Origin of the sequence: Marinobacter sp. (genome assembly GCF_040882185.1) — a bacterium.
Lineage (GTDB): Bacteria > Pseudomonadota > Gammaproteobacteria > Pseudomonadales > Oleiphilaceae > Marinobacter.
Genome location: NZ_JBBEBW010000001.1, coordinates 1 through 114,817 on the forward strand (window position 1 = coordinate 1; position 114,817 = coordinate 114,817).

Consider the following 114,817-nt stretch of genomic DNA (forward strand, 5'->3'; position numbering starts at 1 on the left):
GAGGACAATGCTTTGGGGTTAAAAGCTGACTCCGCATGAATCACCGCTCGAACGAGGGCTGGATCAACCTGAAACTGCTGCGCGGCGGTTTCAATTTCATCCTGATAAACGCTCACATATAAGCGGGTATTGTGCCAGTCAACCTTGGAATCCGGCTGGCACGCGTAACATTCGAAACGAATAACATCAAAGTCGACACCTGCTGGACGCACTTTGCTGAACGCCAGCACACCATCACTGTTCTGGTAGCGATAAATGGTTTCTTTCTTGGTGCTGGCAAGCGGCGCCTGCTCGGCAGCCGGTATATTAGTGAACTCCACACTGCCGTCCGGATGAACGACCCGCCGCACTGTGTCGGCGAAAGCCGACTGTGAGGCGAGTAGCACCAATAACATACCGATGAGCAATGGTATGTGGATTTTGACGGCGAGATTCATTCAGGCCTCACAGCGGCTGATCCTTGTGGGCGCTGGCCAGCGCTTTCAGATAATGACAAATCCAAAAGGATTATAGTACCCAAAGAGGATTATGGTACCGAAAGCCGCCACCAGAACGGAACCCGGCAGCAAATTACTCAGCGACTTTCAGCGCATCTCCGGGCACCCTCACCCATCCTTCCATTAATATTCTTGCACTTCGGCTCATAATCGCTTTTCTCACCGTCCATTCGCCATTTACCTGAGTGGCCTCTGCCCCAACTCTCAGGGTGCCGGAAGGATGCCCGAAGCACACGGAGGTACGGTCGCCACCGCCCGCCGCCTGGTTAACCAGGGTTTCCGGCACGGCAGCGGCGGTAGCAATTGCGACGGCGGCGGTGCCCATCATGGCGTGATGCAATTTACCCATCGACAAAGCACGCACCAGCAAATCGATTTCACTGGCAGATACCTGCTTACCACTGGAAGAAACATACTCCGCTGGCCTAGCAACAAAGGCGACCTTGGGCGTATGTTGACTGCCGGAGGCTTCTTCAATGGTTTTCGCCAGACCCATGCGCACCGCTCCATGAAGACGGATGGTTTCGAACATTGCCAGAGCCTTGGGATCGCTGTTAATCGCCTCCTGCAATTCCGTGCCTTTGTAGCCAATATCTTCGGCGTTCAGGAAAATAGTCGGGATGCCTGCGTTGATCATCGTCGCTTTGAACGTGCCAACACCCGGCACATCCAGATCGTCTACCCGGTTGCCTGTGGGAAACATGGCACCGTCGCCGTCAGCGGGATCCATGAATTCAATCTGGACCTCAGCGGCGGGAAAGGTCACTCCATCAAGTTCAAAATCGCCAGTTTCCTGCACTTCACCGTTGGTAATGGGTATATGGGCGATGATGGTTTTCTGGATATTCGCCTGCCAGATGCGCACCGTGACTGTGCCGTTCTGTGGCACACGATCCGGGTCAATCAACCCGCTATTAATGGCAAAGGCGCCGACTGCTGCAGACAGATTGCCGCAATTACCACTCCAGTCTACAAACGGCTTGTCGATAGCAACCTGGCCAAACAGATAATCCACATCGTGGTCCGGTACCGTTGGTTTGGCGAGGATGACGGTTTTGCTGGTGCTGGAGGTGGCGCTACCCATACCGTCAATCTGCTTCTCATAAGGATCAGGGCTACCAATGACTCTCAACAGAAGCTGGTCTCTGGCTTTACCAGGCACCTGAGCGGCCTCAGGCAAATCTTCCAGGCGGAGGAACACCCCTTTGCTGGTCCCTCCCCGCATGTAGGTCGCGGGGATTTTGATCTGTGGTGCGTGAATGACTGTCTGGTTCATAAAAGGTTCCTCAGGCGACGGCTTCCGATTCCAGGAAATCCTGTGCGAAGCGTTGCAGTACGCCGCCCGCTTCGTAGATGGAAAACTCTTCCTGGGTATCGAGGCGGCAGGTAACCGGTATTTCCTCACGCTCACCAGTCTTGCGATGGATAACCAGCGTCAGAGTCGTTCCGGGTTTAAAGTCACCCACCACATCGAAGGTTTCGGTGCCGTCAATACCAAGCGTTGTACGGGTTGTACCGGGCTTGAACTCAAGTGGCATGACGCCCATACCCACCAGGTTGGTGCGATGAATGCGCTCAAAACCTTCTGCTACGATGGCCTCGACGCCTGCCAGGCGAACACCTTTGGCAGCCCAGTCACGGGAGGAACCCTGACCGTAGTCGGCACCTGCGATGATGATCAGCGGCTGCTTGCGTTCCATGTAGGTTTCGATGGCTTCCCACATGCGGGTGACCTGACCTTCCGGCTCAATGCGGGCCAGTGAGCCCTGTTTGACCTTACCATTCTCCTGCACCATCTCATTGAGCAGTTTGGGGTTGGCAAAGGTCGCACGTTGAGCGGTCAGGTGGTCTCCCCGGTGAGTGGCATAGGAGTTGAAATCCACTTCCGGCACACCCATTTTTTCCAGATAGGCGCCAGCGGCGCTGTCCAACATGATGGCGTTGGAAGGCGACAGATGATCGGTGGTGATGTTGTCACCCAGAACCGCCAATGGCCGCATGCCCTTCATGGCACGCTCTCCCGCCAATGCGCCCTCCCAATATGGCGGCCGGCGGATGTAGGTGCTTTGCGGGCGCCATTCATAAAGCGGGCTGACCTGGGCCTGGGCTTCGCGGGTTACATCAAACATTGGAATGTAAACGTCGCGGTATTGTTGCGGTTTTACACTGGTCTTAACGATGGCATCGATTTCTTCGTCGCTGGGCCAGATATCCTTGAGGGTTATCGGGTTGCCCTGCTGGTCAGTGCCGAGGGTGTCTTTCTCGATATCAAACCGGATGGTGCCTGCGATCGCATAGGCCACGACCAGCGGAGGAGATGCCAGGAAAGCCTGTTTGGCGTAGGGATGGATACGGCCATCAAAGTTACGGTTGCCGGACAACACGGCGGTGGAATACAGATCCCGATCCACCACTTCTTTCTGGATCACCGGGTCCAGGGCGCCACTCATGCCGTTGCAGGTGGTGCAGGCAAAGGCAACAACGCCAAAGCCCAGGTGTTCCAACTCAGGCAGAAGTTTGGCTTCTTCCAGGTACATTTTTACGGTCTTGGAACCCGGAGCCAGGGAGGATTTTACCCAGGGCTTGCGGGTCAGACCCAGTTTATTGGCGTTGCGGGCGATCAGTCCGGCAGCAATCATGTTGCGCGGGTTGCTGGTGTTGGTGCAACTGGTGATCGCCGCGATGATAACAGCGCCGTCCGGCATCCTGCCTTCTTCGTTCTCTACAATCCCACTGACGCCCCGGGAGGCCAGTTCTGAAGTAGGCAACAATGAATGAGGGTTGGACGGACCGGCCAACGTGCGGGGCACGCTGGACAGATCAAACGTCAGCACCCGTTCATACTCTGCGTCTTTCAGGGCGTCTGCCCACAGGCCGGTATGTTTGGCGAAGATTTCTACCAACTTGACCTGGTCATCTTCCCTACCGGTGAGGCGGAGGTAATCCGTGGTTTGCTCGTCGATAAAGAACATGGCTGCAGTAGCGCCGTATTCCGGAGTCATGTTGGAGATGGTAGCGCGGTCACCAACGGTTAATCGGGAAGCACCCTCGCCATAAAACTCAAGGTAGGCGCCCACTACACGCTGCTTTCGCAGAAAGGCGGTCAGCGCCAGCACGAGATCTGTACTGGTAATGCCAGGCTGCAGCTTCCCGGTGAGTTCAACGCCAACGATATCCGGCAGGCGCATATAAGAGGCGCGGCCCAGCATTACGCTTTCCGCTTCCAGCCCACCTACGCCAATGGAGATGACACCCAGGGCATCAACCATCGGAGTGTGGCTGTCAGTGCCCACACAGGTATCTACAAAGGCTACCCGATCGCTGACCTGCACCACCGGCGACATCTTCTCCAGATTGATCTGGTGCATGATGCCGTTGCCGGGAGGAATTACATCTACGTTCTTGAATGCGGTTTTCGTCCAGTTGATGAAGTGAAACCGGTCATCGTTACGGCGGTCTTCAATGGCACGGTTCTTCTCGAAAGCGTCGGCTTCGAAACCGGCGTGTTCCACCGCCAGGGAGTGATCCACAATCAGCTGGGTCGGTACCACCGGGTTTACTTTTGCCGGGTCGCCGCCTTTATCTGCGATGGCATCCCGCAAACCTGCCAGATCTACCAGCGCGGTCTGGCCCAGAATGTCATGGCATACAACCCGTGCCGGGTACCAGGGGAAATCCAGGTCGCGCTTACGCTCGATCATCTGTTTGAGGGCATCGGTCAGCATGCCAGGATCACAGCGACGCACCAGATTCTCCGCCAGCACGCGGGAAGTGTAAGGGAGTTTGTCGTAGGCACCGGGCTGGATAGCATCGACTGCCTCGCGGGTGTCAAAGTAATCAAACTCGGTGCCGGGAAGAGGCTTGCGGTATTCAGTGTTCATGGTTAGCAACTCAATTGATTGAAATGGAGACTGAGGAGACTGAGGGGTCTGACCCCGCATGGGGTCAGACCCCTTTACCGAGACTGAAGAGCCAGACTGAGGGGTCTGACCCCGTACGGGGTCAGACCCCTTTACCGACCCCTGTACCTCAAGGCCGCTCGTCGATCGGCACCCATTTGGAATCCGATGGCCCGGTATAATCGGCGCTGGGGCGGATAATGCGATTGTTTTCCCGCTGCTCTTTAACGTGAGCAGTCCACCCGGATACCCGGGACATCACGAAGATGGGGGTGAACAGCTCGGTGGGGATGCCCATAAAGTGATAGGCCGAGGCATGGAAAAAATCGGCGTTGCAGAACAGTTTTTTCTCCCGCCACATAACTTCTTCACAGCGCACGGAGACGGGGTAAAGCACCTTGTCTCCCACTTCCTCCGCAAGTTTTTCAGACCATTTCTTGATAATGCCATTGCGAGGATCGGTTTCACGGTAGATGGCATGGCCGAAGCCCATGATTTTTTCTTTGCGCTCCAGCATGCCCATCAGGCCTTTTTCGGCCTCGTCCGGAGTTTTGAAGCGTTCGATCAGCGCCATAGCGGCCTCATTGGCACCACCGTGCAGCGGCCCGCGCAAGGTCCCTATGGCACCGGTTACACAGCTATGAATATCTGACAGTGTGGAAGCGCAAACCCGGGCGGTGAAGGTAGAGGCGTTGAATTCGTGCTCGGCATACAGGATCAATGACACGTTCATAACGCGTTCATGGAGCTCACTTGGCTTCTTGCCGTGCAACAGCTCCAGGAAATGCCCGCCGATGGAATCGCAGTCACCGTCGGTCTTGATGCGCACGCCATCAGTAACGAAGCGATACCAGTAACAGATGATGCTGGGGAACGCCGCCAGCATGCGATCAATCTTGTCGTCCTGCTCGCTGAAATCCTGTTCGGTTTCCAGGTTGCCCAGCATGGAACAACCGGTGCGCATTACGTCCATGGGGTGAGCATCTTTGGGGATCTGCTCCAATACTGTTTTGAGTGCGTCCGGCAATGTGCGCAGGCTGCTCAGTTTCTTTTTATAAGCATCCAGTTCCTGACGATTGGGCAGCTTGCCCCGCAGCAACAGGTAAGCGACTTCCTCAAACTGCGCGTTGTCTGCCAGATCGTTGATCTCGTAACCGCGATAGGTTAACCCGGCGCCGCTCTGTCCGACGGTACATAGTGCGGTTTCACCCGCCACCTGGCCGCGAAGGCCTGCGCTGTTCTGTTTTTGCTCCGCCATGGTGTTCCCCTTTCATCTTTTACGTTGTCGTATTTTTTATAGGCCTGAGGGGGACTGTGGACTGGGGGGTCTGACCCCGTACGGGGTCAGACCCCCCAGTCCACAGTCCTTCCTCGTGGTTTTCTGTAGTTATTTCTTCTGTTGAAACAATTGGTCGAGCTTCTGTTCGAACTCGTGGTAATTCAGGAAATCGTACAGTTCCATGCGGGTCTGCATTTTGTCCACCACCTCTTTCTGATCGCCTTTGGTGAGGATGTTTTGATAGACCTCAAGGGCCGCTTTATTCATGGCGCGGAAGGCGCTGAGTGGATAAAGAACCATGGCAGCTCCGGCCTCCGCCAATTCCTCGCGATTGTATAAAGGTGTTGCGCCAAACTCGGTGATGTTGGCGAGTATGGGTGCATCAACGGCAGCGGAGAACGCTTTGTAATGCTCGAGTTCGGTGACGGCTTCAGCAAAGATGCCGTCTGCACCCGCCTCTATGCAGGCCTGGGCACGATCAATAGCAGCGTCCAGCCCTTCCTGCTGGAAAGCATCGGTGCGGGCCATGATAAAGAAGTCTTCGTCTTCCCGGGCGTCTACGCAGGCTTTGATTCGGTCTACCATTTCCTCTTTCGAGACGATGGCCTTGTTCGGGCGATGGCCGCAACGCTTCTGGGCAACCTGGTCTTCAATGTGCACAGCAGCAGCACCGGCTCGCTCCATCTGCTGGATGGTACGGGTGATGTTGAAGGCGCCGCCCCAGCCAGTATCGATATCGACTAACAGTGGTACAGCGCTGGCGCCGGTAATACGGCGAACATCCTCGATGACGTCATTAAGCGAGGTCATGCCCAGATCCGGCAGACCGTAGGAGGCGTTAGCTACCCCGCCGCCAGACAGATAAATAGCCTGATGCCCCACTTTTTCAGCCATCATAGCCGTGTACGCATTAACAGTGCCGACAATCTGGAGTGGGTGGTTATCTTTGAGTGCCTTGCGAAAACGGGCACCGGGCGATTGTGTATGGGACATGGTGGGGCTCCTGTGGTTTATAGGATCGGGTATGCTGGCGGTACTTCAAATATCCAGCACACCTTCCCTGATTTTCTGCTCAATGTTTTTTCTTGCGGCGTTGATGTGTCTGCGCATAAGAAATTCAGCCAGTTCGCCATCCCGCTGGGCGATTGCTTCCACAATGCGTCGGTGTTCACCCAGCGCTTTGTGGGGGCGACCGGCTGAGGTACTTAAACGATACCTGTACATTCTGACCATGTAGTACAGGTCGCCCAGTAGCATTTGTGCAAGTTTGGCGTTGCGGCTGCCGGTAGCGATCCGGTGATGGAAGTCGTAGTCCCCTTCACCCTGATAATACGCTTGACCATGAGCCTGTTCGATCATGGTTTCGTGGCTGTCCAGGGTGGCATACAAGTCAGCGATTTCGGCGTCTGTCATTCGCTCGGCAGCCTGACGTGCCGCCAGACCCTCCATGGTTTCACGAATGTGGTAGAGCTCTATAAGCTCATCAGCGCTGACCGAGACGACTTTAACCCCGGCATGGGGCCGCCTTACCAGAAGTCCCCGGGACTCGAGACGGCCGAGAGCTTCCCGAAGCGGGCCCCGCGTCAGATTAAAACGAGCACACAATTCGATCTCGCCAATTTTTTCACCGGGGGCCAAATCACCTTTCACAATGGCTGTTTGCAAACAGTCAAAGGCGTCATCTGCTCTGGTTTGGGATTGAATCGTCGCGTGCATAGTCACTTTTGTTAACAATCCAGGATTTATAGCGTTGAAAAGTACGCTTCATAGCCCATTTTGTCAACAATCCATAAGCGGGCGCGTCTATGGCTATTTCCCAAGGGGTTTACCCTGACGTACATTTCCATTTTACAAGCCGTTGTTTTCAGGCTTCCTGTTTGTTCAACAAGTCCGGTACACTCAATTTCTACCGTTCTACACCGTTATGTTCATTGATAAGGATGCCAAAATGATTAAAAAGTGTCTGTTCCCGGTTGCCGGTTATGGAACCCGCTTCCTACCCGCCACCAAGGCGATGCCGAAGGAAATTCTTCCGATTGTTAACAAGCCTCTGGTGCAGTACGGGGTTGAAGAAGCGGCTGCTGCCGGCATTCACGAGTTTGGTTTCGTAACAGGCCGCGGTAAGCGCGCCATTGAGGACCACTTCGATATCAGCTATGAGCTGGAACATCAGATTGCCGGTTCTGGCAAAGAAGATTTGCTCCAATCCATTCGTGAACTCATTGATAACAACAGCTTTGCCTTTACCCGTCAGAATGAAATGAAAGGTCTGGGTCACGCCATTTTAACCGGCCGAAATCTGGTGGGTGACAATCCGTTCGCTGTGGTGCTAGCGGATGACTTCTGTGTTGCAGACGGCGCTGATGAGGGCGTACTGGCCCAGATGGTCAAGCTTTATCACCAGTTCCGGTGCTCCATTGTGGCCATCGAAGAAGTTCCCGCCGATGAAACCCATAAATATGGCGTTATCGCAGGCGAGTCCATGAAGGACGGGCTTTATCGCATTACAGACATGGTTGAAAAACCAGCACCTGAAGACGCTCCCAGCAACCTGGCCATCATCGGCCGGTATATTCTGACGCCCGATATTTTCGATATTATCGAGCGGACACCACCGGGCAAAAACGGCGAGGTGCAGATTACAGACGCGCTGCTGGAACAGGCCAAAAACGGCTGTGTGCTGGCGTATAAGTTCAAGGGGCGTCGTTTTGACTGCGGCAGTATTGATGGCTTCGTCGAAGCGACCAATTATGTCTACGAGAATATTTATAAGGCTGGCAAAAACACCACGGCGACCGGGGGTAAGAAAGAAAAGAAATAATTTGCTGTGATTCTGGCTATTGGCGAGGTCTTCTTCGCGACTTCAGTCGCTCTGCGGTTTACCCGAGTAATTGTATGACCATGCGTCGGTTTTCACTGGTGTTTTTGCGGAATCGGCGTAGCAATTCAGTTTCGTCTTCGGTCAATTGAAGACGACCAATTTCTTTTTCAAGTTGGGCAAGGGATTCGTTCAGATCATGTCCGTTGCCAAATGTCAGGCCAGGCAATTCGAGCTGGCCAGCATCCGCAAGGTCTTCAAAGTCGAGCAGGGTTTCGAGGGTTGTTTCGGTCCTGAGGCACAGATCCATTAGCTCGACAACACTCGGATAGCTCCTGTATCTGGTATCTGACGATTCCCAGCGGTCCACCTCCGCTTCGTCCACACTGCATATGCGGGCAATATCTGCCTGGGACAACTTGAGAGTGTCCCGCAGGTGTACTAAACGCCGATGGAATGATTGCATGTATCGCATAAGTGTTCGCCTCGACAACTCTACTGAACGCGTTACCGCGCTGGCTCAAACGATTCCCGATCTTCAATCCTGATTTGACCAGTTCGGAATTCGGTTTTCTTCCAACGCTTTCTGAGCTTCGGCCGGATCACCGCTGTCTATGATTTGCGCCAGCCAGTCGCGCTCGGCAGCAAAACCGGTTTCCAGTGGTCTCATCCTGGCATGTTCTATGAGCTGTTTGGCCGCCCGACTCGCCCTGGGGCTCTGCCGTAAAACCCGTTCCGCCCAATTAAGAGTATGATTTACCACACTGCCAGCCTCGGCAACGTCATCCACCAAACCAAGCTTTAATGCTTCTTGGGCGTTCACGGTCTCTTCCAGCAGCATCATTCGCTTGGCACGGGACTCTCCGATCAGGCGGGGGAGCAACTGACTGGCCCCACCGTAGGCCAGCCGTCCCTCGGAACCGGCTGTAAATTGAAAGCGGGCGGTATCGGCGCACACCCTGAAGTCGCAATTGAGCGCAACAGCTACACCCTCATTGTGCGCATCCCCGGTTATGGCTGCAAACGTAACACCGGGAAACCTTCGTAGGGCACTGAAGGCCTGGGAGAACAACCGACCCAGATTTGCCCCCTTCAACGGGTCCTGGACTGCCAGTACTTCGGGTGAAAGGCCTGCAGAGAACCAGCCACGGCCTTCCCCGGGTTCCGTCGATGTTATGATCAGACAGCGACAACGTGCATCACGCCCCAGTGCCACTATATGGCTATGAAACTGCTCCAGCATGGCCTCCGACCACTCATGACGAGGCGGATTTCTGAGCGTGAGCGTCGCAACCACACCATCCTGCGTAAGCGTGACCTGTTGTTCATACTCCAAACCGGGACACTCCTTTAAAAACATTCTAAAGTTAATCGGGGACTATCCATTACAACTCAGCACCGGTTGTTTGGCAATGAAGCCGGGATTGAGGCATTTAATACCCTGAAAGTGATTCGATGACGTTTTTGTTCGTATCTCTAAAAACCGTTATCCATGGGCACGAAACGAATGACAAAACATACCATTGACGCTGCAACTGCGTGGCAGCTTATTCGGGATTCTGTAGACAGGCAGGGCGTGACGTTGATGCTGCCCGGCTCACATACCCCTGCCCTGAAGCTTGGCAATAAAGCTGACCGGCAGGTGTGTTTGCCTGCTACCGATGTGGCCAGAGATCTTTTCACTCTATTTCTGCCCCTTTGCAGGCCCGTCGGCGGAGCCCGCAAGCAGCACGTTGTTGCCCAATTAGGTCAAAGTCTGGATGGCCGGACGGCCACAGAGCGGGGAGCCTGTCAGTTGATCAACGGCAAGGACGGCATTGCCCATCTTCATCGCATACGGGCGCTCTCCGACGCTGTCGTAATAGGCGCCGGTACAGCCACTGCAGATAACCCGCAGCTTACCGTGCGCAAGGTAGAGGGTGTGAATCCTGTGCGGGTGGTGATCGACCCGAGAAAACGCGTACCCGACAACCACCACCTGTTTACCGATGAGCAGGCACCCACATTGCGGCTTGTGGCTGGCACGCTAGCGCCGGGATCAAAGCTTGTTCCGGCAAAAGGCGTTACTGAGGTGCCTTGTCTTCCGCCTGCGGGTCAACCGGCAGATCCCGCACTGATACTGTCCGTGCTGGCATCGTTCGGCCTGAAACGGATATTCATAGAAGGTGGAGGCCTGACGGTGTCCAGCTTTCTGAAAGCCCGGTTGCTTAACCGGTTGCATGTGATGGTCGCCCCAATGATTATTGGCAGCGGGCAGGCAGCGTTTTCGCTCCCGGAAATCGATTCCATTGATCAGGCTCTGCGGCCTTCCGCCACCATGATCAACCTTGGTTCGGATATGTTGTTTGATCTGAACTTTGACGAGCCCGCCCCGCCCCGCTGAGCAACACGCCCACGCCCGGCAAACTGGAGACCAGAACCAACAGGCCGTAGGCAACACTCAACGCCACGCCCTGTTCAGCGGGAAAACCGGCCAACGGCCACAGCAGCGCAGCCGCGCCCTCGCGCACTCCCCAGCCTGCAATCGTAATCGGTAACATCATAGCCAGTAACAAGCCGGCACTCAGGGGCAACAGCTGGTGCAGCGCCAAAGTAGTTGCCTGCATATCCGGAACAGTCTGGCCTTTGGCCAGGATAACGAAAACCGCCAGATAGGTCGCCACTACCAGTACAGAACTGGTGAGCTGTATCACCAAAGATCTTCGATTGAACAGCGAGCGTCTGACGGCTTCCGCACCCTGCCTGAAAAAGCCTGCAAGAGAACGGCGGTAGAACACACCTATTACCATTAAAATGACCGCAGCCATTACGAACACAGGCCACGATAAACCGGTGCTCAAGGAGCTGGAGACCGATCCCGCCCCGGTATCGGAAAATGGCCAGAACGCCACCAGCAAGACGACGGTCACCAAGGCCAGGGCAAGCTGTCCTGACAGCCGTTCAATCATCACTGCATGGATGGCAGGAGCTCGCGAGTTGGCGTCCGTGCCATGACGCCAGGCACGGTTAACATCCCCCAACACGCCTCCGGGTAAAACCTGATTAACGAACGTTGCAAGATAATATTCGCGGATAGCTTTGCTAAACGGTAATTCGAGGTTCAGGCGTCGGGCAGTATAGCGCCAGCGCCAGGCCGACAACCCGACCTGCACCACCGTGACCGCCAATGCTGCCACCCAAAAGGCCGGAGCAATCATCTTCAATTGGTCGAGGATGGTTTTACCGTCCAGCGAGCTTATAACCGCGGCAAGCAACAGGCCAGTCACAAGCCAACGCACAATGGGGTGTGATAACCAGGGAGGCATAGCGTCAGTTACCAGGCAGCGCTAACAGATCACGGTGATGCACTGACACTACGAGATCACCGGCCCGAATGGACTGGCCACGATCTTCAAACCAACGCTGAATACGATCCTCAGATTCCGGCATTTGTTCCACCGCTGCATCCCGGTAGCCCTCCAGCAACGCAAGCTGAAGACGACGATCCTCGGCCCCGAGCCGCCAGGCACTGGGTGCCTCACAGATCACCGCGCCGCGGGCTTTCATTAAGCGGACCAGAGCGCCGGTTGCCCCCGGACCTGACGCCTGACCGAGGCCTTTGTCCCGAGACTGGTGAGCATTGAGTGCGTGCTGGATGAGATCATCATCCTGATGGCCTGGTTCGAACCCGAATTCGCCTGCGTATGAGAGCACGATCAGTAAAGCCGAGTTACGGGCGGTGACAGCATCCGCCAAAGCCTCCAGCCATGGCTCTGAAACCAGGTCGATCAAGGCCGACGCGGTTACCAGATCAACGCTCGAAGGTAACGCCTCATCCAGATTCGAGGCCGTCAGACGCACCAAGTGATAATCAGCACGTACACCCAACGCACTCTCGGGAAGATGCTTGAGTGCATGGGTCAGCAATTGTTTATCCTGATCGAGCAACATCCAATGCTGTGGCATGGGGAGCCGGGGGACCAGATATCGACAATTCGACCCGGAACCCGACCCCAGATCAGCAATCTCGACTGGCCGCCCGGCCTCGGTGAACCGATGACTCAACCAATCCGCCAGATGACTGGTGATGGTAACGTCACGAGCCCGGTGATCGGCGTTTTCCCGTAATGCCAGCCAGTTTCCATCGAAAACGCTGTGATCGGGGAAGGTTTGCAGGATCTCATCAATGGCCGTTTTGAACGTTGTGCCTGCCAGTGGCCAGGAAGTTAGTTGTGACCGGGCGATGCGTGCCTGTTCTCGGTTCTCTAGGAGCAGGTCACGATCGGATATCCAGGCTCTCAGACAACTCACCAACTCCGCCACCTGCCCTGCTCCATACTTTTGTATCCCGGGCCGGTCGGCCGTCCGGGCGAGAGCCCCGCCGTCTGAACTGATCACCGGCAGCCCCCGGGCCAGTGCTTCGTCGATCACCATGCCGTAGCCTTCGTACAGAGAGGGCAGGATAAAGATATCCGCGTTATCGAAAGCCTTCGCCAGTTCTTCATCACCCTTCTCCCCCGCCAGCAAAATGCGCTCTGCAAGGTTCAGGTGCTCAATCTGTAGCTGTAATTCGCTCGCATAGTCCGCCGCCCGATCAGGAGAACCCACCAGGGTGCACTGCCATGGCAGCTCCCGCAATTGGGCCAGTGCCGAGACCAATTGATCCTGGGCTTTTCTGGGCGAAAGTGTGCCCACCGACAGTAATTGAACCGGTTTTGATAACTCGGTGGCGGCCAGTACGGACGCTTCAGGGAAGACATCAACGCCGGGCTCTACTGTTCTCATCCGGTCGGCAGGCACGTCATACCGGGCCAGCTCCTGCACGGTAAAACCGCTGGTTGTTATAACACCAGCAACCTGAGCCAGAGCCGCCTTTTCACTGAAGAACAGGCTTTCCCGCGACTCGTCATTAAGGCCGGTTTCATCGGCCAACGGATGATGCACAAGCGCTATCAGATGCAGACGCCCGGCATGCTGCGCAAGTACATCCGGTAATCCCCCCATAGCCAAACCGTCCAGGATGACAACCGAGTGGTCAGGCAACCCCCGAAGCTCGTTGTCCATCGCCTGCCTCGCCACGGCATCGACTTCCGGAAAGCGGCCTTCCAGACCTTTCAGCTCAACAGCTTGTCCATCTCCCCGAAGCGCCGATACTATGCGGCGTACATAGGTGTAACCGCCGGTGCGTTGTTCCGGGCTGCCAGGTACGATAAAGGTCAACGGTTGGGTCATGCCAGTGCCCCTTTAAAGCTCGCTGCGATAGCTTGCCCAGGCAACATGGGATTCGCCCAGGGTGACGTTCAGCGCCGTCAGGCCCTTGCCAGTTTCCCCCAGGGCGTTCGCTTTTATAGCGGCGGCCATACGGTCAAACACTACCTTCGCCATGACTTCGGTAGTGGTGTTGCGGCCCGCCAAGGCGGGCAGTTCGTCCAGGTTCTTCATGTTGAATTCGGCCAGAATCTGCTTGAGTTGCTCGCTGGCGAGGCCGATATCAACGATCAGATCGTCCTGATCCAGAACCTCCCGCTCAAAACTGACATCCACCACATAGGTGGCACCGTGAAGCGCCTGGGCCGGGCCGAAGATTTCGCCGTTGAAGCTATGGGCGATCATCATGTGGTCTCTAACAGTCAAACTGTACATAGGGGCTCCTGTTACCTGCCAAACCCGATCAAATCTCAGGGTTCGCGGGTGGGTAAATGATTCGATGACAAAGTTCTGAGCTGCCCGCCTGGCTGAGAACAGCCATGGTTTCCGGCAACTGGTCAAACCGGCTCTCACCACTGATCAGAGCATCAAGGACCGGATCCGCCAGCAGGGACAGCGCCAGGGAGAGCCGGTCCCGATATTCCCAGCGGGGGGTCTGCGAAGGGCTGATACTGCCAACCTGGCTGGAACGCAGTGTCAGGCGGCGGGCATGAAATGACTGACCCAAAGGTAGCGATACGTTCTGATCGCCAAACCAGCTCATCTCGATGATGCGCCCTTCCTGGCCCGCAAGATCCAATGCCGTTACCAGTCCTGCGGGGTGGCCGCTGGCATGGATCACCAGATCATGATCGGTCAGGTCGCTCTGAGTCGCAAACCGGACGCCGAGTGAATCGAGCAATGGCAAGCGGTCAGCGTTGGTATCAATAGCGGTCACCCGGGTACCGGGAATTTTATTCGCAAGGTAGGCCATTAAAATTCCTACTACGCCACAACCCACCACGGCAATGCGATCGCCCACCCGAGGTGACGCATCCCAGAGACCGTTGACGGCGGTTTCCATGTTCGCCGCCAGCACCGCGCGATGAGCGGGTACATCATCAGGTAGCGGAATGACGGCATCCGCTGGCACCCGGTACCGGGTTTGGTGGGAGTAGAGGCAGAACACCATCTTGCCCAATAACGAATCAGGGCCGGAAATCACTTTGCCAGCGTTGGCGTAACCGTGTCGCACCGGATAGGGAAAATCGCCCGCCTGAAATGGCGCGCGCATGCGCTCATATTCGCTTTCGGGCACCTTGTTGAGAAAAACCAGACTCTCAGTACCCCGGCTGACACCGGAATAATGGGTTTCCACCTCGACCATTGGGGTGCCGATGTTCACTTCCGTCGTTAGCGGGGTTGCACGAATTTCTCCGGTGGCGGCCCCGGTAACCCAGAAGGCGTCTGCAGTTGCTGCGACGGTCTGATCAACTGGTGTGCTCGACATCAAGCCTCCTTTGCTTATGGATTTGCAGTGACGGGTCCATCTGTTCGGAGGTGCGGCCCGTAAAACCTTTATAGTCAGTGCATCTATACTACCTTAAGAGCTTACGTGCCGAGGGCTGAATGGATTCTATTACGATCGATACCGATAAACACTATCATCGCGCCAACCTGATGCCGGAACTACTTTCCGGGCTCGTGCTGATGGTTGTCTTACTGGTGCTGGCTGACGTTATTCTGCCCGTTCACGTTTCAGTTGGATTACCGGTTTATGGCCTGGCGGTGGCTCTCTATACCCTTTTGGCGGGACTCATCCTGTGGGGTTGGCATACAAGCGCAAACTATCGGGACTTTGGCTGGGCCAATCGGGTCACCCTGCTACGCGGTATGATCACGGTTACTCTTGCGGCTCTCGCCTGCTTTCCCGATCTTCTCACCATACTGGCATGGCCGTTCGCCGTCAGCAGTCTGGCTATACTCCTGCTGGACGGAGTGGATGGTGCCATCGCGCGCAGCTCTGGCTTTAAGAGCGCGTTCGGCGCCCGGTTTGACATGGAACTGGACGCTCTGCTGATTGTCGTACTGTGCATCGCACTGGTTAACCTTGATAAAGTCGGGCTCTGGGTGCTCGCTCTGGGGGTTATGCGCTACGCTTTTATTATCGCTGGCTTATTCTGGCCAGCGCTGCAAGCGCCGCTACCGGAAAGTTTTTGGCGTAAAACAGTGTGTGTTTGGCAAATCGTCACGCTGATGATCGCAATATTGCCCGTCGTCAGCGCTGGGTTTGCCTTCTGGACACTCGCACTGGCACTGGTTCTGCTGGTCTATTCGTTTGCGTTGGATACGGTCTGGCTTGTGCGTCATCGACGTTTGAACCCTGAACAAGTTACCGAGCCACAATCAAGGAGCCCACTATGAAGTTATCACCTAGCCTGCTAGCCCCGGCGACGCTCGCCGCAGCCCTGGTCTTGTCACCTACTACGGCTACTGCCGAACCGGCTAGCTACACCATTGACGACGAACATTTCTCCATCAGCTTTCAGGTCATGCATCTTGGTTATGCCAACGTGATCGGGATGTTTACCGAAGCCGAAGGCTCTTTCGAGTACGATTCCGAGTCCAACGACATCAGCGCTGGCACCGTGACGATTCAGGCTGACAGCATATTCACCAACCATGACCGTCGGGACAGCCATCTGCGCGGCGAAGATTTTCTTAACACTGACGAATACCCGGAAATCGTGTTTACAGTGGGCGATTTTGAAACCACTGGCGATAACACCGGTAAACTCTCCGGCGACCTCGAGATGCACGGTGAAACCAAGCCAGTCACCCTTGACGTCACCTTTAACAAGGCGGCTGAGTACCCCTTTGGCCATGAAAAATATACCGTGGGCATTTCAGCAGAGACCACCATCAAACGCAGTGAATGGGGTATCAGCTACGGCTTGAATATGGTCGAAGACGACATAAAACTGCAGTTTGAATTAGAGGCGATCAAAGACTGACCCTGCATGTGACCCGCGTCACAGTTGTTGCTCGTAATGGCTCAAAATTCGCCTACAATTTGTTCAATCGATTGGGTTTTTGTAGTTTCGAGACAACAACAATAAATATTCTGGCGGTCTTCCTATCGTCAGTCTGGAGTGACGAATGCGTGTTCGCGGCCCCTTGATCGTGCTGGCGTTGGTGGCTTCGGCAGCGGGCCTGGGATGGGCTGTGGCGAAAGAAAACCAGTGGTCTTTGCCCGTGCCATTTCAACTGGCACTGCGGAGTGAAACCATCACACCTGCAAAAATACCACCTCCTGAACCTGTATTGGCGAAGGAGGCCGCTGCACCTGCTCCCCCTTCTGATGACGCACTCGGTTATATGTTCATTCAGGTCGCAGATCAATACGAACAAAGCTCCCGTTACCCAAGTTACTCCGTTGCGCTAAGTTCGGAACAAGCAACCGCCTATGCGGGTAATCATTTTGACCCCATCGCCCTGCCACTTTCTAACGGCGGTGAATTCACCGTGTCTCTCGAAAAATTCCGCTTTACCCGAGAGGAGGATATTCTGGTGGTTGCCAGCCTGTCCGGTCCAATGGTGGTTGGTCATAGTATGTCGGCCAGCCTTGAGTCAGCGACCGATGCAAAGTGTCAGGCCAGAATGGTCCTTCGGCGCTGTACTTCAATCACTTCACGGTATTGATGGACGAAGGCGCCAGCCACAGCGGTGTGTTGGGTAGCGAAACCGGCAATATCTCGGTGCCGGTGGTGAACAACACAACCCTCAACGGGTTACAGGTAGACTTTGCCAGCCGTACTTACAACAAGCGCGCGTGGTATCAATGGTGGGGTGCGGGAGACCGATACATTGAAGTGCCGGGCTCTGCCAGCACGGATACGTCCTCATTGATGTATAACACTCTGAACAACTGATTCAGTGATTGCCAGTTGGCCCAGGGACGGGCCATTTGCAGGCCTGCCCTACCCGATTAATCTTTCTGCCAACGCCCTTGCCTGCCACTCAGCGGTAAGTACTTCGCTTGCTATTCATGTTAGCATTTCAGCCTGTCCCGCTGCTTTTACCTGTGTCTGGAGCTCTGCTGAATGCCCATGACTGACGCGCGCAAATCCGATCTGTTATTGCTGGTTTCTACGCTGCTGGCAGCGATGAGCTGGATGTTCTCCAAAGAGGCCGTATCGTTGATGCCGCCGCTGATGTTTATGGCGGTTCGATTTTTGATGGCCGGTAGCATTCTGGCTCTTTTGGCACATCGCCACTTGAGACGGATGTCAGCAGAGCAGTTGATTCAGAGCGCCAGGGTCGGGCTGGTGTTTGGTATCGCTATGAGTTGCTGGGTGACGGGCCTGTTTCTCGGCACCCACCTGGGTGAAGGCGCCTTTCTCACCAGTCTGGGGGTGGTGATTGTCCCGATAATCGCACGGGTGTTGTTCAAGGAGGCGCAACCTACCAGTACCTGGCTTGCCATTCCCGTCGCTGTGAGTGGTCTGGCGCTGCTTTCGCTTGAAAACGGTTTCCGGCCGGAATTGGGACAACTCTTTTTCATAGCCGCAGCCTTTATTTTTGCGCTCTATTTTACTCTCAATACTCGCGCAGCCAACAACCGCATGGTGACAAACCGGGCTGGTGAATCTCGCCAGAAAGACCGGGTGCCCGCGTTACCTCTAACCGCTATTGCACTATTGACTGTCGCAGTAGTGACAACGTCGCTCTCTGCACTGCTGGAGCCTTGGGTGCCGACCCTGAATTCGCTCTCCTGGGCCATGGTCTGGTGGGTCAGTGCAAGTGCGATTATCGGCACAGCGGGGCGTTTTCTCGTACAAACCTATGCCCAGAGCCTGTCCGTCCACAGTCATGGCGTCGTGATCCTCATTGTTGAGCCAGTATGGGTGGCACTGTTTGCCGCAGGGTGGTTTGACGAAAGCATGACCATTACGCAAGTTGGCGGCTGCGCCGTGATTTTCACCGCGCTGCTGATTAACCGCTGGACGGTGTTTAGCCGGGTAACCCGGGGATGGTTGAAACAAAGAGGTTGACCGCTTTGTCCAGTATCAGTATATTTCCACCCCGTTGACGGAGGACCATAGCTCAGTTGGTTAGAGCGCTGCCTTGACATGGCAGAGGTCGGCAGTTCAAATCTGCCTGGTCCTACCATTTTAAAAGTCTCACCCCCTCTGTCCGCTTTTTCGATTTTACGTCCGACACAATAGCCGTAATTCGTAGATCTTCCTGAAGACTCAAGCCTTTTTTGTCCTGCAATTTGCCAGACGTGCGCAATAAAGCTAACTTTATTTTCCGATCACTGACGATAATGTTATATATTCCCATTATGTGAGCGCATTCAAACGGCTGCGTGTCATCTCGCGAGTGTCAAACCGGGGACAGAATGCAAAACACAACCGATTTGAAGCGTTTGCTTGTTCTCGATGATGAGCCGGACGTTGCTACCACCCTATGCCTCATGGCGGAAGGGGCCTTTTTTGAGACCCAACATACCAGCGATGCTGAAGTATTCCTGGAAAAAATCGATACCTGGTCACCGACCCATGTCGTTGTAGACTTGCAAATGCCTGACAGGGACGGGGTTGAGGTGTTGCAGACTCTAGCGAAAATGGGGTGCGGAGCCGCTGTGATCATCGCTTCAGGACTGGGTGGCCGAATATTGGACTCCGCTGCCAGGGCTGCCAAGGAAAACGGACTCCAGTTTATAGGTACGTTGTCGAAACCATTTTCCCGTGCTGCGTTTCGGGCTTTGCTTACTACAGACGTCCCAACGTCCTTGCCGCGTAAGGTAACTTCTTCCGCTGCCAACCTAAGCTCAGTCACCGAAGAGCAGCTTGCCGACGCTCTGCATAACCAAGTATTTGTGGCGCATTTCCAACCCAAGATTTCATGTACCAACGGTGCGCTAGCTGGTTTTGAGTGCCTGGCCCGCTGGCCGCTAAAAGACGGTAGCATGATACCCCCTGATCTTTTTATCAGCTTGGCTGAGCAGACGGGGCTGATTCACGAACTTAGCCGGCAGGTTTATCATTTCGCAATGGCTAATCTTCCACAGCAAGTGCATAGCCAAGGCGTGAAAATTGCACTGAACCTCTCTCCAATTAACCTGAAAGATGAGGGTTTCCCTCGTTGGCTACTTGAGAAGTGTGAAGAGAACGACGTAGCACCATCTCAGGTCATACTGGAAGTTACGGAAACAGCCAGTATGGATAGCCCCCTGGCGTTACTTGAGAACCTGACCCAGTTCCGCATTAAGGGCTTTCAGCTATCCATTGATGATTTCGGTGTTGGATATTCTTCCCTCGTTCAGCTTGCTCGGCTCCCATTTTCAGAACTCAAGATTGATCAGATGTTTGTCAAGACTGTTGCCACCTCGAAGGAATCTCAGAAAATTGTCACTGCGATCGTTAATCTTGGTAAATCCTTGGGGCTTGATGTGACGGCAGAGGGTGTGGAAGATCCATGGGCATTGAACTTTTTGCATGAGATTGGTTGTGACGAGGCTCAGGGATACTTCATTGCCCGACCGATGGCCACTCCTGCTGCATCAGCATGGACACAACCCCCTTTCGAGGTTTAGCAATGAGCCAGCTCACCGACCAGCAATATCGGCGTCTGTTCGAGAGTGCCGCGGGCAAAACTCTGGTACTGCGGCCAGACAGCTATGAAATACTGGCGGCAAGTAAAGACTACCTGAACGTCACCATGACTCGGGAAGAAGATATCGTTGGCAAAAACCTCTTCGAGGTCTTTCCGGATGCACCCGACGACCCGAAGGCAGATGGCACTCATAATCTGCGTGCCTCACTCCAACGGGTTCGATCATTCAAGGCGCCCGATATCATGGGGGTGCAACGCTACCCCATTCCAACTCCAAGCGGGGGCTTTGAGGAGCGCTTCTGGAGTCCGGTTAACACCCCGGTCCTGGATGGAGCGGGTGACATCGAATTCATTATCCACCGAGTGGAAGACGTTACAGGGATCGTTCATCCGCAGCCGGAGGGCAGCCTGACCCAGGCAGAACAGCTTTTACAGCTGGCAGGGCAAAAGGTTCGGCTGGGTGGCTGGTGCGTCGAACTCGACTCTGAAGTCGTTATCTGGACCCGGGAAACCGCTGCAATTCACGGCAAACCTGCGGGCTTTTCTCCGGCATCCGTAGAAGAGGGGATGGGATTCTATGCTCCGGAGCATAGAGGACTCATCTTGAACGCCTTCCAGAATTGTATTCAATATGGCAAAGAATTTGATGTTATTTGCCAACTGGACACAGCCACCACACAACGCATATGGGTTCGGGTAATCGGTGCCCCCGAACGGGACGAGCACGGCAGGATCATCGCAGTACAAGGGGCATTTCAGGATATTTCAAAGCTGCGCGAAGCTGAAGATCGCGCCGACCAGGCTGATCGCCAAAGAATCCACATCCTCGAGAGCATCAGCGATGCCTTTTTTGCTCTCGATGAAAATTGGAATTTCAGCTATCTCAATCGACAAGCAGAGGTGCTGCTTGAACGCTCACGTGTCGATCTGCTGGGACGCAACGTATGGACCGAGTTTCCGACGGCGGTCGGAAGCACCTTTCAGCGGCAATACCAACATGCTCTGGAAAACCAGCAAACAGTCGAGTTCAGGGAGTTTTACCCCCCTCTTAATAAATGGTTGGACGTGAGTGCCTATCCGATACCCGATGGGTTGGCGGTTTACTTTCGCGACATCACCCAGCGTAAACAGCAGGAGGCCGAGTTACTGCTGAATCAGGAACGCTTCCGCCTGATATCAAAGGCAACCAACGATGTGATTTGGGACTGGAACTTCGACGCCGGTACAGTTTGGTGGAACGATTCCATGTACGAGGTTTTTGGCCACCAGGCCTCTGATTTAGAACCCGGGCCGGAATCCTGGACCCGCAGGATACACCCGGATGACCTCGACCGCGTTTACCACAGCATCCACGAAGTTATCGACGGGCCGGTGGATCACTGGACTGAAGAATATCGGTTTATCAAAGGTGATGGTCAATACGCGACGGTAATTGATCGCGGTTTTGTTATTCGTGAGCCCTCTGGTAAAGCGATTCGGATGCTGGGAAGTATGCTCGACATTACTGAGCGCATGGAGCTTGAGACGCGGCTGCGGGAGTCCCAGAAGCTTGAAGCTGTTGGCCATCTTACCGGAGGCGTCGCCCATGACTTTAACAATTTACTGACCGTCATCATGGGTAACTCAGAAGAACTGGCGGAACGACTCACCGACCGACATCTTCGCCTTATGGCCGAGATGACTGTTTCTGCCGCCGCGCGAGGTGCTGAATTAACCAATCGCCTGCTGGCCTTTGCCCGTCGCCAGCCGCTGGAGCCAAAGCCCATGAACGTCAACCGGCTGGTTGGTGAAATGGAAGCTCTCATTCGCCGCACCCTGCCTGAGAATATCCAATTCGAGTTTCTGGGCGAATCAGACCTCAAAATCACGGAGGTAGACGCGAACCAGTTGGATACAGCATTACTCAACCTTGTGATAAACGCCCGGGATGCCATGCCTAACGGTGGCAAATTGACCATCGAAACCGGTAACGCCTGGCTCGATGATGAGTATGCCGCCCGCCATCAGGAAGTATCGCCTGGTGAATATGTGATGATCTGTGTTTCAGACACTGGCATAGGAATGGATGAAGACACCCAGAACAGTGCGTTCGAACCATTTTTTACCACCAAAGCTATTGGCAAAGGCAGTGGGCTTGGATTAAGTATGGTATTCGGCTTCACCAAACAAACTGGTGGCCATATTAAAATCTATTCCGAACAGGGTGAAGGCACTTCAGTAAAACTGTACTTCCCGAGCGCAGAAGCCCTGCAGGAGAGCAGCGACATTGACGAGACAGAGCAACCCATGCGTGGCGGCGATGAACATATCCTGATCGCTGAAGATGACGATCTGGTACGGGAGCATCTGACCGGACAATTACAAACGCTTGGCTACCGGGTAACAAGTGTCGGCTCAGGCCCCGCTGCATTGGCTGCCCTTCACCTAAATAGTGATATCAGCTTGCTGTTAACAGACATCATCATGCCCGGTGGTATGAATGGCCGAGAGCTTTCGAATATAGCGCAGGGCAAGCACCCCGCGCTCAGAGTGTTGTACACCTCTGGTTATACGGAAAACGCGATCGTGCACCATGGTCGCCTGGACCCAGGTGTCGACCTGCTGAGCAAACCCTACCGGCGCCGGGATCTGGCGCTGAAAGTAAGGAAAGTGCTCGATGGCGACAGAAACACAGTTCGCAAATAAAACTCATAAGTAGCGACGAAGAAAAAATCCATTCAAGCCGGACGAATGGATCACTTCAGGAGGGAAGGTATCCGCTTACGCGGTTAAACCTTATAAAATCCCCGATACCAATCAACGAAGTTGGCGATTCCCTCATCAACAGTGGTTGCTGGCTTGTAGCCCACATCGTCTATCAGCGCGTCTACATTGGCATAGGTAGCAGGCACGTCACCCGGCTGCAGAGGCAGCAGGTTTTTCTCGGCTTTCTTACCGAGTCGTTCCTCGATAATCTCAATAAAGCGGGAGAGCTCCACCGGATTGTTGCTGCCGATATTGTAAAGCCTGTAAGGCGCCATGCTGGTGCCGGGATCGGGGTTCTTACCTGACCATTGCTCATTCGGTGAAGCGACGTTGTCGAGGGTCCGTACGACGCCTTCGACGATATCGTCTATGTAGGTGAAATCACGTTTGTGGTGCCCATGGTTGAACACATCAATGGGCTCGCCTGCCAGTATCTTTTTAGTGAAGATAAACAGCGCCATATCCGGTCTGCCCCAGGGGCCGTAAACGGTAAAGAAGCGCAGTCCTGTGGTAGGCAACTGGTAAAGGTTACTGTAGGTGTGGGCCATCAGTTCGTTGGCTTTCTTGGACGCTGCGTAGAGACTCAACGGATGATCGACGTTATCGTGTACCGAGAATGGCATCGCCTCGTTGGCGCCATAGACCGAGCTACTGGACGCATAAACGAGATGCTTAACGCCGTTGTGGCGACAACCTTCTAGAATATTCATGAAGCCAACGAGGTTGGCGTCTACATAAGCATTCGGATTCTCGATGGAGTAGCGCACTCCGGCCTGGGCAGCCAGATTCACTACCCGCTCCGGTTTGTGTTCCCGGAACAGGGCCTCCATGGCGGCACGATCGGATATATCCTTTCGCACTTCGGTAAACCCGGCCTTGCAGGTTAACCGAGCCAGACGGGCTTCTTTAAGGCTGACATCGTAGTAGTCATTGACGATATCAACGCCAATGACTTCATCTCCGCGGTCCAGCAGGCGATGAGCCAGATGTGAGCCGATAAACCCGGCGGTCCCTGTTACGAGAATTTTCAATGCTTTCTCCCTGTACTGGATTTACCAATGTTGCCAAATGGCTGTGGCAGCTATCGGGTTTACTCGGTTCGCGACTGAAGTCGCTCCTACAACAGAATCGAAATGTTCAATCGGGTCAGAATACCAGACCGGCACTTACGAAAGGTCCGCCAATTTCGATATCGAGCGCTTCGTTACTGTCTTCGTAATCGATGTTCATCTGACGGTAGCCTGCGCGCAACTGCACCACTGCGAACTCGTATTGACCGTAGGCGTTATAGTCATAGATGGAATCACCATCGAAGCTGATGAAGTTACCCTCAGCACCTACGGAAGCCCCGGTAAAAGGTAGATCGAACCGTGCTGCCAGGTAACCCATGGGAAGCGTGCCATCTATTTTAGTACGACTGACTTCATTGCCCGGGAACCGCTCTTCTATTAACAGTTCGCCGTCAAAAGTACGGGCGGTGATACCTGCGTCCAGATTGACCCAGTTATCGAGTACCTCATAATAAAGTGTGACATCAAACTGATCGAGGTCGAGCCTTGAGTCCACCTCTGCGCCCGGCGCGATGCCATCGAACGCAGCGACACCAACTTCACCCCTTCCATTCTGCTCAATAGAGGTATAGTTCAGTCTGACGTTTGGCAGCAACGGAACCGGGTGCTCGATATAAGCACTCAGGTTGGCGTTTGAGTCACTGTCAAGATTGAGGTCATCCTCAACGTCAATGGCAGAATCACTGTTGGTTGCTGTGCCACTCAGATCAGAATCCCAATAACTGACGTTGGCGCCGATGCCAACAATGTCGGCACTGGCGAATGGGGCGGCAAGCACCAGAGTGGTCCCGGCTAGCAATAGAATTTTTCGCATAAATTACCTTCTTGTGGTTGTTTCCCCGCTGGTAGGGCTGGTCGATATCAGTCGAACTGAATGCCCAGACGGCGGCCGACTTCTTCATAGGTTTCGATAACGTCTCCAAGCCCTTGCCTGAATCGGTCCTTGTCCATTTTCTTGCGGCTGTCCTTATCCCATATACGACAACCGTCGGGGCTGAACTCGTCGCCGAGCACAATCTTGTCGCCGGAACGCCCGAATTCCAGTTTATAATCCACCAACAACATACCAGCAGCATCAAACAGCGATTTAAGCACGTCATTGACCCGATAGGTCAATGTCTTCATCTGCGACAGTTCGTCTGCAGAGGCCCAACCGAAAGTGACCGCCAGAGACTCGTTCACCATAGGGTCGTGGAGCGCATCATTTTTGAGAAACAACTCGAATGTCGGGGGGGAGAGATTCTGACCTTCCTCAACTCCGAGGCGGCGGCAAAGACTGCCCGCCGAGATATTGCGGACGACACATTCGACCGGAATCATGTCAAGCCTCATGACCAGCGACTCGACAGGAGACAATAAACTTACGAAGTGGGTGGGGATCCCGGCTGCTTCAAGCTTCTCCATTATAAAAGCGTTAAAACGATTGTTTACCATACCCTTGCGGTTAAGTTGCTCTTTCCGTTCGCCATCGAAGGCAGAGGTGTCATCGCGAAATAACAACACAAACCGGTCAGGATCTACTGTTCGATAAACAGATTTGGCTTTACCCGCATAAAGCTCATCGCGCTTTTCCATTCCTGTTCTCCTGTTAGGTCAGGCCATATCCGCTGACGCACAACATCTAGTAAAGATATTCGAACAACTCTGACAACAATCTTTGTGAGCGATCATTGCCGGCATATTCATCAGATTTTGCGGTACTCACCAACACCCTGTCCTGTTGCGTTTCGAGCCGAACCTGGAAGGTGTACTCCGGGGTAGGCTCATCGGCAAACCAGTTAAACCAGCCAGGATCCCGTTCTTCGTCGGTGCGGAAATCGACGTAAAATATGCCATTACTACGATCAAGATCCACAACAGGCACTTCAGCTTCGTCCAAAGCGCGCCTCACTTCCGCCCAGGCACGGTCAAACCCGACAACCATCTCGATGGCGTTCGCTATCCCGTCCTCATTTACCATGGCGACCTTGGGGGCCGTTGTCATCGTCAGGGCAGCACGGGAATAAGACTTGGTATCATCACGAGCCTCAAGGTAAGACGCCAGGTCCGTCAAAAGCGACTTCTCAATAATCAGATTGTCTGAATCAGACTGCCATTGCAGCAATTGGTCCGGGCTTTCACTAATTTCCAGCTTACGCAGCTGAATTTCAGTGGTTTTCCGACGAACACCTGGCGTCACCCTGGCTTGAACTACCACCAATTCCTCGCCCTCCGAATTCTGGGGCAACTGCAAAAGGGTGCGGGCACGCTGGCTGAAATTAACGACATCGCTCTGTATGACGCCTAACTGCGTGCTGTCTTCCACCACCCCCAGCCCGCGATCATTAAAGTAAGCTGTAACAGAGGGCCAAACCCGACCGGGCACATCATTCACCAATACCCAGGCCTGATCGTCCACTTCTTCGATAATATAATTTTCCTCCAGAATTTCGGATGTCATATCAGGAGGTTGCGGAATATCTGAGGGGTTCATTTCGCCGCGGTTGTTGCTGCCGATCTCCCGGATCGGGAACGCTTCGCCTCTTCGCTCCATGACATGCCCCTCAGCCAGCTTCAATGGCTCACCCTCGGACGCATTGACGTAATTTTCAGAGCGATCGTCTATAAGACTGCAACCTGCCAGCCCGGCACTCAGAAGGAATCCGAATACTGAGCCAGTCAGGACTTTCCTTGACTGCACTGCCATTGAGTAACTCCAGGGAGTCGTTTGCAAGAGTTTAAAACGGCTCAGAGGACACCTGCCGCTCTGAGTGCTTCTTCGACTTCACCATGGAACTTTGCATCCAGCGGCGTCAGAGGCAAACGAATACCTTCGTTGAGCATCCCCATACGTTCCAGAGCCCACTTGACCGGTATGGGATTGGCTTCGAGAAAAAGTTTTCGATGCAACGGCATCAAGGATTCATTGATACGCTCAACTTCTTCGCGGTTGCCAGCAATGGCTGCTTCACACAGTGCTGCCATGCCTTTCGGCGCAACGTTGGCAGTGACCGAGACATTGCCTTTGCCACCGGCCAGCATAAGATCTGCAGCGGTCGCGTCGTCACCTGAGTAGACCACAAGGCGCCCTTCCACCGCACGGATAAGCTCGGCTCCGCGCGGAATATTGCCGGTCGCATCCTTGATGCCGATAATATTCGGGATATCGGCCAGGCGTTCAACAGTTTCGTTGAGCATATCGCAGGCCGTGCGTCCAGGAACATTATAAAGTATCTGATTAACCGGGACGGCTTCGGCAATGGCGCGGAAATGGCGGTAAAGCCCTTCCTGACTTGGCTTGTTATAATACGGCACCACGAGCAGACAGGCGTCGGCTCCGAGTTTATGGGCCTCTCCGGTGAGCTCGATAGCTTCGCGAGTGGAGTTGGCTCCGGTACCAGCAATGACCGGTATCCGCCCCTGAACACGTTTTATGATCTGGCCGATAACGCGACAATGCTCGTCTGGGTCCAGCGTCGCAGACTCGCCCGTTGTACCTACAGCGACGATACCGTGGGTTCCGTTATCAAGATGAAAGTCCACCAGGTTATCCAGATGCTCCCAATGGATGCTGCCATCCGGGTGCATTGGCGTTACCAGTGCGACAAGGCTACCAGTAATCATAAAAACTCCGTCGGAATAAAAGGCTAATGGTAATGTTGGCCGTGAACTGACACAAGAGAACGACCGAATAAATAGCTTACCAGCTCCAATAATACATTGAACTGATGGCCTGCTAACTTGCGGGCACGGGTTAGCTTACTCACCGTCAGGTTTTATCAACGGCTGTGTGATTCGCTGGACCGGCCAGGCGGAGAAAATTGCCTTCAGCATCGTCGCGAGCGGGATTGCAAAAAACACTCCCCAAAGCCCCCATATTCCACCAAAAAACAGCACCGCCACAATAATGGCCACCGGATGCAGATTGTTCACTTCCGAGAACAGGATAGGCACCAGGACATTGCCATCGAGTGCCTGGATAATCCCATATACCACCATGACCCAAATGAACTGACTGCCCCAGCCAAAAGCAAACAGGCCAATCATCGCCACTGGAATGGTCACAACGGCAGCACCAATATAGGGGATGACAACGCTTATCCCTACGAGCAATGACAGTAAGGCGGCGTAAGGCATACCGAGCAGTTTGAAACTGACATAAGTGGCGCCGCCAACAATTAATATTTCAACCGCTTTACCGCGAACGTAGTTTGCACACTGGAGATTCACCTCATTCCAGATTCTCACCATCATTGGCCGCTGATGAGGCAGGAGGCGGGATATGGAACCGAGCAGTAAATCCCGATCCTTTAAAAAGAAAAATACCAGTATGGGCAGTAGCACCATGTAAATAAGCAGTGCCATAAGGTCCGGGATACTGGCGATGGAGAACGATACCAGCCACTGGGTCATACGGGCTGCTTCGCCCGTTACCTGTTGGTAAAGGTTGTTGATCTGTTCTATCGAGATCAGATTCGGGTACTGTTGAGGCAGCAGCTCGAAATAGGTCTGCATTTCTCTGAAAATTCGGGGAGTCTCCCCTGCCAGCGAGGTGACCTGAGTCCATAGCAGGGGCAAGAGACCAAACAGGAAACCTATCAGAGTTCCGAGAAACACCAGAAATACGCCAAAAATAGATACAAACTCGGGGATCCCCAGAGAAGTCAGTTTGGTGACCAGGCCCTGGAGAATGAACGCGATGATGACGGCCGCAATGACTGGTGCCAGCATGTGACCGAAGAAAATAACGATCAGAGTGCCGAAAATCAGCAACAGGAAAAGTATGACTGCTTCGTCATCTGAAAAGTATTTATGCGCCAAACCACGTAAAATTCTTACCATCAATGTCTCCGTTACTACACGAAACAGAATGCCCGGAACAAAACGCTAACTTCCGCGTCGTATAACGAAGCGATAACAGCCGTCGGTTTCCCACGTGCTAATCAGTATATGAGATGATAGCTTTAGGAACGCAGGTATATCCCGAGCTGAACCGGCATCGGTCGCAATGACCTCAAGCTCCTCGCCGGGCTGCATGGCGTTCAGCTGAAGTTTGGTTTTTAACAGCGGCATCGGGCAAATAAGCCCGGACGCATCAAGAATAATATCGGCCATGAGTCTTTGGTAAACCGTTGCGTTTTCGATGGCTTGTAGGTTCAACAGTCGAACGGTGCATTATGCCGGTGAGTATCCGGCATTGCACTGATTGTCAGGAAGTATATCAGGCAACGTATGAAAATCGTCCGTGCAGCTTTTTACCAGACGTTAACAAGGAAGGCAGGGCTGAGCCTGGCACTTTTCGCTTCCCTCTCCCTGCCCTGCAACAGCGTTGTTGCGAACGAGGCCCTGTTGCCAACGCTTGGCGGCGTTGGCGGCGGCCTTATTTCCGAGCAGCAGGAAGCTGAAATCGGCCGTCAGGTGATGAGATCATTGAGGCTGTCAGCCGACCAGATACGGGACCCCCTGGTTACGGACTACATGAGCAGCATTGTTTATCAGTTGGTACCGTTTGTGCCACTTAAAGACAAACGCCTGTCCCTGGTTGTGATCGACAGCCCGGCACTCAATGCCTTTGCAGTGCCAGGCAATATTATCGGGGTAAATGCCGGACTGTTTCTCAATGCCGCCACTGAGCAGCAATTTGCCTCGGTTATCGCCCACGAGCTTGCCCACCTGAGCCAACGTCATTTTGCACGCCGAATGGAGCAGCAGGAAACCAGCGCGCCGTTAACAATAGCTGGAATGATTGCAGGTATCATTCTGTCGGCGGTGACCCGGTCGGATGTGGGCATTGCAGCTATCGCAGGCACCCAGGCCCTGGCGGTTCAGAACATGCTGCAATACAGCCGCTCCAATGAGCAGGAAGCGGACCGCGTCGGCATCGATATCATGGCCAACGCGGGTATGGACCCGAGAGGCATGCCAGAAATGTTTGAAGTGATGATGAGGCAGAACCGTCTGCAGGGAAATCGTCTGCCGGAGTATCTCTCGACGCACCCTTTGACCCAAAGCCGGGTCTCAGATAGCCGAAGTCGCGCGGAACAATATCCTGAAGGTGGCTTCACAGACGCCCTTGAATACCATCTGGTGCGGGCCCGCCTGCAAGTGAGATACGCAAAATCGCCCGGGGATGCAGTAGCTCTGTTCGAAGACTATCTGGCCAACGAGAGTGCAGATCAGGAGGATGCTGCCCACTATGGATTGGCCGTTGCGTATCTCGCAGCTGACCGTCCGCAGGACGCCCGTAAGAAACTGGAAGCCCTGTTGGAGAAACAGCCAGGACGCATTACCTATCTTGTCACCCTGGCAGAGGCCTTATATAAATTGAACCAGACCGAGGAAGCCAGGACATTAATGAAAAATGCGTTGCAGAGAAACCCGGGTAACGTACCCATTATAACCATGCTGGCAGCTGTCGAGCGTGATGCTGGCAACGCACAGCAATCATCCGAGTATCTTAAAACTCTGACGCGGGAATACCCGCAACGGGAAGATCTGTGGCTTGAGCTTGCTGAGGCTGAAGGGCAGGCCAGAAACATTGTGGGCGTTCACCGCGCACGGGCAGAATATGACCTCTTGATGGGGGATCTTGAGTCTGCCCAACGGCAATTAAGGGAGGCACAGGAAAAAACGCCTCCTGAAGCCCCCCTGAGACAGATCATCACGGAGCGCCTGTCTCAGGTATCTGATGCCCTCGCCCGCCAGCGCTGACCCGGAGAAAGCGCCGCACAAATCAGGCGTTTCCCGCAGCCTTCAGGTTCCGGTTGGCGGTAAAATCAAGCATTCGACGCAGCGGTCTTAATGCCCGTTCCCGCAGATCAGGGTCAATGGTGATTTCCTGGCCGCCGTGCTCAAGCACATAAAGCAGATTTTCCAACCCGTTCATCGCCATCCAGGGGCAGTGAGCACAACTGCGACAGGTCGCCCCATTACCCGCAGTCGGAGCTTCAATCAGGGTTTTAGTCGGCGCCGATTGCTGCATCTTGTAAAAAATGCCGTTGTCTGTCGCAACGATAAAACGTTCGTTGGGAAGCACCTGAACAGCATTAATCAGTTGAGATGTAGAACCCACCACGTCCGCCATCTCAACCACCGCCTCCCGGGATTCCGGATGAACCAGGATCGCCGCATCCGGATACAGGGCCTTGAGATCTTCCAGCCCACGGGATTTGAACTCTTCGTGAACGATGCAGGAGCCTTCCCATAACAGCATATCGGCACCGGTGGTCTTCTGGACATAATTCCCAAGGTGTTTATCCGGCGCCCACAGGACCTTTTCACCGCTGGCATCGAGAGATTCTACAATCGCTTGAGCACAACTGGAGGTAACGACCCAGTCTGCCCGCGCCTTGACGGCCGCAGAGGTGTTGGCATAGACCACCACAGTGCGATCAGGATGCTGATCGCAGAAAGCAGCAAATTCGTCCGCGGGGCAGCCAATATCAAGAGAACAGGTAGCCTCCAGCGTTGGCATCAGAACCTGCTTTTCCGGGTTCAGGATTTTTGCTGTCTCACCCATAAATTTGACGCCAGCGACCACCACTGTCGACGCTGAATGCTGGTTACTGAAACGGGCCATTTCCAGTGAATCGGCCACGCAACCACCGGTTTCCTCGGCAAGGCGCTGGATGTCCGGATCAGTGTAGTAATGGGCCACCAACACGGCGTCTCGATCCTTCAGCGCCTGCTTGATACGCATTTCCAACTCGGCCTGCCTGTCGGCAGTGAGTGGTCTCGGCTCCGCCTCGTGTGCCAAGTGTTCCTGAACCAGAATGCGGTTATCGGATCGTGTCATTGCTTCTCTCATCGTTTGCGCGCCTAAGCTCCTTGATTGTCATTCTTTACCAAGGCTCGCCGCTATTATCATAAGCCAGTTTTACGGCTTCACTATAGTCATAGATTGGGGTTTGGAGGCAAAAAAAAAGAGCCTGAAGGCTCTTTTCTCCGACCCCCGGCTTTGACTCAAATGAGCTGCAGATGGGGATCAATTTGGTGGGTCGTGATGGATTCGAACCATCGACCAATTGGTTAAAAGCCAACTGCTCTACCAACTGAGCTAACGACCCAAAACGGGCTGGCGTATCAAGCCATAACTGCACGCTCACTCACCACCTGCGTGCAATCAATTTCAATAATGGTGGGTCGTGATGGATTCGAACCATCGACCAATTGGTTAAAAGCCAACTGCTCTACCAACTGAGCTAACGACCCAAAACGGGCTGGCGTATCAAGCCATAACTGCACGCTCACTCACCACCTGCGTGCAATCAATTTCAATAATGGTGGGTCGTGATGGATTCGAACCATCGACCAATTGGTTAAAAGCCAACTGCTCTACCAACTGAGCTAACGACCCAAACGAGGCGCATATAGTACGGATTTTTCGCCCCGCTTCAACCTTTTTCCGCAATATTTCAATACAGCCAAGTTCAACGTTTATCCAGATACTCTTTTGCCAGAGACGCGGCATTGGACGCAGGATAAGTCGATACCACTCGCTCCATCTGCCGGACTGCGTCCGCTTTTTCATTCAGACGATCGAAGGTCACGCCGAGTTTGTAAACTGCATCCGCCGCTTTCCGATGATCTGAAAACCTTGTGGCAACAATGGTAAATGCCTGTTTCGCCTGCTCCAGCTGCGGTTTAACCAGATAAACCTCCCCCAGCCAGTAATAAGCGTTAACGGTCAAATCCCCTTCCGGGTAATCTGAGATGAAGCTGTATATACCGTCTATCGCGGCGTCATAATTCCCGTCGCGAATCAAGGTCTGAATCTTCTGGTAGGACTCTCGCTCAAAAGCGGTTGGCTGACGGTATTCGCGGGTAATCGGCTGTATATTCGATTCCGGGGCATCAGCAGACGAGCTGTCGGTGGGTGCCGGGGCGGCCTGAAGCCGCTCCGAGACATTCAACAACCGTTGGTCGAGATCGATATAGCGCTCTTTCGATTGATTTGATAGTCGATTGAGCTGGTTACGCTGCTCTTCAAGCTCCCCCTGCAAGCGGCGCACTTCGCCTTGCAATTGCTCAATCATGAAGAACAACTCAGCGTTGGCCTGGCTGGCACCCGCCTGTTGGCGGGGCTCCGGCTGGGCGCTCTGAGATCCTGGTGCCGATGACTGCGCCACTGCGCAACCACTGAGCGACAGCGCAACTGTCGCCATGAGGAATTTTCTCATGGTGGGTCCTGTTGGTTGCAATTTTCGCGTTTACTGGAAAATCATTTCAACGCGACGGTTCTGGGCCCAGGCGCTCTCGCTGGAACCTGAGACCGCTGGCTTCTCTTCTCCATAGCTTACGGTTTCAAGCTGACCACGGGAAGCCCCGTTGACAATCAGGAAACGCTGAATCGCGTTGGCACGACGCTCGCCCAACGCCAGGTTGTATTCGGTGGTACCACGCTCATCGGAATGACCTTCCAGACGAACCTGAGTGCGCGGGTTGTCGGACAGATAACGGGCGTGAGCGGCCAGAACGTCGCGGGATTCAGCTTTGATCTCAGAGGTGTCGAAATCAAAGTAGAAGGTGGTGATGTTACGCAACGCTTCCGCCTCTGCCTGCTCCGCCCGTTCCTCTGCTTCCATGCGCTCGGAGTCACTCAGGCCATCGGAGGAAACGCCGCTGCCATCACTGCCACCGTACACGGTACTGCCATCCTGCTGACCCGAAGCGGAACCATCGGTGCCGTAACCGCCTTCTTCCATGGGATCACCTGTGGAGCTACAGCCCGCGATAAAGCCCAGGGCCAACACCAATGCAAATGCCTTTGTCTTCATCGTAACCATCATAATCGTTCCTTTATTTTCAAATGTGCTATCGCACGTCAAAGTTAGTTCCGACGTCCAGGAGCGTCAGAACTGTTAATAAAGCTAGTCCAAAAATGGTGACCAGGCTGGCTCCCGAACATCGCCCCTGGCAGCTGGCAGTACGTAATTCGAACCACCACCAGCAGACATGACCGTTAATACGCTCTCACCATTCTGCTGCGTGGAATAGATCAACATGCGTCCGTTCGGCGCAACGCTCGGAGATTCATCCAGCCCCGTCCGCGTCAGGATCGTTTCATTTCCGGTTTCCAGGTTCATCCGGGCGATGTGGAAGCCTCCCTCGCGTTGATGAACGTAATATATATGCTTGCTGTCCGGGCTGAACCGGGGACGCGCATTATATCGGCTACCAAAGGTTAGTCGCCTGGGTTCCGCCCCTTCAGTCTCTTTCTGATATATCTGTGGCCCACCCGAACGGTCAGAAGTGAACAGGAAGCCCCGGCCATCGGCACTCCAGCTGCCTTCAGTGTCAATCGACCAGTGATCCGTCAGACGTTTGAGTGAACTCGACGCGAGATCCAGCTTGTAAATTTCAGCGTTGCCATCCTTTGACAGAGTGACCAACAGGGATTTGCCGTCTGGGGACCAGTCCGGTGACGAATTCAACCCTGGAAAAGAAGCAACACGAGTGCGCTTGCCGGTGGACAGTTCATGGGTGTATATCGCCGGACGACCGGTCTCAAAGGAGACATACGCCAGACTCTGGCCATCTGGCGACCACGTTGGAGAGAGAATCGGCTCATCACTCTCCATCCGGACCCTGGCGCGCTTCCCGTCAACATCACTGACTTGCAGCTTGTATATTCGTTCGCCATTGCCGGTTTCGAGCGTCACATAGGCCAGTTTGGTCGAGAATGCACCGCGCACTCCAGTGATGGCTTCAAACACCTTGTCGCTGATGTGGTGGGCAAGACCACGTATACCATCCGCGGAAGCTGTCGCTGTCTCACCCAGCAAGCGCCGCTCGCCGTTCACATCGAACAGCTCATAACGGGCTTTGATACGGTCACCTTCCTGGCTGAGCTCACCAACTAACAGAAATCGCTGCCCCAGCATCCGCCAGTCCCGGTAATAAACGTCGTCACTTCTGGACGGCAGGCTAAGCATCCGTTCAGGGCTGAGAGGTTTGAACTCCCCGCTCATGGTCAGGTCATCCCGGACGATGTCACTGACATCATCACCATTGGGTATATTGCCTGTCTTTGAGAATGGCACCACCGCGAGAGGGATAGCGGAATCAACCCCTTCGGTTATGCGAATCATCAATTCCGCACTAACGGGAGTGGTTGTAGCGAGCATAAATACCAGAGGTGCCAGCACACGCAACCAACGGTTCTGCAAACGGGAATACCGACCATTCCGGTTTTGGTCAGTCAGGGTTTGATCTGTCATGTTCTCGATATCCATGGTCATCTCAGCCGCTCAGGGTTGAATTCAATCGTAAACTGACGAAAGTATTTTTCAAATGTGTCCCGCTCACTCGGAACCGGGTATCGGTTAACACCCCGCACTGCACTCAGCGCGGAATTGTCAAAGGCGGTGTTGCCACTGCCCCTGACCAGCTCAACAGAAGAAAGTTCACCCGTCGGTAACAAGGTAATTCTCAGCGTCGCCGTCATCTCACTCGTAGCTGAAGACGGCATATACCAGCCGTTTTTCAACCGTTCACGAATCAGCCCCTGATATCGCTGGCTGTCTGTCAACATTTGCGACTCCCGCGCACGGGCTGCAGCCTCAGCTTCCGACTGACGACGGGCGGCCTCCTCGGACTCACGGGCGGAATCCGCAAGCGCTTCCAGCTGCTGCTCTCTGAGCTTACGTTCGGCTTCCCGACGTTTGGCTTCTGCCTCACGCTTGGCCTCAGCCTGCCGCCTGGCTTCAGCTTCGGCCTCCTGTTGACGCTGACGTTCAGCCTCCTCCTGCTTGCGACGTTCCTCTTCCGCAGCTTTGGCAGCAGCTTCCCGTTTACGTGCTTCTTCTGCCTGTTGGCGCTTTTGCTCTTGTTCTGCTTTTTGGCGAGCCCGCTCCTTAGCTTCGGCTTCAGCTTTCTGACGGGCCTGTTCCTGCTCTTTTTGCTTGGCCGCCTGCTCTTCACGTTGCCGGGCTTCACGCTCTTCCGCTTGCTGGCGCTCCTGTTCTGCCTGGCGTTCACGCTCCTGCTGTTGTCGTTCGCGCTCTGCAGCGGCCTGGCGTTCGGCTTCGAGTTCTTCCAGATCCTCTTCGGGCTCGGGCTCGGGTTCAGGCTCTGGAGCGGGCGCTGGTGCAGGCTCAGGAGCAGGCTGTTGTGCGGGCTGCTCATTGATAACCAGACGTGCCGATATGCTTCTGGGCATCGGCTCATCTACCGGGTTTGTCCAGCTCCAACCGGCCAGCGCAACCACTACAATCAGGCCGTGCAACAGCAGGGACAGCGCAACAGGGGATTTCCACGCTGGCTGCCCTGTGCTGATCGGTTCTCGCTGCTGGTCAATCACGAAACATCAACCCCTAATTATCTTGCGAGCTTTCGGTAATAAGACCGACGCTTGAGGCTCCGGCCCCCTGCAATGCTGACATCAGCCGAACAACCACTCCATAAGTCACAAACTCGTCACCCCGAACGAGCACTTCGCTTCGAGCCCGCCCGGAGAGTATTTTAGCAACCTGGCCCTGAACCTCCTCGAGAGACATGGGATCACTGCTTTCATCTCCCACCTCCAGGTAATATGCCCCGTTTCCATCCACAGAAACGATGATCGATTCCACGTCTTTTTCCGCCTGCAGCGGGTCCGAGACGGTATTGGGCAGATCAACCTTTACACCCTGAGTAAGCATCGGTGCCGTCACCATAAAAATGATCAGCAGCACCAACATCACGTCGATGTAGGGCACCACGTTGATTTCCGACATTGGCTTGCGGCGTTCGTGGGGCATCATCCCCATACCTTTCATGCTCACATTCGTACTCCTGCCAGGGGATCAGGCTTAGGCCGCAGGGGCTTTCTCGCTGTTATGTACCCGACGATGAAGGATGCTGGAGAATTCCTCGGCAAAGGTTTCATAATTCTTGAGCAGCGAGTCCGATGTCGTGGAAAAGCGGTTATAGGCGATAACCGCAGGAATCGCAGCGAACAGGCCCATAGCGGTTGCAATAAGCGCTTCGGAAATGCCCGGTGCGACCGTCGCAAGCGTGGCCTGCTGAGCCTGAGCCAGGCCCCGGAATGAATTCATAATGCCCCAAACCGTGCCGAACAACCCGACATACGGACTGGTCGAACCTACGGTCGCGAGAAATGGCAGATGAGTTTCAAGCCGTTCCTGTTCCCGGGAAAAAGCTACACGCATCGCACGCTGCGCGCCTTCCATTACCGCATCGGCATCACGGCTTTGCTGCCGAAGCCGGGAAAACTCTTTGAACCCCGCCCGAAAGATGGCTTCAAGTCCGGAAAAAGGCGTTGGGTCTGTATTGACTTCACGGTAGAGCTGCCCCAAGTCCATGCCAGACCAAAAACGCTCCTCAAACGCCAATTGTGCCTGCTTCGCTTTGCGAAAAACCTGGAAACGCTGAAAGATCAATGCCCAGGATATGACCGACGCGAGCACCAGCAACAGCATAACCAGCTGCACCAGCAAGCCTGCATTGGCGATTAGAGACCAAACTGAGAGTTCTGAATCCACCTTCTACTCCTGGTTTTCCGTTTTTAAGTTCAGAGAGCGCGCGCGCCTCTCCTGTAAGAAATTTATCCTTCGGCAAAATTTGCCGGTGCCTTACTATGCTATCGGAATTAAAGCCTTCATGGCCTCCGGCAACACCCGGGGGCGTCCGGTATCCAAGGCCACACACGCCACCTTGACGACGGCGTCCGCCAACAGCGCGCCATCGGCTTCGCGCTCCACGCGCTGGTTAAATTCCATCCAGACCCTGCCACCTCTCACAAGATCTGCGGTTACTCGCAGTTGATCGTCGAGCTTTGCAGGCACCGCATAGTGTATCGACAACCGTTGCACGACATAGCTGATGTTCTCGCTCAGCCCTGCCCGCAACCCGACACCACGGCTGCGTACCCACTCTGTCCTGGCGCGCTCCATGTAGTGCAGATACTTCGCATGGAACACGATACCCCCGGCATCGGTATCTTCTATATAGACCCGAACCGGCAAGGTGAACGGCGACGGCGCGGTGTCAATCAAGTAGATCCTCCTGTTCCGACTTCCCCGATGCAATACCAAAATGCAGGTAAGCATGGGATGTCACCATGCGGCCTCTCGGGGTTCGCACCATATAACCCTGCTGGATAAGAAAAGGCTCGAGCACATCTTCAATGGTGCCGCGCTCTTCGCTGATGGCAGCCGCAAGACTCTCGACCCCGACAGGGCCGCCATCGAATTTTTCAATCATCGCCAGTAGCAGGCGGCGGTCCATGTGGTCAAAGCCCTGACTGTCCACTTTGAGCATATTGAGCGCCTGATCGGCGATTTCTTCGGTGATAATGCCATCCGCTTTGACCTCGGCGTAGTCCCGTACCCGCCGCAACAGCCGGTTCGCAATACGGGGCGTGCCCCGGGAACGTCTGGCAATTTCGAGGGCTCCCGCTTTTTCGATACTGACCCCGGAGAGATCTGCCGAGCGCAATACGATGTGCGTCAGATCCGCTGTATTATAAAACTCAAGACGCTGAACAATGCCAAACCGGTCCCGTAGCGGAGAGGTGAGCAACCCGGCTCTGGTGGTGGCGCCCACCAGCGTAAATGGCGGCAAATCAAGTTTGATAGAGCGGGCCGCCGGGCCTTCTCCGATCATGATATCGAGTTGATAATCTTCCATGGCCGGATAGAGCACTTCTTCCACTGCAGCACTCAGACGATGGATCTCATCAATAAAAAGAACGTCACCTTCTTCCAGATTGGTCAGCATGGCTGCCAGGTCGCCAGCCCGTTCCAGCACAGGGCCCGAAGTGGTCTTGATCGCGACGCCCATTTCATTAGCGATAATATTCGCCAGCGTTGTTTTGCCCAGACCGGGTGGGCCAAAAATCAGCACATGATCCAGAGCTTCCTGCCGCCCTCTGGCCGCAGAAATAAAAATATCCATTTGCTCGCGAACCGTCGGCTGTCCGACATAGTCGGCCAAGCGCGTTGGACGAATGGCGCGATCCTGAACTTCCTCATACTGGCCTGGTCGGGCCGTAATCAATCGGTCGGACTCAATCATCAATGTGCTCAAAGCTGGAGATCGACATTGCGTTTTTATGTTTCCCAACGCGACGGTTATTGTACAAGGGGTGCTTTGACTGTCACGTTACCCTCTCGACAGAAAGACCACCAGTGTTTTGGCCTTCAGCTCGCAGGTATCATGTTCTTCAGGGCCAGACGAATAAGTTCTTCCCGGCTCATATCTCTCTCTGCGATTTTGTTGACTGCCTTGCTGGCCTCTTGCGGCTTATAGCCCAACGCGATCAACGCGGCTTCCGCCTCGTCCCGGGGACTGTGGGCCTCCCTCACCGGGACAGTTGAGGGACTACCTTGCACACCGCCCGGAGTAAACTGGCCTTCCAGTTGACCGATTCGATCAGCTATCTCTATAAGCAGGCGTTCAGCGGTTTTCTTGCCCACCCCAGGCAGTTTGACCAACGAGTTAGCATCTCTCGCTTCCACACACTGGATGAACTGATGTGCATCCAGGCCCGAGAGAATCGCCAGTGCAAGCTTGGGCCCCACACCATTAACTCTGATCAACAGACGAAAGACATTACGATCAAGTCTTGCTGCAAAGCCGAAAAGGCTATGAGCGTCCTCCCGAACGGAGAAGTGGGTATGAAGGGTGATTTCCTGTCCAGGCTCCGGCAGGTGAAAGAAGGTGGTGTAGGGAATGTCCACTTCATAGCCAAGCCCGGCGCACTCGATCAATGCCTGACCGGGAGCCTTTTCAATGAGAATACCGTGAATGCGACCGATCAAATGAAGCTCCCCAGGCCTTTCGCCCGTTACTATTCCCAGTTAGTACTGAAACCCGTTATGGCCGAATGCGACCGCCTCTGACACGGCCCCCTGCTGATATGCGATTCATACTCTGGTTCATATGAGCGTGACAGAGGGCAATGGCGAGCGCATCGGCAGCATCCGCCTGAGGTTTTCTCGATAAACCCAGCAGCGTCTGCACCATATGCTGTACCTGAGCTTTGTCCGCGCTGCCCTTTCCTACCACAGCCTGTTTCACCTGCCGGGCTGAATACTCATGTACCGCAAGTCCGCTGTTGGCTGCGCTGACAATCGCGGCGCCCCGCGCCTGTCCCAACTTGAGTGCTGAGTCCGGATTGCGGGCCATGAATACCTGTTCGATGGCGAATTCGTCCGGCCGGAATTCACCGATCAGCGTTGCCAGGCTGTGAAAGATGGTTTGCAATCGCTCTGCCAGCGGTTTCTCCCCCAACCTTATGCAACCACTGTCGAGATATTCAGTGTGGCGACCCTCACACCGGATGAGTCCATAACCGGTAATACGCGAGCCCGGATCAACACCGAGTATGATGGCCACACTTTCTCCTTGCTACCAATACCCTGGTCAGCGTTGCTCGACCGCTTTACTCGCCAAGGTCCACATTGCCAACCGACTCCGGCACCTGTTTGTTTGCAGGCTTGCGCAGCTTGATGTGCAGCTCCCGCAGTTGCTGTTCATCCACCAGACCCGGCGCCTGAGTCATCAGGCAGGTAGCGCTCTGGGTTTTCGGAAACGCAATAACGTCGCGAATGGAGGATGCCCCGGTCATCAGCATCACCAGCCGGTCAAGGCCAAATGCCAGGCCACCGTGCGGAGGGCAACCGAACTTCAGGGCGTCCAGCAGGAAGCCAAATTTGGCGCGAGCTTCTTCTTCCTCGATACCCAGAATCCGGAACACGGTCTGTTGCATGGTCTCGTCATGGATACGAATTGATCCACCGCCAAGCTCCGTACCGTTCAACACCATATCGTAGGCTCGGGACAACGCGGTGTCCGGGGAGGCAACCAGTTGTTCCGGCGTGCAGGACGGAGCAGTGAATGGATGGTGAATAGCGTGCAGGCCGCCATCAGAGGTTTCCTCAAACATCGGGAAGTCCACCACCCAAAGGGGCGCCCACGCTTTCGTCAGCATTTTCAGATCATGGCCGATCTTGATACGCAGCGCACCGAGGGCTTCATTGACGACGGTGGTCTTGTCCGCCCCGAAAAACACGATATCGCCGTCTTCAGCAGCTACGCGCTCGATAATGGCGAGCGCGACTTCGTTGCCCAGAAACTTGATAATCGGCGATTGCAGGCCTTCAGCCCCTTTGCTCAGATCATTGACCTTGATATAGGCCAGGCCCTTGGCGCCATAGATGCCAACGTACTTGGTGTAATCATCAATTTGCTTACGGCTGATTTCGCCGCCTTTAGGCACTCGCAGAGCAGCAACCCGACCTTTAGCGTCGTTGGCTGGCCCAGCGAAGACCTTGAAATCAACGCCAGCAACCAGATCAGCCACATCGATCAGTTCCAGCGGAATACGCAGGTCCGGTTTGTCACTGCCGTAGCGTTGCATGGCTTCGGCGTACGGCATACGCGGGAACTCGGGCAGTTCGACCTGCAGCACATCCTTGAACAGGTCCCGGATCATCGACTCGGTCAAACCCATCAGGCTATCTTCGTTGATGAAAGATGCCTCAATGTCGATCTGGGTGAATTCAGGCTGACGATCCGCCCGCAGGTCTTCATCCCGGAAGCACTTGGCGATCTGATAATAACGGTCAACGCCGGACACCATCAGAAGCTGTTTGAAAAGCTGGGGCGACTGCGGCAAGGCGAAGAACGAGCCTTCATGGGTACGACTGGGCACCAGATAGTCGCGGGCGCCTTCGGGCGTGGCGCGAGTGAGGATCGGGGTCTCAACATCCATGAATTCATTGCGGTCGAGAAAGTTGCGGATATAACTGGTGACCCGTGACCGGAACCGAAGGCGGTTCAGCATTTCCGGGCGCCGCAAGTCAATAAAGCGATAACGCAGGCGAACATCCTCACCAACATCGACATGTTCATCCAGCGGGAACGGGGGCGTGGCAGCGGCGTTCAGAATGGTCAATGCAGTGCCGAGCACTTCAACCTGCCCGGTAGGCATATTGGCGTTTTCAGTGCCAGCTGGGCGGCGGCGAACGCGACCGGTCACCTGGATAACGAATTCGCTGCGGACTTTTTCAGCCAGCGAAAAACTTTCCGGGGTATCTGGATCAAACACCACCTGGGAAATGCCGTCCCGATCGCGCAAATCAAGGAAAATAACCCCGCCGTGATCACGGCGGCGGTGGACCCAACCACATAGTGTAACGTCCTGATCAATGTGAGATTCGTCGATTCCACCGCAATAGTGACTGCGCATACCCTGTCCCGTTGTTTCTGTGTTCGATTGAATGTGTTTTCAGCCCGCAGAGGATTCTGTCGGTGTTGATGAACTGCCCTTCTCCACCAGATTCTTCTTCTTTCCGGTTTTAAAATCGGTTTCGTACCAGCCGGTCCCGGCCAGGCGAAAACCCGCCGCAGAGATCCGTTTCCGGAACGAGGCTGCCTCGCAGGAAGGGCAATCCTTCAGAGGCGTTTCGCTCATTTTCTGGATAATGTCTTTCTCAAACCCACAGTCGTCACATACATATTCATAAATCGGCATTTCAGATACCCCACAATATAACCAACACCAGTGTCCCGTCCGGCTAATTCGCAGTAGGTCAACGAATTAGCCGGACGGGACACTGCCCTTTTCGGATACCAGCCCTGCTCACATCATCGGATACGCCGTATGTCACTGTCGGGGTTGCCAATTTCATGACAACTTTGCAAGTTTTGGCGGACCCTGTAAAAAGCGCACCATTATAAACACAATCAATCATAAAATCAGGGGGCGATGGGTATTCTTTGTTGGCGTATCGGGGACTTCGGTTAGTCAGCTGGCTGACTGGAGCCTGTGGAGGGAGCGGGCCTGCCCTTACCAGACACGCCGTCGATACATCCATGTAGGCTCGGTGTTGCCATCCATGGCAACACACGGTCTGGTAAGGGCAGGCCCACTCCCTCCATTCCGACTCCGACGGGGCCTTCTCGATACTTCAATGGTACTTCTTTATCCATAGATGACGGCGCAAGGTCTGAAGGCTAGAATACTTCGCCTAGTCATCCCGCCTATGGAGCACCAATTTGGCAGCCCGAGCCGAACAGAAGTTGAAAACACGTCGAGCGCTGATGGATGCCGCGCTGGGCCAGTTAAGTGCCGACCGGGGTTTTAGCAGCCTGAGTCTCCGAGAGGTGACGCGAGCGGCTGGCATTGCGCCGACGTCTTTCTACCGTCACTTTGCAGAGCTTGACGAGCTCGGATTGGCCCTGGTGGACGAGAGTGGGCTCGCCTTGCGCCAACTGATGCGCCAGGCTCGCAAACGCATTGCCCGCAACGGTAGTGCCATCAGTACATCAGTCGAAACATTTATGGAGTACCTGGGCAATAACGCGAACCTTTTCAGGTTGCTGCTTCGTGAACGCACGGGCGTTTCGAAGCCATTCCGCACTGCGGTCCAGGCAGAAATTGACCATTTTGTTACTGAGCTGGCCGACGACCTTCGGCGAATTGCCGATGAGCAGAAGAAGCCTCTTTATGATGCCCACCTAGTCGCTGAAGCCATGGTTACCCTGGTGTTTAACCATGGCGCCGAAGCACTGGATGCGAGCAGTAAGGAAAAAGAGATTCTAAAAACCAAACTGAAGACTGAGCTCCGAATGATTCTGGTGGGCTCCCAAACCCTGGCCAAGGTCTCACGAAAACAGCCAGAACAAGCTTAGCTGACAACTTAGTCGCTGCCTTTCTGTACCATGTCTTCGATCAGTTCACCGAGCACTTCGATTCGTCGATCAAGCCCTGCCGGGGAGTAAGGAACAGGCGCTCGAACACCCCACACAGGACCCGGCCAGCCGACATCACCTTCATACCGGACGATATGGTGCACGTGCAACTGAGGCACCATATTACCGAGAGCTGCCACGTTGAGCTTGTGGCCACCGAACAGCTCCATCAAGCCCTTACCGAGCGCAGAGGAGTCTCTCAGTAAACGCACTTGGTCCCGTTCGGACAGTTGGTAGATTTCCCGCACACCTTCTCGCATAGGTACCAGTAACAGCCAGGGCCAGGTGGAGTCGTCCATCAACCGTATATCACACAACCCGGTGTAGCCCAGGCTGATGGTGTCCTCTGCAAGACGAGGGTGCAGTTCAAAGGCCATAACCTGAATCTCAGACCGCAGTGAACTGGTTACGCCCGCGGCCAATGGCGTAGTAGATCATGCCATAGCGCTCAAGCATTTCCGGCTCATACAGGTTGCGCCCATCAAATATCACGGGCTCTTTCAGCGCGGCGGCAATACTGGCGAAATCCGGAGAGCGGAATTCTTTCCACTCGGTACAAATTACCAGCACATCCGCACCTTTCAATGCCTGCTCTTTGGTTCCGCAAAGCTGTAAGCCTTCCTGATCACCATAGATACGCTGGGTCTCCTCCATCGCTTCCGGGTCAAATGCCTGTACTTTGGCGCCTGCCTTCCATAAATCTTCCATTAGCATCCGGGCAGAGGCTTCGCGCATGTCATCAGTATTGGGCTTGAAAGCGAGCCCCCAGAGTGCAACTACTTTACCTTCCACATTGCCCTGAAAGTAGTGGCTGACCTTGTCGAAAAGTACGTGTTTCTGGGCGGCGTTCACTTCATCCACAGCATTCAGAAGTCGGGCCTCATAATCGCAATCACGGGCAGTTCTGGTGAGCGCCGTTACATCCTTTGGAAAGCAGGAACCGCCATAGCCACAACCCGGATATATAAAGTGGTAGCCAATACGGGGGTCGGAACCAATCCCGCGGCGGACAGCCTCAATGTCGGCGCCCAGTCGTTCGGATATATTGGCAATTTCATTCATGAAACTGATCTTCGTCGCCAGCATGGCATTGGCCGCGTACTTCGTCAGCTCAGCGGAACGAATGTCCATGTAGATCATGCGGTCATGGCTGCGGTTAAACGGGTAGTAGACTTCCCGCAGCAAATCCTGCGCCCGCTCACTGTCGGTGCCAATTACGATTCGATCAGGCTTCATAAAGTCATTGATCGCGGCGCCTTCCTTGAGGAACTCAGGATTCGATACAACATCAAATTCCAGCTCCAGGCCACGGCGATCCAGCTCCGCCCGGGCGGCAGCATAAACTTTGTCACCCGTACCAACCGGCACTGTCGACTTGTCGACAATTACCTTGTAGTCGGTCATGTACTGGCCGATGGAGCGCGCGACCGCCGTTACGTACTGTAAATCGGCAGAACCGTCCTCATCCGGAGGCGTGCCCACCGCAATGAACTGCAAAGCACCATGCCCCACAGCCTGTTCGGTGTCGGTGGTAAAATTCAGTCTGCCAGCTTCCACGTTGTGCTTAACAATACTGTCCAGACCCGGCTCGTAGATGGGAATATGTCCGTTCTTCAATTTACCGATCTTGTTCTCGTCAACGTCCATACAGAGTACATCATGGCCAACGTCGGCAAGACATGCGCCTGTAACGAGACCGACGTAGCCAGTACCGAAAATGGTGATTTTCATCCTTTAAACTCCATCCTGAAAAGTGGTCATAAGTCGCTTGAAACGGTTATCAGGCCTGGCGCCGCTTCTGCCAGATGGCCTCCCACGCCAACGCTGTACCGACAATGGTATCCAGGTTGTCGTGATCAGGCGTCCAGCCCAGAGTTCGGGTAATTTTGCTGTTGTCAGCCATCAAAGCATCCGGATCGCCAGCGCGCCGCCCCACCCGCTCTACCGGGAAGTCATTCCCGGACAGCCTCTTAACCACATCAATGACTTCACTGACGGTAAAGCCGCGCCCGTATCCGCAATTCAGAACCTGAGACTCGCCCCCGTTGCGCATGAATTCAAGCGCCATTACATGAGCCTTGGCCAGATCTTCAACGTGGATGTAATCACGAACACAGGTGCCATCCCGGGTGTCATAGTCGGTGCCGAATACACTCATGCCATCACGTTGACCGGTAACGCACTCACAGGCGACCTTGATCAAATGCGTCGCTTCCGGCGTGGCCTGACCAAGCAGACCATCAGGATTTGCGCCTGCAACATTGAAATACCGCAGAATGACATAGTTCAATGAAGAAGCGGCAGCAAGATCCATAATCATGCGCTCACTCATCATCTTCGATGCGCCGTAAGGGTTGATGGGCGCCAGTGGCTGCGATTCAGCGAGCACTTTCTCATCAGGCATGCCGTATACCGCAGCAGTTGAGGAAAACACCATGTAAGGCGTTTTATGCCGCTCGATGACTTTTAAAAGATTCAGGGTATTACGAGTGTTGTTGCTGTAGTACTTGAGCGGGTTGGCAACGGATTCCGGAACCACGATATTGGCAGCAAAATGCAGAACTGCTTCAAATCTGTGTTGGCTGAAGACGGCCTCAATTGCCTCTTCATCCGCCAGATCGCCTATGACCAGCTCACCAAAAGTGACTGCCCAGCGATACCCGGTGGACAGGTTATCAAATACGACAATATCGTGGCCCGCTTCTCCGAGCTGACGTACCACGTGACTTCCAATATAACCGGCACCGCCGGTAACGAGCACTTTCATGGATTACTCCTGTTCGTTCCCTGAATGACCATGACGCCGACGGCGAATCTGCTCACGACGAGCAGCAAAAAAGTCGGAAATCACCTCACTGCATGGGTGTTCAAGTACGCCCCCGACGGCCTCAACCTGCCAGTTGAAAATGTCTTCGTTCAACGTTTGGCGCGTTGATTCAATCGCACCGGCTTTGGGCTCTCGGGCACCGTACACAAGCCGCGAAACACGGCTATGGATAAGAGCTCCGACACACATGGTGCAGGGCTCAAGCGTGACGTATAGGGTGGCTCCGGACAAGCGGTAATTACCCTCTCGTCGAGCAGCATCCCGTAATGCTCTGATTTCAGCGTGGGCGGTGGGGTCGCAACTACTGATCGGAGCGTTATAACCCGCACCAATTTCGCGACCGGCTCTGACCACCACGGCGCCAACGGGTACTTCACCCCGATCAGCGGCAGACTTCGCCAACCCCAGGGCGCGATTCATCCAGAATTCATCATCCACTGATATCGCCCCCGGTAAGTCGGATTATTCCCACTCAATGGTAGCGGGAGGCTTGGATGAAATATCGTAAGTTACTCTGGAGACGCCGGAAATCTCGTTAATAACCCGGTTCGATACCGTTTCCAGTAACTCATACGGTAAGCGCGCCCACCGTGCAGTCATGAAATCTACCGTCTCCACAGCTCGAATCGCAATTACGTATTCGTAACGCCGGGCATCACCGACCACGCCGACGGATTTGACCGGCAGGAAAACAGCAAAAGCCTGGCTGGTCTTGTGGTAAAGGTCTGCCCGGTGCAATTCTTCCAAAAATATCGCATCCGCCCGCCGCAGGATGTCCGCGTATTCCTTCTTGACTTCGCCCAGAATCCGCACGCCCAGACCCGGGCCCGGGAACGGGTGCCGGTAGACCATATCGTAAGGCAGACCCAATTCCAGACCGATACGGCGAACTTCGTCCTTGAAAAGCTCACGCAGGGGCTCCACCAGCTTCAGCTTCATCTTCTCTGGCAAACCACCCACATTATGGTGAGACTTGATGACGTGGGCCTTACCGGTTTTGGAAGCTGCCGACTCGATGACATCCGGATAGATCGTGCCTTGTGCCAGCCAGTTCACTTCCCGAATTTCAGTCGCGTATTGGTCGAAGACTTCAATAAAGCTATTGCCGATGATCTTGCGTTTCTGCTCAGGATCACTGACCCCCTTGAGACGCGAGAGAAAAAGATCTTCAGTGTCGGCCCGAATCACCTTGATGCCCATATTGCGGCCGAACATGTCCATGACCTGATCACCTTCGTGCAGGCGCAGCAGGCCGTTATCCACAAATACACAGGTGAGCTGGTCCCCGATCGCTTTATGCAGCAGGGCAGCCGTAACTGAGGAATCGACACCTCCTGACAACCCCAACAGCACCTTTTCCGATCCTACTTGAGCCTGAATCTGGCGTACGGCATCGTCGACGATTTTCGCTGGCGTCCAGAGCGCATCACAGGCACAGATATCCAATACGAAGTGCTCGAGGATACGTTGGCCCTGCAGGGTATGAGTAACCTCCGGGTGGAACTGAACACCAAAAAGCTTGCGTTTGAGATCTTGCATGGCAGCAATGGGAGCGCTCTCGGTCGACGCCAGCAGCTCAAAACCTTCAGGCAAGGTAACGACCTTATCGCCATGACTCATCCAAACATCCAGCAAAGACTCGCCCTGGCCGGTAAGGTGATCGGTGATGCCATTTAACAGCGCGCCTTCAGCCCGGACTTTAACCTGGGCATAGCCAAACTCCCGCTTCTCGGAACTGGCCACCCTGCCACCGAGTTGCTCAGCCATGGTTTGCATGCCATAGCAAATCCCCAAGACCGGAATGCCCCGATCAAACAGACCATCCGGCGCCCGCGGACCGCCCAGTTGAGTGACCGACTCCGGACCACCTGCAAGCAAGATACCCCTGGGATTGAATTCATCAAGCTCAGCGTCCGTGATATCAAACGCCCTGACCTCACAGTAGACGCCTAGTTCCCGTACTCGACGGGCAATGAGCTGAGTATACTGGGAGCCAAAATCAAGAATCAGGATGCGGTGGTCATGGATGTTCTGGGCCATGGGGTCCTCAAGTCAGAGTTGAACAGCGCGGCTCCATAACCTGAACCGCGCAGGGGGTAAGGTCGGAATCAGCCGACGCGATAGTTCGGCGCTTCTTTGGTGATGGTGACATCGTGCACATGACTCTCGCGCATGCCAGCATTGGTGATTCGTGCAAACTGCGGCTTGGTACGCATCTCTTCCATTGAGGCGCTGCCCGTGTAGCCCATGGAGGCCCGGAGGCCGCCCATCAATTGATGAACAATGTTGCGCATGGGTCCTTTACAGGCCACCCGACCCTCGATACCTTCCGGAACCAGTTTATCAACACCTTTACTGGCATCCTGAAAATACCGGTCGCTGGACCCCTGCCCCATAGCGCCGATAGATCCCATGCCCCGGTAAGCTTTGTAGCTCCGACCCTGGAACAGCTCAACTTCACCAGGTGCCTCATCAGTACCGGCCAGCAGGCCACCAATCATCACGCAGTAAGCGCCCGCGGCAATCGCCTTGGCAATATCACCGGAGAACCGAACGCCACCATCAGCGATCAGCGGCACGCCACGATCTTTCAAAGCCGCAGCGACATTGGATACCGCAGTAATCTGAGGCACCCCGATACCGGCCACAATACGAGTGGTGCAGATGGAACCCGGACCAATCCCGACCTTGACCGCGTCAGCACCGGCGTCGGCCAGCGCAATGGCCGCTTCAGCGGTTGCTATATTGCCACCGATAACCTGCACTTCGGGATAGCGGGTCTTGACCCAGCTGACACGGTCAATCACGCCTTTGGAGTGGCCATGAGCAGTATCAATAACAATGACATCGACGCCCGCCTCGACCAGGGCAGCAATACGGGCTTCGGTGTCCCCCCCGGTACCTACCGCAGCACCAACGCGCAGTCGCCCTTGCTCATCCTTACAAGCCAGCGGGTAATCTTTGGCTTTTTGGATGTCTTTGACGGTGATAAGACCTTTGAGCTGGAACTCGTCGTTGACGACCAGAACCTTCTCGATACGGTGTTTGTGAAGCAGGTTTTTAACTTCTTCAAGATCGGCCCCTTCCGGCGCTGTAACGAGTTTATCCTTGGGCGTCATGATGTCGGAGACGCGGGTATCCAGACGACTTTCAAAACGAATATCCCGACCGGTTACAATGCCGACCAGGTCACGCCCATCGACCACGGGCAGGCCCGAGATATTGTTCGCGGTCGTGATATCAAGCAGTTCGCGGACAGTGGTATCAGGGGAGACGGTGATGGGGTCCTTTACTACGCCACTTTCGTACTTTTTTACTTTTCGAACCGCCGCGGCCTGTTGCTCCGGGCTCATATTCTTGTGCATTATGCCGATGCCGCCTTCCTGCGCCATCGCGATCGCCAATTCCGCCTCGGTGACGGTGTCCATAGCAGCGGAAACCAGCGGAATATTCAGTGCGATACCTTTGGTCAACTGGGTTTTAAGGTTAACCTGATTTGGCAGAACTTCTGAATATCCAGGGATGAGCAGGACATCATCAAATGTGAGGGCTTCTTCGGCAATACGCAACATTGGGACCCGCCTTTTGAACGTGCTAAGTTTAATCGATCCATTATAAATCCGTGGCGGTTCACAGTAAACCGGCAGTGTTTTATAAGAATGTTGCATCTTTTTGAATTTTCGCTATTTTTGACCCACACCCCTTTTCGGAAATCCCCTATATTTTATGGATATACCTGCCATTCCAACCCGACCAGGTGCGTTAACAGTCAGCGAACTTAATCATCAGGTTCGTCATCTGCTGGAGGTCAGTTTTATGCAGGCCTGGGTTGTGGGGGAGCTTTCCAGCTTTTCCAGGCCAGGTTCGGGGCATTGGTACTTCACTCTGAAAGACGCCAAGTGCCAGGTGCGCTGCGCCATGTTTAAAGGCTTCAACCAGCGAATTCGGGGGATACCGAAAGAAGGTGATCAGGTACGCATACGGGGCAAAGTCAGCCTGTATGAAAACCGTGGCGATTATCAGATCATTGCAGAGCACATTGAGCCCGCGGGCCTTGGAGTATTGCAACAGGCTTTTGAGGAACTGAAATACAAGCTCCAGACGGAGGGGCTGTTTGATCCGGCCCGCAAGAAACCGGTCCCGACCCTGCCCCGGCATATTGGTGTGGTCACGTCTTCCACCGGTGCGGCTATCCACGATATTCTCACAGTGCTAGAGCGACGCTTCCCCTCGATACCGGTGACGGTTTACCCGACGGTGGTTCAGGGCGCCGCTGCGGCAGGAGAGATTGTCGTGGCGATTCGCCGGGCCGAACAGCATGGCCGAGCAGACGTCCTCATCATCGGCCGGGGCGGTGGCTCACTGGAGGATCTGTGGTGTTTTAACGACGAGGCTGTAGCCCGCGCTATAGCCAACTGTCCCCTGCCCACCGTGAGCGCTGTCGGACACGAAGTAGACTTCACTATCGCTGACTTTGTAGCGGACTTCAGAGCCCCCACCCCCTCAGCCGCCGCAGAAAAGCTCTCACCAGACCAGCATGACTGGCTCCGTCATCTGGAGGGCCAGCAAGCTCGCCTGGCACAATCCCTGCAGACAACTCTCCGGCGCCTGGAAAACCAATTGGGACACCTCGGGGCGCGGTTACGAGACCCCCGCCGGGAACTGATGGAGAAAGCTCAGCGTCTTGATGAGTTGGATAGTCGCCTTGTAACCGTCACCCAAAACCGCCTGAGCCGTGAACGAGTCCGGCTCGATCACCTTCGTAACCGCCTTGCAATGCAGTCTCCTGGCCGCCAGCTCGGCCTTAATCAAACCCGACTTGGCCAGGTATCGGATCAGCTTTTTAGTAGTATGGAACGCTTATTACTGCGGAAATCCGAGAGGCTGGGCCATCTCGGACAATCGCTGAATGTTGTGAGCCCGCTCGCGACCCTCGACCGTGGCTACGCTATCGTCCAGACGAGCAGCCAACCGGTGATCAGAAATGCAGCCGAACTGAAACCGGGTGACACACTTACCGCCCGCCTCTCCCGGGGCTCCGTGGAGGCCACCGTCGTGCGTATTCACGTGGGCTCCACCGATCTCTCTCCAACGCAGAATCGAGATTAATCTGCCATAGCCAGCTTATCGTTAGCCTTTGGTCTAGTACCCCTCACTGCCAAAGCGCCTAAAGTCTGGAGATGGCAGATAACAACGATAAAAAAGCATCCTTCAAGGAGGTGGAGTAATGGGATATCACTCCGAATTCGACAGATCTATAAAGCAATCCGAAGATTTCTGGCGCGAACAGGCTGAACAGCTGGACTGGATAGAATCGCCCTCTGTTATCTGGGAGGCAAAAGGGAATGGCCATGGGGACTGGTTCCCCGATGGCATTCTGAACACCTCTGATGTTGCTTTGGACGCCAATATCAGGGCTGGGCGGGGCGACCAGAAAGCACTGGTGTACGACTCCCCGGTGACCGGCGAAACCCGGTCACTGACTTATAAAGAACTTACTCATCAGGTAGCGCTTTTTGCTGGCGCTCTTCGGGATCGGGAAATCAAGAAAGGTGATCGGGTTATCATCTATATGCCCATGGTGCCTGAAGCCGTCATCGCCATGCTCGGCTGTGCCAGAATCGGTGCGGTGCATTCTGTGGTTTTTGGCGGGTTTGCTTCCCACGAGCTGGCAGTACGAATTGACGACGCCAAACCGAAAGTCATTGTGACGTCGTCCTGCGGTATCGAAGTACAGAAGGTTATTCCTTACAAGCCGTTGGTTGATAAGGCAATTGAGGAAGCCGACCACAAAATTGACTGCTGCATAGTGTTGCAGAGGCCTCAAGTGAAGGCTGAAATGACCTCCGGCCGGGATTTTGACTGGGAGGATCTGATAGCCAGCGCCACCCCTGCTGACCCAATACCGCTTAAATCGACCGATCCGCTTTATATTCTTTATACCTCCGGCACCACTGGCAAGCCCAAAGGCGTGGTCCGAGATAACGGTGGTCACGCCGTTGCGCTTAAGTACAGTATGTCTCTGGTATACGGTGCCAGCCCTGGCGACGTTTACTGGGCAGCTTCTGATGTAGGTTGGGTGGTCGGCCACAGTTATATTGTCTATGCACCGCTTTTTGCCGGTTGTACCACAATTCTCTACGAGGGGAAGCCTGTCAAAACGCCTGATGCGGGCGCCTTCTGGCGCGTGTGTCAGGAACACAAGGTCAACCTGTTGTTTACCGCACCCACGGCCTTTCGTGCCGTGCGCAAAGAAGACCCGGAAGCGGATCAGCTCAAGCGTTATGACATCAGCGCGCTGCGCCGTATATTTCTGGCCGGAGAACGATTGGACCCACCCACTTATGACTGGCTTCATGAGCATACTGGCCTGCCAATCATGGATCATTGGTGGCAGACGGAAACCGGCTGGGCAATCTGTTGCAATCCGGTGGGCATCGAAGCTCTGCCAGCGAAACCAGGCTCCGCCACAGTGCCCACGCCGGGCTTCAATGTAAAAATTGTCGACCAACAAGGTCGGTCGGTTCGTACCGGTGATCAGGGCCACGTGGTGGTGAAACTCCCCCTTCCTCCCGGATGCCTGACTACCGTCTGGGGCGACGATGCCCGATTCTGCAAGACTTACCTGGAGCCTGTTCCCGGCTATTACAGCTCCGGCGATGGCGGCTATGTCGACGAAGAAGGTTACGTCTTCATTATGGGTCGCACCGATGACGTCATTAATGTGGCCGGGCATCGGCTGTCGACGGGAGAAATGGAAGAGGTGGTTGCGGCTCATCCGGCGGTAGCTGAATGCTGTGTCGTTGGAGCTCACGACGAACTCAGGGGTCAGGTGCCGATTGGACTGGTACTCGTCAAAGATGGCGCAACCATATCCCAGGACGAGTTGGAAGAAGAGCTCATCGAGATGGTTCGGGACCGTATCGGAGCGGTTGCCTGCTTCCGCAGAGCGATCGTGGTGGAGCGTCTACCCAAAACCCGCTCCGGCAAAATACTGCGGCGGGTTATCCGGCAAATTGCCGATGGCGAAGAATACTCAGTGCCTTCTACCATTGATGACCCTGCGATTCTCGAGGAGATCAATCAGCACTTGAAACACTAACGGGGATGGGCTGCCGTAAAAAAACCGGCGGCCCGATCGATAACCAATCTACCCGAAGCCACCCCAACATACCGGCACGCTGGCCCCAGACATGATTTCACGAAAAAGGCATCCAACCTAAAATTTCTTTTAAACCAGCACGTTACAATCTTAAAAAAACCGTTGACGAGTTGCTGACACGGTCTATACTGAAATTGCTGTGAAAAGACAGCGGTATTCAGTGAAAGTGTCACAACGTCCTGCTTTTGTGCTCTTCGTTGCCCCTTCCTTGGTACTCCTTTCCATTTCTCAGCAAGCGTTGCTTCGGTCTTGTTTGTCCAAAGCAATCGAAGGTCCCGTGAGGGCAAAAATTTCGGAAATACAGGAAAGATCAATGTCTGATACTAAAACCGGCCACGTCAAGTGGTTCAATGAGTCCAAAGGCTTTGGTTTCATCGCTCAGGACGGTGGCAGTGACGTTTTCGTTCACTACAGTGCAATCAATGCAAGCGGGTTCCGTACTCTGGCAGAAGGCCAGCAGGTACAGTTCACCGTCACGCAGGGCCCCAAAGGCCCCCAGGCGGAAAACGTAACCCCGGTCTGAGGTTATGAATTCCGGCCATTGCCCCTCACGGGCATTGGACAGTAAAAAGCCAGCCCTTGCGGCTGGCTTTTTTATGACCTTTCATTTATTTGACCGCTGCCTCATCCCTTCTGGCTCCAGCATTGCTGTCCGTCACGGCATTACCCACCTTCTGCGCTACTGCAGACAGTAAAGCCTGCAAGGTTCCGGACGTGGTGTCTTCTGCCAATGCCGCTGCACTACAGACCTCACCGTCTACCAGTACGCGAATACAGGCCAAAGCGTTAGCATTGGTACCCTCTCCGAGGGCGAACTCATCGTAGGCCTCTACCGCAAGCTTGATGCCGAAGCGATTTTCCAGAGCGGCCGCCAAAGCCTCCACGGCTCCCAGACCCCGGCCAGACAGCATTTGCTCCCGACCTTCTGAGCCAAAGCTAACCTTGGCCTGGACACCGTCGGTGTCCCGGTGCAAATCATAGGTATTGAGCTGCCAAGGCGCATGAACCTTCAGATAGCGGTCTTCAAACAGACGATGAATGGTGAGTGAATCAATTTCGCCACCTTCTGCCTCTGCTTCCCGCTGAACTACCTTGCTGAATTCGATCTGCAACCAGCGCGGCAGGCTGATGTTGTAATCACGCTCCAGCACGTAAGCCACGCCACCTTTGCCTGATTGGCTGTTGATCCTGACCACTTCTTCATAGCGACGCCCCAGGTCTTTCGGGTCAATCGGCAAGTAAGCTACATGCCAGGGGTCGGAATCTTCGCGCAATGCCAGGCACTTGCGAATAGCATCCTGATGACTACCGGAGAAGGCCGTAAAAACCAGCTCGCCAGCATAGGGATGCCTCGGATGGGTCGCAATTTCCGTGCAAGCTTCGACCACATCGGTGATCTCCGCCATTCCGGAAAGGTCCAGCTGCGGGTCGATGCCCTGGGAATACAGATTCATCGCCATGGTGACCAGATCCATATTGCCAGTGCGCTCACCATTACCCATCAGCGTGCCTTCAACCCGGTCAGCGCCAGCCATAACAGCCAACTCCGCCGCCGCCACAGCACAACCACGGTCATTATGGGTATGCACGCTGATGCTGATATGTTCGCGGTATTTTACGTGGTCGCAAATCCATTCAATCTGATCAGCAAAGATATTGGGCGTGGCCATCTCCACGGTAGCGGGAAGATTGATAACCACCGGCTGACCCTGATCGGGTCGCCATACGTCATTGACCGCATCGATGACTTCCGCAGCAAAATCCAGCTCAGTACCGGTAAAGCTCTCAGGCGAATACTGGAACGTCCACTCGGTTTCAGGTCGTTTTGCGGCGTGGGCTTTGACAATTCTGGCACCATCCACCGCAATATCCCGGATGCCCGCACGGTCAAGATTGAACACCTGCTCTCGCTGCACCGTCGAGGTGGAATTGTAAACATGGACGATAGCTCGCTTCGCGCCCTCCAGCGCCAGGTAAGTACGTTCGATCAATTCGGGACGGGCCTGAGTGAGCACCTGGATGTGTACATCGTCAGGAATCCGGTTCTCTTCGATCAACTTGCGGCAAAAATCGAAGTCCGGCTGGCTGGCCGCCGGAAAACCAATCTCGATTTCCTTGAACCCGAGTTTGACCAGCAACTCGAACATGCGTTGTTTCTGAGCCACGCTCATGGGTTTGACCAACGCCTGATTGCCATCCCTCAGGTCGACGGCACACCATCTGGGCGCGCGCTTGATAACACGATCCGGCCAGCGGCGATTGGTTTTCGCGACAGGTGTGAACGGGACGTACTTATTATGATCAAACGCCATGGTTGCTATCCTCAACTGATTCATTGACTTGGTACAGATTACGCCACCCTGGCGAGATAATGATTGCTTTTTTGCGGACAATTTCTATATTTTTAGAATATTACATCACCCAATAGCAAAATCAGAGCATATAATGGCTAAAAAACAGGATTCCCTACTCAAACTGGATCGAATTGACCGAAGTATTCTGGAGTTACTGCAACAGAATGCAGAACTGACGAATCAAGAAGTTGCGGACAAGGTTGGACTTTCACCTTCACCCTGCTTGCGGCGTGTACGGGCTCTGGAGCAGGCCGGAATCATCATCCGGCGGGTAACCATTCTGGATCATAAAAAACTCGGGCTGGCACTCACCGCAATTCTTCTGATAGGCATGGATCGTCACACGCCGGAACGCTTTGCCGCCTTCGAGTCCGAGGTGGCGAAGCTTCCCGAAGTCCAGGAGTGTTACATTATTACCGGACAAGACGCCGATTATATGCTCAAAGTCGTAGTGCCGGATATGGACCACTACCATCATTTATTGCTTAACCGAATCACCCGAATTCAGGGCGTGAGCGGGGTGCATTCCAGCTTTGTGCTCAGACGTGTTATCGATAGCACGGCGTTGCCGCTGAACTACCTCTCCTGAGCCTGTTGATTCGGAGCTCCCGGCAGGGCGTAACTTCCCGTCACATGGGCAACCAACACTTCTTCCCCCGGCGCTCCCGAAAGCAGGCGCACTTCACAGAAGGCCAATCGGCGCCCCATTTTCAGCACGGTGGCCTCGGCAATGAGATCCATGGGTTGGGGCTTCTGCAGGAAGTTGATCGACAGGTTACTGGTCACCGCCATCTCAACTTTCCCCAGGGTCGCCAGTATGGCCGCATACATTGCAGCGTCTGCCAGCGCCATCTGGGTCGGGCCGGAAAGTGTGCCGCCCGGACGGACCATCCGCTCTTGAAAAGGAACCTTGGCCCGTGCGTAGCCCGAACCGGCTTTTTCTATGGTAAAACCGATGTCTTTAGCCATCGGTACACCAGCGCATATCAGGGCCTGAACCTCTTCCGCAGTCAAACTCACAGGGGTTGCTCCATCGATCTGTACCTTGTGTGGCAGGCTCCGTACAATAACCGTCAGACACTTACAAATAAACCCTCGGGAGTTGTTCAAAGGCTCCTTCAATAACTTTTCACGGAAAACATAATGCGAGCAAGCCGCTACCTGATTGCCACCCAAAAAGAGACGCCTGCCGACGCCGAGATTATCAGCCACCAGTTAATGTTGAGAGCTGGCATGATCCGAAAACTTGCCTCAGGCCTCTACTCCTGGCTGCCTCTGGGCCTGCGAGTGTTGCGCAAGGTTGAACGCATCGTGCGCGAGGAAATGGACCGCAGTGGCGCCCAGGAAGTATTAATGCCAGCAGTCCAGCCAGCAGAACTGTGGCAGGAATCCGGGCGCTGGGAACAGTATGGTGGTGAACTTTTGCGAATGCAGGACCGCCACGGACGTGACTTCTGCTTCGGCCCCACCCATGAGGAAGTCATCACCGACCTGGTTCGCAATGAGCTAAAAAGTTATAAAGAGCTGCCCGCAAATTTCTACCAGATTCAAACCAAGTTCCGGGATGAACGCAGACCTCGCTTCGGCATCATGCGCGCCCGGGAATTCCTGATGAAGGACGCCTACTCCTTTCACCTGAACGCGGAATCTCTTGAGGAAACCTATCAGGTCATGCACCGCACCTACTGTGCTATTTTTGATCGGCTCGGCCTGGATTACCGGCCGGTTCAGGCTGACTCCGGCGCCATTGGCGGTAATGCCTCCCATGAGTTCCATGTATTGGCCTCCTCTGGTGAGGACGCCATTGTGTTCAGCACAGACAGCGAATACGCCGCAAATATTGAAAAAGCGGAAGCCGTAGCACCGGCTGGCGAGCGCCCCGCCCCCTCCCAATCTATGGCGGAAGTTTCGACACCCGGGCAACGGACCATCGAGGCGGTGTCTCAGTTTCTGAACCTGCCAGCGCACCAGAGCGTGAAAACACTGCTGGTGCATGGTGAGCCCGCGGAAGACGACAGCCAAGGGCTGGTGGCGCTGATTCTTCGGGGTGACCATAGCCTTAACGAGATCAAAGCAGAGAATCTGGACGGTGTCTCGGAACCACTGACCATGGCAACGGACGAAGAAATCAAGGCGGCCATCGGGTGTGCTCCCGGCTCGATCGGGCCGGTCGACCTGCCGGTACCTGTGATTGTCGATCGCAGCGCTGCCCACCTTGCCGATTTTGTCTGCGGCGCCAACAAGGATGACTTCCACCTCACCGGTGTGAACTGGGAGCGGGATGTTGAGCTGACCCGGGTTGAAGATTTGAGAAACGTCGTTGAGGGTGATCCCAGCCCTGACGGCAAAGGGTTCCTCGAGATTCGCCGTGGCATCGAAGTCGGCCATATTTTCAAGCTGGGGAACAAATACAGTCGGGCGATGGGCGCCACCGTGCTCGATGAGAATGGCAAAACCGCCATTGTGGAAATGGGCTGTTACGGCGTAGGCGTATCCCGCATTGTCGCTGCCGCCATTGAGCAGAACTTTGATGACCGCGGCATCCTTTGGCCCGATGCCATTGCGCCTTTCGAAGTGGTGGTGGTCACCCTGAACGCTCACAAGTCGCCGGACGTGAAGGCAGCGGGAGAGAAACTTTATTCGGAGCTTACCCAGGCGGGCTTTGATGTGTTGTTGGATGATCGCAACGAGCGGCCGGGGGTCAAATTTGCGGATATGGAGCTGGTGGGCATTCCCCACCGAGTCGTGGTATCAGATCGAGGCGTGGCGGCAGGCACTCTGGAATACAAGGGGCGCAAGGACGCCGACAAACAGGATCTGCCGATCAAAGAGATCGTTCCTTTTCTGGTTAATGCTTCACCACGGCGCGACCATTAAACCGGCCCTTTGAACAAGCCTCAGCCGGGAGGCACTCTGGAAGAGCGATTTCAGAGTGCCTGATTGATCAGCCCGAAATGATTCGAGGTTCAATTTCGAGTTCAACACCAAACACGTCCGCAACATCAGCCCTGATGCGCCCTGCCAACGCCAGAATATCCTTGCCTGTGCCATTGGAATGATTGATCAGCACCAGCGCCTGGTGGTTATGCACCCCAACTTTATTGTTGCGGTAGCCTTTCCAGCCACACTGATCAATCAACCAGGCCGCAGCCAATTTTACACTGGAGTCACCGGGGTACGCGGCAATGTCGGGGAATTTCGCCTTCAATTGTTCCCATTCCGCCATAGAGACGACGGGGTTTTTAAAGAAACTGCCAACATTGGGAATCTGCTCCGGGTCCGGAAGCTTTCGTCGACGTACCGCCATAACGCCTTCCGCTACATCTAAAGGTGTCAAAGCAGCCTTATCGGGGAGATCGGAAAAATACTGCATCAGGTCTCCGTAGCCCAGCGACAAAGGCAGGGTACGAGACAGACGTAATTTTATCTGGACGATAAGATAGCGCCTGGGCAGTCGTTTGAACAGACTATCCCGGTAGGCAAACTGACAGGCAGCGTTATCGAGAATGATCATTTTTTGCTGCTCGCAATCCCAGGCCTTAACGCTCACCAGGGTATCTTTCAACTCTACCCCGTAAGCGCCAATATTCTGTACTGGTGCGGCTCCGCAGGTTCCCGGAATGAGTGCCAGGTTTTCGATACCTCGATATCCTGAACCAGCAACGTAGAGCACCACATCGTGCCAGTGCTCACCTGCCCCCAGGACCAGGGTTGCGCCGTCCTCCGAAACATTTTCCCATTGCCGCCCCTTGATTGCCAGGTGAATTACCAGACCGTCAAAATCCGCCACCAGTACGAGATTACTTCCACCACCGACAATCAGAGTTTCCAGGCCCTGTGCGTCCGCCCAGTTCAACGCTTTTACCAATGCCTGCTCATCAGTTACTTCGGCAAAAAACCGGGCCGTCGAGGGTAACCGTAGGGTATTCATTGATTTCAGAGCTATCTCTTTGCCGAGATTGCTTGGCGGATCAATCAAAATGTTTACCCCGAATCGCGGCAAGCAAACCTTCACTTGCGGCTTCGATCAGGTTCAACACATGCTCGAACCCATCGTCGCCGCCGTAATAGGGATCCGGGACTTCTTCCTCGATCACGTTCCGGGCGTAAGCCAAAAATAGCTCAGGCTCAACTCCACCGGTTTGATTTTGAATCGCTCTCAGATGAGCAAGATTGTTGTAGTCCATTGCCAGCACGTAGTCGAACGTTGACAGATCCTCGGCTATCACCTGCCGGGCTTTCAAACCTTTGATATCAATACTTCGTGACCAGGAGGCGGCAATTGCTCTGGAGTCCGGGGCCTTTCCGACATGCCAGTCACCGGTCCCGCATGAGTCGATCTGAATGCGCTCGCCCAGGCCCGAATCCACCACAAGTTTTCGGAAAACGCCCTCCGCCGTCGGCGAACGGCAAATATTTCCCATGCAAACAAACAGAACCTTTACAGGGTCCATAAAATCCAGTGCTCCAACCATTAAAATTTCACGTACTCTCGTAACATGTACTCTCTTAAACGGACAAGGTCCGCTTCGGTATCCACCCCTGAAGGTGGTGTCTCGCAGGCAACATCCACGTGAATCCGGGCACCGTTGTGAAGAGCCCTTAATTGCTCAAGCGACTCAATCTGCTCTGTCGGAGCCGGAGGCCAGGTCACAAAGTCCTGCAACAGACCCACCCGGTAGCCATAGATACCTATATGGCGAAAATACTCAGCGTTTACCGGCAGTAATTGCGGCGCAGCGGTTGGCGACCACGCATCGCGGGCCCAGGGGATCGGGGCCCGGCTGAAATAGTGGGCCATGCCACGGTAATCGAATACCACCTTGACCACATTGGGGTTCAGCACAGAGTCGATATCAAAGATCTTCTCACACAGGGTGGCAATGGCGGCATCAGGATAGATCTCCAGATTATCTGCCACCTGATTGATCAGTGACGCGGGTATTAAAGGCTCGTCGCCTTGCACATTGATGATACGGGCGTCCGCCTCAAACCCCAACTGACGGGCCACTTCCTCCAGACGATCCGTGCCGCTGGTGTGGGATGCCAAGGTCATCACCACCTCTGCTCCGAACGCTTCACAAGCGCTGCGGATTCGATCGTCATCGGTTGCCACAACAACCCTCTCCGCCCGACTTTCTGCAGCTCGCTCACAGACATGCTGGATCATCGGTTTGCCCCCAATGTCAGCCAGGGGCTTTCCCGGTAGTCGGGTTGACGCGTAGCGGGCGGGTATCACTACCGTGAAAGACATGAAAGGTTCCTGCTGTGCTATTGGGAAAACAACGATCAGCGGGGGCCGAGTCGCTCATCGGTTGTGAGAGTACGGGCTTCGACGGCAAGCATGACGGGAATACCCTCTTTAATCGGGAACGCCATTGCGTCACCGTGACAGATGAGCTCTTGCCGTTCTCGGTCCAGCTTCAGCTCACCCTTGCAAACAGGGCATGCCAGCATAGCCACCAGTTTTTTATCCATGATACGGTCTCGCTGTAATTAATCCACGAAGCATGGGTATCCCCATGCAACCTAGTGTAAGCTCTTCACGGCGAGGAGCAATGCTTCGCGGAACGAAGGGGGCATGGTTGCGGCTACCTCCAGCACCCAGCACCTCTCATGAGCAAAGCCCTGGCATTTCACTGCATCTTTTGCGGTCATGACCAGAATCTGACCCGGCTCTACGTCGAGGTCATTCTGCCTGAATCGATGATGATCAGAAAAAGAAATCCCCTGAACTTTAGCGCCCAAGGCTTTCAATGTATTGAAAAAACGAGAAGGGTTTCCGATACCTGCTACCGCTCTGACCCGCTTACCTTCAAGCCAGTCAAGCTCCCGGGTTTCGCCCGAATCCAAATGGCGCAACACCCGGGGTTCCAGCCTCATGACGTAGGTATTCAACTGAGCAACGGGCAGTGGGGTCGCTGGAGCGCCATTAAATACGACGAAGTCCACTTCGGCCAGTCGGGAAACTGGCTCCCTTAGCGGTCCTACTGGAATGGGGGCGCCATTACCGATACCGCGCTCGCCGTCAAATACCGCGATCTCCAACTGGCGCGGCAGTTGGTAATGCTGAAGACCATCATCGCATACGAGGATATCACCGAGTTGCTGCTCCACCGCCCACTGTGCACCCCGAAATCGCCTCGGATCGACTACGACGGGACACCCAGTCATTGTGGCGAGCATAACGGGTTCGTCACCGGCCACATTCGCCGGCGTGCTGTCGGTAACCTTCAGCGGGTATTGTTCCGCCCTGCCACCATAGCCGCGGGTGAGAATTACCGGGTGCCAGCCCTCACGCTGTAATGCGTCGACTAGCCAGGCTGTCAGTGGGGATTTTCCGGTACCACCAGCCGTTATATTACCCACCACAATAACCGGTACCCTCAGTGACTGATTGAGCGCCAAAGAGGCAAGGGAGCGTTGCTTGCGGCGTTCCGCAACGACGCGATACAGCCATGCCAGGGGCCATAATAACCAAAGTGGCCGGCGGGTGCCGTACCACCATCGGTCCACCCGGCTTTTCATCCGGTCTCGCTGAATTGCATCTGATGCAACTGCGCATAGGTACCACCGGCCGCAAGCAATTCGTCGTGACGACCGGACTCTATAATCCGACCGGCATCCATGACCAGGATGCGATCTGCCTTCTCAATGGTGGAGAGCCGATGAGCGATCACCAATGTCGTCCGGCCTTCCATAACCGTATCCAGGGCCGCCTGAATATGGCGTTCGGACTCGGTATCGAGAGCCGAAGTGGCTTCATCAAGAATCAGTATGGGGGCATCTTTTAACAGCGCCCGGGCAATGGCCAGTCGCTGCCGTTGCCCACCGGAGAGCATCACCCCGTTATCACCGATCATGGTGTCCAGGCCATCCGGCATGCGGTCGATAAATTCCAGCGCATGGGCCTTGGCCGCGGCGTCACGGATATCTTCCCGGCTGCTTTCCCGCAGCGAGCCATAACCGATGTTGGCGGCAATCGTGTCATTGAACAGCACCACATTCTGGGTTACCAGAGCTATCTGGGCGCGCAGTGCAGACAGGCGGAAATCCTTGAGTTCATGGTCATCAATCAGGATTTCGCCATCGGAATAATCGTAAAAGCGAGGCAACAGGCTGACCAGCGTCGATTTTCCGCTACCGGACCGCCCCACCAGCGCTACGCTCTGCCCTGCGGGGATCCGGAGATTGATATCTTCGAGTACATGGTCCAACTGATCCCGGTAGCGAAATGAAACATTTTTCAGCTCGATCTCGCCGTTCACCCGATCAGGCGCGAACTGGCCGTTATCTGGCTCGGGTGCCTCGTCCATGGTGCCAAACACATCGTGTGCAGCAGCGACGCCCTTCTGGATCTTGGCATGCACAGAAGTGACCTGGCGGATGGGCTTTGCCATCGTCGTGGCTGCCGTAATGAAAGCCACCAGTTCGCCCGTACTCATATTGCCTCGAATTTCCGGCGCCAGCATAGTCCAGACCAACGCTGCAATGGCGATGGCCACGAGAACCTGGATAACAGGAATACTGATGGCCTGGGTCGAAGCAAGCTTGAGACTTTGGGTCAGATTGCGCTCACTGACCTCTCCAAAGCGCTTGCGTTCGTAGTCCTCCCCACCGAAAGTCCGTACCACGCGATACCCGTTGATGGACTCGGAAGCTACGTGGGTAATATCCCCCATGGAGCCCTGAATGCGTTTACTGAGCTTGCGAAAACGTTTGCTGGCATAGCTCACCACGAAGGCAATTAATGGCCCTACCGCCAGAAACACCAAGGTAAGTTTCCAATTGGTGTAGAGCATGAAGCCAAGCAGGCCGATAATCGTGAGACCTTCCCGGAGAGTGATCGTAATAGCGTTGGTGGTGGCTTCTGCAACCTGTTCCACGTTGAAGGTAAGTTTTGAGACCAGGCGTCCGGAAGCATTTTCATCGAAATATCGGGAGGGCAACGCCAGCATGCGGTCGAACACCTGGGTGCGCAGAGCATTTATTACCTGCCGACCGACATAACTGATGAAGTACTGGCTGAGGAATGTCCCGACACCGCGGAAAGCAAATACCCCGACAATCAAAAGCGTTAACTGTACGCGATGTTGATCCGTCGGATTTTCCAGCGCGGTAATGACGTACTCCATGGACGCCGCCATACCGGTGGAAGCGGCAGCGTAAATGACATTTCCCAGCACCGCCAGGGAAAAAGCAAACCAGAAGGGCTTTACGTAGGCAACGAGGCGCTTGTAGGTCTGCCAGTTGGAAGGGTCGTCAACACTATGTTGGCCGGATGCTTCACTTTCAACTTTCATCGCCGGTCCGTTCAGTCGTGATGCTAAGCCTTGAAAACCCGAGTTTGCCGGCAATATCCATCGCCCGGACAACATATTCGTGGGGCGTTCGGGCATCAGCGGTAATGATGAAAGGAAGACTGGTATCGCCAGCCGCGAGCTCCTCAACCGCACGCTGCAAAGTGGCACGCTGATTGTTGACCAGTGCTCTGTCATTGATCATGTACTGACCTTCGGCGTTGATGACAACATCCACCTGGTTGATCTGTGTTTCCGCTGCTTCTCCATTCGCCTCAGGGAGATCAACCTTGAGGTGACTTTCACGAGTGAACGTCGTTGATACCATGAAAAAAATAAGCAGCAAGAACACAACATCGATCAGCGGCGTCAGATCGACCCCGACCTCCTGACTTCTCTGGCGCTTGAACTTCACGGCGCTCAGGCTCCTTCCACGTCGATTTCGCGGTCACCATGAACCACTTCAACCAGCTTTATGGCTTCCTGCTCCATATTCACCACGAGTTCATCGACACGGCGGAGAAAGTACCGGTGACAAATCAGCGCTGGAATGGCTACGCTCAGGCCCGCTGCGGTCGTCATTAACGCTTCCGATATACCGCCCGCCAGGTTGCCAGCATCACCCACACCAGCCAACTGGATTTCAGCAAAGACCTTGATCATACCCACGACGGTGCCCAACAAACCCAGCAAAGGTGTGATAGTGGCAACCGTACCGAGTGGATTGAGAAAACGCTCCAATTCATGAATGACCTGACTGGCCTCGTGCTCAATGCTCTCTTTCATGATCTCCCGGCCATGCTTGGCATTCATAAGCCCACTGGCCAGAATTCTGCCCATCGGCGACGACCCTTGCAAAGCCTTGAGCTTACGCCCGTTAAGCTCTTTCTTTTTGATCCAGCGCCAGAGTTCGTTGATGGTGGTCTGAGGCGCAACCCGGGATTCCCTGAGAGTCCAGAAGCGTTCCAGGATAATGGCAAGGGCAAGAATCGAACAGGCTACAATCGGCACCATGATGATGCCACCCGCTTTCAAGAGCTCGAACACGCTTGGTCTCCCTGATTAGTTACAAGCCGCGCTACTTTAGCATAGCCGCTGGCATAGGCCACACCCTCAGGGCGCATTCCAGTGATCTTCCACACGTCGAATCCAGAAAGGCGCTTTTGATCGCCACTCCTCGACCCGAGCTTCGGCACCCTCCAATGTAAAACTCAGAGCTCCGGAATAAGCGGTATTAAACTGTCGGGCCCCGGCGGCCCTGAAGCGACCTACAACATCCTGGTGGGGGTGACCATAACGGTGGCGGTAGCCCGCACTGTAAATCACATCATCAGCAGCCATTGCATCAATCCAACGCTGTCCGGAAGAGGTATTACTGCCGTGATGGGAGGCAATCAGGATACGATATTGGGCAGCCGGGAAACCGACCTGCTCGATATAGAGCTGCTCAACCTCTCGTGATATGTCACCTGGCAACAGGATAGCCGTATCGCCATAACGAATACCCACCAGACAGGAGGCATCGTTACTGTCGGCGCCAACGAGTACAGGCGACGCCTGCCACAGGCGCACTCTTGCGCCGCCCACAAGGAAAGACCTGCCAGAACCACATGGCCCGATGCTCGAAAGCCCGGCACCCGACATATCTGCCAGCAAGCGCTCAGGCTGTCCCGAAAGGACCTGGCCCACGGCCATTTCCTCAAACAACTCCTCGAGACCCCCCGCGTGATCTGCATCCCCATGGCTTAACACCAGCGTGTTAATTTTGCGCACCCCGAGATAGGCAAGATTTGGCAGCACCACGCTGTTGACTGCCGAGTAGCCGGAAGGCGTTTCCGGTCCGGTATCGTATAACAGCACCTGATCCTGATGGCGAAAAAGCACCGACAGCCCCTGCCCCACGTCCCAAACCCAGAGTTCGGGTTTCTCAACCCACGGGTTATTTACCTCCTTACCACCGAAGCCAAAAGAGGTGCTGAGCCAGACGGCGACCAATGTGCCAGCCAATAAACGCAATCTTGGGATCGGAAATAATAATGCTGCTAGCATTAGTGTGGCTATCACCAACGCGATCCCGAACGAGCTCATCAGTGTTGGTGCAGGCAAACTGGCAATCAGTTCGAGAAACCACCAGAGAATCCCGAGTACCAGATCGCAAGCCTGACCTACAAAGGAGGAGGTCGCAGGTACCAGGACTATCAGCAAGGCACCGGTCATCAACACCGGCATTACAACCAGCGAGACCCAGGGAATCGCTACCAGATTGGCCAGCCAACCCATCGCCGCTGGCGGTTGATCCATCAGCGCCAGTATGGGCCAGAGCCCGGCGAACACTCCGCACTGTGCCAGCACTAATGCTGTTACCGAAGAGGGCGGGGATAGCCGTGCGGAAAACACCAGAATCAATATCATTACGGCGCCGAAGGACAGCCAGAAGCCCCGGTCAAGCGGCGCAAACGGGTCAAACAGCAAAACAACGAAAACGGCCAGCAACCAGGCCGCCCATGGGCCTGTACGCCCCGCCCTGAAAACCAGCCAGCCAGCAATAATTACCATCATCAAGGCGCGTCGGGTAGGAACAGTGAAACCCGCCGCAAGGGCATAAGTAATACTACCAGCGATGACAAGGCTGAAGGCGATGGCTCTGCGGCGTGAGGGCGCCAACCAATGTTGCGGCAAGCGCAACAAAAACCAGCGCGCGAGCAGACCGAGCCCGATTGCAATCAAACCGATATGTAGACCGGAGATCGCCACCAGGTGAATGGTTCCGGTGTCCTGAAGTACGCGCCATTGGGCCGGAGTCATTTGTCCGCGCTGGCCAATGAGTAACGCTTCAATCAGTGGATAGTAAGCTGTATGACCGAGCCTGGTTTCCAGCTCTGCCGCCACGACGTTTCGCCATCGGTGGTATTGGCAGCGGATATGACAAGACTCCGCATTGAGGGACGTCACTTCGCGCACTGTCCCCGTAGCACGAAAGCCATGCCGGTAAAGCCAGGTCTCATAACGAAACCCCGCTGGGTTTACGGAACCGTGGGCGCGTTTGAGTCTGACCGTCAGGCGCTGAGTATGCGGCAAGTCACGGGTAGCCTGTTTGCCATACCACGCAAGCCTTAGCTTATCTGGCAGTGGGTCGGCAGCGGAGGGCAAAGAAACCCACCGGCTGACACAAAAGCTAAAACGAACGCTGTTAAAAAGCCCAGGGGAGGGAATGTCACAGAGATAGCCTTCAACCACCAGATCAGATCCTTCGGCATTGGCGGGAAGCGCGGCCAGCGTGCGATTATCCGCATGCCAGTTAGCCCACATCAAACCGCAGCCGAAACAACACAGTATGACCACTGAGATCAGCCGGGAGCGTCGGGGGATTAGCAAAACGAATGCTATCAGCACCGAAAAGCCGGAAATCAATTCCGGCCAAGGTAGCAGCATCCCGCTGCAATACAGTAAGATGACGCCGCAAGAAAAAGCAGCAATCCCTGCTCGCACAGATAACCCCCGAGGCAATCCTTGCCCCCTCGACGAATTTTCGGGATTCAGCGCCTATAATGCAGCTGAATCACCCTCTACAACAGGCAGCCCGTCGACATGCCGAAGAAGTTCATGAAGCGCTATTTGCCGACACCGGATAAAGTAAGAGCTATCCGTTCACTGCACTTCCTCGGCGATATTCTTCATGAGCCGAACCTCTGGCACATCAATCGTCACTGTGTTTCCAGAGCCTTTTTTATCGGTATTTTCTGGTGTTTCATGCCGATACCGTTTCAGATGATGGCTGCAGCTATCTGCGCCATCTGGTTCAACGCTAATATGCCTCTCGCCGTGGCCCTTGTGTGGATCAGCAATCCCCTCACCATGCCACCGATATTTTACTTTAATTATAAATTTGGAGCCTGGCTACTGGGTCGCCCGGTGATGACCTTCGAGTTTCAGTTGAGCTGGTCCTGGCTCAGTGAACGTATCGTCGATATTGGTATTCCGCTCTATTTAGGTTCGATCATTATCGCCACGGCAGCGGCCTGCGTAAGTTATCTGGCCATTCAATTCCTCTGGCGCCGCAAGGTACGCTCCGAGTGGGGCAAGCGTCGACACCCGGTTGAATGACGACGACTAGCCAACCCACCTATTCGCTCGCCTTGTTCCTGTTCAGAACTGTTCGACCAGCTTGCCCTGCTCCAGGCGAAGCACTCGCCCAAGACTTTGAGCCATACCCATATCGTGGGTGACGACCACAAATGCGATGCCAAGCCGGTCTCTCAGGGCTGCAATCATCTGACGTACGCCCTCCCCGGTTTGCTCATCGAGATTGCCAGTAGGCTCATCCATCAATACACACTGCGGTTCATTGACCAGCGCCCGGGCGATAGCCACCCGCTGCCTTTCTCCGCCTGACAACTCACCAGGTTTGTGATCAAGCCTCGCGCCCAGCCCCACTTCGGAGAGGATACTCTCGGCTCGCCTGGCAGCCTCCCGAACCGACGCGCTGCCTAACACGCAGGGCATCATCACATTTTCAAGCGCCGTAAACTCCGGCAACAAATGGTGAAACTGGTAGACAAAACCGAGGTACTTGTTGCGGAACCGCGCTCTGGCCGCTTCTGACATTCGATGGATGTCCTTTCCACAAATAGCGATATCACCCGTTGAAGGTTTATCCAGACCGCCCAGCAAATTCAACAAGGTGGTTTTACCAGCGCCACTGCTACCGACAATCGCGACCGTCTCGCCAGCGTCCACCCTCAAGGAAATATCCGAGAATATCGTCAGCTTGCCTGGCCCTTCGTTATACGTTCGGGTAATTCGATCACATTCGATCACCGGTTTCTCTGGCGCAACGGCCCGTTCGGGATTACTCATAACGCAGGGCCTCTGCTGGATCAACGCGGGACGCACGCCACGCTGGATATATGGTCGCCAGCAGGCTCATCGCCATGCCGGCACCACTGATGATATAGACGTCTTCCCATCGCAACTGGGACGGCAGGTAGCTGATGAAGTAGACATCGGCATTGAGGAACTTGCTGCCACGAACTGCCTCGATCCAACCAATGATATCGCTGATATAGGTCGCGCCGAGCACGCCCAATGTGGTCCCTACAATAGTACCCAGTACGCCAATGACCGCACCTTGAACGATGAATATCCTCATGATGCGCCCAGGTGTAGCACCCATGGTTCGAAGGATCGCGATATCAGCGGTTTTATCGGTCACAACCATGACCAGCGTCGAGACGATATTGAAGGCCGCCACCGCCACAATAAACATCAGCAGCAGGCCGATCATGGTTTTTTCCATGCGGATGGCCTGGAACAGGTTACCGTGAGTTCGGGTCCAGTCAGACACATAGTGCCGCCCCCCAAGATCGCGGGCTGCCTCCTCCGCCACTTTCGGCGCCTTGAACAGATCGTCGACCAAAAGCCTTACGCCCTGCGCCTTGCCATTGGTACGCATCAATTTCGAAGCATCGTCCATATGGACCAGGGTGTAATTACCGTCCAGCTCAGCCCCAACGCTGAAAATTCCTTTGATAGTGAAGCGTTTAAGCCTGGGCAATACGCCCGCGGGGGTAACGGAAGCTTCAGGCAGGACAACGGTTAACCGGTCCCCAACCTGCAACCGCAGGCTGGAAGCCAGAGTTTTGCCCACAATAATACCGAACTCTCCGGCATGGAGGTCATCCAGCTTGCCCTCGATCATGTGATTTTCGATGATCGATACACTGCGTTCCTGTTCCGGCAGGATGCCGTTGATGGCTACGCCCCTGACGTTTCCGCCGCCAGTCACCATGCCCTGGCCCTGAATAAACGGCGCAGCAGCAACAACGGATGGGTGCTCTGAGACAACATCATCAACCTGCTGCCAGTCGTCGAGCAGACCATCACCCTGGATGACGGCATGGGGCACCATGCCCAGAATGCGCTGCTTTAGCTCCCGGTCAAAGCCGTTCATTACCGACAGCACGATAATTAATACGGCAATCCCCAGCATCAGCCCGATCATGGACGTCAGTGAAATAAAGGATATAAAGTGATTGCGCCGCTTGGCGGCGGTATACCGCAAACCGACATAAAACGATAATGGTTTGAACATGTGGTGAGGCCTACCGCAACCCGGTTATAGTCATCGAAAGCCTTCCTGGCGCACGAACCGACAGGAAGCTGCTAAACTTGCGTAATCAAACAAAAAAGCACACCGCACGGGAGCGCCAATGGATTCAGAAGCACCTTCGGAAAGGCGCGATTACTATCGCATTGAAGACTGGATCGGGCTCGAGTTCAAACGATGCCCGGAAACCCTTGCCAGCCCCGGCAGCACTGCCGAAAATGGCCATCTGGATGGCTTGAGGGCGGAGCTTCGGCGTCTGGATCTCGATGTCAGGAACCAGTTGGCCAGTCTGTCAGAAAAAGACCGCCTGCTGGCGACGCTGATTAAATCGCTCAATAGCAAGGTCGATACGCTGGCGCGCATTATGGCCTTTGAGCAAAATCCGTTGCAACCGCATGAGTGGCAGAATGCGACACTCAGCGAAGGTGGCATCTCATTCATTGAATCCGAAAGCTCACTAATGATTGATGATGTAATCGACCTGCGGATGACACTACCTCCCGAATTGTATCGCCCCCAGGCCCTTGCAAAAGTTATCAGTAGCACACCACTGGAGACCGGCGGCAGAAGGGTTCACGCAGAATTTACCGTTATCCAGGATGCCGATCGACAGCAGATTGCGCGCCACGTCATGCGGTGGCAGATTCGTCAACGCCAGCAAGAAGGCGCCCCATACGGATAAGGTATAACTGGCTGACCTGGCCCGGTTTATTTAAAATTACGCTTTATACATAAAAATAATGCACCACGATTCATAGCAGGAGTTGAATCCCCATGAGAGCCCCTATACAGATCCTGATCAAATTAACCATTGCACCAATCATTGCCGCCACGCTGATGGCCTCACTGCCCGTTTCCGCTGATCAGGTTCGCGTGCCGATCATGTCGCAGGGTGGTAACCAGGATGCAATGGACTTACCCAAAACAGGCCAGACGCGCACAACAGTTGAAGAGCGTTTTGGTACGCCCGAAGGCACCAAAGGGCCAACAGGTGAGCCCCCTATCGTCCAACTGTTTTATCCGGACTTCGTGGTGTACTTTGAAGGCGACCGGGTAATACACTCCGTCATCAAACCCGCGCGCTGATCTGCGCAGGACTAGCGGCACTATTTAGCGGCACTAAAGGTGATTAAGATTTGAGTACGCCAAGATACCGGATGCCCGCCGAATGGGCCCCGCAAAGCGCTATTATGTTGACCTGGCCTCATGCTGGTACCGATTGGAAAGACGTCTTGTTGGAGGTCGAGCCCGTATTTCGTGATATCGCGAAAGCTACTTTGCGTTTTCAGCACGTTCTCATTAGCTGTGAAGACGCCGCTGGCCTGGAGAGCCTCGCCCGGGAGCTTAACCATTATGCCGAATCCCAAGGACTTCCAGGTCGAGTGAAAGCAGTTCATGCTCCAGCCGATGACACCTGGGCAAGGGACCACGGTCCGATCTCGGTGACTGGGCCAGCGGGCACCAGATTATTGGATTTCGGATTCAACGCCTGGGGTGGGAAATTCCCCTGCGAAAAAGATAACGCACTCAATCAAAACCTTGCCAGCAGGGGTGCTTTTGGCGATACCTCCCTGAGCACCGTCGATTTTATTCTGGAGGGCGGGTCTCTGGAATCCGATGGCCAGGGGACCCTCCTCACAACCAGTGAGTGTCTGTTAACTCCGGCCAGAAATCCCACCTTTGACCGCACCCTGATTGAGTCCCTGCTGGCAGAAACCCTGGGAGCCGACCAGGTACTCTGGCTGAACCATGGCTATCTGGCAGGCGACGATACGGACAGTCATATTGATACCCTGGCCCGGTTCTGTAGCCCGGATGATATCTGTTACGTTCGATGTGAAGATGTTGACGACGAACACTTCGATGCGCTCAATGCCATGGAAGAGGAATTACGGCATTTCAGAAAACTGGACGGCACACCTTATCGCTTGACGCCGCTACCCTGGCCTGCCCCATTATTTGACGAAAACGAAGAACGCATGCCAGCGACTTACGCAAACTTTCTGATCATTAACGGCGCAGTGCTCTTGCCTGTTTATGACGTCCCGGAGGATACCGAAGCCGTTCGTGTAATGGCCGGAATTTTCCCGGATCGGGAGATCATTCCTATTAATTGTCGTGCGCTTATAGCCCAGCATGGCAGCCTGCATTGCGTGACCATGCAGCTTCCACAAGGGGTAGTAACGTTATGAGCACCGCTTCAACATCCGGCGTTCTTGAGGTTGCTGCGATCCAGCAGGCTTGCAGCAAAGACAAGCGAACCAGCCTGGAAACGACGGAGCGATTGGTAAGAGAAGCCGCCAGGAGCGGAGCCAGGCTTGTTGTCCTCCAGGAGTTGCACGCAACACTCTATTTCTGCCAGACCGAAGATACAGCAGTATTTGAGTGGGCAGAGCCCATCCCAGGCCCTACCAGCGAACGCTTATCGATGCTGGCCTCCGAGTTGGGTATTGTTCTGGTGGGGTCTATATTTGAGCGGCGGATGAACGGCGTTTACCACAACACAGCGGTGGTATTCGACACTGATGGATCCATCGCTGGAATTTACCGCAAGATGCACATACCCGATGACCCGGGTTTTTATGAAAAATTCTATTTCACCCCCGGGGACGCCGTGTTTAATACCGGGGAAAGCGGTTTTACGCCCATCGATACCTCTGTAGGACGCCTCGGCGTCATGGTTTGTTGGGACCAATGGTACCCGGAGGCAGCACGCCTGATGGCGCTGGCGGGCGCAGAAATATTGATCTATCCCACCGCCATCGGCTGGGATGTGACCGACGATCCAGCCGAACAGGCGCGTCAGTTGGATGCCTGGGTGACCGTCCAGCGTGGTCATTCCGTCGCTAACAATCTCCCGGTAATCGCGCCCAATCGGATTGGAGTTGAAAATGACCCCAATGGACAAGGCAGTGGAATTCGTTTCTGGGGCAACAGTTTTATCTGTGGCCCTCAAGGCGAAGTGCTTGCAAGAGCTGACGACAGCAGTGAAACCATTCTGACCGCAACCCTTGATCGAAACCGTAGTGAATCGATTCGCAGAATCTGGCCGTATCTCCGTGACCGACGCATTGACGCCTATGGGGACATTCTCAAGCGGGTACGGGACTGATAGATGAAGAAACTGATCGACGCAACGATAGCTCAACTCAATAGTATTCTGCTTGGCAAAGATCATCAGGTCCGTTTGTCCCTGTGCGCATTACTAGCCCGGGGTCATCTGTTGATTGAAGACATACCGGGCATGGGCAAAACCACTTTGTCACACGCTCTCGCCCGGGTGAGCGGCCTCAGCTATCAGCGTATTCAGTTTACCAGTGATCTGCTTCCGGCTGACGTATTGGGCTTTTCAATGTACGACAAGGAAGCTGGCGCTCTGGTTTTCCATCAGGGGCCGATTTTCGCTCAAGTCGTACTGGCCGATGAAATAAATCGTGCTTCGCCACGCACTCAGAGTGCATTGCTCGAGGCCATGGAAGAACAGCAGGTATCAATTGAAGGCGAAACTCGCGCTCTTCCTCGCCCGTTTTTTGTGATCGCGACTCAGAATCCCCTGGAACAGGGCGGCACCTACCCGCTACCCGAGTCCCAGCTCGACCGTTTCCTGATGCGGCTGAAACTCGGCTACCCCGATCCTCGGGCGGAGCGGGAATTGCTGGAAGGCGAAGACCGCCGAACCATGACCGCAAAAATGCAACCTCAACTAAGCCAGAGCGATCTGCTAGCGCTCCAGGAGGCTGTGGGTCGTGTTTCCACCAGCCCCGCTTTGCTCGATTACGTCCAGCGTTTGCTGGACCATAGCCGTCGTATGCCTGGTGTAGTCTATGGGCTCTCACCCCGGGCCGGGCTTGGCCTGGTACGGGCCGCGCGGGCATGGGCGTTGATGAATGGCAGGCATCATGTTCTGCCCGATGACATACAGGCCGTTTTCCCTTCTATCGCTGAACACAGGCTTGAACAGGGAGAAAGTGGTAAGAGTAAGGATCGGGTACAGCAATTGTTAAATACCGTTTCAGTGATTGAATAATCTCAAAACAGCACCAGTTATTAGGATCACGGAACCCGTAACGAGAGACTCACCATGAAAGACAACCGACATTCCCGTTTGATCATTCTTGGCTCCGGCCCCGCAGGTTACACTGCTGCCGTTTACGCCGCGCGCGCCAATCTTAATCCGACGCTCATTACCGGCATTGAGGTTGGTGGCCAGTTGACCACCACCACCGATGTGGATAATTGGCCAGGTGATAACGACGGGGTCCAGGGGCCAGAGCTTATGCAGCGCATGCTCAAGCACGCGGAGCGGTTCGAAACCACCATTGTGTACGACACCATCAATGAGGTTGACGTACGCTCCAGACCTTTCCGGCTCAAGGGAGACAGCGGAGAGTTCACTTGCGATGCACTGATCATCGCAACCGGCGCTACCGCTATGTATCTGGGACTCGACTCCGAGGAGGCCTTTAAAGGCCAGGGCGTATCTGCCTGTGCAACCTGCGATGGTTTTTTCTATCGCAAGCAGAAAGTGGCCGTGATCGGGGGTGGCAATACTGCAGTTGAGGAAGCTCTCTATCTCTCTAACATTGCCGAAGAAGTCACCCTCGTGCATCGACGGGATAGCCTCCGGGCAGAGAAGATCCTTCAGGACAAACTGTTCGAGAAAGCCGAGAACGGCAATATCCGGCTGGTGTGGGATCACACACTGGACGAAGTCCTTGGTGACGGAACCGGCGTAACAGGTATGCGTATTAAAAACACCAAGGATGGAACCACTCGTGATATCGAACTGGCGGGAGTCTTCATAGCCATCGGCCATAAGCCGAATACGGACCTGTTCCAGGGCCAGCTGGAGATGGAAAACGGCTACTTGAACATCAAGTCCGGCCTTGAAGGTATGGCAACCCAAACAAGTGTTCCCGGTGTCTTTGCAGCGGGCGATGTTGCCGACCATGTCTACCGCCAGGCGGTGACCTCAGCAGGATTCGGTTGCATGGCGGCCCTCGACGCTGAGCGTTTCCTGGATCAGCAGGGCTGATTTTATCTCTCAGACCGACGTGCGCGGCGCAAGCCCTGGGCCCTGCGCGCCCGGCCTGTACCGCGTTTGAAGGCGCTCGACCATGACCTCCCTGCCCTGGCTGGATACCGAATTCCTCTGGTTCCCGCCTCCCGAAGAAGCTCTGGAAGAACCTGATGGCCTGCTGGCACTCGGGGGCGACCTGGCGCCACAACGTTTGGTCCATGCCTACCAGAACGGTATTTTCCCCTGGTTCAGTGATGACCAGCCTATTCTGTGGTGGTCTCCCAACCCCCGTTGTGTACTGTTTCCCAATGAAGTCCATATCTCCAGAAGCCTGAAACGTACTCTCAATAAGGGCTATTTCAGAATCACGGCTGACCAGGCCTTTTCAGACGTGATTTACCACTGCGCTACCGTTCGCGAGGAAGGCACCTGGATTACAGCCGATATGATCGCCGCCTACACAACACTTCACCATCAGGGCACTGCCCATTCCTTCGAGGCCTGGAATCCATCGGGCGAACTCGTAGGCGGCCTTTACGGAATTGCTCTGGGAAAATGTTTCTTTGGAGAGTCCATGTTCTCTCTGGAAACCGACGCATCCAAGGCATTGGTGGTCGCCATTGCCCATCAACTGGACGCATGGGGTTACCAGGTGATGGATTGCCAGGTTGAAAGCAGCCATTTGGTGCGGATGGGTGCACGATGTATCGCAAGAAGCGAGTTTTTATCTATACTCAAAAAATACGCTCAAACCAGGCCGGATCATACCTCCTGGGCAATGGAATGGCGCTGGCCAGGCGGATCCAGCGGAACATGATGACAATCCGAGCCAAGCCGAGGTTCAATAAATGAGTAGTTTAAAAACGCTCGTTTTCTTTGCAACGCCAGCTCACGAATGCAGCTACCTGGACGACCGGGATGCCACCACCATGTTTGTCGATCCCAGGGCAAAAGTCGATAAGCGGCTATATAGCCAGCTCACGGCCTTGGGTTTTCGGCGTAGTGGCTCCCACTATTACCGGCCCCACTGCGAAAACTGCAATGCCTGCATCCCGGTGCGCCTCAACGTACAAGAATTCAGTCCTGATCGCAGTCAACGGCGAGTGCAACGGCGTAACAGCGACCTCACCTTCCACTACACACCAGCCCGCTTCTCGGAAGCCTATTACGATCTCTACGCACGCTATATTGAACAACGGCATGCCGATGGCGACATGTATCCGCCCTCTCGAGAGCAGTTTGCTTCCTTCCTGGTTGAAGGCGCCACCGATAGTTATTTTCTTGAAATGCGCACGGACGATGAACTGATCGGTCTTGCGGTAGTAGATGCTCTGGACGACGGGCTCTCAGCCATATACACCGTGTTCGAGCCGCGCTATGAAAGCCGAAGCCTCGGCACTATGGCGATCCTCTGGCAAATAGAAGAGGCCAGGAGACAACAGTTGCCATATCTCTATCTGGGTTATTGGATAAGAGAATGTCGAAAGATGAATTACAAAACCCGCTTCCGCCCTATCGAAGCGCTGCTTAACGGTCACTGGCAAACACTCCGAGCCTCGCCAAAAACAGCCACCGCGGATTAATCAGAAGCCCTGCGCAAACAGTTTTATCCCGCAGATTTTTTGCCAAATGACGACAAATCAGGCAGAATTGCGCAGTTCAAAATTACCAGAAAGTGCAGATCGCACTTTAACCGAGGTTTTTACTGAATGGCGAAATCAGATGCTATTGAAATGGAAGGGGTTATTGTTGATACCCTGCCCAACACCATGTTCCGGGTCGAACTTGAAAACGGCCATGTGGTGACCGCTCATATTTCCGGCAAAATGCGCAAGAACTATATTCGAATCCTGACGGGCGATAAGGTCAAGGTCGAACTGACACCGTACGATCTTTCAAAGGGTCGTATCGTCTACCGCGCTCGCTGACTCCAGCCGAATAGAAAAAGCCCCTCTTGTTGTGAGGGGCTTTTTTTTGCTTTTTTATCAGACCGCTTCTGCTGGTTCGTTCTCGTATTCGAACTCGAGCTCATCTCCTTTGAGTCTGACGTACACTTCACCACCATTCTCGGACAGGCTACCAAACAGTATCTGTTCGGCAAGTGGGCGTTTGATCTTGTCCTGGATCAGGCGCGCCATGGGTCTTGCACCCATTTTCACATCATAGCCTTTCTCTGCCAGCCAGGCTTTAGCGGGCTCATCGACGTGGATCACCACATGCTTCTCGTCCAGTTGCGCCTGCAATTCCGTGAGGAATTTGTCCACCACATGAGTGATGGTTTCTTTCTGCAGATCAGCAAACTGGATGATGCTGTCAAGACGGTTGCGGAACTCTGGCGTGAAGGATTTGGTGATCACTTCCATGCCGTCGCTGCTGTGGTCCTGTTCACTGAAGCCGATAGAGCGCCGTGCCATGTTTTCGGCACCCGCGTTAGTGGTCATAACCAGGATGACGTGACGGAAATCCGCTTTACGCCCGTTATTATCCGTGAGCGTACCGTGATCCATCACCTGCAACAGCAGGTTAAAGACTTCCGGGTGTGCTTTCTCAATCTCATCCAACAGCAATACGCAATGGGGATGTTTGTTGACGGACTCTGTCAGCAGACCACCCTGATCAAACCCGACATAGCCCGGAGGCGCACCAATCAGGCGTGACACAGTGTGGCGTTCCATATACTCCGACATATCGAACCTGACCAGCTCAATACCCAGAACTTTGGCGAGTTGACGGGTCACCTCGGTCTTGCCGACCCCGGTGGGACCAGCAAACAGGAACGCGCCTTCCGGCTTTTCTGGCGATTTCAGGCCAGCACGGGCCAGTTTGATAGCGGTCGACAGTGACTCAATGGCCGGATCCTGACCAAAGACCACCATCTTGAGATCCCGCTCCAGGTTGCGCAGCAGATCTTTGTCGCTGGAAGAAACATTTTTCGGCGGTATCCGGGCGATCGTTGCTACCACATCTTCGATGGCCGACACTCCGATGACCTTCTTCCGCTTGGCCGCTGGCATGAGTCGCTGGCGGGCCCCGGCTTCATCAATAACATCGATGGCCTTGTCCGGTAGGTGGCGATCAGTGATATAGCGCTCGGCCAGCTCTGCCGCGACGCGGAGAGCCTTGTCGGTGTATTTCAGATCGTGGTGTTTCTCAAAATGGGGCTTGAGGCCTTTGAGTATCTGATAGGTGTCCTCAACACTGGGTTCATTCACATCAATTTTCTGGAAACGGCGAGCAAGGGCGCTGTCTTTCTCGAATATACCGCGGAATTCCTGGAAGGTCGTAGACCCTATGCAACGAATCTCACCTGACCCCAGCATCGGCTTGAGCAAATTAGACGCATCCATAACCCCGCCGGAGGCAGAGCCTGCACCAATAATAGTGTGAATCTCATCAATGAAGAGAATGGCATGCTTTTCCTTTTTCAGGTCGGATAGCAGGCCTTTAAGACGTTTTTCAAAATCGCCACGGTACTTGGTGCCCGCTAACAGGGCACCCAGGTCCAGGGAATAAACCACGGCGTCGGAAATAATCTCCGGCACCTGCTTATCGACTATACGACGTGCCAAGCCCTCGGCAATGGCGGTTTTACCAACACCAGCCTCACCCACCAACAAGGGATTGTTCTTGCGGCGGCGGACCAGAGTCTGGACCACTCGCTCGACTTCGTGCTCACGGCCGATCAACGGGTCAATTCTGCCCTGACGCGCCAATTCATTCAGATTGGATGCGTAGGCCTCAAGCGGTTTGGAGGAACTGCCTTCTTCACCAGCCTCTTCATGGGGGGCCTGATCAGCACCTTCCTGATCTTCAGCGCCCTGAACCCGGGAAATACCGTGAGATACGAAATTGACTACGTCAATCCGGGCAATATTCTGTTTCTTGAGCACATAGACAGCCTGGCTTTCCTGCTCACTGAAGATTGCTACCAGAACGTTTGCACCAGTGACTTCCTTCTTGCCAGAGGACTGCACATGAAATACAGCCCTTTGCAAAACTCTCTGGAAGCCCAGCGTTGGCTGAGTTTCCCGCTCACTATCGCTGCTTGGAATCAGCGGTGTGGTTGAATCAACGAACTCTGCAAGCTCTTCCTGAAGCCGTTGCAGATCGGCGCCACACGCTTTAAGAACCCCCAGGGCAGAGTCATTATCCAGCAATGCCAGCAACAGATGCTCGACCGTCATAAACTCATGACGCTTGTCGCGCGCATTTTTAAAGGCGGTATTCAGCGTAATTTCAAGGTCTTTGCTAAGCATATGCCACCCCAAGGTTTATCAGTCCGCACGTTCAATCTCGCATAACAGCGGGTGTTCGCACTCAGAAGAGTACTGGTTCACCTGTGCTGCTTTCGTTTCCGCGATGTCTCGGGTATACACCCCACATACGGCCTTTCCCTGCGTATGGACGAGCAGCATCACCTGCGTCGCCTTTTCTTCATTCATGCCAAAGAACGTCACCAATACCTCGACAACAAAGTCCATAGGCGTGTAGTCATCATTCAAAAGCATCACCCGAAAGCGGGCGGGCCGTTTTAAGGCCGGCTTCGCAGGTGCAACGCTGAGGCCGTCTTGACGCCCTGGTTCATCATTGCCCTCCTGATTTAATACTAGTAGAGAATTCTCAATAATCCGCATGATTCTTTACCGAATGTCTGTGCATGTGCATAAGATGGTTGTGCCCGAGCCCATTTTCAAGGACCGGACCTAAAGCTTCCTTCATATTAACGTCTCACCCCCTGCCCAACCAGAGATTTGACTATTGACTCAGAGCCCATATTGGTCAACAGTTACTACTGAAATGTAAAATTATGTTATGCCATGTAAATATTGTGCAAATAATAACGACAGGTAATGACGGAACAGGGGAGTTCAAAATGCCAATAGGCAAAGTAAAGTGGTTCAATAATGCCAAGGGTTATGGCTTCATTATCGAAGAGGGCTGCAGTGACGACCTGTTTGCACATTTTTCATCTGTGCAAATGGACGGCTACAAAACCCTTAAAGCCGGTCAGGCAGTAACCTTTGATAAGAAGCCTAGTGACAAGGGCGTTCATGCGGTGAACATTGTGCCTGTGGATCAGCCACAGAAACAGTCCGCAGAAAGCGATACGCCCACTGAGGGTAACGCCAGCGATGATGCTGAGGATGAATCCTACCCGGATCATCCGAGAGCCGCAAACGGCTGACTAACCCGCGTAGAAAGTCTGAGTCAGATCACGCTCAAATGAGACGTGAGGGCGTTTTGTCGTTGACGAATAGCCTCGGGACAGACAATACAGCGCCGAAAATGGCGCTGTATTGTCTGTTGGGGCCTTACACTTTTAATCCACGTGAGTTGCGATTCAGGCAAACTGCTGTGAGCTATTCCCGTCCATGTCAAAACTGATTCTCCTGAACAAGCCATTTAACGTACTTTGCCAGTTCACCGACACCAGCGGTCGCAATACGCTGGCAAACTACATAAACGTGACCAATGTCTACCCCGCAGGCCGCCTGGATTATGACTCTGAAGGCTTGGTGTTGCTCACCGACAATGGGCAGCTTCAGCAGAAAATTGCTTCACCAAAATATAAGATGACGAAAACATACTGGGTTCAGGTTGAAGGTGATATCACCGAAGAGGCGCTGTTTACGCTCTGCAACGGGGTGGAACTCAAGGACGGCAGAACCCTGCCCGCTGCAGCCCAGAGGATGGTAGAACCTGAAGTCTGGCCGCGCCATCCAGCCGTCCGTGAACGTAAGGCAATCCCCACCTCCTGGCTTGAATTAACGATTCGCGAAGGCAGGAACCGGCAGGTTCGCAGAATGACAGCGGCGGTGGGTTTTCCTACTTTGCGACTGATTCGTTACAGCATAGGCGTATGGTCTATTGACGAGCTAGCCCCAGGTACCATCAAAACACTTCAAGTCCATGCCCCCAAACCGGCAAAGTCAAAACCGCCCAAAGGAACACACCCAAAGCAGACCTGATCTGCCGAAAGTGGTAGACTTTCCCGCCTCAATTCAGACAATCGCCTCCGCAGCCCGGTACTGCAGAGGCTTGATGTCAGATGTTACGTCAGAGCGATTTATGACTTCTGCTTTAAACCCAGCCCCATCACAAACCCGCGTCATCGTCGGTATGTCCGGCGGTGTGGATTCTTCTGTTGCAGCCTGGCTTTTGAAAGACCAGGGCTATGCAGTTGAAGGCCTGTTCATGAAGAACTGGGATGAGGACGACGGTACCGAATATTGCACTGCGATGACCGATCTGGCTGATGCCCAAGCTGTCGCAGACCACATTGGTATCACTCTGCACACCGCCAGTTTTGCTGCCGAATACTGGGACCGCGTGTTCGAACACTTTATCTCCGAGTACAAAGCCGGGCGTACGCCCAATCCGGATATCCTCTGCAATAAGGAAGTGAAGTTTCGAGCGTTTCTGGACTATGCCGTTACGTTGGGGGCGGATTATATTGCCACCGGCCACTACACCCGGCAGCACCCCCTTGACGATGGCAGTGGCCGCGCACAGCTGCTCAAAGGTCTGGACTCGAACAAAGACCAAAGCTACTTTCTCCACGCAGTATCCGGCGACCGAATCGCCCGAACCCTGTTCCCGATTGGTGAAATTGAAAAGCCCGAAGTGCGTCGAATTGCGGCAGAACAGGGGTTTGTGACTCATGACAAGAAAGATTCCACCGGCATCTGCTTTATCGGAGAACGCAAGTTCAGGGATTTCCTGAAGCAATACATTCCTGCCCAACCAGGCGACATTGAAACGCCCGACGGCCACGTCATCGGGCGTCACCAAGGTTTGATGTACCACACGATTGGTCAGCGCCAGGGCCTGGGCATCGGGGGAATGAGCAAGTTTGGCGACGACCCCTGGTACGTTGCGGAGAAAAATCTCGACCGCAACGTTCTCATTGCTGTTCAGGGCAAACACCACCCGCTGCTGTTCTCCCGCGGGTTAATCAGCGGCCCCGTGGACTGGGTGGCCGGTGAAGCGCCATCCGGGCCTTTCCGTTGTATGGCGAAAACCCGCTATCGCCAGCCTGACCAAGCCTGCGACGTGAGCGTCCACGGAGACGGTTTTCGGGTTGTATTTGACGAGGCCCAACGCGCCGTAACTCCAGGCCAGTCCGTGGTTTTCTACCAAGGCGACATTTGTCTCGGTGGCGGTGTCATTGAGCAAACCTGGCGGGACGGCGAGCCCGATCCTATCCTCACGGACGCGACACTCCAAACAACAGGCACACTCTCTTGAGCCAATCGATTCAGGAACAGACGCTGGCGCTTGCAGGCATATTCCAGGCTGCAGCGCTCGTACAACAGCTTGCCCATCAAGGCCAATGCTCGAACTCGACCTTCGAGGCCTGCGTTCGATCATTATTTGCCACCAACCCGGACTCAACACTTGCCGTGTATGGCGAGTTGAAGGATTTACGCGAGGGTCTCAATGCTCTTGCCGGGGTATTGGGGGAACAGAGCAAACAGCAGGACATGGAAATTCTGCGTTATAGCCTTAACCTGATCCAGCTTGAGGCGAAGCTCAACAAGCGGAATGACATGCTGGATGTGATCTCAGGCCGTATTGGACAAGCTCGCCATACCGCTAATCACTTTGGCTACGGCCACCGCAATCTGACCAGCAACCTGGCATCAATTTACACCGACACCATCAGCACCTTCAAACTACGTATCCAGGTAACCGGCGACCCAAACCAGCTCCGGGTCGAAGAAAATGCTGCCAAAGTGCGGGCCCTGTTACTTGCCGGCATTCGCTCCGCAGTACTTTGGCGCCAGACTGGTGGACGGAGGTGGCATCTGATCTTCAATCGTAAAAAAGTGATTGCCACGGCCAGAGAACTGGCAGAAAAGGCAAACGAGTCCGTTTACCACTGATTACCGTCCGCCGGTGGTGTATTATATGGCACCTTTTTTACCACTGACTTTTAACCGACAGGTATTTGGGCGAGCACGTCATGCATTTGCTTCGGCCCCAGCCGTCATGAATTGCGAGGTTTTCGATGGAACTCACTGCCCTGACTGCCATTTCTCCGGTCGACGGACGCTACGGAGAAAAAGTGCGGGTCTTCCGCAATATTTTCAGTGAGTATGGCTTGATCCGAAACCGGGTGACGGTCGAAATTCGCTGGTTGCAGCAATTGGCATCCCATCCGCAAATTTCCGAGGTGCCAGCTTTTTCTGACGATGCCAACAAGGCTCTTGATGTCATTGTCAGCGAATTCAATCTGGCGGATGCTAGCAGCATTAAAGATATTGAACGCACCACCAATCACGACGTAAAAGCAGTGGAATACTTCATCAAGAACAAAATAGCTGGAGTGCCCGAACTTCAGGCGGTCACGGAATTTGTTCACTTCGCCTGCACGTCAGAAGACATCAACAACCTGTCCCACGCTCTGATGCTTCGCGAGGGGCTCGATCTGGGCCTCTTACCTGCCATGGATCGCGTCATCGAAAAACTCGCGGTGCTGGCTCATGAACACGCGGCGCAGGCCATGCTTTCCCGCACCCACGGTCAGACTGCCTCGCCCTCTACAGTCGGTAAGGAGTTTGCCAACGTTGTTCACCGCTTGCGCCGGCAAATTAAACAGATTCGTCAGGTTGAGTTGATGGGCAAAATCAACGGCGCGGTGGGTAATTACAACGCCCACCTGTCTGCCTACCCGGACATCGACTGGGCGGCAAACGCACAACAGTTTGTCGAAGCGCTGGGGCTGGACTGGAACCCGTACACCACCCAGATAGAGCCCCACGATTATATCGCCGAGCTCTACGACGCCGTCGCTCGCTTCAACACGATTCTCATCGATCTTGATCGCGATATCTGGGGCTACATTTCCCTGGGCTACTTCAAGCAGAAGACGGTAGAAGGCGAAGTTGGCTCGTCCACCATGCCTCACAAGGTCAATCCCATTGATTTTGAGAACTCCGAAGGCAATCTGGGTATTGCCAATGCTCTTTTCAGCCACCTGTCAGCAAAACTGCCGATTTCTCGCTGGCAGCGTGATCTGACTGACTCTACGGTACTTCGTAATCTGGGGGTGGGTTTCGCTCACAGCCTGATCGCCTATGAGGCTACGCTGAAAGGCCTGAGCAAACTGGAAATTAACCCTGCCCGCCTGAATGACGATCTTGACCATGCCTGGGAAGTGTTGGCCGAGCCGATTCAGACGGTGATGAGACGCTACAACATCGAGAAACCTTACGAGAAACTGAAAGAGCTGACGCGCGGCAAAGCCATGACTCCTGACGTGATCAAAGCGTTTGTGGAGGGCTTGGCCATTCCGGAAGCGGCGAAGGCGGAATTACGCACACTGACGCCCGACAACTATGCCGGTAACGCAGAAGACCAGGCGCGGAATATCTGACCATGAATATTCCCGGCGGGCTATCGGCAGACATTTTCCTGCGGGATTACTGGCAGAAGAAGCCTCTTGTCATCCGAAAGGCTTTCCCCGGCTTCACCAGCCCGGTCTCCCCCGATGAGCTGGCTGGACTAGCCTGCGAGGAAAGCGTCGAATCCCGTATTGTCATTGAAACTGACAACGGCAAGCCCTGGCAGCTTGAAAATGGCCCTTTTCCTCCCGAGCGTTTTGAAGCGCTGCCCGAAAGCCACTGGACGTTGCTGGTGCAAGGCCTGGACCACTGGGTCCCCGAGGTGGCTGATATATTGGAAGCTTTCCGGTTTGTACCCAACTGGCGTCTGGATGATGTTATGGCCAGTTACGCACCGGTCGGTGGCAGCGTGGGGCCCCACTTTGACCAGTATGATGTGTTTCTTCTACAGGCAGAAGGCCATCGGCGCTGGGAATTTGGCGGTCATTGCGATCAGACTTCACCCCGGATCGAGGGAACGCCTTTAAGGATACTCAGCCGCTGGCAAGGGGAAGAAACCGTCACCCTCGCCCCTGGGGATATGCTGTATCTGCCGCCAGGTATCGGCCATCATGGCGTTGCCACTGATGACTGTATTACGCTTTCCGTGGGCTTCCGGGCCCCGTCCGTGGATGATGTGTTAACCGGGTTCACCGATTTTCTTTGCGCTCATCCGGAAACCAACAACCCTCTTGCCGATCCGGATCTGAAATGCCCGGACAATCCAGGTGCCATTTCTCCCGAGCTCATCCGTAAGCTCGGCGACGTTATCGCCAGGTACACCAATGACCCTCTGCAACTGGCCTATTGGTTTGGCCAGTACGCGACCGTCCCGAAATCAGCCAACATACTCGTAGCGCCAGATTCACCCATGAGCCCCGACGCGTTGCTGTCGGAGATTGAAGACGGCGCAACTCTGCGATGGAATGAAGGCTCGCGTTTTGCCTACCATGAAGGCGATGCTGAAACGGCGCTGTTTGTCGACGGCGAGCGCTACCTGTTGCGCGGCGAAGCCCTCGGGCTGGCGCCGGTATTATGCCGAGGCAACCGACCCGATACCGTTGCGATGGCGGGTTATCTCGAAGACGAGGCTCTCCTGGGCCTGATAACGAATCTGTATAACCACGGAAACCTGATACTGGAATGACTCTGACGATCCACAAATACAGCTGGCAACTGGCTCCAGGCGCGGTCAAGGAAATCCGGAAATCCGTGTTTATTGACGAGCAGCACGTACCGGCGGAAATGGAATGGGATGATACCGATAGCATTGCAGATCATTTTCTCGCTCTGCTTCCGGATAATACACCTGTTGCAGTGGCCCGCATGTTTCCCTCTGGGACCGAGACCGCACACGTCGGTCGCATGGCAGTGCTGCCAGCTTACCGTGGTATAGGTGTTGGTGAGCAATTGCTGCAACACATAATGCATGAGGCAGCATCAGACTTTGACGATATGTACCTCTCCGCCCAGCTCGCCGCTGTATCCTTTTATCAGCGCGCCGGATTCCACGTCTGTTCGCTGCCCTATGATGACGCTGGTATCCAACATGTTGATATGCGCTGTTACGCCCCGGTTTTGGTGACATCGCAAAGGGAGGATCGCGCCAACCCCCTGGTGATGGACCACGACGAAAAAACCTGGCTGTTCGATTCCGAAGCGGACCTCGTTGCTCTGTCCGACTCGATGGTCAATCAGGCCAGGCAGCGGCTCTGGCTTTATGATCAAACCCTTCGGCATGACCTTTACGACCGCCACCGGTTCCGGGAAATTCTGTCCACTCTGGCAAGGGGCCATCGGTTAAGCGACGTAAGGCTGCTGATTCACGATGACAAACCGCTGGTTAAACGCAGACATCAGATCGTCGAATTAATGCGCCGGCTGCCCAGCAAGATCCAGCTACGACTGGTTAACCCGGGTCACCCCTGCGAAAGCCAGCCATTCATGCTGGCGGACCGATCGGCTATGGTCTATCGCCACGGCTTTGACGCCGCAGAGGGTTTCGCCAATTTCTCGGCCCAGGGCCACGTAAAGCGTCTCGCTGACAATTTTCAACGTATGTGGGATGCAGGGCGCCCCTCGCTGGAGTTACGCCAGTTACCGCTCTGAGTGTTGGGGCACTGAACCGTCAGGCGCCTCAAACTGTCGCCCAAATGGCGCAAATTCTGCGTCTACCTCCTCTGCTACCCCACTGATGACGCGTCTCAGCCATTGATGATCTGAATTGTGTTGTAGCAACGGGCTCCAGGCCATCTTTAATTCAAAAGGAGGAATATCAAACGGCGGTACCTTGACTACGAGTCCGGTGTTGTCCTTTTGCAGCCAGGCTGCCCGGCTCGGCAGGGTCGCAATAAGATCGTGTTGCTCCGCGAGCAACATCGCCACCTGATAATGCCGGGTGAACACTGAAATCTGCCGCTTCCGACCCATCAGGGAAAGGGCTTCATCAACCCAGCCTAGTCTCTGCACATCTTTCGGGTTAACCCCGACGCCCACACCAAACCCTGTTTTACTAACCCATATATGGCTGGCTTCCAAATAGGAATCAAGGGTAAAAGGCTGCCTCAGTATCGGATTACCGGCATTCATCAGACAAGCAAAATACTCTGTCCAGAGCGTCTTTTGGTGGAAAGACTGCGGAATCTTGTCGAATCGGTTAATCGCCATGTCGAGACGCCCCTGCTCAACATCCAGAAAGCTAACGTCGCTGGGCGTTAACACATCGAGTGTGACATGCGGCGCCTCCTGGCGAATTCGGCGTAGAACTCGGGGCATCAGGCAGGACTCCGCATAATCACTGGCCATAATGCGGAAAACCCGCTGGCTTTCCATGGCCGCAAAGGGCGTTTTCTCCTGCACTGCCTGTTCAATATCGGCCAGAATGCTTCTTACCAGTGGCTGCAATTCCGCTGCCCGCTCTGTCGGTGTCATACCCTCGCTGGTTCTCACCAGCAAGGGATCACCAAACAGGTCACGTAGGCGACGCAGGCCATTGCTCATTGCGGGCTGGGTAATACCGAGATGGTTCGCTGATTTGGTCACGTTCTTTTCACGTAACAGCACATCCAGATAAACCAGAAGATTCAGATCGACCCGAGAAATATCCATTTTGCGCCCGCCTTGATATCCACACTACTTGAAAAAGTGACTACATTCCGAAAATAAATGCCTGTCAGACTAGCAATAAAAATGACTGATACAAAGAGCCTGAAACAGTGCGATGCCAAAATAATGGGAGTCCCGAGCAGGTACTGGCCGTTTACATCTGATAACGGATTATATGAGGAATTTCTGCTAACCTTTCGGATACTTGCCTGCCTTCATGTGAACGCACTTTCACAAGGCGGCGAACAAGGCTAACCCATCGCAAAGGTAGTGTCAGACTGCATGGATACAACAACAATTGTTATATTTTTCGCTGTTATTGTGCTCGCCTCCGTAGGCCTCATTGTCCTGAGCCAGATGCGGGAGCGAGCGAAGCTGGAGCGTGCTCGAAAAGTAACGGCCCTGGAAGACAGTTATAACCGCACTAATCGGCTGCTTAATGAAATTCCCGGCCAGTACCTGACAGCGGATCTCAAACTACTGCTCCTGACCCGTCTGGAGGAGATATGCAGTGAGCTCGCAAGCTTCAAAACCCAGCTTCCGGCCGCCCAGTGGTTGAATGAAGCCCGACAGATGAAACAGAAAGTTGTCGAAGGGGAAGACCAACGTGCTCCACTCAAAATCGACTCTGCAGAGAAATCCGCCTATGTTAAGGAATTATTGCAGAGCTTATTCAAACTTATTGAATCCCTTCATAAAAATCGCCGAATCGATAGTGCGGTAGCGAAAAAGAACCTGAAATACGTGTTGTTTCTCGTCCATAAAACTCACGCTGATCTCCATGTATTCCAGGCTCGTGAATTCATTCGCCAGAACCAGCTTCGCAAAGCAATACATGCCTATCACATGGCAAGTACCGAGCTAAGTAAATCGAGCGATAACCCGTTGGCACTCAAGGCGGTAAAGAGTTTCCGGACCCGTATCAAGGAATTGGAAGCCCAAATGGCCGATGGTTCCACAGGTGACTCATCTGACAAGCAACACCGTATGGATAAAGAGTGGGATAGCTTCCTACATGACGATGAATGGAAAAAGAAGGCGGATTACGACGAATAGTAGCCGCATAATGACTCGCTCATCTTTATTTGAGCTCGATAAACAGGGACGTAACAGGTTTTGACAACCGCATTCAACAAGCGCCTTTCGTTTCGCCTCACGCGCAACACTGTGCTACTGGCTATGCTGTTAGGCTTTGCGCTCAATATTGTCCAGGTCACGCTGGACTATGTTAACGCCCGGGAGAACATGAGTAACGAGATCCTGGCTCTGATGGAAATCAGTCACAGCCCGGCGTCCCAGATTGCCTACAACATCGACGCCCGCCTTGCAGAGGAGTTGCTCAACGGGCTGATTAAACATCCGGCCATTGTTGATGCCCGAATTGTTGATTCTGAAGACAGAACTCTTGCGGCCGCCAGCCGCAGCAGCCCGGAATCGCGCTATCGCTGGCTCAGCGACCTGCTCTTTGAGCCCAGCCAATTTTATTCCACGGATCTTCGTGTGCCCCAGTTGGCTGAGATACCGCTCGGCAACCTGGCCATCACCATCGATACTTATCACTATGGTACTGAGTTCCTGAGTCGGGCGGGCTACACCATTATCAGTGGCTTCGTTAAAAGTCTCGCGCTCTCCATCATGCTGTTAATCGTTTTTTACTTTTTACTCACCAAACCCATGCTGCGGGTTATCGAAACCCTGAGTGAGGTAGAGCCGAAGACTCCGGAAAAAGTCCGCCTGCCAGTACCCTACAAGCATGAAGAAGACGAAATAGGTCAGATGGTGGGCATCATTAACCGACATCTGGACACCATAGACTCTAGCCTCGACCAACTCCGTGCCGCCGAAAGCGAAATGAAGAACTACTCCGGCAAGCTTGAGAAAAAGGTCGACGACCGTACTCGCGAGATATCCGATAAAAACGAAGCCTTACAGCGGGGCAACCGAGCGTTGATTCGGGCCAAGGAAGACGCCGTGCGAAGAGCCCGTTCCCGGGCCAATTTCCTGGCCAGTATGAGCCATGAAATCCGCACCCCGCTTAATGGCGTACTCGGCATGTTGAGCCTGTCACTGGAGGGCAAACTGGAGGCCAGCCAGCGAAACCGGCTCGAAATCGCGCAAAACGCAGGGCAAAGCCTGCTAGGGCTACTCAACGATATTCTCGATATTTCCAAAGTAGAGGCGGGCAAACTCAATCTTGAAACCATCCCTTTCGATTTGCGGGGTCTGGTGGAGGAGTGTGCGACCCTTCACGCACAACAATCTCTGCGAAAAGGCATCGAACTCGTAGCTGATATTGAACCCAGCCTGCCTGACAGTTTTATCGGTGACCCGACCCGCACCCGGCAAATCATAAATAACCTGCTTGGCAACGCCATCAAATTCACCGATGCAGGGGAAGTCAGGGTTGGAGTTACCCAGACCGGCGGCAATGTACGGCTCGACATTATTGATACCGGTATTGGCATGTCCGATGACGGACTTCGGCGCATTTTCGCACCCTTTTCTCAAGCGGGGTCTGACACAACACGCCGCTATGGAGGCACCGGACTGGGCCTGACATTGTGTCGGCAACTGGTTGAGCGGATGCATGGCCAGATCATGGTGGAGTCAGCGGAAAAACAGGGTACCCATTTCACCGTTTTGCTACCCCTGCCAGTCCGTTCGTCAGAAATATCAGTGTTTGAGTTCCCCGATAGGCTGAAGGCTCATGGCGTTTACCTGGCTATCCCCCACGATAACCCTCACCGATTACCGATAGAGCGACAATTACAAGCCTGGAATCTGCCGCTACACAATATCGACGATGGCGCGGAGACCGAACTGGACCCGAATTATCAAGCAGTATTGATTATAGATCTGGCAGCGCCAGGCGCCTTCGATATCGCCGACCAATGGAGGGCGGGCCAGGTTATCGTACTTGAGCAACGTAGCCATCTGCCCGTTCGTCAAAGCTGGCAAGCTCTCCCGCTGCCGCTGGGGCGACTGGAGCTACACCGGAAGCTTTATCGCGCAGGCGGTGGCATCGAATCGATACCATTGATTGCGCCCCCCAAAGGTGACGAAGAGGCTGCCGGTCGGCATCTTCATCTGTTACTGGTTGAGGACAACCGGGTTAACCAGATTGTTGCCAGCGGTATTCTTAAAAAACTTGGCCATACGGTGGATTTGGCCGAGAACGGTGAACGAGCAATCGCTGCATTGTCCAACGGGCATTACGATATGGTGCTGATGGACTGCCAGATGCCGATCATGGATGGATATGAAGCCACTCGGAACATCCGTCAGAATCCTGAATGGCAGCGCCTTCCCATCATCGCCGTAACGGCTAACGTTATGCAGGGTGACAAAGACGATTGCCTCGCGGCAGGAATGAACGATTACATCACCAAGCCCTATGACAAACAGGGACTAAAGCTGATCATTGAGCGTTGGACGGAGTCTGAGAAGGAGTAGACCGCTCGTCTTCTTGCCCCCGACAGAGCTGGTTATCGAGTGCCAGCACGTCGATGTCAGTCATGGCTCAAAGCAATTTTTCAATATCGCTGCGGATCGACTCAGGCTTGGCGGTTGGCGGGTAGCGTTTCACTACCTGCCCTTCCCGGTTAACCAGAAATTTGGTGAAATTCCATTTGATCTTTTCGGAGCCTAGCAGGCCCTTCGCTTCAGACTTCAGCATTTCATAGAGCGGATGCGCGTTCGGTCCGTTCACTTCGATCTTGGCAAACATCGGAAAGTCGACGCCATAATTCAGACTGCAGAACTGGCTGATCGCGTCATTATCATCAGGGTCCTGATTAAGGAACTGGTTGCATGGAAAGCCCAACACATTAAAACCTTTATCTTTCAACTCCGAGTAAAGTGACTGCAAACCTTCAAACTGGGGGGTGAAGCCACACTTGCTAGCGGTGTTGACAATCAGCAGCACCTGGCCCTGGTAGTCAGCCAAAGAATGTTGATCACCACCAATGTCCTGAACTTTAATGTCATACAGGCTGCATGCCATGCTGAGCTCCTTCAATTTCACAAAATTAAATTGTTCCCAATCTATTCACACAATTGTTTTGCACCTTACGCGAGCAGGTCATCAACCTGTAGCTGGTAAATCCATGGAATTCGTGCCATTTTTCATCACAATTCATCACGATTGACCTGTTACCGGCGCCTCATGCTCCGCTAGAATACCGGTTTAGCCCTCAGACTCAGGAAGTGTCCGTTTATGCAGAACTACAAGAAGTCCGCCAAGCTCGATAACGTGTGTTACGAAATACGTGGCGTGGTTCTGCGCGAGGCACGTCGTCTGGAAGAAGAAGGCCACCGGGTTCTCAAACTCAATATTGGCAATCCGGCCGCATTTGACCTGGATGTACCTGAAGAAATCCAGCAGGACGTGATCTATAACATGCCCGCCGCCCAGGGGTATGTGGAATCCAAGGGTTTGTTCTCCGCCCGCAAGGCCGTGATGCATTATTGCCAGCAGCGGGGTATCGAGAAAGTGGATATTGATGACATCTATCTCGGGAACGGTGTCAGCGAAATGATCGTGATGTCCATGCAGGCGCTGCTGAACACCGGGGACGAAGTTCTTATACCGGCACCGGACTATCCCTTGTGGACTGCAGCAGTCACGCTCTCAAGCGGCAAACCGGTGCACTATCGTTGCGACGAGAAGCAGGACTGGTACCCGGATATTGACGACATCAGGAGTAAACTGACCTCCCGTACCCGGGCCATTGTGTTGATCAACCCGAACAATCCGACCGGAGCCGTCTACTCTACGGAATTGTTGGAACAGATTATCGAGCTCGCGCGCCAGCACAACCTGATTGTGTTGTCCGATGAAATCTACGACAAGATACTCTACGACGGTGTAGAACACGTTTCTACCGCTTCCCTCGCCGACGACGTATTGTTCTTCACCTACAACGGCTTGTCCAAGAATTACCGGGCTGCAGGTTACCGCTCGGGCTGGATGATTATCAGTGGCGCCAAACACAAAGCCCGAGACCTGATTGAAGGTATCGACATGCTCGCCTCCATGCGACTGTGTGCCAACGTCCCGGCGCAGCTCGCCATCCAGACAGCACTTGGCGGTTATCAGTCGATCAATGACCTCGTAGCCCCCGGCGGGCGCTTGTATGAGCAAAGGGAAACCGCCTGGTCCCTGCTTAATGATATCCCCGGTGTCAGTTGTGTGAAGCCCAAGGGCGCGCTCTACCTGTTCCCCCATCTCGATCCGAAGCGGTTTCCGATCCAGAATGACGAGCGTCTGGTACTTGATCTTCTGGTGCAGGAAAAGATATTGCTGGTTCAGGGGTCTGCCTTCAATATCGATGATAAACAGCATTTAAGGGTGGTTTTCCTCCCAAGAGAGGACGCGCTGGAAGATGCCATAAAGCGTCTGGCGCACTTTCTGTCAACCTATCAGCAGTAGGCCCAAACGCAAATGGCAGATATTCATATCGAAGAGTTCTACAAGGATACAGCTGTCGCGTTAGTGAAGTGTTGAGCCTGATAGCGGTGTATGTGTCATCATTCCGATTGAATTTCGAGGTCTCAGTCCATGAGAATACTTTTGTTTCTGGCAACCAACCTTGCTGTCATTCTGGTGGCCAGTTTTACGCTGCGTATACTCGGTGTCGACAGCTACCTGACTCAGAACGGTATCAACTATGAGTCGCTTTTAATTTTTGCGGGGATTTTCGGCTTCGCCGGCTCCTTTATATCTTTGCTGATATCCAAACGAATGGCCAAGTGGGGTACCAAGGCCAAGGTCATCGAGAACCCTCGCACGCCTGCGGAGCGTTGGTTAGTGGATACCGTCGCCCAGATGGCCAAACAGTCGGGTATCGGCATGCCCGAGGTTGCGATATTCCCGGCGAAGCAATCAAATGCCTTTGCGACTGGCTGGAACAAGAACAACGCTCTGGTGGCCGTCAGCGAAGGCCTGCTACAACGGTTTAACAAAGATGAGATACAGGCAGTACTCGGTCATGAGATCGGCCACGTGGCCAATGGCGATATGATAACGCTCGCGCTCATTCAGGGGGTGGTCAACACCTTCGTTATTTTTGCTTCACGGGTTATTGGGTCATTTGTGGACCGGGTCGTGTTCAAAAATGAAAGCGGTCATGGCATCGGCTTTTTTGTAGTGAGCATTGTGGCGGAAATCGTGTTGGGTATTCTTGCCAGCACCATTGTGTTCTGGTTCTCTCGCCGCCGAGAGTTCCGCGCCGACATTGCAGGTGCCCAACTGGCTGGCCGGGGCGCCATGATCAACGCCCTCGCACGACTGAAGCAGGAAAGTGAAGTACCCGATGAGATGCCCGAAAGCTTACAGGCGTTTGGGATCAACCGCGGGGCTCGAGGCGGTCTGAGCGCGCTGTTCATGACCCACCCTCCGCTGGAAAAACGCATAGCAGCGTTAAAGCAGAATTCGGCATTGGCGTGAGCCCCAATGCCGTATCATTTCAAGGTAGGATGGCGAGCGATCAAATAAATTGTCAAAATAACTCCAGATGCTCGCTTCCCGTGTAATATTTCGGACATAATTACGGCTTAGTCTGGGACGAATCCTTGGAGGAACACTATGACGGAGAAAAAGGAAATGATGCAGCAGGAAAAGCAGTCAGAAGATTTGATGAACGGCGCCGCGATCATTCTTTCTGATGGTCGGGAAGTACCTATCACCGATACCATGGTGCGTCAGTCCCTTGATGCCATGGTCGAGCCCATCAATGATCCGTCGGAGCAAAATTCGGCGTCGTCCTGATGCCGAAAGTCACAATTTCAGCCTGAAACCCAAGCCTTTGAAGACATCCTGAAGCGACCGGCTGGTACCTTTAAGCTGAATTTTCACACTGGAAAATTCCCGCCGCACCGGATAGTCGTGACGAAGGCGGTCGAATTCCCTGCCTCGTTCAGCAACAGCCAGTGTCATCGTACTTCGTAATTGAGCATCATCGCGTCTGGGGTCGTAGCATGCGCGAATGGCTGTACCGGAAGCGTCCGGTGCCTGCGCAGAACTGGTAAAGGCAATCTTGGCTAACGCAGGTTCCGGCAGAAACTGACCACTACGCTTGCGTGCGGGCAGTCCCAGAAAACGACATAGAGCCTGATAGATCATCTCGGTACCCTGCACTTTCCCTTCCAGGCTGTAGCCTGCAATATGTGGCGTCGCCAACCACGAGAGCGCTACCGTCTCGGGATTAATGCCCGGCTCGTTCTCCCACACGTCGAGAGCGACTGTTGGCGCATCGGGCTGCTGCAGGCGTTCACGCAGAGCTGTTTCATCGATAACTTCACCCCGGCTACTATTAATCAACAACTGACCCGCGTTCATACGTGCCAGCCTCGCAGCATCAATCATGTGAAATGTCGGATGCTCTCCATCACGAGTCAACGGCGTGTGGATGCTCACGACATCACAGGCAAGAGCTTCGTCCAGAGCGACAAACAGATTTGAGTCTGTCTCTTCTGCCTCACGGAACGGGTCGCATACCTTGATATCGAAACCGAGCCTTTCCAGTGTCCGCCAAAGTGCGCCACCTACGTTACCGGCGCCCACAATGCCTACACTACGGGCGGCCCAATTGGCTCGGCCCGTGCGTTCGGCCCAAAGCGACAGCACGCTGAGAACGTACTCCACCACACTATTTGCATTGCAACCCGGCGCGCAGCAAAAAGTGATACCCCGGCTTGTCAGATATTCTCTGTCGACATGATCCGTACCGATGGTGGCGGTACCGACAAACTTGACGCGGCTGCCCTCCAGTAATGCGCTGTTGACGCGGCTGACCGAACGGACAAGCAGGATATCGGCGTGCCGCACATCTTCGGCGGTCATATCACGGCCGGATACACGGCGAATCTGTCCAATATCCTCGAAAAACGCATCCAGCAGCGGGATGTTTTCATCAGCTACGATTAACATGTTCAATCCCGTGATTCAGGCTCGCCGCTGGCGCGGCCGTTGATTGCGGGCGGCCGGGGGACGTCGGTTACCACCCCGACGCCGGGCTATGACCGGCTGTTCAAGCGGTTGCATGAGATCTTCCTCGGGAACACTCGATGTCAGTTTCTGGCCGATGTAACGCTCGATAGCCGGCAGGGAGAATGCATCGTCTTCGCTGGCAAAACTGATGGATATGCCGTTCTGTCCCGCCCGTCCGGTGCGCCCGATACGATGGACATAATCTTCCGCACTGTCTGGCAGGTTGTAATTGAAGACATGGGTCACTCCGTCCACATGGATACCACGCCCCGCCACATCCGTAGCAACCAGAACCTGAATATCCCCGCGTTTAAACTGGTCGAGGGTTTTAAGGCGCTTGTTCTGGGGGATTTCACCAGACATCAGAGCGGTCTTGACACCTTGATTGCGGAGGTCTTCGTCCAGATCCCGGCATTGGTCACGGCGGTTGGCAAATACCAGCGCTTTTTCCACGCCGTCTTTCTTCAGGCAGTTGACCAACACCGTCAACTTTTCATCACCACCGACAAAATAAACGGTTTGCTGAACCCGCTCTGCAGTCTTTTGCTCAGGTTCAATCTCAACAAACTCGGCATTGCGCGTCCACATGGAAGCAAGGTTCAGTACATCCTGGTTAAAGGTAGCGCTAAACAGCAAGGTCTGACGATCTTCCTTGGGTGTGCATTTACGGATGATGCGTTTGACGTCGGGTATAAAACCCATATCCAGCATGCGATCAGCTTCGTCCAGAATGAGCAGGTCAAGCTGGTCAAGGAATACATCCTGGGAACCCAGAAAATCGATCAGGCGACCCGGAGTTGCAACCAGAATGTCCACGACTTCGTTTTGCAACTGATCCCGCTGCTTATCATAGTTCATGCCTCCAACGACCGTCACAACGTTATGACCGGTATAGCCGCAGAGTTCTTCAGCATCTTTGGCGATCTGCATCGCCAACTCCCGGGTCGGCGCCAGCGCCAGTACCCGCGGCTCGGATGCGAACCGGTCTGCCTCCGGAATAGGATTTTCCAGCATACGCTGGATGCCGTTGATCAGAAAGGCAGCGGTTTTACCTGTGCCCGTCTGGGCCTGACCGATCAGATCCTTACCAGCAATGGTAAAAGGCAGGGTTTCCGCCTGAATCGGCGTGCAGTATTCGAAACCGATATCCGTAATCGCATCGAGTAAACGCTGGTCGAGACCAAGGTCAACAAAGCGTGTTTTGCCCTCAACGACCGGCACTTCGGGTCTTTGAGCGTTTGTTCGGGTTGTGTCTGATGGCACGTGTATCTCCACAGCCCTTGAATGGGCTGACAGTTCACATTTAGTCGGTAACGCTGCAGGCTACCGAGTCTGGTTCGGCATCACACCGTGCGTTCCAATCGTCTAAAAACCGGTGCGTTGTGCCGTAGAAATTCAACAGAACCTTATGGAAAAATGCTGCCCTCACTGGCAAACCGCTCGTAATGTAGGCATCGGCCTGATTAACCACCTGGCGGCGAAATTCCGTGGCGTCTGCTGCCCCACCCCCAGACAGGTTATCAGTACTGAGGTGAAAGGTTTTTCCGGCTGCTATTGAAAACAACCATTCAAGCGCCTGTGGTTTGATTTCCACCTGCTCAAACGCTTGTTGCTGTTCATTCGTACGTCCGTCGGGACAGTACCAGTAGCCGTAGTCGGGAAGCGAGCGGCGAGATGAACCGGCGATAAACCAGTGGCTGATTTCGTGAAGCGCGCTGGAGAAATAGTCGCGCGTGAATACAATCCTGGCAGGACCATCGGGTCCAACGGCAGGAATGTATTCCGGTTCATCGCCGTCCCCGATCAATTCTGTCTGGTATGATTCCAGGAACAGCTCGTTGAACAGCATGATAAGATCATTTGAATGGTGGCTCATGCGTTGGCTATTGTGCGACTTTAGCGCGTTCAATACCAGTGGGAACTTTATTTCAGCAGGTCACTCAAAGCTAGCTGATCTGCGTTGAAGCCCGACCGCAGGCTAGTAAAAAGCGATAGAACGTGAGCCTTCGGGCACAAGTAACCAAACAGATGAAACTATGCCACCAACGCAACAACCTGACTTGTCCTCCACGCACCGGATTGCAAACCCGTTTCGATTTTTGCGCGACACTCGCCATTTATTCGTTCTTGTTGCTCTGGCACTGTGTTTTGCAGTGCTATCGCTACCTGCACAGGCGAACTGGCTGACATCTGGTCCGAACGACGGCTTCTTGCCTGTGGACGAAGCACTGCCATTTGATTTTACGACCGAACCGAACGGTGTGGTTTTGTCGTGGGACATCGCCCCTGAACACTATCTGTATAAAGAGAGAGTGTCTGTTAGCTCCGAAACCAATGGCGTGGTATTGGGTACCCCGACCTTTTCGATGCCAGGCACGGAAACCGAAGACGAGTACTTCGGCAATGTCACCGTCTTCTATGAGCCGGTAGAAGCCCGGGTTGCCGTTACCTTACCCGACGGCATTCGCGAGGCAGAGTTGGAGGTCACATATCAGGGCTGCGCGAATGCGGGCCTGTGCTACCCACCTCAGACCCGGGATGTTCTCTACTATGGCGGCTCGGGGAACACTGATTCCGCGATCACTGATACGCCATTGTCCGGAACCGTCAACACCAGCTCTATATCTATAGCACCCGCCGCTCCCTCGGACACCCGTTCCGCCGGCGGGCTTGCCGGCTTTCTGGCTCAGCAATCCCTGGCTGTGGTCGCATTGGTGTTTTTGGCACTGGGGCTCGGACTGACCTTTACACCGTGCGTCCTACCGATGGTGCCGATCATTTCTGCACTGGTTTCCAGTCGCAACACCCAAACCACGGCTCATGCGCTGCTATTATCATTCAGCTATGTGCTGGGCATGGCCCTGACCTATGCCGCTGCCGGGGTTATCACCGGCCTGCTTGGCGCGAGCTTTAATTTGCAGGCGCAATTACAGTCTCCCTGGGTGCTGAGTGCGTTCGCGGCCCTGTTCGTATTGTTCTCGCTGGCAATGTTTAATGTTTTTGACCTGCAGTTGCCCCGGTTTCTACGGGACCGGCTCAATGAAGCCAGCAGCAATCTGACCAGTGGGCGGGTTGCCAGCACCTTTCTGATTGGCGCAGTATCTGCGCTGATAGTATCGCCCTGCGTGTCCGCGCCGCTGGCGGGCAGTCTTCTTTATATCAGCACAACCCAGGATGCTGTCGCCGGGGGCATCGCCCTGTTTGCGCTGGGCCTGGGCATGGGCATCCCCTTGATCCTGGTGGCTGTAGGAGGGCGGAAATTTTTACCCGCTTCCGGGCCCTGGATGAATGTCGTCAAAGCCTTCTACGGCGTAATGCTACTCGCTGTGGCGATATGGTTGATCGAGCGCATGGCACCGGGCTGGGTGGCTCTAACGCTTTGGGGGTTACTGGCCGCCGTTACCGGCGTGCAACTCGGCGCGTTTGATCCGGCGAAACCGGGTTGGCAGCGCACCTGGAAAGGTCTGGGCATGGTGGTTTTCGTCTATGGGCTGGCATTGTTGGCGGGCGCTATTTCCGGTGCCAATGATCCTATACGCCCGCTCGCCCCCTATCTGGCCAATCAAAACGCTTTCGGACCAGATCAGGTTGCCCATGCAGAATTCACCCGCCTCGAAAGCCCGCAGGATGTTCAGCGGGAGCTCAATAATGCGGCAGCTGCGGGCCGTCCTGTCATGCTGGATTTCTATGCAGACTGGTGCATCAGCTGCAAGGTCATGGAAAGAAACGTGTTCAGCGATCCGGCGGTCATAAGCGCCCTTGGCCCTATCACCCTGCTGCAAATCGATATGACAGACAACACGCCCGAACAGCAGCAGTTTCTTGATGAGCTGGGACTGTTCGGGCCACCGGCCATTCTGTTCTATCAATCTGGAGGTCACGAAGCGCAGAACCTCCGGATACTCGGCGAAATGGATCGGGATGAGTTCCTCGCCCACCTCGGAGAGGCCAGGCAATATCTTTAGCGTGTCCCGGTTCAGATTGCCCCAGGAGAGATGGTCAGCCGCCCCGACGGATAAAAAAAATGAACTCTTTTCCCCGTTGAGCTTCAAGCACCAACTCGTGCTGTAAGAACTGGCAGAAGCGCGGCACATCGCGAGTGGTAGAGGGATCCGTCGCTGTAACTTTCAATATGCCGCCTTCGACCACCTCTGACATTTTTCCATGCAGCAGCATCACTGGCTCCGGGCACATCAGGCCGCGGGCGTCCAATTCAAGATCGAAGTCCGGGTCTTCCAAAAGATCTCTCCTGCAGTTAAAGACGGCGCATTAACTGTGCCAATCACGAATCACATGCTAAATTATTATTTATAGATATCAAATAGAAAACTAAAACCGTATGTCGCTAAACGAGGTAATACATGATCCGGGTTTTGATCGAACGCCACATTGCCGTCTCTCTGGAGTCCGCCTATGAAGAATGCTCCAGATCCGTCCTTCGGCAAGCCATTGACGCAACAGGCTTTGTCTCTGGAGAAACCCTGGTTGACGCCAGCGACCCGAACCACCGCCTCACACTCTGCAACTGGCGTTCTTCCGCCGACTGGGATCGTTGGTACCATTCTGCTGAACGCAAGGAACTGATGGCTAACCTGTTACCGATGATGGATAAGGAAGAAAAGGTCACGGTATTAAAACAAAGCTGATCAATCCAAACGCTCAATAAAGCAGGTAATCTCCTCACGGTCATGGTAGAGGTGACGGGCCTGCAGCCGATGTTGAATCCCGGCGCCAGCCAGACCCTCGTTAATGGTCTCCCTGCAGAGCAACCACTCTTCATATCGTTTCTTCATGGGCAGTTTGAGATTGAATACGCTATACCGACACAGCCGATTAGCGAACCAGTCAACCGCCAGCCGGGCGGTTTTCCTGGGCTGATCAACGATATCGCATACCATCCAGTCAACCGAACGGTGGGGCCGCCACCGGAAACCATCAGCTTCAATGTGCTCAACATGTCCACTGGCCATCAGGCCAGCATCCATTGGGCCGTTATCAATAGCCGTCACCAGCATACCGTGCTTGACCAGTTGCCATGTCCAACCACCGGGGGCTGCACCCAGATCCACCGCTTTCTTGCCACCCCCCAGCAATTCGAGAGTACGTTCTTCAGGAATAAAAACTTTCCAGGCTTCTTCCAGTTTCATTGCAGATCGGCTTGGCGCAGCTGAAGGCACTCGCAGGCGTGGGATGCCGCCGGCAAACGGCGACCGGTTACCACCCCGACTGATTCCAACCAAAGCGGTGGCAAAATCCGGCAGATAAATCTCAAGACGGTTTTGGTCCGGACTCGCAGACGCCTCGCCCAGCATCCCCGCTCCCCGCAATCCTTTGGAGAGGGGCGAGGTCCACTTGCGAGCAAAATTACCCAGATCATGATCCGGATTGCTCTCGGGGATACGGGTCTCGACTCGGCCACAGCCAGTCAAGCGGGATTGAACGTCGCGCAACGCATGGATGACCGCTCCAACACGGTCTGAATCAGGAAGATTAATCTCGGTGAGTAACTGGAACCAGTCACGACAGAAGACCAGACGTTCCAACGGAAGAAGATTCATCAGATCTTCGGCGCCTTCCTTGCCACTGACGGTAAATCTTATACTTCCGCCACCCGCCTGCGGCTGAAAGTAACCGAAAATACCCAGTAGAGCAGCTGCATCGGTAAGTTCACGACCCGCCTCGGACTCGAAACCCGGGCGGCAGAACGCAATAATCTGATCCATAAGATACCTGATGAAGAATTTGAAACTGTTTAACAGCCTGATGGCCAACCTTCCGGTAAACTGCTCAGCTCCGATTATGAATGGAAACGAGTTCATGCCACTGATTTGGCGCTGCAACGCCAGCCTGCTGTTTGTGCTTTTGCTGCTGTTCGCGTGTAAGGCTGCGATCGCCTCAAACATTCCGGAATACCCATGCGGACAGCTTGCGGCATCCAGTGTGACCGAGCGGCAGCAGCTGCTCAACCACATCTGTTATTTTGCAGCAACCGACTCTTCGCCAGCAGCAAGGGCGTCACACCCGGACCACTTGGAAGCACCCAACTGGCAACGGGCGAATGGCAATGATCTGGTATTGACACAAACAGACGATACGTACTGGATTCAGTTGGCCGTCACCAACCCATCTACCGCTTCCGGTCTCTGGTATTTGAAACTGGGTTACGCGCCCCTGGACAACGTCCAATTCTGGCTAACCGGTAGTGGTGAGCGTCGCCATGACCGCCATATTGCCACCGGTGATCACACGCCGTTCCATACCAGAGGTATCAATTACCGATATTATCTGGTGCCTGTTGCCATCGAAGCCGGTGGGACGAAAACCATTACCCTCAAAATCAAGAGCTCTGGCGCGCTGAACGTTCCATTGTCTCTGGAACAACCTGACGACCTGATTGCAGACAGCAATCACCTTACCCTGAGCCACGGTATTTTCTATGGTTCTTTGTTGATTTTCTCCGTTTTTAATCTGTTGCTTTTTTTCAGCTCCGGTACCCGTTATTACTTTTATAATGCGTTCTACATGGTCTCTACGGGCATGTTTCTTTGCGCTATGGGCGGTTTTGCCTATCAGTATTTCTGGCCGACGAGCCCGTGGTTTGCAAATGCGTCGATACCCATTTTCCAAGCGCTCAGCGCACTGGCAATAATCTTGTTCGGGCGCTCTTTTCTTGAGATTGACAATCGACAGAAATTTACAACCAGGCTACTGACGTCGCTCGCCAGCATCAGTGTTGTGTTGTTGATAATGGCGTTTGTGCTTCCCTACACCTACGCCATCAAGCTCAACACATTGTTCGGGCTGTTTACGATCGGGACGCTGTTCATAATAGGGCTGCTACGATGGCGGCAAGGTTATGCGCCAGCAAAATGGTATGTGCTGTCCTGGTCGTTAATGGTAGTCGGCACCTGCATCTACGCACTCGCCGCGTTTGGTTATCTGGCTGACTTCTTGGCCCAGGAAATGTTGATGCACAGCGCTATCGGCGCCCAGATTGTTCTCCTGAACTATGCCATTGTGCAGCGCTGGCGGCTGCTACATGAAAAACTGCTCGAAGTCGAATACTCTGCCAAGCATGAACTTGAACTCAAGGTACACGAACGTACTGCGCAACTTAGGGACACTATGCATGATCTTGAGCGCGCGAACCGAAAGCTGGCTGAACTCAGTACTCATGACAGCCTGACCGGCCTGCATAATCGGCGCTTTCTTGATGCGATGCTGCCTGACATATGCGCTGAATCTCGCCGTACCGGTAAGCCAGCTGCTCTGGTTCTGGTCGATGCCGATCATTTCAAAACCCTTAATGACACCTGGGGACACGGTTTTGGCGACGAGTGTCTGCAAAAAATCGCAGATGTCCTGACCAGGCACATCAGGCGCCCCCGGGATGTGGTAGCACGCTTTGGCGGGGAAGAGTTTGCACTGGTATTGCCCAACACCGAAGAAATCGGCGCCCTGAATGTGAGTGCTCGAATTCTGGCAGATATGGCCGCCACCGAGCTGAATGCGCCGGATGGCAGCAAAACCCACCTTACCTTGAGTGCGGGCCTTGCCATCCTCACTCCTGGGGAGAGCGAATCAGCACTGTTCGCCAGAGCTGACGATGCGCTCTACCGGGCAAAAGCCAGGGGTAGAAACCGCTCGGAGCTGTCCGATTCGGGCCCGGACATCGACCCTTAGGCCTCAAATCATGATCTCCACCTTCGATCCAATGCAGATTACGCCTGAAACGTCGTTCTCAAACTGCAAGGTAACTTACTGATCTCAAACGTGCTTGAAAAGGTCGTAAAAGCAGTCGTTTCAAACATCAGTAAAATCACCCATGTTGCTGATTTGAGCGGCTTAGTGGCTTGATCTGAGTCATTGCAAACGATATTTGATTTCTCCATAATTGCCGCCCACATCTTTCCCACCCTGAACTCACTGGTAAGGCTATGAGCACAGTAAATTCAAACCTGACATACAACTACAAGGTGATAAGACAATTTACCATCACAACGGTGGTATGGGGCATTATCGGGATGAGCCTCGGCGTGCTGATAGCAGCGCAGCTTGTGTGGCCAGCCGCTAACCTCGATTTGCCTTTTACTCATTTTGGTCGTCTGCGCCCGCTACATACCAACGCCGTCATTTTCGGATTCGGTGGCAGTGCGCTGTTCGCTACCTCCTACTACGTGGTGCAACGAACCTGCCAGGCACGGCTGTTTTCGGACGGTCTCGCAGCATTCACGTTCTGGGGCTGGCAACTGGTGATGGTCGCAGCGGTAATCACATTGCCGTTGGGCTATACCTCCACCAAGGAATACGCTGAACTGGAATGGCCCATCGATATCCTGATCACCCTGGTCTGGGTGACCTATGCGGTGGTGTTTTTCGGTACCATAACCAAGCGCAAAATGCCCCATATTTACGTGGCCAACTGGTTCTACGGAGCCTTTATTCTGACGGTTGCTGTGCTGCATATTGGCAATAGCCTCGCCCTGCCCGTGTCCGCATTCAAATCCTACTCGGTATATAGTGGCGTCACCGATGCCATGATCCAGTGGTGGTACGGTCATAATGCGGTGGGCTTTTTCCTGACTGCCGGGTTCCTGGGCATGATGTATTATTTTGTGCCTAAACAGGCAGGTCGTCCGGTCTATTCCTATCGTCTGTCCATCGTGCACTTCTGGGCTCTGATCGCTACCTACGTCTGGGCTGGCGGCCACCACTTGCATTACAGCGCCCTGCCCGACTGGGCTCAAACAGCGGGCATGGTCATGTCTCTGATCCTGCTGGCGCCTTCCTGGGGCGGTATGATCAACGGCATGATGACGCTCTCCGGTGCCTGGCACAAACTTCGCACCGATCCAATCCTTCGGTTCCTGGTGGTTTCACTGTCGTTCTACGGCATGTCGACCTTTGAGGGCCCGATGATGGCGATCAAGACCGTCAACGCGCTGTCTCACAATACTGACTGGACCATCGGCCATGTGCATTCAGGCGCTCTTGGTTGGGTGGCAATGATTACCATTGGCGCCGTCTATCATCTGGTACCGAAGCTTTGGGGTATCCGGGCCATGTATAGCACGCCACTGATTAACCTGCATTTCTGGTTGGCAACCGTAGGCACCGTACTTTACATCGTGGCAATGTGGGTAAACGGCATTATGCAGGGCCTGATGTGGCGCGCGGTAAATAACGACGGCACTCTCACTTACAGCTTTGTCGAAGCCCTTGAAGCCTCCACACCGGGTTACTTTGTGCGGTTTTTAGGCGGCTTGATTTTCCTCTCAGGCATGCTGGTCATGGCCTACAACGTCCGCATGACAATCCGCCAGAAAGATACAGCGGCGCTGGATAATCATGCAATTCAAGCGGCCGGATAGAGAGAGCAAAGATGAAACACGAAACGATTGAGAAGAATATCGGTCTCATGGCCGTGCTGATCATTCTGGTTATCAGTGGCGGGTTCCTGGCTGAAGTCGTGCCGTTGTTCTTTCAGAAAAGTGTCAATGAACCAGTAGCGGGGCTTGAGCCACTCACCCCTCTGGAGCTTGAAGGCAGAGACATATACATCCGTGAAGGTTGTCACGTGTGCCACACCCAGATGGTTCGGCCGTTCCGGGCGGAAACCGAGCGCTACGGCCACTATTCGGTCGCCGGAGAATTTGTCTATGAGCATCCCTTCCTGTGGGGCTCCAAGCGCACCGGTCCTGACCTGGCAAGAGTGGGAGAACGTTACTCCGACTCCTGGCATCGTATGCACCTGTACGACCCCAGGAGTGTCGTCCCGGAATCCAACATGCCGGGCTTTCCCTGGTTATTCGACAATAAGGTCGACCATACCGACACCGTTGCAAAACTGAAGGTTTTCCAGCGTTTGGGCGTGCCCTATACCGAGGAAGACGTCGCAGGCGCAGTCGAAGCTGTCCAGGGCAAGTATGAAATCGAAGCGTTGGTTGCGTACCTGCAACAGCTCGGCACAGTGATTTCAACGAAGCGGTGATTCCTATGGATATAAACGTTCTACGTGGAATACAGACACTTCTGGTGATGATCGCTTTTTTCGGTATCGTCTGGTGGGCGTATAGCTCTCACCGCAAGAAATCGAACGATGAAGCGGCACATCTGCCGTTCGATGATGATGAAATCGATCAGCGTACCCGGGAACAGGAACAGGACAAGACGGAGAAAAAGCAATGAGTACCTTCTGGAGCCTATGGATCTCGGTGATCACTCTGGGTACCATTTTTGCTTGCTGGTGGCTGCTTTGGGCAACCCGAAAAGGCCAGAGCACAGACCAGGAAACCGACCGGACCACCGGCCATTCCTTTGATGGTATTGAGGAACTTGATAATCCACTCCCAAAATGGTGGTTCTATCTGTTTGTCGGCACCTGCATCTTCGCTCTTGGTTATCTGGCCCTGTATCCCGGCCTTGGCAACTTTCAGGGCTTTCTGGGCTGGTCGCAACATTCACAGTGGCAGGAAGAAGTTCAGGTGGCTGATGCCAAATACAGCGAGATCTATGCCCAGTTTGGCAGCGTTCCGGTAGAGGAACTCGCCGAAAATGGCAGTGCCATGCAAATGGGGCAGCGGCTGTTTTCCAATAATTGTGCGGTCTGTCACGGCTCAGCAGCGCGAGGGGCGATCGGGTTCCCCAACCTGACCGACGAGGCGTGGCTTTATGGTGGTGAACCTGAGGATATCCTTCATACGCTCAATAATGGACGTCAGGGCAACATGCCAGCCAAAGGTTTCATGCCGGCCATGAACTCAGCACAGGTCGACCAGGTTGTTAACTACGTACTGAGTTTTAGTGGTCGTGAAAAAGATGAAGCAGCCGCTGAAGCAGGTAAAGACGTCTATGCCCAGGGATGCGCTGGATGCCACGGCCCTGAGGCGAAAGGCAACCCATCCATGGGCGCACCCAATCTGACCGATGACGCCTGGCTCTATGGCAGCACCTACGAATGGATTGAGGAAACCGTGCTGTACGGTCGGCAAAACAACATGCCGAAACAAAGTGAACGTCTCAGCAGCGATCAGATTCAGATTCTCGCTGCCTACGTATACAGTTTGTCGAACTGATGGAGGTGTACCCCTCCAACAAAAACAATAAAATCGAGACGGTAGAACTTTACGCCAGCCGCAAGAAAATATATGTGAAGGAAGTGCACGGCCTGTTCCAGAAGATTCGTACGGTGAGTCTCTGGGCGCTGATGGGCATGTACTTCCTGTTTTGCTGGGTCTCCATAGATGGCCAGCCGCTGATTTATTTTGATTTGCCAGGACGGGAATTTCACCTGTTCGGTGCCACGTTCTTCCCCAAAGACTTCATTCTGTTGTCAGGCATGCTGATCATTGCAGCGTTCGGGCTGTTTTTCATCACCACCATGTTTGGCCGGGTCTGGTGCGGTTACACCTGCCCCCAAACGGTCTGGACCTTCATCTTCATGTGGGTAGAGGAGCGCATCGAAGGTAGCCGTAACCGTCGCATGAAGCTGGACAAATCCCCCCGCTCCACTGAGAAAATGATCAAGAAGGTCCTGAAGCACGCCGTATGGCTGCTGATTGCTTTCGCAACGGGTCTTACCTTTATCGGTTATTTTTATCCGGTCCGGGATCTGAGTATTGATCTGTTTACCCTTGCCGCTAACGGCTGGGCGTATTTCTGGGTGGGTTTCTTTACGGTTGCCACTTATATGAATGCAGGCTGGCTGCGGGAACAGGTTTGTCTGTATATGTGCCCTTACGCCCGTTTTCAATCGGTCATGTTCGATCAGAACACCCGCACGGTGTCCTATGATCCCCGCCGGGGGGAGCCCCGGGGCGGACGAAAAAAAGACGTTAACCCGGCAGAGGCAGGTTTGGGAGACTGCATTGATTGCGGCCTGTGTGTACAGGTCTGCCCTACCGGCATCGATATCCGGGATGGACTCCAATATGAGTGTATCGGCTGCGCCCTTTGCATCGATGCCTGCGATGATGTCATGGACAAAATGGATTATCCGAGGGGCCTGATTCGTTACGCGACTGAGAATGAACTTGAAGGCATGCCGTCCAGGTTCCTGCGGCCGAGAACATTTGGCTATGGCGCAGTCCTGATACTAATGGTGGCAGCTCTCGTGTATACCCTGGCGACCCGCGTGCCAGCACAACTCGATGTGTTGCGTGACCGGGGCTCGCTGTTTAACTACAACGGGCGCGGGCTGGTGGAGAACTCATACACGCTGAAGATTGCCAACCTGTCCGAAGTAAGCCAAAGCTTTAGCCTGAATGTTACGGGGATTGAAACCGCCAATATCGTGACAGCAACAGACTTTTCAGTGGACAGTGGCGACAACCTCTCCATACCGACCGTTGTGGAAGTAGACCCGGAAGCTCTTGAACAAAGCAACACCGTGCTGACGTTCCGGATTGAGTCCACGGCCGGCGAACCACTGGTCATTGAAACTGAAAGCCGATTCCTGGGTCCAAACCGTTAAAACCGGGGCTGCAAGCGACCTTATCAAGAGAGCAAGAGATTGATCATGACTGACGCGAATGACGCAAACAACGTAGCACCCTGGCATCACCAACTCTGGTTCTGGTTTCTGCTGATCTTCCCCGGTATGTCTATTATCTGGTGCACAATAGCGATTTCAGTTGCTCTGAATTCAGCTAACGACATGGTTACTGATGACTACTCCAAAGAAGGACGAGGCATCAATGCTGAGCTGGCGCGGGATACCAAAGCAGCAGACCTTGGCTTGTATGCAGAGCTGGACTTCTCAGGTGAGCGCCTGGAATTGCTGTTGGATAGCAGCTCCGGAGAGCAGCGTTTTCCCTACCTGATCCTCAATCTGTTCCACCCCACCCTGGCGGAAAGGGATCGCACCATTCAACTGCAGCCTACTTCCGGTGGACGCTATTCCGCCTCCCTTCCAAAAGGCCTGGACGGACGCTGGTATCTTGACCTGCGGGGCCCGGAAAACCAGTGGCGGCTCAAAGGTGAGACAAATCTGCCTTCCAGCCACCCACTGGAGCTCAGCGCCGGAAGCATAGGTCAGGGGTGACCCAATCGTCGTGTTTTCATTGCGCAGAGCCGGTTCTCGCCAACCCCGCAATAACTCGGGTACTTGACGGCGAAACCCGTGCATTCTGCTGTCATGGCTGCAAAGCGGTGTGTGAAACCATAACGGCCGAAGGGCTCGCCGGGTTTTACAGCCACCGCACGGAGCCTGCGGTTACCCCTAAAGCGTTAACCGCGTCGGAACTGCAAAGGATTCGGGAACTGGACCACAGGCTGGTGCAGGAGGCCTTCGTAGTTCCTGTGAAGGCCGGGCTGGAAGCCCAGTTGCTGATCGAGGGCATCACCTGCGCAGCCTGCATCTGGCTCCTGGAAAACCATCTGACATTGCAACCTGGCGTCATCGAATTTACCGTCAACCACACCACGCAACGAGCACGACTGGTTTGGTCGCCGGATCAGGCGCAACTGAGCGACCTTCTGATCGCAGTTCACACATTGGGCTATTCCGCCCGGCCGTATCAAGCGGATGAAGCAGAAAAAGCTCTGCAAACAGAAAAACGCAAAGCCATCATTCGCCTTTGCGTTGCGGGTCTTGGCACCATGCAGAGCATGATGCTTGCGTTCCCCCTGTATTTTGAGCTCATCAACGATCTTTCCGAAGAGTTCATCCAGTTGTTCAGGTGGTTCAGCCTTCTGGTGGCAACTCCTGTGGTGCTGTACAGCGCCCGACCCTTTTTCAGTAATGCCCTGAGAGATTTCAGAAGTCGTCATATGACCATGGACGTGCCGGTGGCTGTGGCCATCGGGCTGGCGTTTGCCGCCAGTACCTGGGTGACGGTATTCGGTGGCGAGGAGGTATATTTCGAATCGGTCTGCATGTTCACTTTTTTCCTCTCCCTGGGACGCTATATTGAAATGCAGGCCCGCTATCGCGCTGGGCTCACTGGCAATGCCATGGGGGTGCATCAGCCTGCCGTTGCAACTTTGAGACGAGAGGGTGCCGAGGACATCGTACCGGTTCATACCCTCAAGCCTGGCGACAGAATCACCGTCAAACCGGGAGAAACCATTCCTGTAGATGGCACCATAGTGGAGGGCCGATCCACGCTTAATGAAGCGGCTTTGACCGGTGAATACCTGCCCGAAACCCGGCATCCCGGGGATACCGCTCATGCCGGGAGCATTAACGGCGAAGGCCCGCTGCTGCTGGAAGTCACGGGAGTGGGTGCCCAAACCCGTCTGTCGGGTATTCTGCGAATTCTTGATCGCGTCCAGGCTGAAAAACCACCCGTTGCCCGTACCGCTGATCGCATCGCCGGGGTATTTGTCAGCCGGGTACTGATTATCGCGCCGCTGGTGTGGCTGGGGTGGTGGTATTTCGGCGCTGACAACGCGTTCGATATTACGCTTTCTGTTCTGGTGGTTACCTGTCCCTGCGCGCTGTCACTCGCCACGCCGACCGCGATTACCAGTGCGACGTTAAGGCTGAGAAAGCTCGGGTTCCTGCCTACACGCGGCCATACCCTTGAGTCCCTTAGTACAGTTGATACCGTGGTGTTCGATAAAACCGGTACCCTGACCCGTGGCGAACTTACTCTCATTGAGACTCATACCTTCACCAGCCTTGACCAGCAAGCCTGCCTTGAATTGGCAGCCGGACTGGAAAAGGCCTCTGAACATCCGATCGCCGGGGTATTCGCCGGTCTCCGGCAGCATCCGATGGAGGCAATAGATAACCACGTAGGCGGTGGCTTGCAGGGCAGTACCGAAGGTCGGACATTCTTTATTGGCCATGCTGACTTTATAAGATCACGGGTGGCTTGTCCTCAGCCGGACCATACTTCCGGTGATGGCATTGAAGTCTGGCTGGCCACTGAGCATGAATGGCTGGCGTGTTTTTCACTGGACGACCAGCTCCGTGAAGACGCACTTCAAACGGTTTCTGATTTCAGGAGGGCCGGGATGAAGACTGTGTTACTGAGCGGGGATCGCTCCAACCATGTTGCCCGGATCGCGGCTGAACTCGGAATCGACGAAGCCATCGGACAATCCTCACCCGAACAAAAACTGGGCTATCTGAAAATGCTTCAAAGCGACGGGCATACGGTCATGATGGTCGGCGACGGCCTGAATGACTTACCCTCCATGGCCGGAGCGGGGGTCTCCGTTGCTATGGCATCCGCTGCCGACCTGACCCGGCTCAGGGCAGATGCGGTGTTGTTAAACGGTCAGTTGCGGCAATTAGTGGCAGCCACCGAAGCTGGCAAACAGACGCGACGGGTTATTCGCCAGAACATGGCATGGGCATTCGGCTACAACCTTTGCGCCTTACCTGTGGCCGCCGCTGGCCTCGTACCACCCTGGCTGGCCGCCATCGGCATGTCCCTGAGTTCCTTGCTGGTGGTGTTGAATGCCCTGCGCCTGAACAGAAACCAGGAGCGAAACCAGGACCGACCGGATGATCGGGGCAGAACGAGAACAGCACCGGTTGGCGCCCATCCAACAGCCTGATACGGTATTAATAGCGATGAATCAACCAGAGGTGTCACCGTGGAAATAGTATTGATACTGGTGCCGGTCACTTTGGTGCTTGTGGCGCTGGGCATATTGCTGTTTTCCTGGGCCGTGAAAAACGGCCAGTACGATGACCTCGATGGGCCGGCACATCGCATTCTGTACGACGATGATAAAGACATGATTCCGAAAGATGCCCGCCAGAACCTGACCGAAGCAGAAAAGCAGGTGTCGCCCGGGTCAGATGAAAACGTAGCGAGGCCTGCCCATAAAAATACTCCCTCCGACAAAAACGCCAGGCCGGATGCGCCCCGTTGATGGCAGCAGACCTTTACCTCAGTTATTCCAGCGCTTTTCTGATCGGCTTTCTGGGCAGCACCCATTGTCTTGGTATGTGCGGTGGTATCAGCGCTTCACTCTCCATGGCGTTACCGGTAGGCCCCGGATTCCGCTTGCGTCAGACGTTGATGCTGCTGGCCTTCAACGGTGGACGTATTGGCAGCTACATTGTGCTGGCGTCTCTGGTCGCAGTGTTGAGCACTCAGGCGGTCGATAGTTGGGCTCATCTTGGCGGCCTTTTACGTACGCTGGCGGGTTTGCTGTTAATCGGTATGGGGCTGGCCATGGGTCAGTGGTGGCAAGGTATTCGGCATATAGAACGGTTGGGCGCCCCACTCTGGCAAAAGCTCTCGCCCCTGACCCGGCATTTTATCCCGGTGAAACACGCCGGCCAGGCGTTCGCCCTTGGCACACTCTGGGGCTGGTTGCCTTGCGGCCTGGTATACAGCACGCTTGGCTGGGCTGCATTGCAACCGACGGTCGGTACGGCTGCCCTGACGATGCTGTGTTTCGGACTGGGCACGCTGCCCTCAATGTTGGCTACCGGTTATGCCGCAAGCTGGATAAAGCACCTCCGCACCCAACGCTATTTTCGCCAGCTTGCTGGTCTGCTATTGATCGGCTTCGGGCTGTGGACCATTCCATTGGGGCATTGGCTGGTCGGGCACTGATTCGTAACGTGCCGCTCACATCCATAATCGCCTGATCAGACTTATCGCCACGATTAAAGATTCAAGACATCCAGCCGGCTGTAATCCGGTTCTTTCTCATCACCGGCAGAGTCGGACGGTTGCGCCGCCGATGATTCTTGACCCAGAGAAAAATCAAACAGAGACGTATCCGCAAGGTGGGAAGGCGTCACGTTGCACACGGCACGAAACATGGTTTCAAGCCGTCCGGGATGTTGTTTGTCCCAGCCCTGCAACATGTCCTTGACGACCTGCCGCTGCAGGTTCTCCTGCGAGCCGCACAGGTTGCAGGGAATAATCGGAAACTCACGCATGACCGCGTAACGGGCGAGGTCTTTCTCCCGGCAATAGGCCATCGGCCTGATAACGACGTTGCGGCCATCGTCACTGCGCAGCTTGGGCGGCATGGTTTTCAGTTTGCCACCGAAGAACATATTGAGAAACAGCGTTTCCAAAAGATCGTCCCGGTGATGACCCAGGGCAATCTTGGTCACACCATGATGCTCGGCAAAGTTGTAAAGGATGCCGCGGCGTAACCGTGAACACAGACCGCAGGTAGTTTTACCCTCGGGGATTTTGTCTTTCACGATGCTGTAGGTGTCTTTTTCGATAATGTGGTATTCGACGCCCAGCGCAGAGAGATACTCGGGCAATACCTGTTCGGGAAAGCCTGGCTGCTTCTGATCAAGATTGACCGCTACAAGCTCGAACCTGACCGGGGCACTTTTCTGCAGGCTCATCAATACGTCGAGCATAGCGTAGGAATCCTTACCGCCACTCAAACAAACCATGACCTTGTCACCGGCCTCGATCATGGAGAAATCGAAAATAGCCTGCCCGACCTCCCGCCTTAATCTCTTTTGCAGTTTGTTGCACTCGAGTTGAGCCTTGCGGCCGGGAGCTGCGGATAATTCCGGTGCTGATCGTGATAGCGAATCCCCCGGGGTTTTGGAGGAATCGGTGGATGGGGATTTCTCAGAAACAAAAACGGTCGAAAGAGACATAGTTAAAACACATTTACGTAAACAATGAGCTGGGGATTATACGGGACGAGCACTGTTCACGTCACATCACCGGGGCAAAGCGAACGGAAAAACTCTCTGGGATCTGAGAGACTTTCGTAACGGGCGTACCTAGCTTAAGATGGCACTATGACGTTTACCTCAAAGCACCCCTCGAAAAATAGCCCGCTGGCAGCGGAACCGGGCATTCCGTCGGCAGTCACAGAGCGTGTTCAGCACCTGATGATTGCGGTAGAAGCTCTGCTTCGGAGCGAGCCCGGAGGTGTCTCCGAGCTTACGTTGATCAAAGCCCTGCAACGTCCGCCCTGGCAATTGCTGGATCAGGTGGATTTTTCTGACCCCGCTGAGCTTTATCCGGTTCACTTTCTGGTTTTCCATGTACTTTATCGACTTCGTGACGCTCTGGGTGGCCAGGGCGAATGTGTTGACATTTCACCACTCACAATCCGGTTGTCGACGACCTCGACTGTGGCTGGCCAAGGGCCGGTGGCGGAAGCCGACAAACTCAGGGCGTTTTATCTGGATCTTCGCCAGTACAATTTGTCGACAGATAACATCAGTAAGATGATGAACGACTTCTGGTCCGGTCGTGTTGGTCAGCAGCCTGCCTCCGGCGAAGCCGAGAAAGCAGCGGATACGCTGGGCTTTGGCGAGCTTCCCACCAGCTTTGATGATGTTAAATACCGGTTTCGTCGGGCCGTTATGCAAGCGCACCCGGATCGGGGCGGCAATACTGCCAGGGTGCAGCGATTAAACGAAGCTTTTGGTACTTTACGGCGCTATTACAGCCGGGATATCAACCCGTTGCAACAAGACAACTCATGAGATTACGCACGCTCACCATCACCACGCTGATGACAGTTATACCCCTGGCGAAGGCCGATCTGGCGGTACTGCAATACCATCATGTCAGCGATTCGACACCAGCGGCGACCAGTACCACCCCGGCGTTATTTGAAGACCAACTCGAGATGATCGAAAGCCTGGAATTGGAAGTGGTGTCCCTCGAAAAAGGCACTCGAGCTGCACTTGCGGGTGAGCTGGATGACCGCAAACAGATTGCGATCACGTTTGATGACGCCTACAGCTCGGTTTATCAGACTGCCGCACCGTTGCTATTTGAAAAGGGTTACCCCTTTACCGTGTTTGTTAACACCGACGCTGTTGGAAAGCGCGGCTACATGACGTGGGATCAACTGGCTGAGTTTGCCGACCAACCCGGTGTATTA

General features: G+C 54.3%; 113 protein-coding genes and 4 tRNA genes (1 of these 117 cut by a window edge). 53 read left to right on the plus strand and 64 right to left on the minus strand.

Annotated features, from left to right (window positions below; translation table 11 throughout):
• The 6 genes from WEB64_RS00005 to WEB64_RS00030 all read right to left on the minus strand — a co-directional run.
• Nucleotides 1-437: transglycosylase SLT domain-containing protein (locus WEB64_RS00005; RefSeq protein WP_368065500.1), on the minus strand; the 437-nt coding region annotated here is incomplete at its 3' end.
• A 133-nt stretch (nt 438-570) separates the two neighbouring features.
• The gene (gene prpF, locus WEB64_RS00010; protein ID WP_368059481.1) at nt 571-1,773 is read right to left on the minus strand and encodes a 2-methylaconitate cis-trans isomerase PrpF; all 1,203 of its coding nucleotides are present in this window, start codon (nt 1,771-1,773) and stop codon (nt 571-573) included.
• Nucleotides 1,774-1,783: 10 nt separating this feature from the next.
• Nucleotides 1,784-4,378: a Fe/S-dependent 2-methylisocitrate dehydratase AcnD gene (acnD, locus tag WEB64_RS00015; protein WP_368059479.1), complete on the minus strand. Its 2,595-nt coding sequence runs from the start codon at nt 4,376-4,378 to the stop codon at nt 1,784-1,786.
• 148 nt (nt 4,379-4,526) lie between these two features.
• Complete coding sequence (gene prpC / locus WEB64_RS00020; protein ID WP_368059477.1) at nt 4,527-5,654, minus strand: 2-methylcitrate synthase; 1,128 nt, start codon at nt 5,652-5,654, stop codon at nt 4,527-4,529.
• Between the two features lie 129 nt (nt 5,655-5,783).
• Complete coding sequence (gene prpB / locus WEB64_RS00025) at nt 5,784-6,668, minus strand: methylisocitrate lyase (RefSeq protein ID WP_368059475.1); 885 nt, start codon at nt 6,666-6,668, stop codon at nt 5,784-5,786.
• Between the two features lie 45 nt (nt 6,669-6,713).
• Entirely contained in the window at nt 6,714-7,391 is a 678-nt protein-coding gene (locus WEB64_RS00030) for a GntR family transcriptional regulator (RefSeq protein ID WP_368059473.1), read from the minus strand.
• A gap of 232 nt (nt 7,392-7,623) precedes the next feature.
• Here WEB64_RS00030 and galU point away from each other — a divergent pair, with 232 nt between their 5' ends.
• Nucleotides 7,624-8,496, plus strand: a complete 873-nt coding sequence (gene galU, locus WEB64_RS00035) for a UTP--glucose-1-phosphate uridylyltransferase GalU (protein WP_368059471.1) — start codon at nt 7,624-7,626, stop codon at nt 8,494-8,496.
• A gap of 58 nt (nt 8,497-8,554) precedes the next feature.
• Here galU and WEB64_RS00040 read toward each other — a convergent pair whose 3' ends face one another.
• Nucleotides 8,555-8,968 (minus strand): XRE family transcriptional regulator, encoded by a 414-nt coding sequence (locus WEB64_RS00040; protein ID WP_368059469.1) that lies wholly within the window; start codon nt 8,966-8,968, stop codon nt 8,555-8,557.
• A 63-nt stretch (nt 8,969-9,031) separates the two neighbouring features.
• The gene (locus WEB64_RS00045; protein ID WP_368059467.1) at nt 9,032-9,829 is read right to left on the minus strand and encodes an enoyl-CoA hydratase-related protein; all 798 of its coding nucleotides are present in this window, start codon (nt 9,827-9,829) and stop codon (nt 9,032-9,034) included.
• Between the two features lie 171 nt (nt 9,830-10,000).
• Here WEB64_RS00045 and WEB64_RS00050 point away from each other — a divergent pair, with 171 nt between their 5' ends.
• Nucleotides 10,001-10,876 carry a RibD family protein gene (locus tag WEB64_RS00050; RefSeq protein ID WP_368059465.1) on the plus strand — a complete coding sequence of 292 codons (876 nt, stop codon included), beginning with the start codon at nt 10,001-10,003 and terminating at the stop codon, nt 10,874-10,876.
• Here WEB64_RS00050 and WEB64_RS00055 read toward each other — a convergent pair.
• Genes WEB64_RS00055 through WEB64_RS00070 form a run of 4 tightly spaced genes read right to left on the minus strand, consistent with a single transcriptional unit; the run spans nt 10,815 to nt 15,169 of the window.
• Nucleotides 10,815-11,798, minus strand: coding sequence for a lysylphosphatidylglycerol synthase transmembrane domain-containing protein (locus WEB64_RS00055; RefSeq protein WP_368059463.1), 984 nt, complete (start codon nt 11,796-11,798; stop codon nt 10,815-10,817). The genes WEB64_RS00050 and WEB64_RS00055 overlap by 62 nt on opposite strands.
• 4 nt (nt 11,799-11,802) lie before the next feature.
• Nucleotides 11,803-13,704, minus strand: coding sequence for a glycosyltransferase (locus tag WEB64_RS00060; RefSeq protein WP_368059461.1), 1,902 nt, complete (start codon nt 13,702-13,704; stop codon nt 11,803-11,805).
• 12 nt (nt 13,705-13,716) lie between these two features.
• Nucleotides 13,717-14,115 carry a 6-pyruvoyl tetrahydropterin synthase family protein gene (locus WEB64_RS00065; RefSeq protein ID WP_368059459.1) on the minus strand — a complete coding sequence of 133 codons (399 nt, stop codon included), beginning with the start codon at nt 14,113-14,115 and terminating at the stop codon, nt 13,717-13,719.
• A 28-nt stretch (nt 14,116-14,143) separates the two neighbouring features.
• Complete coding sequence (locus WEB64_RS00070) at nt 14,144-15,169, minus strand: zinc-binding alcohol dehydrogenase (protein ID WP_368059457.1); 1,026 nt, start codon at nt 15,167-15,169, stop codon at nt 14,144-14,146.
• A gap of 119 nt (nt 15,170-15,288) precedes the next feature.
• Between WEB64_RS00070 and WEB64_RS00075 the strand changes: the two genes are divergently transcribed.
• The 8 genes from WEB64_RS00075 (at nt 15,289) to WEB64_RS00110 (ending at nt 22,965) form a co-directional block, all read left to right on the plus strand.
• A complete protein-coding gene (locus WEB64_RS00075) occupies nt 15,289-16,083 on the plus strand; it encodes a CDP-alcohol phosphatidyltransferase family protein (protein ID WP_368059455.1) in 795 nt (264 codons plus the stop codon).
• Nucleotides 16,080-16,673, plus strand: coding sequence for a YceI family protein (locus WEB64_RS00080; protein ID WP_368059453.1), 594 nt, complete (start codon nt 16,080-16,082; stop codon nt 16,671-16,673). The genes WEB64_RS00075 and WEB64_RS00080 overlap by 4 nt, the downstream gene beginning before the upstream one ends.
• Nucleotides 16,674-16,818: 145 nt before the next feature.
• Nucleotides 16,819-17,361 (plus strand): hypothetical protein, encoded by a 543-nt coding sequence (locus WEB64_RS00085; protein WP_368059451.1) that lies wholly within the window; start codon nt 16,819-16,821, stop codon nt 17,359-17,361.
• Nucleotides 17,361-17,591: a hypothetical protein gene (locus tag WEB64_RS00090; RefSeq protein ID WP_368059449.1), complete on the plus strand. Its 231-nt coding sequence runs from the start codon at nt 17,361-17,363 to the stop codon at nt 17,589-17,591. The genes WEB64_RS00085 and WEB64_RS00090 overlap by 1 nt, the downstream gene beginning before the upstream one ends.
• Before the next feature lie 177 nt (nt 17,592-17,768).
• Nucleotides 17,769-18,713 carry a DMT family transporter gene (locus tag WEB64_RS00095; RefSeq protein ID WP_368059578.1) on the plus strand — a complete coding sequence of 315 codons (945 nt, stop codon included), beginning with the start codon at nt 17,769-17,771 and terminating at the stop codon, nt 18,711-18,713.
• A 41-nt stretch (nt 18,714-18,754) separates the two neighbouring features.
• Nucleotides 18,755-18,831: transfer RNA gene (locus WEB64_RS00100), tRNA-Val, on the plus strand.
• Nucleotides 18,832-19,063: 232 nt separating this feature from the next.
• Complete coding sequence (locus WEB64_RS00105; RefSeq protein WP_368059220.1) at nt 19,064-20,260, plus strand: EAL domain-containing protein; 1,197 nt, start codon at nt 19,064-19,066, stop codon at nt 20,258-20,260.
• A gap of 2 nt (nt 20,261-20,262) precedes the next feature.
• Nucleotides 20,263-22,965, plus strand: a complete 2,703-nt coding sequence (locus tag WEB64_RS00110; protein WP_368059222.1) for a PAS domain-containing protein — start codon at nt 20,263-20,265, stop codon at nt 22,963-22,965.
• Between the two features lie 83 nt (nt 22,966-23,048).
• On the opposite strand, the gene WEB64_RS00115 is transcribed toward WEB64_RS00110, so the two are convergent.
• The 7 genes from WEB64_RS00115 to WEB64_RS00145 all read right to left on the minus strand — a co-directional run bounded on the left by WEB64_RS00115 (nt 23,049) and on the right by WEB64_RS00145 (nt 29,189).
• On the minus strand, nt 23,049-24,056 hold the full coding sequence (locus tag WEB64_RS00115; RefSeq protein WP_368059224.1) for an NAD-dependent epimerase: 1,008 nt from the start codon (nt 24,054-24,056) through the stop codon (nt 23,049-23,051).
• A gap of 115 nt (nt 24,057-24,171) precedes the next feature.
• On the minus strand, nt 24,172-24,909 hold the full coding sequence (locus WEB64_RS00120) for a TIGR04219 family outer membrane beta-barrel protein (protein WP_368059226.1): 738 nt from the start codon (nt 24,907-24,909) through the stop codon (nt 24,172-24,174).
• A gap of 47 nt (nt 24,910-24,956) precedes the next feature.
• Nucleotides 24,957-25,670: a phosphoribosylaminoimidazolesuccinocarboxamide synthase gene (purC, locus tag WEB64_RS00125; protein WP_368059228.1), complete on the minus strand. Its 714-nt coding sequence runs from the start codon at nt 25,668-25,670 to the stop codon at nt 24,957-24,959.
• Between the two features lie 46 nt (nt 25,671-25,716).
• Entirely contained in the window at nt 25,717-26,781 is a 1,065-nt protein-coding gene (gene bamC / locus WEB64_RS00130) for an outer membrane protein assembly factor BamC (protein ID WP_368059230.1), read from the minus strand.
• Between the two features lie 41 nt (nt 26,782-26,822).
• Nucleotides 26,823-27,698, minus strand: coding sequence for a 4-hydroxy-tetrahydrodipicolinate synthase (dapA, locus tag WEB64_RS00135; protein WP_368059232.1), 876 nt, complete (start codon nt 27,696-27,698; stop codon nt 26,823-26,825).
• Nucleotides 27,699-27,833: 135 nt separating this feature from the next.
• Nucleotides 27,834-28,916 carry an AI-2E family transporter gene (locus WEB64_RS00140; protein ID WP_368059234.1) on the minus strand — a complete coding sequence of 361 codons (1,083 nt, stop codon included), beginning with the start codon at nt 28,914-28,916 and terminating at the stop codon, nt 27,834-27,836.
• 45 nt (nt 28,917-28,961) lie between these two features.
• Nucleotides 28,962-29,189, minus strand: a complete 228-nt coding sequence (locus WEB64_RS00145) for a sulfurtransferase TusA family protein (RefSeq protein WP_368059236.1) — start codon at nt 29,187-29,189, stop codon at nt 28,962-28,964.
• A gap of 117 nt (nt 29,190-29,306) precedes the next feature.
• On the opposite strand from WEB64_RS00145, the gene WEB64_RS00150 reads away from it, so the two are divergent.
• Nucleotides 29,307-30,785 carry a M48 family metalloprotease gene (locus WEB64_RS00150; protein WP_368059238.1) on the plus strand — a complete coding sequence of 493 codons (1,479 nt, stop codon included), beginning with the start codon at nt 29,307-29,309 and terminating at the stop codon, nt 30,783-30,785.
• A gap of 22 nt (nt 30,786-30,807) precedes the next feature.
• On the opposite strand, the gene nadA is transcribed toward WEB64_RS00150, so the two are convergent.
• The 16 genes from nadA to WEB64_RS00230 form a co-directional block, all read right to left on the minus strand.
• On the minus strand, nt 30,808-31,869 hold the full coding sequence (gene nadA / locus WEB64_RS00155; protein WP_368059240.1) for a quinolinate synthase NadA: 1,062 nt from the start codon (nt 31,867-31,869) through the stop codon (nt 30,808-30,810).
• A 195-nt stretch (nt 31,870-32,064) separates the two neighbouring features.
• Nucleotides 32,065-32,140 (minus strand) — tRNA-Lys (locus tag WEB64_RS00160).
• A 69-nt stretch (nt 32,141-32,209) separates the two neighbouring features.
• Nucleotides 32,210-32,285 (minus strand) — tRNA-Lys (locus tag WEB64_RS00165).
• 69 nt (nt 32,286-32,354) lie between these two features.
• Nucleotides 32,355-32,430 (minus strand) — tRNA-Lys (locus WEB64_RS00170).
• A 73-nt stretch (nt 32,431-32,503) separates the two neighbouring features.
• A complete protein-coding gene (gene ybgF / locus WEB64_RS00175) occupies nt 32,504-33,253 on the minus strand; it encodes a tol-pal system protein YbgF (RefSeq protein WP_368059242.1) in 750 nt (249 codons plus the stop codon).
• Nucleotides 33,254-33,283: 30 nt separating this feature from the next.
• Nucleotides 33,284-33,862, minus strand: coding sequence for a peptidoglycan-associated lipoprotein Pal (gene pal / locus WEB64_RS00180; RefSeq protein ID WP_368059244.1), 579 nt, complete (start codon nt 33,860-33,862; stop codon nt 33,284-33,286).
• 81 nt (nt 33,863-33,943) lie between these two features.
• On the minus strand, nt 33,944-35,200 hold the full coding sequence (tolB, locus tag WEB64_RS00185) for a Tol-Pal system beta propeller repeat protein TolB (RefSeq protein WP_368059396.1): 1,257 nt from the start codon (nt 35,198-35,200) through the stop codon (nt 33,944-33,946).
• Nucleotides 35,201-35,310: 110 nt separating this feature from the next.
• Nucleotides 35,311-36,375: a cell envelope integrity protein TolA gene (tolA, locus tag WEB64_RS00190; RefSeq protein ID WP_368059246.1), complete on the minus strand. Its 1,065-nt coding sequence runs from the start codon at nt 36,373-36,375 to the stop codon at nt 35,311-35,313.
• 13 nt (nt 36,376-36,388) lie between these two features.
• Nucleotides 36,389-36,832, minus strand: coding sequence for a protein TolR (gene tolR / locus WEB64_RS00195; protein WP_368059398.1), 444 nt, complete (start codon nt 36,830-36,832; stop codon nt 36,389-36,391).
• A 33-nt stretch (nt 36,833-36,865) separates the two neighbouring features.
• Complete coding sequence (gene tolQ / locus WEB64_RS00200) at nt 36,866-37,558, minus strand: protein TolQ (protein WP_368059248.1); 693 nt, start codon at nt 37,556-37,558, stop codon at nt 36,866-36,868.
• Nucleotides 37,559-37,651: 93 nt separating this feature from the next.
• Nucleotides 37,652-38,071 (minus strand): YbgC/FadM family acyl-CoA thioesterase, encoded by a 420-nt coding sequence (locus tag WEB64_RS00205; RefSeq protein WP_368059250.1) that lies wholly within the window; start codon nt 38,069-38,071, stop codon nt 37,652-37,654.
• Nucleotides 38,064-39,092, minus strand: coding sequence for a Holliday junction branch migration DNA helicase RuvB (gene ruvB, locus WEB64_RS00210; RefSeq protein WP_368059252.1), 1,029 nt, complete (start codon nt 39,090-39,092; stop codon nt 38,064-38,066). Before ruvB ends, WEB64_RS00205 begins: the two co-directional genes overlap by 8 nt.
• A 125-nt stretch (nt 39,093-39,217) precedes the next feature.
• On the minus strand, nt 39,218-39,838 hold the full coding sequence (gene ruvA / locus WEB64_RS00215) for a Holliday junction branch migration protein RuvA (RefSeq protein WP_368059254.1): 621 nt from the start codon (nt 39,836-39,838) through the stop codon (nt 39,218-39,220).
• Between the two features lie 55 nt (nt 39,839-39,893).
• The gene (ruvC, locus tag WEB64_RS00220; protein WP_368059256.1) at nt 39,894-40,415 is read right to left on the minus strand and encodes a crossover junction endodeoxyribonuclease RuvC; all 522 of its coding nucleotides are present in this window, start codon (nt 40,413-40,415) and stop codon (nt 39,894-39,896) included.
• Nucleotides 40,416-40,461: 46 nt separating this feature from the next.
• Nucleotides 40,462-42,270 (minus strand): aspartate--tRNA ligase, encoded by a 1,809-nt coding sequence (aspS, locus tag WEB64_RS00225; protein ID WP_368059258.1) that lies wholly within the window; start codon nt 42,268-42,270, stop codon nt 40,462-40,464.
• Between the two features lie 39 nt (nt 42,271-42,309).
• Nucleotides 42,310-42,555, minus strand: a complete 246-nt coding sequence (locus WEB64_RS00230) for an FmdB family zinc ribbon protein (RefSeq protein ID WP_368059260.1) — start codon at nt 42,553-42,555, stop codon at nt 42,310-42,312.
• A gap of 524 nt (nt 42,556-43,079) precedes the next feature.
• Here WEB64_RS00230 and fabR point away from each other — a divergent pair.
• Complete coding sequence (gene fabR / locus WEB64_RS00235) at nt 43,080-43,715, plus strand: HTH-type transcriptional repressor FabR (protein ID WP_368059262.1); 636 nt, start codon at nt 43,080-43,082, stop codon at nt 43,713-43,715.
• Nucleotides 43,716-43,723: 8 nt separating this feature from the next.
• Here fabR and WEB64_RS00240 read toward each other — a convergent pair whose 3' ends face one another.
• The 6 genes from WEB64_RS00240 to guaB form a co-directional block, all read right to left on the minus strand.
• A complete protein-coding gene (locus tag WEB64_RS00240) occupies nt 43,724-44,152 on the minus strand; it encodes an HIT domain-containing protein (RefSeq protein ID WP_368059264.1) in 429 nt (142 codons plus the stop codon).
• A gap of 10 nt (nt 44,153-44,162) precedes the next feature.
• Entirely contained in the window at nt 44,163-45,506 is a 1,344-nt protein-coding gene (locus WEB64_RS00245; protein WP_368059266.1) for a UDP-glucose/GDP-mannose dehydrogenase family protein, read from the minus strand.
• Between the two features lie 49 nt (nt 45,507-45,555).
• Nucleotides 45,556-46,542, minus strand: a complete 987-nt coding sequence (gene galE, locus WEB64_RS00250) for a UDP-glucose 4-epimerase GalE (RefSeq protein ID WP_368059268.1) — start codon at nt 46,540-46,542, stop codon at nt 45,556-45,558.
• 3 nt (nt 46,543-46,545) lie between these two features.
• Nucleotides 46,546-47,040, minus strand: coding sequence for a tRNA adenosine(34) deaminase TadA (tadA, locus tag WEB64_RS00255; RefSeq protein WP_368059270.1), 495 nt, complete (start codon nt 47,038-47,040; stop codon nt 46,546-46,548).
• Nucleotides 47,041-47,064: 24 nt separating this feature from the next.
• Nucleotides 47,065-48,642, minus strand: a complete 1,578-nt coding sequence (guaA, locus tag WEB64_RS00260; RefSeq protein ID WP_368059272.1) for a glutamine-hydrolyzing GMP synthase — start codon at nt 48,640-48,642, stop codon at nt 47,065-47,067.
• Between the two features lie 68 nt (nt 48,643-48,710).
• Complete coding sequence (gene guaB / locus WEB64_RS00265) at nt 48,711-50,174, minus strand: IMP dehydrogenase (RefSeq protein WP_368059274.1); 1,464 nt, start codon at nt 50,172-50,174, stop codon at nt 48,711-48,713.
• A 154-nt stretch (nt 50,175-50,328) separates the two neighbouring features.
• Between guaB and xseA the strand changes: the two genes are divergently transcribed.
• The 3 genes from xseA (at nt 50,329) to WEB64_RS00280 (ending at nt 54,287) form a co-directional block, all read left to right on the plus strand.
• Entirely contained in the window at nt 50,329-51,711 is a 1,383-nt protein-coding gene (gene xseA, locus WEB64_RS00270; protein WP_368059276.1) for an exodeoxyribonuclease VII large subunit, read from the plus strand.
• 118 nt (nt 51,712-51,829) lie between these two features.
• Nucleotides 51,830-53,704 (plus strand): propionyl-CoA synthetase, encoded by a 1,875-nt coding sequence (locus WEB64_RS00275; RefSeq protein WP_368059278.1) that lies wholly within the window; start codon nt 51,830-51,832, stop codon nt 53,702-53,704.
• A gap of 373 nt (nt 53,705-54,077) precedes the next feature.
• On the plus strand, nt 54,078-54,287 hold the full coding sequence (locus WEB64_RS00280) for a cold-shock protein (RefSeq protein ID WP_091853604.1): 210 nt from the start codon (nt 54,078-54,080) through the stop codon (nt 54,285-54,287).
• An 85-nt stretch (nt 54,288-54,372) separates the two neighbouring features.
• On the opposite strand, the gene leuA is transcribed toward WEB64_RS00280, so the two are convergent.
• The gene (gene leuA, locus WEB64_RS00285; protein WP_368059280.1) at nt 54,373-56,076 is read right to left on the minus strand and encodes a 2-isopropylmalate synthase; all 1,704 of its coding nucleotides are present in this window, start codon (nt 56,074-56,076) and stop codon (nt 54,373-54,375) included.
• A 133-nt stretch (nt 56,077-56,209) separates the two neighbouring features.
• Between leuA and WEB64_RS00290 the strand changes: the two genes are divergently transcribed.
• Nucleotides 56,210-56,707, plus strand: coding sequence for an Lrp/AsnC family transcriptional regulator (locus WEB64_RS00290; RefSeq protein ID WP_368059282.1), 498 nt, complete (start codon nt 56,210-56,212; stop codon nt 56,705-56,707).
• Here WEB64_RS00290 and WEB64_RS00295 read toward each other — a convergent pair.
• Entirely contained in the window at nt 56,695-57,132 is a 438-nt protein-coding gene (locus WEB64_RS00295; protein ID WP_368059400.1) for a PaaI family thioesterase, read from the minus strand. The genes WEB64_RS00290 and WEB64_RS00295 overlap by 13 nt on opposite strands.
• Nucleotides 57,133-57,261: 129 nt before the next feature.
• Between WEB64_RS00295 and WEB64_RS00300 the strand changes: the two genes are divergently transcribed.
• Nucleotides 57,262-58,995, plus strand: a complete 1,734-nt coding sequence (locus tag WEB64_RS00300; protein ID WP_368059284.1) for a proline--tRNA ligase — start codon at nt 57,262-57,264, stop codon at nt 58,993-58,995.
• A gap of 67 nt (nt 58,996-59,062) precedes the next feature.
• On the opposite strand, the gene murB is transcribed toward WEB64_RS00300, so the two are convergent.
• The 9 genes from murB to WEB64_RS00345 form a co-directional block, all read right to left on the minus strand.
• The gene (gene murB / locus WEB64_RS00305; RefSeq protein ID WP_368059402.1) at nt 59,063-60,094 is read right to left on the minus strand and encodes a UDP-N-acetylmuramate dehydrogenase; all 1,032 of its coding nucleotides are present in this window, start codon (nt 60,092-60,094) and stop codon (nt 59,063-59,065) included.
• A complete protein-coding gene (locus tag WEB64_RS00310; RefSeq protein WP_368059404.1) occupies nt 60,090-60,572 on the minus strand; it encodes a low molecular weight protein-tyrosine-phosphatase in 483 nt (160 codons plus the stop codon). Before WEB64_RS00310 ends, murB begins: the two co-directional genes overlap by 5 nt.
• A gap of 20 nt (nt 60,573-60,592) precedes the next feature.
• Nucleotides 60,593-61,372, minus strand: coding sequence for a 3-deoxy-manno-octulosonate cytidylyltransferase (kdsB, locus tag WEB64_RS00315; protein WP_368059286.1), 780 nt, complete (start codon nt 61,370-61,372; stop codon nt 60,593-60,595).
• A 35-nt stretch (nt 61,373-61,407) separates the two neighbouring features.
• Nucleotides 61,408-61,596: a Trm112 family protein gene (locus tag WEB64_RS00320; RefSeq protein ID WP_368059288.1), complete on the minus strand. Its 189-nt coding sequence runs from the start codon at nt 61,594-61,596 to the stop codon at nt 61,408-61,410.
• A gap of 51 nt (nt 61,597-61,647) precedes the next feature.
• Complete coding sequence (gene lpxK, locus WEB64_RS00325) at nt 61,648-62,646, minus strand: tetraacyldisaccharide 4'-kinase (RefSeq protein ID WP_368059290.1); 999 nt, start codon at nt 62,644-62,646, stop codon at nt 61,648-61,650.
• On the minus strand, nt 62,643-64,421 hold the full coding sequence (gene msbA / locus WEB64_RS00330; protein ID WP_368059292.1) for a lipid A export permease/ATP-binding protein MsbA: 1,779 nt from the start codon (nt 64,419-64,421) through the stop codon (nt 62,643-62,645). Before msbA ends, lpxK begins: the two co-directional genes overlap by 4 nt.
• Complete coding sequence (locus tag WEB64_RS00335; RefSeq protein ID WP_368059294.1) at nt 64,411-64,833, minus strand: ExbD/TolR family protein; 423 nt, start codon at nt 64,831-64,833, stop codon at nt 64,411-64,413. Before WEB64_RS00335 ends, msbA begins: the two co-directional genes overlap by 11 nt.
• 5 nt (nt 64,834-64,838) lie before the next feature.
• Nucleotides 64,839-65,465 (minus strand): MotA/TolQ/ExbB proton channel family protein, encoded by a 627-nt coding sequence (locus WEB64_RS00340; RefSeq protein WP_368059296.1) that lies wholly within the window; start codon nt 65,463-65,465, stop codon nt 64,839-64,841.
• Nucleotides 65,466-65,531: 66 nt separating this feature from the next.
• Nucleotides 65,532-67,850, minus strand: coding sequence for a DNA internalization-related competence protein ComEC/Rec2 (locus tag WEB64_RS00345; RefSeq protein WP_368059298.1), 2,319 nt, complete (start codon nt 67,848-67,850; stop codon nt 65,532-65,534).
• Nucleotides 67,851-68,006: 156 nt separating this feature from the next.
• Here WEB64_RS00345 and WEB64_RS00350 point away from each other — a divergent pair, with 156 nt between their 5' ends.
• The gene (locus WEB64_RS00350; protein WP_368059300.1) at nt 68,007-68,522 is read left to right on the plus strand and encodes a DUF2062 domain-containing protein; all 516 of its coding nucleotides are present in this window, start codon (nt 68,007-68,009) and stop codon (nt 68,520-68,522) included.
• A 42-nt stretch (nt 68,523-68,564) separates the two neighbouring features.
• Here WEB64_RS00350 and lolD read toward each other — a convergent pair whose 3' ends face one another.
• The gene (gene lolD / locus WEB64_RS00355) at nt 68,565-69,275 is read right to left on the minus strand and encodes a lipoprotein-releasing ABC transporter ATP-binding protein LolD (RefSeq protein WP_368059302.1); all 711 of its coding nucleotides are present in this window, start codon (nt 69,273-69,275) and stop codon (nt 68,565-68,567) included.
• The gene (locus tag WEB64_RS00360) at nt 69,268-70,509 is read right to left on the minus strand and encodes a lipoprotein-releasing ABC transporter permease subunit (protein WP_368059304.1); all 1,242 of its coding nucleotides are present in this window, start codon (nt 70,507-70,509) and stop codon (nt 69,268-69,270) included. Before WEB64_RS00360 ends, lolD begins: the two co-directional genes overlap by 8 nt.
• A 118-nt stretch (nt 70,510-70,627) precedes the next feature.
• On the opposite strand from WEB64_RS00360, the gene WEB64_RS00365 reads away from it, so the two are divergent.
• From WEB64_RS00365 to infA, 9 genes are all read left to right on the plus strand, one after another.
• The gene (locus tag WEB64_RS00365; protein ID WP_368059306.1) at nt 70,628-71,206 is read left to right on the plus strand and encodes a PilZ domain-containing protein; all 579 of its coding nucleotides are present in this window, start codon (nt 70,628-70,630) and stop codon (nt 71,204-71,206) included.
• Between the two features lie 92 nt (nt 71,207-71,298).
• Entirely contained in the window at nt 71,299-71,610 is a 312-nt protein-coding gene (locus WEB64_RS00370; protein ID WP_368059308.1) for a hypothetical protein, read from the plus strand.
• Between the two features lie 71 nt (nt 71,611-71,681).
• Complete coding sequence (locus WEB64_RS00375) at nt 71,682-72,716, plus strand: agmatine deiminase family protein (RefSeq protein WP_368059406.1); 1,035 nt, start codon at nt 71,682-71,684, stop codon at nt 72,714-72,716.
• Entirely contained in the window at nt 72,713-73,636 is a 924-nt protein-coding gene (locus WEB64_RS00380; protein WP_368059310.1) for a carbon-nitrogen hydrolase, read from the plus strand. Before WEB64_RS00375 ends, WEB64_RS00380 begins: the two co-directional genes overlap by 4 nt.
• Nucleotides 73,637-73,639: 3 nt before the next feature.
• The gene (locus WEB64_RS00385) at nt 73,640-74,551 is read left to right on the plus strand and encodes an AAA family ATPase (RefSeq protein WP_368059312.1); all 912 of its coding nucleotides are present in this window, start codon (nt 73,640-73,642) and stop codon (nt 74,549-74,551) included.
• 54 nt (nt 74,552-74,605) lie between these two features.
• Nucleotides 74,606-75,559 (plus strand): thioredoxin-disulfide reductase, encoded by a 954-nt coding sequence (gene trxB / locus WEB64_RS00390; protein ID WP_368059314.1) that lies wholly within the window; start codon nt 74,606-74,608, stop codon nt 75,557-75,559.
• Between the two features lie 82 nt (nt 75,560-75,641).
• Nucleotides 75,642-76,361: a leucyl/phenylalanyl-tRNA--protein transferase gene (gene aat, locus WEB64_RS00395; protein WP_368059316.1), complete on the plus strand. Its 720-nt coding sequence runs from the start codon at nt 75,642-75,644 to the stop codon at nt 76,359-76,361.
• Nucleotides 76,362-76,392: 31 nt separating this feature from the next.
• Nucleotides 76,393-77,127 carry an arginyltransferase gene (locus WEB64_RS00400; RefSeq protein WP_368059318.1) on the plus strand — a complete coding sequence of 245 codons (735 nt, stop codon included), beginning with the start codon at nt 76,393-76,395 and terminating at the stop codon, nt 77,125-77,127.
• Nucleotides 77,128-77,253: 126 nt separating this feature from the next.
• Nucleotides 77,254-77,472 (plus strand): translation initiation factor IF-1, encoded by a 219-nt coding sequence (gene infA, locus WEB64_RS00405; protein ID WP_114613076.1) that lies wholly within the window; start codon nt 77,254-77,256, stop codon nt 77,470-77,472.
• A gap of 57 nt (nt 77,473-77,529) precedes the next feature.
• Here the strand turns inward: infA and clpA are convergent, their stop codons facing one another.
• Complete coding sequence (gene clpA, locus WEB64_RS00410; RefSeq protein ID WP_368059320.1) at nt 77,530-79,800, minus strand: ATP-dependent Clp protease ATP-binding subunit ClpA; 2,271 nt, start codon at nt 79,798-79,800, stop codon at nt 77,530-77,532.
• An 18-nt stretch (nt 79,801-79,818) separates the two neighbouring features.
• Nucleotides 79,819-80,178 carry an ATP-dependent Clp protease adapter ClpS gene (gene clpS, locus WEB64_RS00415; RefSeq protein WP_368059322.1) on the minus strand — a complete coding sequence of 120 codons (360 nt, stop codon included), beginning with the start codon at nt 80,176-80,178 and terminating at the stop codon, nt 79,819-79,821.
• A gap of 239 nt (nt 80,179-80,417) precedes the next feature.
• Between clpS and cspD the strand changes: the two genes are divergently transcribed.
• From cspD to WEB64_RS00450, 7 genes are all read left to right on the plus strand, one after another.
• On the plus strand, nt 80,418-80,729 hold the full coding sequence (gene cspD / locus WEB64_RS00420; protein ID WP_368059324.1) for a cold shock domain-containing protein CspD: 312 nt from the start codon (nt 80,418-80,420) through the stop codon (nt 80,727-80,729).
• A gap of 187 nt (nt 80,730-80,916) precedes the next feature.
• The gene (locus WEB64_RS00425) at nt 80,917-81,513 is read left to right on the plus strand and encodes a pseudouridine synthase (RefSeq protein WP_368059326.1); all 597 of its coding nucleotides are present in this window, start codon (nt 80,917-80,919) and stop codon (nt 81,511-81,513) included.
• A gap of 100 nt (nt 81,514-81,613) precedes the next feature.
• The gene (gene mnmA, locus WEB64_RS00430) at nt 81,614-82,792 is read left to right on the plus strand and encodes a tRNA 2-thiouridine(34) synthase MnmA (protein WP_368059328.1); all 1,179 of its coding nucleotides are present in this window, start codon (nt 81,614-81,616) and stop codon (nt 82,790-82,792) included.
• Nucleotides 82,789-83,430 (plus strand): high frequency lysogenization protein HflD, encoded by a 642-nt coding sequence (gene hflD, locus WEB64_RS00435; protein WP_368059330.1) that lies wholly within the window; start codon nt 82,789-82,791, stop codon nt 83,428-83,430. The genes mnmA and hflD overlap by 4 nt, the downstream gene beginning before the upstream one ends.
• Before the next feature lie 125 nt (nt 83,431-83,555).
• Entirely contained in the window at nt 83,556-84,923 is a 1,368-nt protein-coding gene (purB, locus tag WEB64_RS00440) for an adenylosuccinate lyase (RefSeq protein ID WP_368059332.1), read from the plus strand.
• Between the two features lie 2 nt (nt 84,924-84,925).
• Nucleotides 84,926-86,077 carry a cupin domain-containing protein gene (locus WEB64_RS00445; RefSeq protein ID WP_368059334.1) on the plus strand — a complete coding sequence of 384 codons (1,152 nt, stop codon included), beginning with the start codon at nt 84,926-84,928 and terminating at the stop codon, nt 86,075-86,077.
• Entirely contained in the window at nt 86,074-87,039 is a 966-nt protein-coding gene (locus WEB64_RS00450) for a GNAT family N-acetyltransferase (protein ID WP_368059336.1), read from the plus strand. The genes WEB64_RS00445 and WEB64_RS00450 overlap by 4 nt, the downstream gene beginning before the upstream one ends.
• Here the strand turns inward: WEB64_RS00450 and WEB64_RS00455 are convergent.
• Entirely contained in the window at nt 87,028-88,038 is a 1,011-nt protein-coding gene (locus WEB64_RS00455) for a LysR substrate-binding domain-containing protein (protein WP_368059338.1), read from the minus strand. The genes WEB64_RS00450 and WEB64_RS00455 overlap by 12 nt on opposite strands.
• Nucleotides 88,039-88,317: 279 nt before the next feature.
• Here WEB64_RS00455 and WEB64_RS00460 point away from each other — a divergent pair, with 279 nt between their 5' ends.
• Nucleotides 88,318-89,091, plus strand: a complete 774-nt coding sequence (locus WEB64_RS00460; protein ID WP_368059340.1) for a hypothetical protein — start codon at nt 88,318-88,320, stop codon at nt 89,089-89,091.
• Nucleotides 89,092-89,151: 60 nt separating this feature from the next.
• Nucleotides 89,152-91,488, plus strand: coding sequence for an ATP-binding protein (locus WEB64_RS00465; RefSeq protein WP_368059342.1), 2,337 nt, complete (start codon nt 89,152-89,154; stop codon nt 91,486-91,488).
• Between the two features lie 67 nt (nt 91,489-91,555).
• On the opposite strand, the gene WEB64_RS00470 is transcribed toward WEB64_RS00465, so the two are convergent.
• Nucleotides 91,556-92,038, minus strand: a complete 483-nt coding sequence (locus tag WEB64_RS00470) for a glutathione peroxidase (protein ID WP_368059344.1) — start codon at nt 92,036-92,038, stop codon at nt 91,556-91,558.
• 213 nt (nt 92,039-92,251) lie between these two features.
• Here WEB64_RS00470 and WEB64_RS00475 point away from each other — a divergent pair, with 213 nt between their 5' ends.
• The 3 genes from WEB64_RS00475 to WEB64_RS00485 all read left to right on the plus strand — a co-directional run bounded on the left by WEB64_RS00475 (nt 92,252) and on the right by WEB64_RS00485 (nt 94,804).
• Complete coding sequence (locus tag WEB64_RS00475) at nt 92,252-93,466, plus strand: pyridoxal phosphate-dependent aminotransferase (protein WP_368059346.1); 1,215 nt, start codon at nt 92,252-92,254, stop codon at nt 93,464-93,466.
• A 129-nt stretch (nt 93,467-93,595) separates the two neighbouring features.
• Nucleotides 93,596-94,483 carry a protease HtpX gene (gene htpX, locus WEB64_RS00480; RefSeq protein WP_368059348.1) on the plus strand — a complete coding sequence of 296 codons (888 nt, stop codon included), beginning with the start codon at nt 93,596-93,598 and terminating at the stop codon, nt 94,481-94,483.
• Between the two features lie 138 nt (nt 94,484-94,621).
• Complete coding sequence (locus WEB64_RS00485; protein WP_368059350.1) at nt 94,622-94,804, plus strand: PA1571 family protein; 183 nt, start codon at nt 94,622-94,624, stop codon at nt 94,802-94,804.
• Between the two features lie 9 nt (nt 94,805-94,813).
• On the opposite strand, the gene pdxB is transcribed toward WEB64_RS00485, so the two are convergent.
• The 3 genes from pdxB to WEB64_RS00500 form a co-directional block, all read right to left on the minus strand.
• On the minus strand, nt 94,814-95,965 hold the full coding sequence (gene pdxB, locus WEB64_RS00490; RefSeq protein WP_368059352.1) for a 4-phosphoerythronate dehydrogenase PdxB: 1,152 nt from the start codon (nt 95,963-95,965) through the stop codon (nt 94,814-94,816).
• Nucleotides 95,966-95,980: 15 nt separating this feature from the next.
• Complete coding sequence (locus tag WEB64_RS00495; protein ID WP_368059408.1) at nt 95,981-97,246, minus strand: DEAD/DEAH box helicase; 1,266 nt, start codon at nt 97,244-97,246, stop codon at nt 95,981-95,983.
• Nucleotides 97,247-97,328: 82 nt separating this feature from the next.
• Nucleotides 97,329-97,901 (minus strand): elongation factor P hydroxylase, encoded by a 573-nt coding sequence (locus tag WEB64_RS00500; RefSeq protein ID WP_368059354.1) that lies wholly within the window; start codon nt 97,899-97,901, stop codon nt 97,329-97,331.
• Between the two features lie 160 nt (nt 97,902-98,061).
• Here WEB64_RS00500 and dsbD point away from each other — a divergent pair, with 160 nt between their 5' ends.
• Nucleotides 98,062-99,990, plus strand: a complete 1,929-nt coding sequence (gene dsbD, locus WEB64_RS00505; protein ID WP_368059356.1) for a protein-disulfide reductase DsbD — start codon at nt 98,062-98,064, stop codon at nt 99,988-99,990.
• Nucleotides 99,991-100,024: 34 nt separating this feature from the next.
• Here dsbD and tusA read toward each other — a convergent pair whose 3' ends face one another.
• Nucleotides 100,025-100,264, minus strand: a complete 240-nt coding sequence (gene tusA / locus WEB64_RS00510; RefSeq protein ID WP_368059358.1) for a sulfurtransferase TusA — start codon at nt 100,262-100,264, stop codon at nt 100,025-100,027.
• 122 nt (nt 100,265-100,386) lie between these two features.
• Between tusA and WEB64_RS00515 the strand changes: the two genes are divergently transcribed.
• Nucleotides 100,387-100,671, plus strand: coding sequence for an antibiotic biosynthesis monooxygenase (locus WEB64_RS00515; RefSeq protein ID WP_368059360.1), 285 nt, complete (start codon nt 100,387-100,389; stop codon nt 100,669-100,671).
• Here the strand turns inward: WEB64_RS00515 and rlmM are convergent, their stop codons facing one another.
• A complete protein-coding gene (rlmM, locus tag WEB64_RS00520) occupies nt 100,672-101,748 on the minus strand; it encodes a 23S rRNA (cytidine(2498)-2'-O)-methyltransferase RlmM (RefSeq protein ID WP_368059362.1) in 1,077 nt (358 codons plus the stop codon).
• Nucleotides 101,749-101,842: 94 nt separating this feature from the next.
• On the opposite strand from rlmM, the gene WEB64_RS00525 reads away from it, so the two are divergent.
• The 10 genes from WEB64_RS00525 to WEB64_RS00570 all read left to right on the plus strand — a co-directional run bounded on the left by WEB64_RS00525 (nt 101,843) and on the right by WEB64_RS00570 (nt 112,548).
• The gene (locus tag WEB64_RS00525; protein WP_368059364.1) at nt 101,843-103,708 is read left to right on the plus strand and encodes a diguanylate cyclase; all 1,866 of its coding nucleotides are present in this window, start codon (nt 101,843-101,845) and stop codon (nt 103,706-103,708) included.
• Nucleotides 103,709-103,962: 254 nt separating this feature from the next.
• On the plus strand, nt 103,963-105,396 hold the full coding sequence (gene ccoN / locus WEB64_RS00530) for a cytochrome-c oxidase, cbb3-type subunit I (protein ID WP_368059366.1): 1,434 nt from the start codon (nt 103,963-103,965) through the stop codon (nt 105,394-105,396).
• 11 nt (nt 105,397-105,407) lie between these two features.
• Nucleotides 105,408-106,016 carry a cytochrome-c oxidase, cbb3-type subunit II gene (gene ccoO / locus WEB64_RS00535; protein ID WP_368059368.1) on the plus strand — a complete coding sequence of 203 codons (609 nt, stop codon included), beginning with the start codon at nt 105,408-105,410 and terminating at the stop codon, nt 106,014-106,016.
• A gap of 5 nt (nt 106,017-106,021) precedes the next feature.
• Complete coding sequence (locus WEB64_RS00540) at nt 106,022-106,213, plus strand: cbb3-type cytochrome oxidase subunit 3 (protein ID WP_368059370.1); 192 nt, start codon at nt 106,022-106,024, stop codon at nt 106,211-106,213.
• A complete protein-coding gene (ccoP, locus tag WEB64_RS00545; protein WP_368059372.1) occupies nt 106,210-107,100 on the plus strand; it encodes a cytochrome-c oxidase, cbb3-type subunit III in 891 nt (296 codons plus the stop codon). Before WEB64_RS00540 ends, ccoP begins: the two co-directional genes overlap by 4 nt.
• Nucleotides 107,100-108,497: a cytochrome c oxidase accessory protein CcoG gene (gene ccoG / locus WEB64_RS00550; RefSeq protein WP_368059374.1), complete on the plus strand. Its 1,398-nt coding sequence runs from the start codon at nt 107,100-107,102 to the stop codon at nt 108,495-108,497. The genes ccoP and ccoG overlap by 1 nt, the downstream gene beginning before the upstream one ends.
• A gap of 45 nt (nt 108,498-108,542) precedes the next feature.
• Nucleotides 108,543-109,067, plus strand: coding sequence for a FixH family protein (locus WEB64_RS00555; protein WP_368059376.1), 525 nt, complete (start codon nt 108,543-108,545; stop codon nt 109,065-109,067).
• Nucleotides 109,064-111,535 carry a heavy metal translocating P-type ATPase gene (locus WEB64_RS00560; RefSeq protein WP_368059378.1) on the plus strand — a complete coding sequence of 824 codons (2,472 nt, stop codon included), beginning with the start codon at nt 109,064-109,066 and terminating at the stop codon, nt 111,533-111,535. Before WEB64_RS00555 ends, WEB64_RS00560 begins: the two co-directional genes overlap by 4 nt.
• Before the next feature lie 39 nt (nt 111,536-111,574).
• Entirely contained in the window at nt 111,575-111,856 is a 282-nt protein-coding gene (ccoS, locus tag WEB64_RS00565; RefSeq protein ID WP_368059380.1) for a cbb3-type cytochrome oxidase assembly protein CcoS, read from the plus strand.
• The gene (locus tag WEB64_RS00570; protein WP_368059382.1) at nt 111,856-112,548 is read left to right on the plus strand and encodes a sulfite exporter TauE/SafE family protein; all 693 of its coding nucleotides are present in this window, start codon (nt 111,856-111,858) and stop codon (nt 112,546-112,548) included. Before ccoS ends, WEB64_RS00570 begins: the two co-directional genes overlap by 1 nt.
• A 53-nt stretch (nt 112,549-112,601) precedes the next feature.
• Here the strand turns inward: WEB64_RS00570 and ttcA are convergent, their stop codons facing one another.
• Nucleotides 112,602-113,570 (minus strand): tRNA 2-thiocytidine(32) synthetase TtcA, encoded by a 969-nt coding sequence (gene ttcA / locus WEB64_RS00575; protein WP_368059384.1) that lies wholly within the window; start codon nt 113,568-113,570, stop codon nt 112,602-112,604.
• A 147-nt stretch (nt 113,571-113,717) separates the two neighbouring features.
• Between ttcA and WEB64_RS00580 the strand changes: the two genes are divergently transcribed.
• On the plus strand, nt 113,718-114,413 hold the full coding sequence (locus WEB64_RS00580) for a DNA-J related domain-containing protein (protein WP_368059386.1): 696 nt from the start codon (nt 113,718-113,720) through the stop codon (nt 114,411-114,413).
• Nucleotides 114,410-114,817: the 5' portion of a polysaccharide deacetylase family protein gene (locus WEB64_RS00585; protein ID WP_368059388.1), read on the plus strand. 612 nt of this gene lie beyond the right edge of the window; the window shows 408 of its 1,020 coding nt (coding positions 1-408); it begins with the start codon at nt 114,410-114,412; its stop codon lies off the right edge, out of view. Before WEB64_RS00580 ends, WEB64_RS00585 begins: the two co-directional genes overlap by 4 nt.

Coding starts and splice junctions, on each gene's coding strand:
- prpF (WP_368059481.1), bottom strand. CDS start 1,773: ATGAACCAGACAGTCATTCACGCACCACAGATCAAAATCCCCGCGACC.
- acnD (WP_368059479.1), bottom strand. CDS start 4,378: ATGAACACTGAATACCGCAAGCCTCTTCCCGGCACCGAGTTTGATTAC.
- prpC (WP_368059477.1), bottom strand. CDS start 5,654: ATGGCGGAGCAAAAACAGAACAGCGCAGGCCTTCGCGGCCAGGTGGCG.
- prpB (WP_368059475.1), bottom strand. CDS start 6,668: ATGTCCCATACACAATCGCCCGGTGCCCGTTTTCGCAAGGCACTCAAA.
- WEB64_RS00030 (WP_368059473.1), bottom strand. CDS start 7,391: ATGCACGCGACGATTCAATCCCAAACCAGAGCAGATGACGCCTTTGAC.
- galU (WP_368059471.1), top strand. CDS start 7,624: ATGATTAAAAAGTGTCTGTTCCCGGTTGCCGGTTATGGAACCCGCTTC.
- WEB64_RS00040 (WP_368059469.1), bottom strand. CDS start 8,968: ATGCGATACATGCAATCATTCCATCGGCGTTTAGTACACCTGCGGGAC.
- WEB64_RS00050 (WP_368059465.1), top strand. CDS start 10,001: ATGACAAAACATACCATTGACGCTGCAACTGCGTGGCAGCTTATTCGG.
- WEB64_RS00055 (WP_368059463.1), bottom strand. CDS start 11,798: ATGCCTCCCTGGTTATCACACCCCATTGTGCGTTGGCTTGTGACTGGC.
- WEB64_RS00060 (WP_368059461.1), bottom strand. CDS start 13,704: ATGACCCAACCGTTGACCTTTATCGTACCTGGCAGCCCGGAACAACGC.
- WEB64_RS00065 (WP_368059459.1), bottom strand. CDS start 14,115: ATGTACAGTTTGACTGTTAGAGACCACATGATGATCGCCCATAGCTTC.
- WEB64_RS00070 (WP_368059457.1), bottom strand. CDS start 15,169: ATGTCGAGCACACCAGTTGATCAGACCGTCGCAGCAACTGCAGACGCC.
- WEB64_RS00075 (WP_368059455.1), top strand. CDS start 15,289: ATGGATTCTATTACGATCGATACCGATAAACACTATCATCGCGCCAAC.
- WEB64_RS00080 (WP_368059453.1), top strand. CDS start 16,080: ATGAAGTTATCACCTAGCCTGCTAGCCCCGGCGACGCTCGCCGCAGCC.
- WEB64_RS00085 (WP_368059451.1), top strand. CDS start 16,819: ATGCGTGTTCGCGGCCCCTTGATCGTGCTGGCGTTGGTGGCTTCGGCA.
- WEB64_RS00090 (WP_368059449.1), top strand. CDS start 17,361: ATGGACGAAGGCGCCAGCCACAGCGGTGTGTTGGGTAGCGAAACCGGC.
- WEB64_RS00095 (WP_368059578.1), top strand. CDS start 17,769: ATGACTGACGCGCGCAAATCCGATCTGTTATTGCTGGTTTCTACGCTG.
- WEB64_RS00105 (WP_368059220.1), top strand. CDS start 19,064: ATGCAAAACACAACCGATTTGAAGCGTTTGCTTGTTCTCGATGATGAG.
- WEB64_RS00110 (WP_368059222.1), top strand. CDS start 20,263: ATGAGCCAGCTCACCGACCAGCAATATCGGCGTCTGTTCGAGAGTGCC.
- WEB64_RS00120 (WP_368059226.1), bottom strand. CDS start 24,909: ATGCGAAAAATTCTATTGCTAGCCGGGACCACTCTGGTGCTTGCCGCC.
- purC (WP_368059228.1), bottom strand. CDS start 25,670: ATGGAAAAGCGCGATGAGCTTTATGCGGGTAAAGCCAAATCTGTTTAT.
- bamC (WP_368059230.1), bottom strand. CDS start 26,781: ATGGCAGTGCAGTCAAGGAAAGTCCTGACTGGCTCAGTATTCGGATTC.
- dapA (WP_368059232.1), bottom strand. CDS start 27,698: ATGATTACTGGTAGCCTTGTCGCACTGGTAACGCCAATGCACCCGGAT.
- WEB64_RS00140 (WP_368059234.1), bottom strand. CDS start 28,916: ATGGTAAGAATTTTACGTGGTTTGGCGCATAAATACTTTTCAGATGAC.
- WEB64_RS00145 (WP_368059236.1), bottom strand. CDS start 29,189: ATGGCCGATATTATTCTTGATGCGTCCGGGCTTATTTGCCCGATGCCG.
- WEB64_RS00150 (WP_368059238.1), top strand. CDS start 29,307: ATGAAAATCGTCCGTGCAGCTTTTTACCAGACGTTAACAAGGAAGGCA.
- nadA (WP_368059240.1), bottom strand. CDS start 31,869: ATGACACGATCCGATAACCGCATTCTGGTTCAGGAACACTTGGCACAC.
- ybgF (WP_368059242.1), bottom strand. CDS start 33,253: ATGAGAAAATTCCTCATGGCGACAGTTGCGCTGTCGCTCAGTGGTTGC.
- pal (WP_368059244.1), bottom strand. CDS start 33,862: ATGATGGTTACGATGAAGACAAAGGCATTTGCATTGGTGTTGGCCCTG.
- tolB (WP_368059396.1), bottom strand. CDS start 35,200: ATGCTCGCTACAACCACTCCCGTTAGTGCGGAATTGATGATTCGCATA.
- tolR (WP_368059398.1), bottom strand. CDS start 36,832: ATGAAAGGTATGGGGATGATGCCCCACGAACGCCGCAAGCCAATGTCG.
- ruvB (WP_368059252.1), bottom strand. CDS start 39,092: ATGATTGAGTCCGACCGATTGATTACGGCCCGACCAGGCCAGTATGAG.
- aspS (WP_368059258.1), bottom strand. CDS start 42,270: ATGCGCAGTCACTATTGCGGTGGAATCGACGAATCTCACATTGATCAG.
- WEB64_RS00230 (WP_368059260.1), bottom strand. CDS start 42,555: ATGCCGATTTATGAATATGTATGTGACGACTGTGGGTTTGAGAAAGAC.
- WEB64_RS00240 (WP_368059264.1), bottom strand. CDS start 44,152: ATGGCCTTTGAACTGCACCCTCGTCTTGCAGAGGACACCATCAGCCTG.
- WEB64_RS00245 (WP_368059266.1), bottom strand. CDS start 45,506: ATGAAAATCACCATTTTCGGTACTGGCTACGTCGGTCTCGTTACAGGC.
- galE (WP_368059268.1), bottom strand. CDS start 46,542: ATGAAAGTGCTCGTTACCGGCGGTGCCGGTTATATTGGAAGTCACGTG.
- guaA (WP_368059272.1), bottom strand. CDS start 48,642: ATGGCCCAGAACATCCATGACCACCGCATCCTGATTCTTGATTTTGGC.
- guaB (WP_368059274.1), bottom strand. CDS start 50,174: ATGTTGCGTATTGCCGAAGAAGCCCTCACATTTGATGATGTCCTGCTC.
- xseA (WP_368059276.1), top strand. CDS start 50,329: ATGGATATACCTGCCATTCCAACCCGACCAGGTGCGTTAACAGTCAGC.
- WEB64_RS00275 (WP_368059278.1), top strand. CDS start 51,830: ATGGGATATCACTCCGAATTCGACAGATCTATAAAGCAATCCGAAGAT.
- WEB64_RS00280 (WP_091853604.1), top strand. CDS start 54,078: ATGTCTGATACTAAAACCGGCCACGTCAAGTGGTTCAATGAGTCCAAA.
- leuA (WP_368059280.1), bottom strand. CDS start 56,076: ATGGCGTTTGATCATAATAAGTACGTCCCGTTCACACCTGTCGCGAAA.
- WEB64_RS00290 (WP_368059282.1), top strand. CDS start 56,210: ATGGCTAAAAAACAGGATTCCCTACTCAAACTGGATCGAATTGACCGA.
- WEB64_RS00300 (WP_368059284.1), top strand. CDS start 57,262: ATGCGAGCAAGCCGCTACCTGATTGCCACCCAAAAAGAGACGCCTGCC.
- WEB64_RS00310 (WP_368059404.1), bottom strand. CDS start 60,572: ATGGACCCTGTAAAGGTTCTGTTTGTTTGCATGGGAAATATTTGCCGT.
- kdsB (WP_368059286.1), bottom strand. CDS start 61,372: ATGTCTTTCACGGTAGTGATACCCGCCCGCTACGCGTCAACCCGACTA.
- WEB64_RS00320 (WP_368059288.1), bottom strand. CDS start 61,596: ATGGATAAAAAACTGGTGGCTATGCTGGCATGCCCTGTTTGCAAGGGT.
- lpxK (WP_368059290.1), bottom strand. CDS start 62,646: ATGAAAAGCCGGGTGGACCGATGGTGGTACGGCACCCGCCGGCCACTT.
- msbA (WP_368059292.1), bottom strand. CDS start 64,421: ATGAAAGTTGAAAGTGAAGCATCCGGCCAACATAGTGTTGACGACCCT.
- WEB64_RS00345 (WP_368059298.1), bottom strand. CDS start 67,850: ATGCTGCTACCTTGGCCGGAATTGATTTCCGGCTTTTCGGTGCTGATA.
- WEB64_RS00350 (WP_368059300.1), top strand. CDS start 68,007: ATGCCGAAGAAGTTCATGAAGCGCTATTTGCCGACACCGGATAAAGTA.
- lolD (WP_368059302.1), bottom strand. CDS start 69,275: ATGAGTAATCCCGAACGGGCCGTTGCGCCAGAGAAACCGGTGATCGAA.
- WEB64_RS00360 (WP_368059304.1), bottom strand. CDS start 70,509: ATGTTCAAACCATTATCGTTTTATGTCGGTTTGCGGTATACCGCCGCC.
- WEB64_RS00365 (WP_368059306.1), top strand. CDS start 70,628: ATGGATTCAGAAGCACCTTCGGAAAGGCGCGATTACTATCGCATTGAA.
- WEB64_RS00370 (WP_368059308.1), top strand. CDS start 71,299: ATGAGAGCCCCTATACAGATCCTGATCAAATTAACCATTGCACCAATC.
- WEB64_RS00375 (WP_368059406.1), top strand. CDS start 71,682: ATGCCCGCCGAATGGGCCCCGCAAAGCGCTATTATGTTGACCTGGCCT.
- WEB64_RS00380 (WP_368059310.1), top strand. CDS start 72,713: ATGAGCACCGCTTCAACATCCGGCGTTCTTGAGGTTGCTGCGATCCAG.
- WEB64_RS00385 (WP_368059312.1), top strand. CDS start 73,640: ATGAAGAAACTGATCGACGCAACGATAGCTCAACTCAATAGTATTCTG.
- trxB (WP_368059314.1), top strand. CDS start 74,606: ATGAAAGACAACCGACATTCCCGTTTGATCATTCTTGGCTCCGGCCCC.
- aat (WP_368059316.1), top strand. CDS start 75,642: ATGACCTCCCTGCCCTGGCTGGATACCGAATTCCTCTGGTTCCCGCCT.
- WEB64_RS00400 (WP_368059318.1), top strand. CDS start 76,393: ATGAGTAGTTTAAAAACGCTCGTTTTCTTTGCAACGCCAGCTCACGAA.
- infA (WP_114613076.1), top strand. CDS start 77,254: ATGGCGAAATCAGATGCTATTGAAATGGAAGGGGTTATTGTTGATACC.
- clpA (WP_368059320.1), bottom strand. CDS start 79,800: ATGCTTAGCAAAGACCTTGAAATTACGCTGAATACCGCCTTTAAAAAT.
- clpS (WP_368059322.1), bottom strand. CDS start 80,178: ATGCGGATTATTGAGAATTCTCTACTAGTATTAAATCAGGAGGGCAAT.
- cspD (WP_368059324.1), top strand. CDS start 80,418: ATGCCAATAGGCAAAGTAAAGTGGTTCAATAATGCCAAGGGTTATGGC.
- WEB64_RS00425 (WP_368059326.1), top strand. CDS start 80,917: ATGTCAAAACTGATTCTCCTGAACAAGCCATTTAACGTACTTTGCCAG.
- mnmA (WP_368059328.1), top strand. CDS start 81,614: ATGACTTCTGCTTTAAACCCAGCCCCATCACAAACCCGCGTCATCGTC.
- purB (WP_368059332.1), top strand. CDS start 83,556: ATGGAACTCACTGCCCTGACTGCCATTTCTCCGGTCGACGGACGCTAC.
- WEB64_RS00445 (WP_368059334.1), top strand. CDS start 84,926: ATGAATATTCCCGGCGGGCTATCGGCAGACATTTTCCTGCGGGATTAC.
- WEB64_RS00450 (WP_368059336.1), top strand. CDS start 86,074: ATGACTCTGACGATCCACAAATACAGCTGGCAACTGGCTCCAGGCGCG.
- WEB64_RS00455 (WP_368059338.1), bottom strand. CDS start 88,038: ATGGATATTTCTCGGGTCGATCTGAATCTTCTGGTTTATCTGGATGTG.
- WEB64_RS00460 (WP_368059340.1), top strand. CDS start 88,318: ATGGATACAACAACAATTGTTATATTTTTCGCTGTTATTGTGCTCGCC.
- WEB64_RS00470 (WP_368059344.1), bottom strand. CDS start 92,038: ATGGCATGCAGCCTGTATGACATTAAAGTTCAGGACATTGGTGGTGAT.
- WEB64_RS00475 (WP_368059346.1), top strand. CDS start 92,252: ATGCAGAACTACAAGAAGTCCGCCAAGCTCGATAACGTGTGTTACGAA.
- htpX (WP_368059348.1), top strand. CDS start 93,596: ATGAGAATACTTTTGTTTCTGGCAACCAACCTTGCTGTCATTCTGGTG.
- WEB64_RS00485 (WP_368059350.1), top strand. CDS start 94,622: ATGACGGAGAAAAAGGAAATGATGCAGCAGGAAAAGCAGTCAGAAGAT.
- pdxB (WP_368059352.1), bottom strand. CDS start 95,965: ATGTTAATCGTAGCTGATGAAAACATCCCGCTGCTGGATGCGTTTTTC.
- WEB64_RS00500 (WP_368059354.1), bottom strand. CDS start 97,901: ATGAGCCACCATTCAAATGATCTTATCATGCTGTTCAACGAGCTGTTC.
- dsbD (WP_368059356.1), top strand. CDS start 98,062: ATGCCACCAACGCAACAACCTGACTTGTCCTCCACGCACCGGATTGCA.
- WEB64_RS00515 (WP_368059360.1), top strand. CDS start 100,387: ATGATCCGGGTTTTGATCGAACGCCACATTGCCGTCTCTCTGGAGTCC.
- rlmM (WP_368059362.1), bottom strand. CDS start 101,748: ATGGATCAGATTATTGCGTTCTGCCGCCCGGGTTTCGAGTCCGAGGCG.
- WEB64_RS00525 (WP_368059364.1), top strand. CDS start 101,843: ATGCCACTGATTTGGCGCTGCAACGCCAGCCTGCTGTTTGTGCTTTTG.
- ccoN (WP_368059366.1), top strand. CDS start 103,963: ATGAGCACAGTAAATTCAAACCTGACATACAACTACAAGGTGATAAGA.
- ccoO (WP_368059368.1), top strand. CDS start 105,408: ATGAAACACGAAACGATTGAGAAGAATATCGGTCTCATGGCCGTGCTG.
- WEB64_RS00540 (WP_368059370.1), top strand. CDS start 106,022: ATGGATATAAACGTTCTACGTGGAATACAGACACTTCTGGTGATGATC.
- ccoP (WP_368059372.1), top strand. CDS start 106,210: ATGAGTACCTTCTGGAGCCTATGGATCTCGGTGATCACTCTGGGTACC.
- ccoG (WP_368059374.1), top strand. CDS start 107,100: ATGGAGGTGTACCCCTCCAACAAAAACAATAAAATCGAGACGGTAGAA.
- WEB64_RS00555 (WP_368059376.1), top strand. CDS start 108,543: ATGACTGACGCGAATGACGCAAACAACGTAGCACCCTGGCATCACCAA.
- WEB64_RS00570 (WP_368059382.1), top strand. CDS start 111,856: ATGGCAGCAGACCTTTACCTCAGTTATTCCAGCGCTTTTCTGATCGGC.
- ttcA (WP_368059384.1), bottom strand. CDS start 113,570: ATGTCTCTTTCGACCGTTTTTGTTTCTGAGAAATCCCCATCCACCGAT.
- WEB64_RS00580 (WP_368059386.1), top strand. CDS start 113,718: ATGACGTTTACCTCAAAGCACCCCTCGAAAAATAGCCCGCTGGCAGCG.